At 67.3% G+C, this 112,702-nt stretch carries 98 protein-coding genes and 3 riboswitches (1 of these 101 cut by a window edge); of the genes, 52 read left to right on the forward strand and 46 right to left on the reverse strand.

From position 1 onward, the window contains the following. Window positions 1-610: 610 nt before the first annotated feature. The 10 genes from ACN5KJ_RS18795 to dctP form a co-directional block, all read right to left on the reverse strand. On the reverse strand, window positions 611-1,603 hold the full coding sequence (locus ACN5KJ_RS18795; protein WP_418595530.1) for a threonine ammonia-lyase: 993 nt from the start codon (window positions 1,601-1,603) through the stop codon (window positions 611-613). 2 nt (window positions 1,604-1,605) lie between these two features. Then, entirely contained in the window at window positions 1,606-2,421 is an 816-nt protein-coding gene (locus ACN5KJ_RS18800; RefSeq protein ID WP_418595532.1) for an aspartate dehydrogenase, read from the reverse strand. An 80-nt stretch (window positions 2,422-2,501) separates the two neighbouring features. After that, on the reverse strand, window positions 2,502-3,542 hold the full coding sequence (locus ACN5KJ_RS18805; protein WP_418595533.1) for a threonine aldolase family protein: 1,041 nt from the start codon (window positions 3,540-3,542) through the stop codon (window positions 2,502-2,504). 133 nt (window positions 3,543-3,675) lie between these two features. Further along, on the reverse strand, window positions 3,676-5,082 hold the full coding sequence (locus ACN5KJ_RS18810) for an amidase (protein ID WP_418595535.1): 1,407 nt from the start codon (window positions 5,080-5,082) through the stop codon (window positions 3,676-3,678). 3 nt (window positions 5,083-5,085) lie between these two features. Continuing rightward, entirely contained in the window at window positions 5,086-5,289 is a 204-nt protein-coding gene (locus ACN5KJ_RS18815; RefSeq protein ID WP_347168228.1) for a hypothetical protein, read from the reverse strand. A gap of 63 nt (window positions 5,290-5,352) precedes the next feature. Continuing rightward, window positions 5,353-6,522, reverse strand: a complete 1,170-nt coding sequence (locus ACN5KJ_RS18820) for a M24 family metallopeptidase (RefSeq protein WP_418595537.1) — start codon at window positions 6,520-6,522, stop codon at window positions 5,353-5,355. A gap of 11 nt (window positions 6,523-6,533) precedes the next feature. Continuing rightward, entirely contained in the window at window positions 6,534-7,688 is a 1,155-nt protein-coding gene (locus ACN5KJ_RS18825; protein WP_418595539.1) for a M24 family metallopeptidase, read from the reverse strand. 86 nt (window positions 7,689-7,774) lie between these two features. Further along, window positions 7,775-9,070, reverse strand: coding sequence for a TRAP transporter large permease (locus tag ACN5KJ_RS18830; RefSeq protein ID WP_347168231.1), 1,296 nt, complete (start codon window positions 9,068-9,070; stop codon window positions 7,775-7,777). A 1-nt stretch (window position 9,071) separates the two neighbouring features. Next, complete coding sequence (locus ACN5KJ_RS18835) at window positions 9,072-9,680, reverse strand: TRAP transporter small permease (protein ID WP_418595541.1); 609 nt, start codon at window positions 9,678-9,680, stop codon at window positions 9,072-9,074. A gap of 59 nt (window positions 9,681-9,739) precedes the next feature. Next, entirely contained in the window at window positions 9,740-10,744 is a 1,005-nt protein-coding gene (gene dctP, locus ACN5KJ_RS18840; protein ID WP_347168233.1) for a TRAP transporter substrate-binding protein DctP, read from the reverse strand. 162 nt (window positions 10,745-10,906) lie between these two features. Here dctP and ACN5KJ_RS18845 point away from each other — a divergent pair, with 162 nt between their 5' ends. Both ACN5KJ_RS18845 and ACN5KJ_RS18850 read left to right on the forward strand, forming a co-directional pair. Next, window positions 10,907-11,659 carry an arylmalonate decarboxylase gene (locus ACN5KJ_RS18845; RefSeq protein WP_418595543.1) on the forward strand — a complete coding sequence of 251 codons (753 nt, stop codon included), beginning with the start codon at window positions 10,907-10,909 and terminating at the stop codon, window positions 11,657-11,659. A gap of 57 nt (window positions 11,660-11,716) precedes the next feature. Beyond that, on the forward strand, window positions 11,717-12,373 hold the full coding sequence (locus ACN5KJ_RS18850; RefSeq protein ID WP_347168236.1) for a GntR family transcriptional regulator: 657 nt from the start codon (window positions 11,717-11,719) through the stop codon (window positions 12,371-12,373). A 39-nt stretch (window positions 12,374-12,412) separates the two neighbouring features. Here the strand turns inward: ACN5KJ_RS18850 and ACN5KJ_RS18855 are convergent, their stop codons facing one another. Further along, window positions 12,413-13,369, reverse strand: coding sequence for a GlxA family transcriptional regulator (locus tag ACN5KJ_RS18855; protein ID WP_418595545.1), 957 nt, complete (start codon window positions 13,367-13,369; stop codon window positions 12,413-12,415). Window positions 13,370-13,479: 110 nt separating this feature from the next. On the opposite strand from ACN5KJ_RS18855, the gene ACN5KJ_RS18860 reads away from it, so the two are divergent. From ACN5KJ_RS18860 to ACN5KJ_RS18895, 8 genes are all read left to right on the forward strand, one after another. Further along, window positions 13,480-14,730, forward strand: a complete 1,251-nt coding sequence (locus ACN5KJ_RS18860) for a sarcosine oxidase subunit beta family protein (protein ID WP_418595547.1) — start codon at window positions 13,480-13,482, stop codon at window positions 14,728-14,730. Window positions 14,731-14,740: 10 nt separating this feature from the next. Further along, window positions 14,741-15,022, forward strand: a complete 282-nt coding sequence (locus ACN5KJ_RS18865) for a sarcosine oxidase subunit delta (protein ID WP_347168238.1) — start codon at window positions 14,741-14,743, stop codon at window positions 15,020-15,022. Continuing rightward, window positions 15,019-17,964, forward strand: coding sequence for a sarcosine oxidase subunit alpha family protein (locus tag ACN5KJ_RS18870; RefSeq protein WP_418595549.1), 2,946 nt, complete (start codon window positions 15,019-15,021; stop codon window positions 17,962-17,964). Before ACN5KJ_RS18865 ends, ACN5KJ_RS18870 begins: the two co-directional genes overlap by 4 nt. Next, window positions 17,957-18,517: a sarcosine oxidase subunit gamma gene (locus ACN5KJ_RS18875; RefSeq protein ID WP_418595551.1), complete on the forward strand. Its 561-nt coding sequence runs from the start codon at window positions 17,957-17,959 to the stop codon at window positions 18,515-18,517. Before ACN5KJ_RS18870 ends, ACN5KJ_RS18875 begins: the two co-directional genes overlap by 8 nt. Window positions 18,518-18,666: 149 nt before the next feature. Then, window positions 18,667-19,551 (forward strand): formyltetrahydrofolate deformylase, encoded by an 885-nt coding sequence (purU, locus tag ACN5KJ_RS18880; RefSeq protein WP_347168240.1) that lies wholly within the window; start codon window positions 18,667-18,669, stop codon window positions 19,549-19,551. A gap of 278 nt (window positions 19,552-19,829) precedes the next feature. Then, window positions 19,830-20,975: an HPP family protein gene (locus tag ACN5KJ_RS18885; RefSeq protein ID WP_418595553.1), complete on the forward strand. Its 1,146-nt coding sequence runs from the start codon at window positions 19,830-19,832 to the stop codon at window positions 20,973-20,975. Between the two features lie 198 nt (window positions 20,976-21,173). Further along, window positions 21,174-21,599: an NUDIX hydrolase gene (locus ACN5KJ_RS18890; protein WP_418595555.1), complete on the forward strand. Its 426-nt coding sequence runs from the start codon at window positions 21,174-21,176 to the stop codon at window positions 21,597-21,599. 48 nt (window positions 21,600-21,647) lie between these two features. Next, window positions 21,648-23,138, forward strand: coding sequence for an inorganic phosphate transporter (locus tag ACN5KJ_RS18895; protein WP_418595557.1), 1,491 nt, complete (start codon window positions 21,648-21,650; stop codon window positions 23,136-23,138). Between the two features lie 416 nt (window positions 23,139-23,554). Here ACN5KJ_RS18895 and nrdF read toward each other — a convergent pair whose 3' ends face one another. Genes nrdF through nrdH form a run of 4 tightly spaced genes read right to left on the reverse strand, consistent with a single transcriptional unit; the run spans window position 23,555 to window position 27,312 of the window. After that, window positions 23,555-24,532, reverse strand: a complete 978-nt coding sequence (gene nrdF / locus ACN5KJ_RS18900; protein WP_347168244.1) for a class 1b ribonucleoside-diphosphate reductase subunit beta — start codon at window positions 24,530-24,532, stop codon at window positions 23,555-23,557. Between the two features lie 11 nt (window positions 24,533-24,543). Next, window positions 24,544-26,676, reverse strand: coding sequence for a class 1b ribonucleoside-diphosphate reductase subunit alpha (gene nrdE / locus ACN5KJ_RS18905; protein WP_418595558.1), 2,133 nt, complete (start codon window positions 26,674-26,676; stop codon window positions 24,544-24,546). Next, a complete protein-coding gene (nrdI, locus tag ACN5KJ_RS18910) occupies window positions 26,658-27,074 on the reverse strand; it encodes a class Ib ribonucleoside-diphosphate reductase assembly flavoprotein NrdI (protein WP_347168246.1) in 417 nt (138 codons plus the stop codon). Before nrdI ends, nrdE begins: the two co-directional genes overlap by 19 nt. Before the next feature lie 16 nt (window positions 27,075-27,090). Further along, window positions 27,091-27,312: a glutaredoxin-like protein NrdH gene (nrdH, locus tag ACN5KJ_RS18915; protein WP_347168247.1), complete on the reverse strand. Its 222-nt coding sequence runs from the start codon at window positions 27,310-27,312 to the stop codon at window positions 27,091-27,093. Between the two features lie 93 nt (window positions 27,313-27,405). After that, a riboswitch (cobalamin riboswitch) is annotated at window positions 27,406-27,600 on the reverse strand. Between the two features lie 387 nt (window positions 27,601-27,987). Then, window positions 27,988-28,179, forward strand: a riboswitch (cobalamin riboswitch). On the opposite strand from nrdH, the gene ACN5KJ_RS18920 reads away from it, so the two are divergent. The 5 genes from ACN5KJ_RS18920 to ACN5KJ_RS18940 all read left to right on the forward strand — a co-directional run bounded on the left by ACN5KJ_RS18920 (window position 28,162) and on the right by ACN5KJ_RS18940 (window position 32,167). Next, window positions 28,162-28,287 (forward strand): hypothetical protein, encoded by a 126-nt coding sequence (locus tag ACN5KJ_RS18920; RefSeq protein ID WP_347168248.1) that lies wholly within the window; start codon window positions 28,162-28,164, stop codon window positions 28,285-28,287. (Overlaps the previous riboswitch by 18 nt.) A 13-nt stretch (window positions 28,288-28,300) precedes the next feature. Beyond that, on the forward strand, window positions 28,301-29,335 hold the full coding sequence (locus ACN5KJ_RS18925; RefSeq protein WP_418595561.1) for an ABC transporter substrate-binding protein: 1,035 nt from the start codon (window positions 28,301-28,303) through the stop codon (window positions 29,333-29,335). Between the two features lie 8 nt (window positions 29,336-29,343). Next, window positions 29,344-30,474: a FecCD family ABC transporter permease gene (locus ACN5KJ_RS18930; RefSeq protein ID WP_418595563.1), complete on the forward strand. Its 1,131-nt coding sequence runs from the start codon at window positions 29,344-29,346 to the stop codon at window positions 30,472-30,474. Beyond that, complete coding sequence (locus tag ACN5KJ_RS18935; RefSeq protein WP_418595565.1) at window positions 30,471-31,244, forward strand: ABC transporter ATP-binding protein; 774 nt, start codon at window positions 30,471-30,473, stop codon at window positions 31,242-31,244. Before ACN5KJ_RS18930 ends, ACN5KJ_RS18935 begins: the two co-directional genes overlap by 4 nt. Continuing rightward, window positions 31,241-32,167: a (2Fe-2S)-binding protein gene (locus ACN5KJ_RS18940; protein ID WP_418595567.1), complete on the forward strand. Its 927-nt coding sequence runs from the start codon at window positions 31,241-31,243 to the stop codon at window positions 32,165-32,167. Before ACN5KJ_RS18935 ends, ACN5KJ_RS18940 begins: the two co-directional genes overlap by 4 nt. Before the next feature lie 9 nt (window positions 32,168-32,176). On the opposite strand, the gene ACN5KJ_RS18945 is transcribed toward ACN5KJ_RS18940, so the two are convergent. Further along, entirely contained in the window at window positions 32,177-33,241 is a 1,065-nt protein-coding gene (locus ACN5KJ_RS18945) for an LLM class flavin-dependent oxidoreductase (protein ID WP_418595569.1), read from the reverse strand. A gap of 496 nt (window positions 33,242-33,737) precedes the next feature. Next, on the reverse strand, window positions 33,738-34,613 hold the full coding sequence (locus ACN5KJ_RS18950) for an EamA family transporter (protein WP_418595571.1): 876 nt from the start codon (window positions 34,611-34,613) through the stop codon (window positions 33,738-33,740). A 91-nt stretch (window positions 34,614-34,704) separates the two neighbouring features. On the opposite strand from ACN5KJ_RS18950, the gene ACN5KJ_RS18955 reads away from it, so the two are divergent. The 15 genes from ACN5KJ_RS18955 to nadC all read left to right on the forward strand — a co-directional run bounded on the left by ACN5KJ_RS18955 (window position 34,705) and on the right by nadC (window position 54,525). Then, window positions 34,705-35,187, forward strand: a complete 483-nt coding sequence (locus ACN5KJ_RS18955) for a MarR family winged helix-turn-helix transcriptional regulator (protein WP_418595573.1) — start codon at window positions 34,705-34,707, stop codon at window positions 35,185-35,187. 355 nt (window positions 35,188-35,542) lie between these two features. Further along, on the forward strand, window positions 35,543-37,828 hold the full coding sequence (locus ACN5KJ_RS18960) for a FepA family TonB-dependent siderophore receptor (RefSeq protein WP_418595574.1): 2,286 nt from the start codon (window positions 35,543-35,545) through the stop codon (window positions 37,826-37,828). Window positions 37,829-37,898: 70 nt separating this feature from the next. Next, the gene (locus ACN5KJ_RS18965) at window positions 37,899-38,441 is read left to right on the forward strand and encodes a TRAP transporter small permease (protein WP_418595576.1); all 543 of its coding nucleotides are present in this window, start codon (window positions 37,899-37,901) and stop codon (window positions 38,439-38,441) included. Next, window positions 38,435-39,706: a TRAP transporter large permease gene (locus tag ACN5KJ_RS18970; protein WP_418595578.1), complete on the forward strand. Its 1,272-nt coding sequence runs from the start codon at window positions 38,435-38,437 to the stop codon at window positions 39,704-39,706. The genes ACN5KJ_RS18965 and ACN5KJ_RS18970 overlap by 7 nt, the downstream gene beginning before the upstream one ends. A 13-nt stretch (window positions 39,707-39,719) precedes the next feature. Further along, window positions 39,720-40,685, forward strand: coding sequence for a TRAP transporter substrate-binding protein (locus ACN5KJ_RS18975; protein WP_418595580.1), 966 nt, complete (start codon window positions 39,720-39,722; stop codon window positions 40,683-40,685). Then, entirely contained in the window at window positions 40,682-41,590 is a 909-nt protein-coding gene (locus ACN5KJ_RS18980) for an alpha/beta hydrolase (protein ID WP_418595582.1), read from the forward strand. Before ACN5KJ_RS18975 ends, ACN5KJ_RS18980 begins: the two co-directional genes overlap by 4 nt. Before the next feature lie 195 nt (window positions 41,591-41,785). Then, window positions 41,786-43,147, forward strand: coding sequence for a YncE family protein (locus ACN5KJ_RS18985; protein ID WP_418595584.1), 1,362 nt, complete (start codon window positions 41,786-41,788; stop codon window positions 43,145-43,147). 55 nt (window positions 43,148-43,202) lie between these two features. Next, on the forward strand, window positions 43,203-44,837 hold the full coding sequence (locus ACN5KJ_RS18990; protein WP_418595586.1) for a (2,3-dihydroxybenzoyl)adenylate synthase: 1,635 nt from the start codon (window positions 43,203-43,205) through the stop codon (window positions 44,835-44,837). After that, window positions 44,834-45,076 (forward strand): acyl carrier protein, encoded by a 243-nt coding sequence (locus ACN5KJ_RS18995; protein ID WP_347168264.1) that lies wholly within the window; start codon window positions 44,834-44,836, stop codon window positions 45,074-45,076. Before ACN5KJ_RS18990 ends, ACN5KJ_RS18995 begins: the two co-directional genes overlap by 4 nt. Further along, window positions 45,073-48,963: an amino acid adenylation domain-containing protein gene (locus ACN5KJ_RS19000; RefSeq protein ID WP_418595588.1), complete on the forward strand. Its 3,891-nt coding sequence runs from the start codon at window positions 45,073-45,075 to the stop codon at window positions 48,961-48,963. The genes ACN5KJ_RS18995 and ACN5KJ_RS19000 overlap by 4 nt, the downstream gene beginning before the upstream one ends. A 441-nt stretch (window positions 48,964-49,404) precedes the next feature. Then, window positions 49,405-49,722 (forward strand): Dabb family protein, encoded by a 318-nt coding sequence (locus ACN5KJ_RS19005; RefSeq protein WP_347168266.1) that lies wholly within the window; start codon window positions 49,405-49,407, stop codon window positions 49,720-49,722. After that, complete coding sequence (locus ACN5KJ_RS19010; RefSeq protein ID WP_418595590.1) at window positions 49,709-50,890, forward strand: aminodeoxychorismate synthase component I; 1,182 nt, start codon at window positions 49,709-49,711, stop codon at window positions 50,888-50,890. Before ACN5KJ_RS19005 ends, ACN5KJ_RS19010 begins: the two co-directional genes overlap by 14 nt. Before the next feature lie 170 nt (window positions 50,891-51,060). After that, a complete protein-coding gene (gene nadA, locus ACN5KJ_RS19015; RefSeq protein WP_418595592.1) occupies window positions 51,061-52,113 on the forward strand; it encodes a quinolinate synthase NadA in 1,053 nt (350 codons plus the stop codon). Between the two features lie 4 nt (window positions 52,114-52,117). Then, complete coding sequence (locus tag ACN5KJ_RS19020; protein WP_418595594.1) at window positions 52,118-53,680, forward strand: L-aspartate oxidase; 1,563 nt, start codon at window positions 52,118-52,120, stop codon at window positions 53,678-53,680. Continuing rightward, window positions 53,677-54,525, forward strand: a complete 849-nt coding sequence (gene nadC, locus ACN5KJ_RS19025) for a carboxylating nicotinate-nucleotide diphosphorylase (RefSeq protein ID WP_347168269.1) — start codon at window positions 53,677-53,679, stop codon at window positions 54,523-54,525. Before ACN5KJ_RS19020 ends, nadC begins: the two co-directional genes overlap by 4 nt. Before the next feature lie 78 nt (window positions 54,526-54,603). Here the strand turns inward: nadC and ACN5KJ_RS19030 are convergent, their stop codons facing one another. Then, window positions 54,604-55,599, reverse strand: a complete 996-nt coding sequence (locus ACN5KJ_RS19030) for a LacI family DNA-binding transcriptional regulator (RefSeq protein ID WP_418595596.1) — start codon at window positions 55,597-55,599, stop codon at window positions 54,604-54,606. Between the two features lie 210 nt (window positions 55,600-55,809). Between ACN5KJ_RS19030 and iolG the strand changes: the two genes are divergently transcribed. The 10 genes from iolG (at window position 55,810) to ACN5KJ_RS19080 (ending at window position 67,341) form a co-directional block, all read left to right on the forward strand. After that, a complete protein-coding gene (iolG, locus tag ACN5KJ_RS19035; RefSeq protein ID WP_418595598.1) occupies window positions 55,810-56,802 on the forward strand; it encodes an inositol 2-dehydrogenase in 993 nt (330 codons plus the stop codon). Between the two features lie 126 nt (window positions 56,803-56,928). Further along, complete coding sequence (locus tag ACN5KJ_RS19040) at window positions 56,929-57,852, forward strand: sugar ABC transporter substrate-binding protein (RefSeq protein ID WP_418595600.1); 924 nt, start codon at window positions 56,929-56,931, stop codon at window positions 57,850-57,852. A 62-nt stretch (window positions 57,853-57,914) separates the two neighbouring features. Beyond that, window positions 57,915-59,021: an ABC transporter permease gene (locus tag ACN5KJ_RS19045; RefSeq protein ID WP_418595602.1), complete on the forward strand. Its 1,107-nt coding sequence runs from the start codon at window positions 57,915-57,917 to the stop codon at window positions 59,019-59,021. Between the two features lies 1 nt (window position 59,022). Next, complete coding sequence (locus tag ACN5KJ_RS19050; protein WP_347168273.1) at window positions 59,023-59,844, forward strand: ATP-binding cassette domain-containing protein; 822 nt, start codon at window positions 59,023-59,025, stop codon at window positions 59,842-59,844. Window positions 59,845-59,898: 54 nt separating this feature from the next. Further along, window positions 59,899-61,017, forward strand: a complete 1,119-nt coding sequence (locus tag ACN5KJ_RS19055; RefSeq protein WP_418595605.1) for a Gfo/Idh/MocA family protein — start codon at window positions 59,899-59,901, stop codon at window positions 61,015-61,017. Next, window positions 61,014-62,924: a bifunctional 5-dehydro-2-deoxygluconokinase/5-dehydro-2-deoxyphosphogluconate aldolase gene (locus tag ACN5KJ_RS19060; RefSeq protein ID WP_418595607.1), complete on the forward strand. Its 1,911-nt coding sequence runs from the start codon at window positions 61,014-61,016 to the stop codon at window positions 62,922-62,924. Before ACN5KJ_RS19055 ends, ACN5KJ_RS19060 begins: the two co-directional genes overlap by 4 nt. Window positions 62,925-62,936: 12 nt before the next feature. Further along, window positions 62,937-64,814, forward strand: a complete 1,878-nt coding sequence (gene iolD / locus ACN5KJ_RS19065; protein WP_418595609.1) for a 3D-(3,5/4)-trihydroxycyclohexane-1,2-dione acylhydrolase (decyclizing) — start codon at window positions 62,937-62,939, stop codon at window positions 64,812-64,814. A gap of 22 nt (window positions 64,815-64,836) precedes the next feature. Beyond that, complete coding sequence (iolE, locus tag ACN5KJ_RS19070; protein ID WP_418595611.1) at window positions 64,837-65,730, forward strand: myo-inosose-2 dehydratase; 894 nt, start codon at window positions 64,837-64,839, stop codon at window positions 65,728-65,730. Window positions 65,731-65,741: 11 nt separating this feature from the next. Further along, a complete protein-coding gene (gene iolB, locus ACN5KJ_RS19075) occupies window positions 65,742-66,539 on the forward strand; it encodes a 5-deoxy-glucuronate isomerase (RefSeq protein WP_418595613.1) in 798 nt (265 codons plus the stop codon). A 28-nt stretch (window positions 66,540-66,567) separates the two neighbouring features. Beyond that, on the forward strand, window positions 66,568-67,341 hold the full coding sequence (locus tag ACN5KJ_RS19080) for a TIM barrel protein (RefSeq protein WP_418595615.1): 774 nt from the start codon (window positions 66,568-66,570) through the stop codon (window positions 67,339-67,341). Window positions 67,342-67,452: 111 nt separating this feature from the next. On the opposite strand, the gene ACN5KJ_RS19085 is transcribed toward ACN5KJ_RS19080, so the two are convergent. The 4 genes from ACN5KJ_RS19085 to ACN5KJ_RS19100 all read right to left on the reverse strand — a co-directional run bounded on the left by ACN5KJ_RS19085 (window position 67,453) and on the right by ACN5KJ_RS19100 (window position 71,906). Further along, window positions 67,453-69,537: a bifunctional sugar-binding transcriptional regulator/dihydroxyacetone kinase subunit DhaK gene (locus tag ACN5KJ_RS19085; protein WP_418595617.1), complete on the reverse strand. Its 2,085-nt coding sequence runs from the start codon at window positions 69,535-69,537 to the stop codon at window positions 67,453-67,455. Further along, the gene (locus ACN5KJ_RS19090) at window positions 69,534-70,145 is read right to left on the reverse strand and encodes a DAK2 domain-containing protein (protein WP_418595619.1); all 612 of its coding nucleotides are present in this window, start codon (window positions 70,143-70,145) and stop codon (window positions 69,534-69,536) included. Before ACN5KJ_RS19090 ends, ACN5KJ_RS19085 begins: the two co-directional genes overlap by 4 nt. Window positions 70,146-70,256: 111 nt before the next feature. Beyond that, complete coding sequence (gene dhaL, locus ACN5KJ_RS19095; RefSeq protein ID WP_418595621.1) at window positions 70,257-70,889, reverse strand: dihydroxyacetone kinase subunit DhaL; 633 nt, start codon at window positions 70,887-70,889, stop codon at window positions 70,257-70,259. Window positions 70,890-70,907: 18 nt separating this feature from the next. Then, complete coding sequence (locus ACN5KJ_RS19100; protein WP_418595623.1) at window positions 70,908-71,906, reverse strand: dihydroxyacetone kinase subunit DhaK; 999 nt, start codon at window positions 71,904-71,906, stop codon at window positions 70,908-70,910. 231 nt (window positions 71,907-72,137) lie between these two features. Here ACN5KJ_RS19100 and ACN5KJ_RS19105 point away from each other — a divergent pair, with 231 nt between their 5' ends. The 4 genes from ACN5KJ_RS19105 to ACN5KJ_RS19120 all read left to right on the forward strand — a co-directional run bounded on the left by ACN5KJ_RS19105 (window position 72,138) and on the right by ACN5KJ_RS19120 (window position 76,932). After that, window positions 72,138-73,148 carry an ABC transporter permease gene (locus tag ACN5KJ_RS19105; protein WP_418595625.1) on the forward strand — a complete coding sequence of 337 codons (1,011 nt, stop codon included), beginning with the start codon at window positions 72,138-72,140 and terminating at the stop codon, window positions 73,146-73,148. Window positions 73,149-73,242: 94 nt separating this feature from the next. Next, window positions 73,243-74,244, forward strand: a complete 1,002-nt coding sequence (locus tag ACN5KJ_RS19110; protein ID WP_418595627.1) for a substrate-binding domain-containing protein — start codon at window positions 73,243-73,245, stop codon at window positions 74,242-74,244. A 90-nt stretch (window positions 74,245-74,334) separates the two neighbouring features. After that, window positions 74,335-75,870, forward strand: coding sequence for a sugar ABC transporter ATP-binding protein (locus ACN5KJ_RS19115; RefSeq protein WP_418595629.1), 1,536 nt, complete (start codon window positions 74,335-74,337; stop codon window positions 75,868-75,870). Between the two features lie 12 nt (window positions 75,871-75,882). Next, window positions 75,883-76,932 carry an ABC transporter permease gene (locus ACN5KJ_RS19120; protein WP_418595631.1) on the forward strand — a complete coding sequence of 350 codons (1,050 nt, stop codon included), beginning with the start codon at window positions 75,883-75,885 and terminating at the stop codon, window positions 76,930-76,932. Window positions 76,933-77,432: 500 nt separating this feature from the next. Here the strand turns inward: ACN5KJ_RS19120 and ACN5KJ_RS19125 are convergent, their stop codons facing one another. From ACN5KJ_RS19125 to ACN5KJ_RS19160, 8 genes are all read right to left on the reverse strand, one after another. Continuing rightward, the gene (locus ACN5KJ_RS19125; RefSeq protein WP_347168285.1) at window positions 77,433-77,825 is read right to left on the reverse strand and encodes a RidA family protein; all 393 of its coding nucleotides are present in this window, start codon (window positions 77,823-77,825) and stop codon (window positions 77,433-77,435) included. Next, a complete protein-coding gene (locus ACN5KJ_RS19130; RefSeq protein ID WP_418595634.1) occupies window positions 77,822-78,547 on the reverse strand; it encodes a TetR family transcriptional regulator C-terminal domain-containing protein in 726 nt (241 codons plus the stop codon). The genes ACN5KJ_RS19125 and ACN5KJ_RS19130 overlap by 4 nt, the downstream gene beginning before the upstream one ends. Window positions 78,548-78,976: 429 nt before the next feature. After that, entirely contained in the window at window positions 78,977-79,987 is a 1,011-nt protein-coding gene (locus ACN5KJ_RS19135) for an ABC transporter substrate-binding protein (RefSeq protein WP_418595636.1), read from the reverse strand. Between the two features lie 23 nt (window positions 79,988-80,010). Further along, complete coding sequence (locus ACN5KJ_RS19140) at window positions 80,011-81,375, reverse strand: FAD-binding oxidoreductase (RefSeq protein WP_418595638.1); 1,365 nt, start codon at window positions 81,373-81,375, stop codon at window positions 80,011-80,013. Beyond that, window positions 81,372-82,562 (reverse strand): amidohydrolase family protein, encoded by a 1,191-nt coding sequence (locus ACN5KJ_RS19145; RefSeq protein WP_418595640.1) that lies wholly within the window; start codon window positions 82,560-82,562, stop codon window positions 81,372-81,374. Before ACN5KJ_RS19145 ends, ACN5KJ_RS19140 begins: the two co-directional genes overlap by 4 nt. A 5-nt stretch (window positions 82,563-82,567) precedes the next feature. Then, window positions 82,568-83,431, reverse strand: coding sequence for an ABC transporter permease (locus ACN5KJ_RS19150; protein WP_418595642.1), 864 nt, complete (start codon window positions 83,429-83,431; stop codon window positions 82,568-82,570). After that, window positions 83,412-84,218, reverse strand: coding sequence for an ABC transporter ATP-binding protein (locus ACN5KJ_RS19155; RefSeq protein WP_418595644.1), 807 nt, complete (start codon window positions 84,216-84,218; stop codon window positions 83,412-83,414). The genes ACN5KJ_RS19150 and ACN5KJ_RS19155 overlap by 20 nt, the downstream gene beginning before the upstream one ends. Window positions 84,219-84,221: 3 nt before the next feature. Beyond that, window positions 84,222-85,022 (reverse strand): creatininase family protein, encoded by an 801-nt coding sequence (locus ACN5KJ_RS19160; RefSeq protein WP_347168295.1) that lies wholly within the window; start codon window positions 85,020-85,022, stop codon window positions 84,222-84,224. Between the two features lie 252 nt (window positions 85,023-85,274). Here ACN5KJ_RS19160 and ACN5KJ_RS19165 point away from each other — a divergent pair, with 252 nt between their 5' ends. After that, complete coding sequence (locus ACN5KJ_RS19165; RefSeq protein ID WP_418595646.1) at window positions 85,275-86,474, forward strand: NAD(P)/FAD-dependent oxidoreductase; 1,200 nt, start codon at window positions 85,275-85,277, stop codon at window positions 86,472-86,474. A gap of 36 nt (window positions 86,475-86,510) precedes the next feature. Here the strand turns inward: ACN5KJ_RS19165 and ACN5KJ_RS19170 are convergent, their stop codons facing one another. After that, complete coding sequence (locus tag ACN5KJ_RS19170; RefSeq protein WP_347168297.1) at window positions 86,511-86,972, reverse strand: Lrp/AsnC family transcriptional regulator; 462 nt, start codon at window positions 86,970-86,972, stop codon at window positions 86,511-86,513. A gap of 135 nt (window positions 86,973-87,107) precedes the next feature. Here ACN5KJ_RS19170 and mdeB point away from each other — a divergent pair, with 135 nt between their 5' ends. Next, window positions 87,108-89,768, forward strand: a complete 2,661-nt coding sequence (gene mdeB / locus ACN5KJ_RS19175; protein WP_418595647.1) for an alpha-ketoglutarate dehydrogenase — start codon at window positions 87,108-87,110, stop codon at window positions 89,766-89,768. A 10-nt stretch (window positions 89,769-89,778) separates the two neighbouring features. Further along, window positions 89,779-91,107, forward strand: coding sequence for a 2-oxo acid dehydrogenase subunit E2 (locus ACN5KJ_RS19180; RefSeq protein WP_418595649.1), 1,329 nt, complete (start codon window positions 89,779-89,781; stop codon window positions 91,105-91,107). Window positions 91,108-91,300: 193 nt separating this feature from the next. Here the strand turns inward: ACN5KJ_RS19180 and bluB are convergent, their stop codons facing one another. The 10 genes from bluB to ACN5KJ_RS19230 form a co-directional block, all read right to left on the reverse strand. Beyond that, on the reverse strand, window positions 91,301-91,993 hold the full coding sequence (bluB, locus tag ACN5KJ_RS19185; RefSeq protein WP_418595651.1) for a 5,6-dimethylbenzimidazole synthase: 693 nt from the start codon (window positions 91,991-91,993) through the stop codon (window positions 91,301-91,303). 40 nt (window positions 91,994-92,033) lie between these two features. Beyond that, window positions 92,034-92,215, reverse strand: a riboswitch (cobalamin riboswitch). A 376-nt stretch (window positions 92,216-92,591) separates the two neighbouring features. Next, the gene (locus tag ACN5KJ_RS19190) at window positions 92,592-93,950 is read right to left on the reverse strand and encodes a TRAP transporter large permease (RefSeq protein WP_418595653.1); all 1,359 of its coding nucleotides are present in this window, start codon (window positions 93,948-93,950) and stop codon (window positions 92,592-92,594) included. Then, the gene (locus ACN5KJ_RS19195) at window positions 93,947-94,453 is read right to left on the reverse strand and encodes a TRAP transporter small permease (protein ID WP_347168301.1); all 507 of its coding nucleotides are present in this window, start codon (window positions 94,451-94,453) and stop codon (window positions 93,947-93,949) included. The genes ACN5KJ_RS19190 and ACN5KJ_RS19195 overlap by 4 nt, the downstream gene beginning before the upstream one ends. Then, the gene (locus tag ACN5KJ_RS19200) at window positions 94,453-95,499 is read right to left on the reverse strand and encodes a TRAP transporter substrate-binding protein (RefSeq protein ID WP_418595655.1); all 1,047 of its coding nucleotides are present in this window, start codon (window positions 95,497-95,499) and stop codon (window positions 94,453-94,455) included. The genes ACN5KJ_RS19195 and ACN5KJ_RS19200 overlap by 1 nt, the downstream gene beginning before the upstream one ends. 25 nt (window positions 95,500-95,524) lie before the next feature. Then, on the reverse strand, window positions 95,525-96,973 hold the full coding sequence (locus tag ACN5KJ_RS19205; RefSeq protein ID WP_418595657.1) for an aldehyde dehydrogenase: 1,449 nt from the start codon (window positions 96,971-96,973) through the stop codon (window positions 95,525-95,527). Window positions 96,974-96,985: 12 nt separating this feature from the next. After that, complete coding sequence (locus tag ACN5KJ_RS19210) at window positions 96,986-97,708, reverse strand: ABC transporter ATP-binding protein (protein WP_347168303.1); 723 nt, start codon at window positions 97,706-97,708, stop codon at window positions 96,986-96,988. Beyond that, window positions 97,701-98,429, reverse strand: a complete 729-nt coding sequence (locus tag ACN5KJ_RS19215) for an ABC transporter ATP-binding protein (RefSeq protein WP_418595658.1) — start codon at window positions 98,427-98,429, stop codon at window positions 97,701-97,703. The genes ACN5KJ_RS19210 and ACN5KJ_RS19215 overlap by 8 nt, the downstream gene beginning before the upstream one ends. Continuing rightward, complete coding sequence (locus ACN5KJ_RS19220) at window positions 98,426-99,337, reverse strand: branched-chain amino acid ABC transporter permease (RefSeq protein ID WP_418595660.1); 912 nt, start codon at window positions 99,335-99,337, stop codon at window positions 98,426-98,428. The genes ACN5KJ_RS19215 and ACN5KJ_RS19220 overlap by 4 nt, the downstream gene beginning before the upstream one ends. After that, entirely contained in the window at window positions 99,334-100,206 is an 873-nt protein-coding gene (locus ACN5KJ_RS19225; protein WP_418595661.1) for a branched-chain amino acid ABC transporter permease, read from the reverse strand. The genes ACN5KJ_RS19220 and ACN5KJ_RS19225 overlap by 4 nt, the downstream gene beginning before the upstream one ends. Window positions 100,207-100,266: 60 nt before the next feature. After that, on the reverse strand, window positions 100,267-101,484 hold the full coding sequence (locus tag ACN5KJ_RS19230; protein WP_418595663.1) for an amino acid ABC transporter substrate-binding protein: 1,218 nt from the start codon (window positions 101,482-101,484) through the stop codon (window positions 100,267-100,269). 184 nt (window positions 101,485-101,668) lie between these two features. Here ACN5KJ_RS19230 and ACN5KJ_RS19235 point away from each other — a divergent pair, with 184 nt between their 5' ends. Continuing rightward, a complete protein-coding gene (locus tag ACN5KJ_RS19235; protein ID WP_418595665.1) occupies window positions 101,669-102,532 on the forward strand; it encodes a helix-turn-helix domain-containing protein in 864 nt (287 codons plus the stop codon). A gap of 315 nt (window positions 102,533-102,847) precedes the next feature. Here the strand turns inward: ACN5KJ_RS19235 and ACN5KJ_RS19240 are convergent, their stop codons facing one another. Continuing rightward, on the reverse strand, window positions 102,848-103,597 hold the full coding sequence (locus ACN5KJ_RS19240) for a MarR family winged helix-turn-helix transcriptional regulator (protein ID WP_418595667.1): 750 nt from the start codon (window positions 103,595-103,597) through the stop codon (window positions 102,848-102,850). A 187-nt stretch (window positions 103,598-103,784) separates the two neighbouring features. Here ACN5KJ_RS19240 and ACN5KJ_RS19245 point away from each other — a divergent pair, with 187 nt between their 5' ends. From ACN5KJ_RS19245 to hmgA, 4 genes are all read left to right on the forward strand, one after another. Beyond that, the gene (locus tag ACN5KJ_RS19245) at window positions 103,785-104,735 is read left to right on the forward strand and encodes an MBL fold metallo-hydrolase (RefSeq protein ID WP_418595669.1); all 951 of its coding nucleotides are present in this window, start codon (window positions 103,785-103,787) and stop codon (window positions 104,733-104,735) included. Between the two features lie 26 nt (window positions 104,736-104,761). Continuing rightward, window positions 104,762-106,384: an FAD-dependent oxidoreductase gene (locus tag ACN5KJ_RS19250; RefSeq protein ID WP_418595670.1), complete on the forward strand. Its 1,623-nt coding sequence runs from the start codon at window positions 104,762-104,764 to the stop codon at window positions 106,382-106,384. Between the two features lie 13 nt (window positions 106,385-106,397). Beyond that, window positions 106,398-106,589: a DUF2783 domain-containing protein gene (locus tag ACN5KJ_RS19255; protein ID WP_418595672.1), complete on the forward strand. Its 192-nt coding sequence runs from the start codon at window positions 106,398-106,400 to the stop codon at window positions 106,587-106,589. A gap of 363 nt (window positions 106,590-106,952) precedes the next feature. Beyond that, complete coding sequence (gene hmgA, locus ACN5KJ_RS19260) at window positions 106,953-108,308, forward strand: homogentisate 1,2-dioxygenase (protein WP_229245592.1); 1,356 nt, start codon at window positions 106,953-106,955, stop codon at window positions 108,306-108,308. 263 nt (window positions 108,309-108,571) lie between these two features. On the opposite strand, the gene ACN5KJ_RS19265 is transcribed toward hmgA, so the two are convergent. The 4 genes in view from ACN5KJ_RS19265 to ACN5KJ_RS19280 are tightly spaced (each overlapping or abutting the next) and all read right to left on the reverse strand, a layout consistent with a single transcriptional unit that may run on beyond the window. Next, entirely contained in the window at window positions 108,572-108,775 is a 204-nt protein-coding gene (locus ACN5KJ_RS19265; RefSeq protein WP_418595674.1) for a formate dehydrogenase subunit delta, read from the reverse strand. Further along, the gene (gene fdhD, locus ACN5KJ_RS19270; RefSeq protein WP_418595676.1) at window positions 108,765-109,586 is read right to left on the reverse strand and encodes a formate dehydrogenase accessory sulfurtransferase FdhD; all 822 of its coding nucleotides are present in this window, start codon (window positions 109,584-109,586) and stop codon (window positions 108,765-108,767) included. The genes ACN5KJ_RS19265 and fdhD overlap by 11 nt, the downstream gene beginning before the upstream one ends. After that, window positions 109,583-112,501, reverse strand: coding sequence for a formate dehydrogenase subunit alpha (gene fdhF / locus ACN5KJ_RS19275; RefSeq protein ID WP_418595678.1), 2,919 nt, complete (start codon window positions 112,499-112,501; stop codon window positions 109,583-109,585). Before fdhF ends, fdhD begins: the two co-directional genes overlap by 4 nt. Beyond that, window positions 112,498-112,702, reverse strand: partial view of a formate dehydrogenase beta subunit gene (locus ACN5KJ_RS19280; protein WP_418595695.1) — the end only. The gene runs 1,316 nt beyond the window's last position; 205 of the gene's 1,521 nt are visible here — the last part of the coding sequence; its start codon lies beyond the right edge, outside the window; it ends in the stop codon at window positions 112,498-112,500. The genes fdhF and ACN5KJ_RS19280 overlap by 4 nt, the downstream gene beginning before the upstream one ends.

The raw sequence follows: 112,702 nt of genomic DNA on the forward strand, positions 1-112,702 counted from the left end.
TTTGACATCTCTGATCTCCTTCTCGTCGAAGATCAGCAGACTGCAAATCATAGCTTATGTCAGTGTCCGAATTTCGGGGAGTAGCTCAACCTGCCTTGGGGTGGCAGGTGCAGCCTGCGCCGGCAGCCGTGCCTGGCCGTTGCCGGGCGGGGGCGGGGTGCACCCCGAAGGGGCCGCGCCGCAGAACTTCGCCCGCCGGGTCATGGGCTTCGCTGCGGGCAGCCGGTTCGACGCGAAGATGCAATGTCCGCAGCCCCGGGGAAGGTATTGCATGGCCCGTGGCGCCGACCGCCCGGGCGCTGCGCTTCGGGCTCGCGCCGCTGCTCCGAATCGTTCCTTTGCGCTCGGCGTGCCCGTCGCAAAGCCCCCGGGGGCTGCGCATCCGGGACCGGGGGCGCATGCCCTGCTTTGCGCGAGGGGGCCTCATCGCTCTGTTTTCGCCTACGGGTGACAGGGCGCGAAGTGGCAAAGCGTGCGCTGGTCATGACATGGTCAGGCGGGGCGCCGGGGCAGGGGCCGAGCGGGGCATGTTCGTTGCGTTCAGGCCCCGCCGGTTGCGGATCGGGCGGCCCGAGCTGCCGCATCGCGTGGTGACGCGCCGGGCGCCGGATCAGACGCCGGAGGCGCCCTTGCCGGTTTGCCCCAGGGTCCGCGTCAGCCAACCCAGATCGGCATTGCCGCCGGATACCACAGCGACGACCGTTTTCCCGGCCAGCGCCGGGGCGTCCTGGACCGCGGCGGCCACGGCCACGGCGCCGCCGGGCTCGGCGACGATCTTCAGGTCGTCCATCAGGATCCGAATGGCGGACAAGACCTCTGCTTCGGTGACGGCGCGGCCACCGGACAGGAGCCTTCGATTGATCGGAAAGGTCAGCTCGCCGGGGATCTGCGTCACGATGGAATCGCAGATCGAGGCATGCCCGGTTTCATTTCCGACCCGCTTGCCCGCCTGCAAGGACCGCTGCGTGTCCTCGAAGTTGACGGGTTCGGCGGCGTAGATGGCCGTCTTCGGCAGGCGGGTTTCCAAAGCCGTTGCCAGCCCGGCGATCAGCCCGCCCCCGCCAACCGGGCAGTACACCGCGTCGGCCCCCAGCCCGGCCGCGTCCAACTGATCGGCGATTTCCAGCCCGACGGTGCCTTGCCCGGCCATGACGGCGTAATCGTCATAGGGCGGGGCAAGAACGGCTCCGGTCTGTTCCGCCAGATCGCGTGCGATCTTGGCGCGGTCTCCGGTGTGGCGGTTGTAGGTGATCACCTCGGCGCCCAGGGCCGCGGTATTGCGCAGCTTGGTGGCCGGAGCGTCCTCGGGCATGATGATGGTCGCCTTGACGCCCATGGCCGAGGCCGCCGCCGCGACCCCCTGCGCGTGGTTTCCCGATGAAAAGGCGACCACGCCGCATTGCCGCTCTTCCGCGCTCAGCGAGGCGATTTTCGTGTAGGCCCCCCGGATCTTGAAAGAGCCGGTCACCTGAAGGCACTCTGGCTTCACCAGCAGGCGGAACCCCAGGCGGTTGTTCAGCAGTTCCGATTCAAGCAATGGCGTCACGCGGACCACACCCTTCAGCGTGGCGGCGGCGGCTTGGATCGTTTCAAAGGTCAACATGGTCAGCTTCCGATCTGAAGGGCGGCGGATCGATTGCGCAGCAGCGCCACAACGCTTTGCGGCGTGATGCGCCCGGTCCCGGGGTTCTCTTCCGTCGGGCGGTTCTGGATCGTCATGGTAAAGTCGGAACTGTCAGAAGTGATGTGAACCCTGTGCATATTGCGGGTCAGGGTCGGATCGGCCCAGACCTGCATCCGGGTGCGATCCGGGCCAAGCCCGGCAAGACTGAGCGCCGCCGCGACGTTCACATTGGCCGGGAACGCTTTCGCCACCTCGCTCACCGAGCCTTCGATGATCTGCATCGGCTCGGTCAATCCGGTCAGGTCGAGCCCGGCCTTGGCAAGATACGGGGCGTTTTGCAGCCCGGCGACCGGTTTGCGGGTTTCGATGACGACGCTGTCGATCCGGCCCACGGCAACCGCCTTCAGCGCGTCCAGCCCCAGCATGGCGCCCGAGGGCACGACAATCCGCGCCCCGGTCTGCTTGGCCAGATCGATCAGATCGCCGCGCTGGAGCAGCTGGCTGCAGGACATGACCACAAGCGTCTTGCCGGCCTTCAGAACCGGTTCGGCGAGATCGGCGAACAGGGAGGGCGGCAGGGCTTCCAGCACCCAGTCGCAGCGGTCCGCCATCTCGTCGAAGGTCAGAAAGGGCTGTGGCCGCGTCAAGTCCGCATTCAACGGTGCCAGCCGGTCCGGGTGGCTGGCTGACAGGCCGCACAGTTCGAAACCGGGTACGCTGCCGCTGTCGACCGCGCGGGCGACCCGCGCGCCGATCGCTCCGATGCCCGCGATTCCGATGGTTTGAGTGGTGATCATCTCGTTCCTTGCATGGTTGGACCTGCGCCGGGACCGGAAAGGCCGCCGCGCCGGTGTCAATTCATTTGGGGCTGCCCTGGTCAGCGAAAGCGGCGAAGGCAGTCGGCAAAGGCGTCGACCTCCGCGTCGCTGTCCGCAAAGGACAGGACGATCCGCACGCCCGACCGTTCCCCGAACGACCAGGGTCGCAGGGGGAAGCCTTCGGCCTTCAGGTGCTCGGCAAGGGCGGGTGGCAGAACCGCGAAGACCTCGTTGATGTGGACGGGATGCATCAGCCTGACGGCGTCACAGGCGCCCAAAGCCCGCGCGACCCGCGTGGCATGGCCATTGGCGCGCGCAGCGTTCCTGCGCCAGAGATCGCCCTCGAGATAGCTTAGCAATTGCGCCGACATGTATCGCATCTTTGACGACAGGTGCCCGGCACGCTTGTGCATGACGCGCAGGACCCGCGCGATTTCGGGGTCGAAGGTGATGACCGCCTCGGCATTCATGGTGCCGTTCTTGGTGGTGCCGAAGGTCAGAAGATCCACGCCGGCCTTCCAGGTCATCTCTGCCGGTGTCGCGCCCAGATGGACCAGCGCATTGGCAAAGCGCGCGCCGTCCATATGGACCTTCAGGCCCGCCTGCCGGGCGATGGCCGACAGCTCTGCCAGCTCGTCCAGCGTGTAGGTCACGCCGGTTTCGGTCGCCTGCGTCAGGCAAAGCGCGCTTGCGTGCATGTGGTGAACATTGCCGATGCCGTGGGCGTCAAGCGCGGCGCGCAGGGCATCGGCGGTAATCTTGTTGTCGGCGCCATCGATCAGGGTGATCCGGCCACCGCCCGAATAGAACTCTGGCGCGCCGCCTTCCGTTGTGACGATATGAGCCTGCGCGTGGCTGAACATCGTGCCGTAGGGTGGGGTCACCGCACCCAGCGCCAGCCCGTTGCCGGCGGTGCCGGTCGGGACCGGAAAGACGAAGCACCTTTTCTCGAAGAAATCCGAATAGGCGCTGTCGAGCCCCTGCGACCAGCGGTCGGCGCCATAGGCCGTCTCGACACCGTGGTTGCATCGCACAAGCGCGTCCATCACCTGATCGCAGACGGGCGCGCCATTGTCGGAATTGAATTTATAGATCGCCATGTCGGACCATTTCGCTGTGAACTTCCTGCGGATTGTCTGAGCGCCGCGGCGCTTCACGGTCGGGTGCCCCCACCGGGGAGGGGATGAGGTGTGGGGGCACCCGCAAGGGCGCCGGACTGAACCGGCGCCCTATCTACAGATCGACCTTCGGGCGCGGGATCGCGAAGGCGTCGTTGCGTTCCAGCGCATGGGCCGCGCGCAGGACGGTGCTTTCCTCGAAGTAGCGCCCGACCAGTTGCAGCGCGATCGGCAGACCTGCCGAATGCATGGCGCAGGGCATCGTCAGCGCGGGATGGCCCGACATGTTGAAGAAGGTCGTGAAGCGGGTGATCGCGTTGCCCACGGCTTCGTCCACGCCGTCGCGGGTTGTCTTGACCGTGCCCAGAGGCTGCGCGATTTCCGGCGTCGCGGGGGTCAGCATCAGGTCGACCTCGTCGAACAGGGCGTTGGTCCTTTGCCGGTAGACTTCGACAAACCGCTTGGCGCGCACGTAATGCTCGGCCAGCAGCGTCTGGCCAAGGGCAAGACCGGCGCGGAAATCCGTGCCGTACAGCGCGCCACGCTCTTGCAGATATGCCGAATGTGCGCTCAGCGCTTCCGGCATCTGCACGGTCAGCGACACGGCGCGGCTGTGTTCCATGTCCGGGAACCGGACGGCAACCAGCTTGGCGCCCTGCGCGACCAGATAGGATTTGACCGCGTCCATGGCGGCGAGGATCTCGGGGTCGGTCCGGTCGTAGTAGAAGTTCTCGGGAATGCCGACGCGCAGGCCGCTGATGTCCCGGTCAAGCGCGGCGGCATAGTCTTCGACCGGGATGTTCTGCGCGCCGGGATCGCGGGGGTCATAGCCCGCGACAATGCCCAGGAAATCGGCGCAGTCCGCGACGTCGCGGGTCATCAGGCCGACGTGGTCCAGCGTCCAGCAATAGGGCACGACGCCGGTGGTCGGCACCCGGCCAATCGTCGGCTTCAGGCCGACCAGCCCGTTCAGCGCGGCAGGCGCGCGGACCGATCCGCCGGTGTCCGTGCCAAGCGACGCCGGCACAAGCCCGAAGGCGACCGCGGCGGCAGAGCCGCTTGACGATCCACCCGCAAGCCGGGTCGTGTCATAGGCGTTGACGCAGGTGCCATAGACCTCGTTCTCGCCGGTCGCGCCGTAGGCGAATTCATGCAGGTTGGTCTTGCCCATACTGACGGCACCGGCCTGCCGCATCTGTGCGACGGCGAAGGCATCCTCTGTCGCGATGCGGTCGTGGAACACGCGGGATCCGGCAGAGGTCAGAACACCCGCGACGTCGAAGAGGTCTTTCGAGGCATAGGGCACACCGGCAAAGGCGCTTGCGGTCAGGTCGTCAGCCGTCAGGCGCGCGGCCTCGTCCCGCGCCTGATCTGCGGTCACGGTGATGAAGGCTTTCGACCGTTCGTTATGCGTGGCGATCCGGTCGGCGAAGACATCCACCAGTTCTCCGGGTGTGATCTCTCCGGCGGTCAGTCTGCGTTTCAAACCGCGTACGGTGTCAAAGGCGATCTCGGTCGACATCGTTTATCTCTTCTGCACGGTCAAGGCGGGGGGAGTGGTTTCAAGGTCGATCCTGCGCAGCACGTCGAGCTCGTTCAGCAGGTCCTGGAACCCGGTGATGATGCCAAGCTGCGGGTCGACGAGTTCGTTGATCTCGGCGTCGGTCCAGTCGTGAGACGCCATCTGCGTGCAGATGCCCGTCAGGGTATCCTTGGTCAGTTTCTTCATGGGAAAGCTCATGCTCTTCGGGCAGGGGATAGAGCGCGCCGACAGGCGGCGCGCTCTGATGGCTCAGCACAGGATCAGCGTTTCCGGTGTCTGGCTGGTGAGGATTTCCCCACCCTCTTCGGTCACCATGACGGTGTTGGAGATGAAGTAGTCGGCCACGCTGGTGTTGGTGAACCAGGAGTGCGCGTGAACGACCATGCCGACCTCGATCTTGCGGGTCGAGTTCGGGAACAGGCTGGTGACCATCGAACCGCCGGTCCAGCTGGGCGGGAAGCCGATCCCGACCAGGTAACCGCAGTGGTGGCGGTGGTAATCGTTCAGGCCCGCGCTTGCGGCGACATCGTGCCAGGCCTCATAGGCCTGACCCGCTTCATTGCCCGGTTTCAGCGCCTCGCAGATCGCCTTCATCCCGCGGATGGCCAGGTCGACGGATGCCTCGATACCGGCGGGTGCCGAACCGACATAGGCAAGCCGCCCCATCGGCGCCTGATACTTCCGGTAGGCCGCGCAGGTCTCCATGAAGACCGCATCGCCCGAGCGGAAGATCTCGCCGCGCCAGGTGGTGTGCTCTTCGCCCAGCCGCGAGGTGGGGCGGAAGAAGGGGCCGAAGCCGGGGTACTCGCTGCCCGCAAGGATCATCTCCTTGTGGTAGGCGGCGGAGACTTCGTAATCCGATGCGCCGTCTTTCAACGCCTCGATCGCCGCAAGCGTGCCCATGTCGACCGCATGCGCCGCCTTGCGCGTATAGGACATCTCGAGCGGCGATTTCACCAGGCGCAGATCGTCGATCAGGCCGGAGGCATCGCTCCACCGGGTGCCCGCGCCGTCGTCCTGAATGCGCTCTGCGTGACGCGGTGTCAGGAACAGGCTGCGTTTTTCAATCCCCACGCGACCGCCCCAGAGCCCGAGGTCCTTCATCGCCTGATGCACGTAGTCGGAAAGCTCTTCGTGGTCCTTGTGGCCGTAGAAGGTGGCGTTTTCGACCTGGTTGTCGAAGGTGATCTTTTCCATCGCGCGGCAGGCAAGGCCCATCTTGCCGTCACGGTTCAGGATCAGGACGTGCGCCGCGAAGAAGCCCCAGTGGTCCATCCCGGTCAGGTAGTAGATGCTTTCGGGGACCGAGATCAGGATCCCGTCGAGGTCGTTCCGCTCCAGCACGGTCCGGGCGCGGGCCACCCGCTCTTGCAACTCTTGCTGCGGAAACGGCTTGTTGATCATGTTCAGATCTTTCATCGTCGTCGGCCTTACTTGCTCAGCAGGATTTCGCGGGGGTACTGGGTGATGTAGTCAAAGCCGGTTTCGGTCACGACGATCGAGTCGCCGATGCGGCCGGCGGTGATGCCGTCGACCGAGATGCCGCCGTCGACCGCAAAGGTCATGCCGGGCTGAAGCACGGTCTTGTCGCCGGATTTGAGTTCCGGCGCCTCAAGGTAGGCGACACCGATGGAGCGACCGGTGCGGTAGCCGGTCTCGTAACCGCGCGACCGGTAGACCTCGTTCGCTGCCGCCGCGACATCCTCGGCAGGCACGCCGGGACGGATGGCGGCAAGGGCGGCCTGCTGCGCATCGATGGCAGCCTGCTGGACCCGGCGGTCCTCGTCGCGCACGTCCCCGATATGGAACATGCGGTCGAAGCCCAGCTTGTACTGCTTGAACTGGGCCATGTTGCAGAAGCAGAAATACACCGGGTCCAGCCGCTCGTAGGCGCGGACGCTCGCACGGCGGTGCACCATCGACGCGTCCTTGCCGCTTTGCAGGATCTGCAGGTTGTGGATCATCGGCGATACGAAACGATCCCAGCCCTTGTCGGTCAGGAACCCGGCTGCCTTGCGCGACCCCGCCTCGATCACCGCGATGGCGGATTCATACTCGCGGGCGCCTTCCGACAGCGAGTTGTGCGCGGCTTCCATCATCGCGCCCGCGATCTGGCCAGCCTGCTTCATCACCTCGATTTCAAACGGCGTCTTGATCATCCGGATGCCACCCAGCACCGGCGAAATGTCCAGCAGCGGCACGCCGGGATACCGGTCGTCCAGATGGTTGCGCACGATGGCCGGAATGCTGTTGCGCTCGATGTAGATGGCCGAGGGGTTGTCCCCCAGCGCCCCGGCAAGGGCACGGCCCCATGTCCGTTCGCCGATGTCTTCCCAGGTCCGCACGTCTTCCACCCAGGTCATTTCTGCGACCATCTCGGATTCCATCAGCGGTGTGATCACGATGGGCGCATCGTCCGCATCGACCACCAGCATCGAGGGGCGGCCGAATTCGATCCCGAGATAGCCCCAGAAGCCCGCCAGATAGGCCATCGAGCTTTCGTCGGTGAAGACCGCCTTCTGAATTCCGGCGTCTTTCATGCGACGCTGTAGTTCGGCGGTGCGCTGTTTTGCTTGGTCCAACATTGTTTTTTTCCTTGATCAGAAGGCACAGGGGAGCCGTTGCCCCGCCTTGGCGGGGCATTGGAGAAAGCGTTGAAAGGGCGGTCAGGTCAGTCGAGCAACCCGGGCAGGAAGAGTGAGAATTCCGGCACGAAGGTCACAAGCAGCACCATCGGGACATGTCCGAGCAACAGGAACTTCATCGTCGGGCCGATGTAGGTGGCCAGGGGCTGTCCCGTGACTCCGCCCGCCATGTACAGCAGCGGTGCCGTCGGAGGCGTGATATTGCCAAGACCCAGGTTGGTGCCGACGATGGCCGCGAAATGGATCGGATCGACCCCGATTTCCTGCACCACGGGCAAGAGGATGATCGCCGCCAGGATCCCGCCGGACACATCGTCGACGATCATCCCCATGATCAGCAGCAGCAGGTTGATCAGCAGCAGGATGACGATCTTGTTGTCCGACACCGTCAGCAGCATCTCGGCGAATTTCGTCGGGATTTCCGCCAGGACCATCCCCCGGCTCATCACGAACAGGAAGAACAGGATCATCAGGATCGCCCCGGTCAGGCGCGCGGCTTCGACCGTCGACTCGAACAGGGTGCGGAACGGCAGCGTGCGGTAGATCAACATCCCGACGGCCAGCGTGTAGACCAGCGCGATAGAGCCCGCTTCCGTGGGCGTTGCGATGCCGCTGTAGATGCCGCCCAGGATGATGACCGGCATGATGATCGCAAGGCTGGCCCGCTTCCCGGTGCGCCCGATCAGGGCCACGGCCTCTTTCGGGGGCAGCTTGTCTTCGACGCGGATCGTCTTGTTGTTCCTGAGGAAGTAGAAGTTGAGAGCGCAGTAGATGATGGCCAGCGTGATCCCCGGCAGCATGGTCGACAGGAAGGCCTTGGCGACGGATTCGCGGATGGCAACGGCAAAGACGATCATCGGAATGCTGGGCGGGATCATCAGCGCAAGGACCGAGGATACGGCGACCAGGGCCGTGGCATGGCCCGGCGGATAGCCTTCATCGATCATGCGCGGCACCATGATCTTGCCGATCGCGGCAATCGCGGCAGAGGCAGAGCCCGAGATCGCGCCGAACAGGGCGCAGGTCACGACGGTCACGGCGCCAAGCCCGCCTTTCGTGCGCCCGACGAAGGCATTCACGAAGTTCAGCAGGCGTTCCGAGATGCCAGAGGCCCCCATGAGCGTGCCGGACAGGATGAAAAGCGGGATCGCAAGCAGGGAAAAGGTGCTGACCTGCGTGTAGCCGAAACCGGCGTGGAAGGAAATGTCGATGCCCTGCAACCAGCCGAAAGCCAATGCGCCAATGCCAAAGGCAAGGCCGACCGGCACTTCGATAAACAGGAGGACAATAACAAGGGCGGTGGCAATCAGGAACAAGCTCATGTCATGCCACCTTCGATTTGGAGAGCAGTGCGCGGGCCTCGAGAAAGGCCTGAAGCAGGTAATAAAGGCACATCATGCCAAAGCCGAAAACCATGCTGAGATCCCAGAGATATTTGGGAAGGCGCATATAAGAGCTCTTTCTGTTCAGAGATATGTTGAAAGAGGCAAAGTCCCAGGCGAATTTCAGGAATATCACCATCGCGATCAGGCAAATGATCGATCCGAACAAGCGCACCGCAAGCAGGACTTTTTCATTTTTGACGATCAGCGAAAGAAGGCCGCCTTCGATATGCTCGCGGTTGCGGGTCGAATAGGCCATGCCGACGAAATACACCCAGACCGCAAGCATCGGGGCCATTTCCTCGATACCCAGAAAGGGCAGTGAAACCACGTAGCGCATGAAGACCTGCGCGGCCATCAGAAGGCCAAGCGAGATCATTGCGACGAACATCACGACACGCATGAGCCAGGCGATGCCGGCCTCGGCCCGATAAAGGCCGCCCAGCCCGGTGTATGGCGCAGTCCGGCGGTCCTCGGCGTCCGGCACCGGAGCGATCGCCGGGGGCGACAGGATGCCGTCCAGGCTGTCGGTGTGATGCAGTTCTTTCATGTGACCCCCCGTTAGTCGCTGCGGGGCGCGAGCTTGATGACCGCGCCCCGGCTTCGGTATTACTCGATGCCTGCGGCTGCCTTGATTTCAGCCATGATTTCGGACCCGATCACCCCTTCCATGTAGGGGTATTCGGCGGCCACGATGAGGCTCTTGTAGGCTTCAAGCTGCTCGGGTGTCAGTTCGACCACCTCGATGCCTGCGTCGCGGATCTGCTCGAACCACTTCGGGCTTTCGGCTTGGGCGCTTTCCCAGGCCCAGGTCGTGGCTTCGTCCGCGGCGGTCTTGATCCAGCCTTGCTGCTCTTCGGTCAGGCCGTCGAACCAGCGCTTGTTCGCATTCCAGAAGGTGTGCTCGAAGTTCTCGCGGGTGAACACATAGGTGCTGATGACGTCCTTGAAGATCAGGACTTCGGAGGGCGGGGAATAGGCCCGGCCATCGATGGCCCCGGTCTGAAGCGCGGTGTGAACCTCGGAGAAGGCCATCGGCACCGGAGAGAAGCCCGTCGCCCTGTACCGCTCGATCGCCATCGGCTGACCGGGCACGCGCATCTTGAAGCCCTTGGCATCGTCGGGGAAATTGGTCGGGACATCGACGCCCTTGCGCACCACGAAGCCGGTGAAGTCGGTCGGGATCGTGCCAAGCAGTTCCATGCCCATGTCGTTCATGATGCCGTTGTAGACGCCGGCCATCACCGAACCCGGGCCGTAGACCTGCTTGCCGGTCTCCCAGTCCTCTGCAACGTATCCCAGGATCGAGACGTCCCAGCGCGGGTCAAGCTCGGAGTGGTTCCAGGACATCGTCATCTGAACGGCGCCCTGCGCGACCTGCTCGACGATGGAGGTCCAGTCGCCAAGATCCCCGCCGGGGTGATGGGACACGGTCATCGTGCCGCCCGACAGCTCGTCCAGGCGAGCGCTGAACTGTTCGGCCACTTTGTAGAAGATATGCTCCTGGTCCATCACATGGGCCAGAATGATCTCCTCGGCGGCGGCGCTGGTCGCAGAGGCGCCTGCGAACCCAAGCGCGAAAACGCCCGCCCTTACAATTTTCGACAGCTGCATGCTGCTGCTCTCCCTATCAGTGAATTCTTCGCCTCGGCCTGCCGTAGCGTATCGACACACCTACACGGAACCGTTACGCTGCATACAGCATGCGCGTCAAATCCTTTTTTTACGCAAGAATCGGCGGATTTGACCCAGCAAACCTGAGAGGATGCATACAGCATGGCTTGCAATTCAGATCTGGGTGAGCTTTTCGACGACGGTCGTCATCCGCGCGCGAAGCTTGGCTTCGTGCTGCTTTCCACAGAGCGCACCATCGAAGACGACATGTTCCGCTTGCGCCCCTATGGCGTCGGCGTTCATTTCACAAGAGCTTACAACAAAGATGACATTTCCGTCGAAACGCTGAGCAATCAGGTCGATGATCTGGCCAGGGCTGCCAGCACCTTGCTGCCCGACGGCAGTCTCGACGTGGTGTGTTATGCCTGCACCTCGGCAAGTCTTCTGATCGGAGAGGACAGGGTGATCGGCGAACTGTCCAGGGGCGCGCCGTCCGCCCGGCCGACCACTTTGATTTCGGGCGTTTTGCGGGGGCTCGAGGCCCTGGGCGTGCGCCGGGTTGCGGTGGCGACCCCCTATCTGGACGAAATCAATGCGCGCGAAGCGGACTACATGGAAGATGCAGGGTTCGAGATCAGCGCCATTCGCGGCCTGAACCTCGACAAGGATGCAGATATGGTGCGCGTCAGCCCCCGGGCCATCGGGCGCCTTGCCGCCGCGGTCGACCGACCGGATGCCGAGGCCGTCTTTGTCAGCTGTGGCGCCTTGCGAACACTTGATATTGTTGAAGAACTTGAGAAAGAGTTGGGCAAGCCGGTTATCTGCTCAAATCAGGCGATGATGTGGGATGTGCTGCGCCTTGCCGGTCTGGATGACCGGATCGAAGGATACGGCACCCTGCTGCGGGCGCATTGAACCCGCATGTGAAGAGGCCGCGCGCCGATGTTGTGTACGAGAGGGCAGAAAGACACGATGACCACAGAAACGCAGAAAATGGATGCGGCAACCATACAGCGCATTCTGCTGGAACGAATCTGCCTCCTCGAATACCGGCCCGGTGACCAGCTCAAGGAAGCGGCGCTGGCCTTGGAACTGGGCGTGAGCCGCACGCCGATTCGGGACGCGCTCAATCGCATCAGCCATCTCGGCCTGATCGAATCGCGCAATGGCGTGGGAACGGTGGTCGTCGGGCTGACGCAGGAACAGCTGCGCCATGTGTACGAAGTCCGGCTGGAACTGGCCTGCCTGATCGGCAAGCTGTCACCGATCGTCCCGAACGCCGAGCATTGCGCGGCGCTCAGGGTGCTGCTGGAGCGGGCGACCGAACTGGCCGAAAACGTCGCCCCCGACGAGTTCGTGAAGATCAATCACGAGCTGAACGAGACGGTGGCCTCGATGATCGGCAATTCCTCGCTGCGCTCGATCTGGCTTCAGGTCTATGTGCAGGCGGCAAGCACCTGGCATCGGTTGGCCGAGACCATCGGCGGGGATGCGACGCAGGCGCTGGTCGAGGAATTGACCGCCCTGCTGACGGCGGCGGAACGAGGCGATTCCGATGCCATCGGGCACGTCCAGCGGATCTACATCGGCTACAGCTTTCGAAAGCTTCAGGAGATCGGACTGATCTGACGGCAGGGGCCAATCCCGGGCGCGGGCTGCGGCCCCGCCCTATGCCGCGGGCACCGAGGCGCGCCTGTCGATCGAGGGAGGCTCGTTGAACAGCGCCCGATAGGCCTCGGTGAAGTGCGACTGGCTGCCAAAGCCCACCATCTGCGCAACTTCGCCCAGCGACAGCCTTGTGGTCCTGACCAGCTCCCGCGATGTTTCCAGCCGCATCCGGCGGTACTGGTCCATCATGCCGATCCCCAGCGCCTCGGTGAACAGGCGCCGAAGGTGACGTTCCGAAACGCCGACCAGCCCGGCGATCTGCTGTTGATCCAGCGGATCGGCGATATGCGTCTCCATCAGTTCGAGCGCCGCGCTCACGGGTTTCGGCAGCGTCCCGTAGCGCGATGCGGTCGAGGGCTTTTGCGGTGTGTCCGTCGGCCTGATCTCGGTCTGGATGAACCAGTCCGAGATGCGCCGGGCAAAACGCGTGCCGTGGTCCCGCGCGATGATCGCATACATCATATCGAGGGGCGCGGAACCGCCGGCACAGGTGTATCGGGTGCGGTCGATCACGAACAGCCGCCGCTCCAGCAGCCACGATCCCGGCATTGTGGCGAAGGCTTCGTAGTGGTGCCAATGAACCGTGAAGCGGTAGCCGTCCAGCAGGCCCGCCTTTGCCAGGATAAGCGACCCGCCGGAAATGCCGCCCATGGCGACACCGGCGTGATCCGCCCGGCGGAGCCATCGAAACAGCACCGGGTCGCGAACGGTTTTCTTGCCGCCGCCCGCGACGACAAGGATCAGGTCGAAGTCGGGCGCCACATCGGCGAAATGCCGGGACGCAAAGCTCGCACCCATGCCGGTGCCCGCGCTGTCTGGGTGCGTGCGCAGAAGCGAAATCTCGTACAGCGCCTGGGTCGAGAACATGTTCGCGGCGCGCAGCGGCTCCAGCACCGATGACGTGGACAACAGGGTGAACCCATCCACCAGCAGCACGGCGATTCGTATTATGGCCACCTGAAAACCCCGGCTTCCACGATTGTCCGATTTTCGACAGCATCAGGCCGAAGGGCAAAAGACATAGGCGGTGCCCATCCCTAGAACAATACCGAAAAAGGAGCGCGGCTATGAAATTTTCTGGCTTCAAAGTGGCGAAAGAGGCTTTGACCGGCCACAAGGGGTGGAAGCCTTTGTGGCGCAATCCCGAACCCAAAAAGTCCTACGATGTGATAATCGTCGGCGGCGGTGGTCACGGGCTGGCCACCGCCTATTACCTTGCGACGCAATATGGCCTGACCAACATTGCCGTTCTTGAAAAGGGTTGGCTGGGTTCGGGAAACATCGGACGCAATACAACCATCGTCCGCTCCAATTACCTGCTGCCCGGCAACCAGCCGTTCTACGAGTTCTCGATGAAACTCTGGGAGCGGCAGGAGCAGGATCTCAATTTCAACTCGATGATGAGCCAGCGGTCGGTGATCAACCTCGCCCATACAGACGGTCAGCGCGACGCGTTTCGTCGGCGCGGTAATGCCATGCAGCTGTCCGGCGCCGGTGGCACGCTGTTGTCGCGTGACCGGCTGCGCGAGATGCTGCCGTTTCTCAACTTCGACAACGCGCGTTTTCCGATCAAGGCGGGCCTCATGCAGAAACGCGGCGGCACTGCGCGTCACGACGGGGTGGCCTGGGGCTATGCCCGGGCGGCGGACCTGCGCGGCGTCGACATCATCCAGAACTGTGAGGTCACCGGATTCCGGACCCAGGCCGGACGCATGGTCGGCGTCGAGACCGCGCGCGGCTTCATCGGGGCGAAGAAGGTCGGCGTCGCGGTTGCGGGCTCGTCCTCGCGCGTGATGGCGATGGCTGGCATGCGGCTTCCGATCGAAAGCCACGTCATGCAGGCCTTCGTGACCGAAGGGTTGAAGCCGACGCTTCCGGCCGTGATTTCCTTCGGGGTCGGCCATTTCTACATCAGCCAGTCCGACAAGGGCGGGCTGGTCTTCGGCGGCGACATCGACGGCTACAACTCTTATGCGCAGCGTGGCAACCTGCCGATTGTCGAGGACGTCATCGAAAGCGGCATGGCGCTGATGCCGATGATCGGGCGGGCGCGGCTGCTGCGCAGCTGGGGCGGCGTCATGGACATGTCGATGGACGGCTCTCCGATCATCGACCGCACCCATATCGACGGGCTCTTCTTCAACGGCGGCTGGTGTTACGGCGGCTTCAAGGCGACCCCGGCCTCGGGCTACGCCTTTGCGCATCTGCTGGCCACCGGCACCCCGCACGAGACTGCGACGGCCTACCGGATGGACCGTTTCGCACGCGGCTATGTCATCGACGAAAAGGGCGTTGGCGCCCAACCCAACCTGCACTGAGGAGACAAGAATGCTGATCCCTCATCCGCTTCTCGGGCTGCGCGACAGCCAGGAATTCACCTATCTCGGCGATGCCAGCCTGATGAACCGGCCGGACCCGGTCGCCGACAATGCCGAGGCCGCGTTCTGCGACTACGTGTACCTGCGCGACAACCCCGCCGGGATCCATCGCGAGCTTTGGTACCACGAGCAGGGCGACCGGTCCTGGCTTGTCGTGACCCGCAACACCGTGACCCACGAAATCCTCGGCGCCGAACTGGCCGCCGACGTCAATCTGCGAGGCTCGAAATGACCCGTCTGACCGGCGGTCACATCGACCGCGACACAGCGCTTCCGTTCCGCTTCAACGGCACGACCTATGTCGGCTACCACGGTGACACGCTGGCCTCGGCGCTTCTGGCAAACGGCGTGCAGCTGGTCGGGCGAAGCTTCAAGTACCATCGCCCGCGCGGGATCTTCTCGGCCGGGTCCGAGGAGCCCAACGCCCTTGTCACCCTGCGCGAGGGCGCCCGCTCGGAACCCAACACACGCGCGACCGTCACCGAGCTCTTTGCGGGGTTGACGGCCCGGTCGCAGAACCACGTGGGTTCGCTGGGGCGCGATCTTCTGGCGGTCAACGACCTGCTGTCGCCCTTCTTCGCCGCCGGTTTCTACTACAAGACCTTCATGTGGCCCAAGGCGTTCTGGGAAAGGCTCTACGAGCCCGCAATCCGCAAGGCGGCAGGACTTGGGGCCTTGTCGATGCTGCCCGACCCGGACCGCTACGACAAGGGCTTCCTGCATTGCGACCTGCTGGTCATCGGCGGCGGGGCGGCGGGCTTTGCGGCGGCACTGACCGCCGGACGGGCCGGGGCGCGCGTGATCCTCGCGGACGAAGACTTCCGGCTTGGCGGGCGCCTGCTGGCCGAAAGCGATCCGCTGGATGACGCGCCCGCCGCCGATTGGGTGGCCCGAGTGCAGGCCGAACTCGAAACCCTGCCAAACGTGCGGATCCTGTCGCGGACCACGGTCTTCGGGGTCTATGACCACGGCATCTACGGCGCGGTCGAGCGGGTCGCCGACCACCTGCCAGAGCCGGGCGAAGGAGTCCGCCAGACGCTGTGGCGCATCACAGCGCGGCGCGCGGTGCTGGCCGCCGGGGCCATCGAACGCCACATCCCCTTTGCCGACAACGACCGCCCGGGCATCATGCTCGCCGGGGCGATGCGCGCCTATGTCAACCGATGGGCCGCCGCGCCGGTGCGATCGGCCTCGGACGCGGTGGCGGTGTTCACCAATGGCGATGACGGCCACCGCACGGCGATGGACCTGATCGCCAAGGGCGCGAAGGTGCTGGGCGTCATCGACAGCCGGGCGGATGCGCCACGGTTCGGCGACTACGCCGTCTTCGCGGGCGGCACCGTCACCGGCACGCGTGGCCGCAAGGGGTTGAGCGCCATCCAGATCACGCGAAACGGCAGATCCTCCTGGCACGATGTCGGGGCCCTGGCGGTATCGGGCGGCTGGAACCCCAATGTCCATCTCGCCTCGCACCATCGCGGGCGCCCGCAGTGGAACGACGAGCTTCTGGCCTTTGTGCCGGGTGACACCGGGCCGAGCGGTCTTGTCGCCGTGGGGGCGGCGGCGGGGCAGGGCAGCGCGGCTGCCGCTTTGACAGGCGGGATGCGCGCGGCGCAAACGGCGCTCTTGGATCTGGGCATCACGGCTTGGGACATCGCGCTGCCCTCTGCCGAGGATCGCGTCATGGCCCAGGCCGCGTTCTGGCACGTGCCCGGCAAGAAACGCGCCTGGGTCGATTTCCAGAACGACGTGACCGTCAAGGACATCGCGCTGGCGCATCAGGAGAACATGCGTTCGGTCGAGCATCTCAAGCGGTGGACGACGCTTGGCATGGCGACCGATCAGGGTAAGACCTCCAATATCTCCGCGCTGGCTGTCATGGCGGAACTGACCGGGGCGACCATTCCCGAAACCGGCACGACGATCTTCCGCCCGCCCTACACCGGCGTTTCGCTCTCGGTGCTGGGCGGCGGCGACACGGGGGCGCATTATCGCCCGCGCCGGCTGACGCCCACGCACAGCTGGGCCGAGTCGCTGGGGGCCGAGTTCGTCGAAGTGGGGCAATGGATGCGGGCGCAGTATTTTCCGCAACCGGGCGAGACGCATTGGCGCCAGTCCGTCGACCGCGAGGCCAGGGCCGTTCGCGAGGGCGTGGGCCTTTGCGACGTCACGACGCTGGGCAAGATCGACGTGCAGGGCACCGATGCCGCAGAGTTCCTGAACCGCATTTACGCCAATACCATGGGTACGCTGAAGGTGGGCAGGGTGCGCTACGGGCTTATGCTGCGCGAGGACGGCACGCTTTACGACGATGGCACCTGCGCCCGTCTGGCCGAGGATCACTATGTGGTCACGACGACCACCGCGAATGCCGGGGCCGTGTATCGCAACATGGAGTTTGCCCGTCAGTGCCTCTGGGCGGACCTCGACGTGCAGCTGATCTCGACAACGGATGCCTGGGCGCAAATCGCGGTTGCGGGTCCGAATTCACGCGCGCTGCTAAGCCGGGTCGTCGACGGGTTCGATCTGTCCAACGAGGCCTTCCCATTCATGGCCTGTTCCGGCCTGACGATCTGCGGCGGGCTTCGGGCGCGGCTTTTCCGGATCTCATTCTCGGGCGAACTTGCCTATGAGATCGCGGTGCCCGCCCGCTATGGCAACGCCCTGGTAGAGCGTTTGATGCAGTGCGGCGTGGATCTGGGGGCGACGCCCTACGGGACCGAGGCGCTTGGTGTGCTGCGGATCGAGAAGGGCCACGCGACGGGCGCCGAGATCACCGGCCAGACAACGGCATCGATGCTGGGGCTGGGCAAGATGGTGTCCGCCAAGAAGGATTCGATCGGCGCGGTCATGTCCCGCCGCGAAGGTCTGGCGAACGAACCGCGCCGCCTTGTCGGTTTCAGGCCGCGCAGCCCGGATATTCAGATCCCCGCCGGGGCGCATCTGTTCACAAGGGGCGACAGGCAGGATCTGCAAACCGATCAGGGCTGGGTCACCTCCGCCTGCTATTCGCCCAATCTGGGAAGCCACATCGCGCTTGGATATCTGGAGAACGGCGATAGCCGTCTGGGCGAGGTGATCACCGTGGCCAACCCTCTGGAAGGGCAGGACTGCGACGTCGAAGTCGTGTCCGCCCAGTTTGTCGACCCCGAAGGAGTGCGCCTCCGTGACTGATCTCATCCCGATGACCGCCCTTGGCGCGACCGAGCCCCGCCGTGAGACCCACGGCGCCCTGACCCTTGTCGAGAACGCCGACCTCGCGCTGGCGTCCCTGACCCTGCGCAGGGGGCAAAGTGCGCCAAGCCCCTTCGGCCTGACCCTGCCCCCCGCCGGGCAGGCGGTTTCGGGCGCCGATGCCGGGGCATTCTGGATCGGCCGCGACCAGTGGATGATCGAGGGGCCCGGTCAGGGCGCCGCCGACTTTTGCGCCCGGGTCCTGGCCGAGGCCCCGGCGTGTTCGGTCAGTGAGCAGACCGACGGGTTCACCGCCTTCGAGATCACCTCAAGCGGGGGCGGGGGCTTCGTCGAGCCCTTGCTGGCAAAGCTCGTCAACCTCGACCCGAAGGGCTTCACCCCCGGCAGCGTTGTGCGCACCAACCTCGAACACATGAGCGTCTTTCTCCTGCGCCGGAGCGATGACCATCTGGCCGTGATCGGGATGCGCACCTATGCGCAGGCGCTGTGGCATGCGCTTGCGACGGCGGCACGCGGCTGGGGCGGTCGATGACCGCGCCCACTGCCGCTGCCACCGCCGGCGCGGGAAAGCCGCCGCTGCGGGCGGCCCGATCCGCCGGCCCTGCGGGCCCGACCCAACCCCAACCCTGGCCCACAGACAGACCGCGCCGCCACACGCGCGCGGTCATCGCGGAGAAACCCATGACCAAATACTGCCTGACCGTGACCTGCCCGGCCCGTCGCGGAATCGTCGCCGCCATTTCCACCTTCCTGGCGGAGCACGGCTGCAACATCACCGACAGTTCCCAGTTCGACGACCTCGACACGGGGCGCTTTTTCATGCGCGTGGCCTTCGAGGCGGAAGCGGGGACGACCCTTTCCGAGCTGGAGGGCGAGTTCGCGCAAATCGTCGAGACGTTCTCGATGCAGGCCGCGTTCCACGATGTCGCCCGGAAGATGAAGGTGGTGATCATGGTCAGCCGGTTCGGGCACTGCCTGAACGACCTGCTGTACCGCGTCAGGATCGGCGCGCTGCCGGTCGACATCGTCGCCGTGATCTCGAACCACATGGACTATCAGAAAGTGGTGGTGAACGCGGATATCCCGTTCCACTGCATCAAGGTCACCAAGGAAAACAAGCCGCAGGCCGAGGCCGCCATCATGAAGGTCGTCGAAGAGGCGGGGGCCGAACTGATCGTGCTGGCGCGATACATGCAGGTGCTGTCCGACGAGATGTGCGAGACGATGTCGGGCCGGATCATCAATATCCACCATTCCTTCCTGCCGTCCTTCAAGGGCGCGAATCCCTACAAGCAGGCCTTCGAGCGCGGGGTGAAGCTGATCGGCGCCACTTCGCACTACGTCACCGCCGACCTGGACGAAGGCCCGATCATCGAACAGGACATCATCCGCGTGACGCATGCCCAGTCCGCATCCGACTACGTCTCGCTTGGCCGGGATGTCGAGGCGCAGGTGCTCGCCCGCGCGATCCACGCCCATGCCAATCATCGCGTCTTCCTGAACGGCAACAAGACCGTGGTGGTGCCCGCAGGCCCCGGTTCCTACAGCTCGGAGAAGATGGGCTGACCCGACGCTAGGGCCGCAACCGGTCATCAAGCGCGTCAGGCGCAGGATCCGGGCCCACAGACCGGCTTCCCCGCGCCCGGCGGCGGGGGGGCTGTGTGACGTCGACGCGGTGGGCGGCGCGGGGGCGGACAGCCGCGCGCAGGCCGGGGCCGGGGGGGCGGAATGCCCTCGCACCCGGCAGAGACCTTGGATAGAAGCCGGGGGGCGACGCATTGCGGCGCCTTTTTTGCACGGCCCCGCGACGCCACGCGTGTGGCAGGAAGAGGGGAGTGCCCGGTATGAGTATTTTCAGATCCCTTGGCCCGGCGGTTGGCCATACCCCCCCGGCAGAGGCGCTTCGGAACGGGTTCGGGGCCTTCGCCGCGCTTGTGGTCATCGCCGTCTTCGTGCTGTCGCCCCTGGTCGACCTGTCCACCGGGCTGTTCCTCATCGCGCCCTTCGGGGCCACCTCCGTCCTTCTGTTCGCGGTGCCCAACAGCCCGCTGGCCCAGCCCTGGTCGGTGGTCGTCGGCAACACGCTGGCGGCCATCGTCGGGGTCGCCGCCTGCCTCTGGGTCCCCGATCCTTCCCTGCGGATCGCGGTGGCGGTCGGCGGGGCGATCGTCGTCACCATCCTTGCCCGGGCGGTGCATCCCCCGGCGGGCGCGGTGGCCATGGTGGCCGCCATGAGCCCCGAGACGGTAGAGGCGATGGGGTTCACCTTTGCGCTGACGCCGGTGGCGGTGGGAAGCCTTGCGCTGGTCGCCCTGGCGGCGGTCTACGCGCGCCTGACCGGGCGGCGCTACCCGTTCCGCCAGTTCAACGAACCCAACACCCACGGCACGGACGAACCCGGCGCGCTCGAACGGATCGGTCTGGGCGAGGCAGAGCTGACCGCGATCCTCGAACGCTATCGCCAGTCCTTCAACCTGGGCGTCGAGGACCTGGCCCGGCTGATCGGCGCGGCGGAATTGCAGGCCGCCAGCCACGAGGTCGGCCCGCTGACCGCCGCCGACATCATGTCGCGCGACCTGATCACGGTCGGCCCCGGGACCCCGCTGGTCGAGGTGGCAGAGCTGTTCCGGCGCCACCGTTTCACCTCTCTGCCGGTGGTGGCCGAGGATGGGCGGTTCCTTGGGGTCATCTTCCAGATCCACCTGATCTCGCGGGTCAGGGAGGACGCGCTGCGGCTGGACCGGCGCTTTGTCGCGGCCATGCGGCGCCTGCTGGACCCTGCGCGGCGGCAGCCGGTGCGGGCGGGTGACATCATGAGCAGCGCCGGGGCCCGGGTTGCACCGGATGCGCCGCTGACCGTGCTCTTGCCGCTGCTGGCCGAGGGCGAGGCCGATGCCGTTCCGGTCATCGAAGACGGCCGGATCGTCGGCATCGTGACGCGGACCGATGCGGTGGCCGCCATGGCGCGCCTATCCATGCGCCGACCCTGACCTTTCGCGGGGCTTTGGCGGGGCCGCGTGGCCGGTAGACTTGAAACCGGGCCGCAAAGCGTCATGTTTAGACCGGCAGGGCCGCTTTGTGCGCAAAGCCGCCTGCGGGTTTCTTGCAGTTGCGAAAGGTATTCTTTGAAGCATCGGATTTTCAGTTTTTTCACGGACTATGTGCTGCCACTTGTACGGCGACCAGACATGATCCAGATCGCGGCCCTGTGTTATCGTGGCGAGGGGGCGGGGCGCGAAGTGCTTCTGATCACCAGCCGGGACACCGGGCGCTGGGTCATTCCCAAGGGCGGACTCATGCGCGGCCGGGACGCCGCAGAGGCCGCGGCAGAGGAAGCCTGGGAAGAGGCGGGCGTGCGTCCCGTCGCGATTCCCGCCGAGGCGATCGGCGAATTCCGCTACCTGAAGACCAAGCGGTCGGGCCTGCCGATCCCGGTCCGGGTTCTGGTCTACCCGATGGAGGTCGCGGGCCTTGAAGAGCGTTTTCCCGAAGCCGGTCAGCGCCGTCTGGCATGGCACGCGCCGCGTGACGCGGCGACACTGGTCGCGGAACCGGGCCTTCGGGAGATATTCGAACGTTTCCATACGGCATCTTCCGACGTCGCCTTGTTGTAAATCTGTTACATTGCCGTTACCCGCGTCTGCGTATTGCGGGAGTGAGTAATGTCGCACAACGATCTGGACCCCAGCCACCTCGAGACACTGGACCGTGACCTCGGACGGCTTTCGACGCTAGAGCAGGCCACGGCCTATGTCAGCCGACCGGTCATCGGGCTGGGAGTCGGGCTGGTCTTCGTGGTCTTCGCCGCGCTTCTGGCGGCGCTGATCTTCGGGCAGGCGAACAACACGCTGGTCGTGGTGATCGCGGCGGCCTTCGGGGCCTACATGGCGCTGAACATCGGCGCCAACGACGTGGCCAACAACATGGGGCCCGCGGTGGGCGCCAACGCGCTGACCATGGGCGGGGCCATCGCCATCGCGGTGGTCTTCGAAAGCGCGGGCGCCCTGATCGCGGGCGGCGACGTGGTCTCGACCATCGCCAAGGGCATCATCGCGCCGGAAAGCATGGGCACGCCCGGCGCCTTCATCACCGCCATGATGGCGGCGCTGCTGGCCTCGGCGCTCTGGGTCAACCTTGCCACATGGATCGGCGCGCCGGTCTCGACCACGCATTCGGTGGTCGGCGGCGTGATGGGTGCGGGCATCGCCGCGGCGGGCTTTGCCGCCGTCAGCTGGGGGCAGATGGGCGCGATTGCCGCAAGCTGGGTGATCTCGCCGATGCTGGGCGGGGCCATCGCCGCCGGGTTCCTGTGGTTCATCAAGTCGAACATCATCTACACCGAGGACAAGATCGCCTCTGCCCGGCGCTGGGTCCCGGTTCTGGTGGGCATCATGGGCGGCGCCTTTGCCGCCTATATCGCGCTGAAGGGCCTGAAGCAGCTGGTGAAGATCGACCTCGGCGCAGCGCTGTTGATCGGTCTGGGCTCCGGGGTCCTGATCTGGCTGGTGATGATCCCGGTGATCCGCCACCAGTCCGAGGGGCTGGAGAACCGCAACAAGTCGCTCAAGGTGCTGTTCGGCATCCCCCTGATCGTCTCGGCGGCGCTGCTCAGTTTTGCCCATGGCGCCAATGACGTGGCCAATGCGGTCGGTCCCCTGGCGGCCATTGTGCAGGCCTCGAGCACCGGCGATTTCACCCATGCCTTCGGCATCCCGATCTGGGTCATGGTGATCGGCGCCATGGGGATTTCCTTCGGCCTCTTCCTCTTCGGGCCGAAGCTGATCCGCATGGTCGGCAACCAGATCACCAAGCTGAACCCGATGCGCGCCTATTGCGTGGCGCTTTCGGCGGCGATCACGGTGATCGTGGCCAGCTGGCTGGGGCTGCCGGTCAGCTCGACCCATATCGCCGTGGGCGGCGTCTTTGGCGTGGGCTTCTTCCGGGAATGGGACGCAGAGCGCCGGATGCGCAACGTCAAGGCCGCCGTGCCGAAAGAGATGCGCCTGGCCCCCGAGGAACGGCGGCGGCGCAAGCTGGTGCGGCGGTCCCATTTCATGACCATCATCGCGGCCTGGGTGATCACGGTCCCGGCGGCGGCGCTGCTGTCTGCGGCGATCTTCACGGTGATCCGCGGCGTGCTGGAAGTCTCGTGACCGCCTGCGCGGGGCCTTTTCCCGTCGCGCCGGAGGGCATGAGCGGCCTGCCTGCAAGACGCCTCGCCACGGGAGGCAGGCCCTGACGGGCAAGCCGGGTGAGGGCCGGGCGCCAGCGCCTCCGACCGCACCGCCCCAAGGGCTCAACGGCGCGGATGACGGGCAGGGCGCAGCGGCGCTGAGGGCCCGCTATCTGGCCGGAAAACAGGTGCCCGGCCTCGTCGCCGTGGGCGGCATCAGGGCAGGGGGCGCTACAGCCGCATCACGCAGGGGTGGTGCTGTCGGGCGCGGCCCCGCGGGCACACAGGCCCCGAGCCGCCGCCGGATCACGCCCTACCCGCCAATCTGCGCTTTCGTCCAACGCCACCCCTTTGCCGGTCCGCCCCGGGCCGGAGCGGGCCGACAAGCGACGGGCGTCAGAAATCCCAGTCGGCGTCTTCGGTCGCGACGGTCTTGCCGATGACGTAGCTCGACCCAGACCCCGAGAAGAAGTCGTGGTTCTCGTCCGAACCCGGCGACAGGGCCGCCATGATCGCGGGGTTCACCCGGCAGGTCTCGTCCGGAAACAGCGCCTCGAAGCCGAGGTTCTGCAGCGCCTTGTTGGCGTTGTAATGCAGGAAGGCCTTGACGTCCTCGGTCAGGCCCAGCGGATCGTAGAGCTGCTGGGTATAGCGCGCCTCGATGTCGTAGAGGTCGAAGAGCAGCGCAAAGGCAAAGTCCTTCAACTCGGCCCGTTCGGCCTCGGGCAGGCGCTCCAGCGCGCGCTGGAACTTGTAGCCGATGTAATAGCCATGGATCGCCTCGTCCCGGATGATCAGCCGGATCAGGTCGGCGGTATTGGTCAGGCGCGCACGGCTGGACCAGTGCATGGGCAGGTAGAAGCCCGAGTAGAAGAGGAAGCTTTCGAGGAACACGCTGGCGATCTTCTTCTTCAGCGGGTTCGCGGTGGCGTCATATTCGTCGAGGATCAGGCGGGACTTGGCCTGAAGGTGTTCGTTCTCCGCCGACCAGCGGAAGGCCTCGTCCACCTGAACGGTCTGGCACAGGGTCGAGAAGACCGACGAATAGGACCGCGCGTGCACCGCCTCCATGAAGGCGATATTGGTCAGCACCGCCTCTTCGTGCGGTGTCTGGGCGTCGGGCATCAGGGCGGGCGCGCCGACCGTGTTCTGGATCGTGTCCAGCAGCGTCAGCCCGGTGAAGACCCGGATCGTCAGGGTCTGTTCGTCCTCGGTCAGCTGCGACCAGCTTTGGATGTCGTTCGACAGCGGCACCTTTTCCGGCAGCCAGAAATTGGCGGTCAGGCGGTTCCAGATTTCCAGGTCCTTGTCGTCCTGAAGGCGGTTCCAGTTGATCGCGCGGGGGACGGGGCGGGTGTGGGTCATGTCTTTCATCGTCTCGTTCCTCAAAGCGTGCAGGACACGCAGCCCTCGACTTCGGTGCCTTCCAGCGCGGCCTGGCGCAGGCGGATGTAGTAGATTGTCTTGATGCCCTTCTTCCAGGCGTAGATCTGCGCGCGGTTGATATCGCGGGTGCTGGCCTCGGCGGGGAAGAACAGGGTCAGCGACAGGCCCTGGTCGACGTGTTCCGTCGCCGCGGCATAGGTGTCGATGATCGCCTCGGGGCCGATGTCGTAGGCGTCGCGGTAATATTCGAGGTTCTCGGCGTTCATGTAGGGCGCCGGATAGTAGACGCGACCGATCTTGCCCTCCTTGCGGATCTCGATCTTCGCGGTGATCGGATGGATCGAGGAGGTCGCATAGTTGATGTAGCTGATCGACCCAGTGGGCGGCACCGCCTGCAGGTTGCGATTGTACAGCCCGTGCGTCATCACGTCCTTCTTGAGCGCGACCCAGTCCTTCTTGCCCGGCAGCTCGATGCCGAACCGCTTGAACAGCGCCTTCACGGATGGCTGCTCGGGGCGCCAGCTGCGGTCGGTGTACTTGTCGAAATAGCTGCCATCCGCATAGGCCGAGGTCTCGAACCCCTTGAAGCTGCGGCCCTTCTCCTGCGCCAGTCGGCAAGAGGCGGTCAGCGCGTGGAACAGGATGGCGGCGAAATAGGCGCTGGTGAATTCCACGCCTTCGGGGCTGCCGTACTGGATATGCTCGCGCGCAAGGAAGCCGTGCAGGTTCATCTGCCCAAGCCCGATGGCGTGGCTTTCGTCGTTGCCCTTGCGGATCGAGGGCACCGAGTCGATGGCCGACATCTCGGACACCGCGTTCAGCGCCCGGATCGCGGTGCCGACAGAGGCGCCCAGATCGCCGCCATCCATGGCCCGCGCGATGTTCATGGACCCGAGGTTGCAGGAGATGTCGGTGCCCATGTGCGCATAGCTGAGGTCGTCGTTGAATTCGGACGGCTCGTTCACCTGAAGGATCTCGGAGCAGAGGTTCGACATGGTGATCCGGCCCGCGATCGGGTTCGCGCGGTTCACCGTGTCCTCGAACATGATGTAGGGATAGCCGCTTTCGAACTGGATTTCGGCCAGCGTCTGGAAGAACGCGCGCGCGTTGATCTTCTTCTTGCGGATCTTCGGGTTGTCGACCATCTCGGCGTATTTCTCGGTGACCGAGATTTCCGAGAAGGCACAGCCGTAGACCCGTTCGACGTCATGGGGCGAGAAGAGGTACATGTCCTCGTTGCGCTTCGCCAGCTCGAAGGTCACGTCCGGGATCACCACGCCAAGGCTGAGGGTCTTGATGCGGATCTTCTCGTCGGCATTTTCGCGCTTGGTGTCGAGAAAGCGCAGGATATCCGGGTGATGCGCGTGCAGATAGACCGCGCCCGCACCCTGCCGGGCGCCCAGCTGGTTGGCGTAGCTGAAGCTGTCCTCCAGCAGTTTCATCACCGGGATGACGCCCGAGGACTGGTTCTCGATCCCCTTGATGGGCGCGCCGTACTCGCGGATGTTGGTCAGCATCAGGGCCACGCCACCGCCGCGCTTGGACAGTTGCAGGGCCGAGTTGATGCCGCGCCCGATGCTTTCCATGTTGTCTTCCAGCCGCAGCAGGAAGCAGGACACGAATTCGCCCCGCGCGGTCTTGCCGGCGTTCAGGAAGGTCGGCGTCGCGGGCTGGAACCGGCCCGAGAGGATTTCCTCCATCAGCTGCATGGCCAGCGTCTCATCGCCCTGCGCCAGCGCCAGCGCGTTCATCACGACGCGGTCTTCGTAGCGTTCCAGGAACCGCTGCCCGTCGCGGGTTTTCAGCGTGTAAGAGGTGTAATACTTGAACGCGCCAAGGAAGGTCGGAAAGCGGAACTTCTTGGCAAAGGCGGCCTCCCAGATCCTGCGAAGGAAGTCCCGGGGGTACTGTTCCAGAACCTGCGCCTCATAGTAGCCCTCGTCGACGAGATAGCCCAGCTTCTCTTCCAGCGAATGGAAGAAGACCGTGTTCTGGTTCACATGTTGCAGGAAATACTGCCGCGCCGCCATGCGGTCGGCTTCGAACTGGATGTTGCCCTCTGCGTCATAGAGGTTCAGCATCGCGTTCAGCGCGTGGTAATCAAGGCCTTGGGTCAGGCTGGCGTCAAGCATCGGGTTCCCCAGAAGGTTTGCAGCCCGTCACGAACACGGGCGATGTCGGCGTCGGTCCCCGCGAGTTCGAACCGGTAGAGCACGGGCACGTTGCATTTTCGGGCGATGACCTGTCCGGCCATCGCGAATGTCTCTCCGAAGTTCCGGTTGCCGCTGGCGATCACGCCGCGCAGCAGGGTCCGGTTCGCTTCGATGTTCAGAAACCGGATCACCGGCTTGGCCACCGCGCCGCGCCCCGCCCCGTCCGCGTAGGTCGGACAGATCAGCACGAAGGGCGCGGTCATCAGCGGCGGCGCGGCATCGCCGCGCAGGGGCAGCCGGGTGGCGGGAAGGCCGAGCCGCTCCACGAACCGGGCCGTGTTGCCCGAGCCGCTGGAAAAATAGGCGAGGCCCCCCATGACCGACCGCCCGGCGTCAGGACAGGCGGCTGATCATGTCGGGACGGAACCCGGCCCAGTGCTCGTCGCCCGCGACGACAACCGGCGCCTGCCGGTATCCAAGCCCGGTGACCAGTTCCATGGCCGCGGCGTCCTCGGTCAGGTCGACGAGGCGGAAATCGATGCCGCGCGCGGTCAGGGCGCGGGTGGTTGCGGTGCATTGCACGCAGGCGGGCTTGGAATAGACGGTGATACTCATGCGGTTGTCCCTTTGCCGGTTTGCTGCCTGTGGGCGAAGCGGACACGGGGACAGGGCCAAACGACCTATCCGCGCGCCCGGGCCCTCCGCCGCGGTCGTCGTTCATGCTCTGGCAGGTCTCCTGACTTGCGGCTCAAACGTTGCCCGTCCGCCTTCCCGGTGCCGTCCGACACCAGTGGAATGGACAGAAACTCGCCGTTTACAGTTGCGGGGGCAGTGCCGGACCCTCACCGGCTTCCCTCTTAGCCGACGAGTCACCCCGCCGGAACCAAAGCAACTGCATATTGCGATCCGGGGCAGGGGGGTGTCAATATATTGAAGGTCGTTTTCCGGGGATAAGTCGACGTCCGGTATCGGCAGGGGCTTTTCGGGTCCGTCATCCTGCCTGTCGCCCGGGCGGGAAGCGGCGGGCCGACCACCGGAGGATGCCCCGTCGCGAAGGCCGGGCTGTGGCGCGCCGGGCCCGGCTTTCCGCGCCCGCTGGTCCTGCGGCGAACAGCGCGCATCCACAAGGCCCCCGCCGCCGCGCGCCGGGCATCGGCCAGCATGCTCCGCCGACGGGCTGCCGGGGGTCCATCAGTTCCAGCGCCACCGAATATCCCGATGCGCCAATGCGTTACCCCCTCACGGCCAGGGACCCGCTGCCTTTGCTGTTGCCGCGGAGCGCGATCTCTGTATCTTCCGGCCTGCCACGGTTCCGCAACGGCGGATGAAAAGGGAACGCAGGACGGGGAGACCCAGGCTGCGGCTGCCCTCGCAACTGTAGGCGGCGAGTTCGCGATCGTGCCACTGGCCCCCGGGCCGGGAAGGGATCATCGAACGTCCGAGCCGCGAGCCAGGAGACCTGCCATGGCAGACGCAACCGCCGACGAGGGGCTCGGCAGGGTGGCAGCCATGGCCATGGGGCCGGACGCCGAAGGGCGCCGGGTCCGGCGCCGTGATGCACCCCAAGAGCACCTCGGGAAACAAAACTGATCGAGGTGATCGCATGTTGTTCAAATCCACCCTCTCCGCCGCGGCTGTCGCGCTGGCGACCTCGGTGCCCCTTTGGGCCGAAACCATCACCGACGATGTCGGCCGCTCGGTCGAGGTCGATCTTCCGATCCAGCGCGCGGTGATCTTCAACCGCTACTCGGTGGAATTCGCCCGCGCCATCGGCGCCATCGACCAGGTTGTCGGCACCGGCGCCAGCACCTATCGCGACCCGGATTACTGGCCCGAGTTCACCGAGGCCGATGTGGTCGGGCAGGGGCAGAACGAACCGAACTACGAGGCGATCATCGCCAAGAACCCCGATCTGGTGATCCTGCCGCGCAATGGCGTCTACGAAGAGGCGGCGCGCCAGCTGGAACCCTTCGGCATCCCGGTCATGGTCATCACCGCCTGGGACACGCTGAAGCATGTCGAGAACGTCGAGCTGATGGGCAAGCTTTTCGGCCAGGAAGAGCAGGCGGCGGATCTGGTGGATTACTACGTCGGCTACCAGACCCTGCTGGCCGAGCGTCTGGACGGTGTCCCGCCGGTGCCTGTCTACCTCGAGGAAAAGCGCCCGCTCGTGACCGTGACGCCGGGGTCCGGCTGGCATGACATGATCGCCGCCGGCGGGGGCCAGAATGTCTTTGGCGATATCGTCATCGAGGATCAGGCGGCCTCGCGCGGGAACGTCAACGCCTTCACCATCGACCCCGAGGAAATCGTCCAGCGCCAGCCGCAGCTGATCGTCAAGCTGGAGCCGGGTTCCTACACCACGATCCCCGAGGCGCAATACGCGACGACTTGGGCCGACCTGACCGGCCGCGAGGAAATCCTGTCCTCTCCGGCGGGGCAAAGCGGCAATGTCCACGTCATCAACTACTACCTCGCGGGCGGGTCGTCCAAGATCACCGGCGCCCTGCAGATCGCCAAATGGGCGCACCCCGAGCTGTTCGCCGATATCGACCCCGAAGAAGCGATGCGCCGGTGGATCGAGGACTTCCAGGGCCTGCCCTACCAGCCCGGCATGACCTATCGGGCCGGGTTCTGAGCGGGTCCATGCGGACCCTGTCGACAGGCGGGGCGGTGCAGGCCGCCCCCAGCGCCACTCCGACCGTCGCCACCGCCGCCTCTGTCGGCGATCTCTATCGCGCGTCCGGCAGGCGGCGCGCCACGATCGTGGCGCTGTCCTTCGTCCTGCTGATCGTGGCCGCGGCGGCGGTGGCGGTGCGCGGCATCAACGAAACCGGCATCGGCACGCTGGCACTGGTGGTGCTGGAGCGGCTGAGCTTCGGCCATCTCGATCTGGTAGAGGACGAACAGGCCGCCCGCGTCCTTTTGTTCCTGCGCCTGCCGCGCGTGGTCATGGCCATGGTCGCCGGGGCGGCGCTGTCGGTATCGGGCGTGCTGATGCAGGCCATCACCCGCAACCCGCTGGTCAGCCCCTATACCATCGGCGTGTCCTCGGCGGCGGGCTTCGGCGCCTCTGTCGCGATCATGTTCGGCGTCGGTGTGCAGGCGGCGGGGGTCTACTTCGTGCCGCTCTCGGCCTTTGCCTGCGCGCTGCTCTGCGCGGTCTGCGTCTTCTCGCTGGCCTGGTGGCGGGGCATGGGGGCGCAGGCGATGATCCTGACCGGGATCGCGCTGATGTATCTGTTCAGCGCCATGACGGCGGCGGTGCAGTTCGTCGCGACCGAAGAACAGCTGGCCCGCGTGGTGCACTGGACCTTCGGCAGCCTGAACGGCGTGCAATGGGATGCGGTGGGTCTTTGTGCCGTGCTGCTGGCGGTGATCCTGCCGGTGATGCAGCGCAAGGCCTGGCAGCTGAACGCGCTGACCGTGGCGGGCGACGACGTGGCGCAGTCGCTGGGCATGAACGTGCCCCGGCTGCGGGTCACGGCGATCCTGCTGTCGGTCGTGGCGGCGGCGGGTGTCATCAGCTTTGTCGGGGTGATCGGCTTTGTCGGGCTGATCGGCCCGCATCTGGCGCGCATGATCATCGGCGGCGATCACCGCCTGCTGATCCCCTTCGCGGCGATCTGCGGCGCGGCGCTGTTGCTGGTGGCCGACACCGTGGGGCGGCTGGCCTTCAGCCCGACCGTCCTGCCGGTGGGGATCGTCGTGGCCTTCGTGGGTGTGCCGATGTTCCTGCACCTCGTCATTTCCCGCAAACGGGAGACCTTCGCATGACCACGCTTCAGGCCAGGGGCCTGTGCCAGAGCATCGGCGGGCGCACCGTCCTCGACGAGGTCAGCCTCTCTGTCGGACCGGGGGAGATCCTTGGCCTGATCGGTCCGAACGGCGCGGGCAAATCGACGCTGGTGCGCGCCCTGCTGGGCCAGTCCCGCCCGGATCGCGGCGCGGTCCTGTTGGGCGGCCAGCCCGTGCGCAGCCTGTCGGCGCGCGCCTGTGCCCGGCAGATCGCCTATGTGCCGCAGCGTCCGCCGGACGGCTTTCCGGTGACGGTCTTCGACACCTGCCTGCTGGGGCGCACGCCCTACATGGGCACGCGGCCCCGGGCCGGGGATATCGCGGTGGTGGAAAGCGTGCTTGACCGGCTTGACCTTGCCGGGCTGGCCTTCCGCACCATGGATGCGCTCAGCGGCGGCGAGCGTCAGCGGGTCATGCTGGCCCGCGCGCTGGCGCAACAGACGCCGTTGATCGTCCTGGACGAGCCGACCAGCGCGCTGGACATCGGCAACCAGCTTGCAACGCTGCGCCTTCTGGCGGACGAGGTCCGCACGCGCGGGGTCGGGGTCATCGTCGCGATCCACGACCTGTCTCTGGCGGCGCGCTTCTCGACCCGGATCGCGCTGCTGCACGAAGGCCGGCTGGTGGCCGAGGGGCCGTGGGAAACCGCCCTCACCCCCCAGACCATCCGCCAGACCTACGGGGTGGAGGCCGAGATCGGCCAGCTGCGCGATGCGCCGGTGATCGCGCCCTTCGAGGTGCGGGCATGAGGGACGAAGACCCCGGGTTCCAGGTCACGCCGGTGCGGGCAATGGCAGAGGCCTTGCCCGCGCCGCACTGGCCCAACCGTCCCACCACCTTAGCAGAGACCATGCGGGTGGTCGGGCAGCTGGGAGAGCGGTTTGTCGTCAGCGGGGCAGAGCACCGCGACGGCTGGCTTGCGGCAACGGCCCTGTCTGACGCGGAGATTGCAGGCGAGGTGGCGGCCCGGGGCCGGGCTGCCGGGGTCGAGGATGCGAAGGCCGCCGCCGTCCTGTTCCTGCAGACCTACGCCTACCGGGTGGCCGCGCCGCTGCTGGCGGCATGGGTCCTGTTCGGGCGTCTGCCCGATGTCTCTGCCGGAAACGTGCTGCTGCGTTTCGGCGCGGACGGGCGTCCCTCGGCGTTGGCCTTGCGCGAACCGCGCATGACCGGGCTGCCGCAGGACAGGCTGCCCGATGCCGAAGGCGCGGCCTCGGACGATCTGACAGGCGCCGCGATCCGGCTGCTGCTGGCGGAGCACCTGCTGCCCCTGCATGACCGCGTCAGGGCGCAGTATCGCCTTGGCGGCTTGCTGGCCAAGGGCGCGGTGACCTCGCAGATCGGGCTGATTCTGACATGGATCGACACGCACAGCAGGGTGCCCTGGGCCAGAACCGCCGGGATCGGCCTGGATCTCTTCGAACGGTCGGGCGACAGCCTTGCCGGTCAGGGCAGGGCGGGCGAGATGCTGCACCTGTCGTCGGGCGGGACCGAGGGCATCGCCTTCCGGCGCGGGACCTGTTGCCTGGCCTACAAGGCCCCGCACAAGGGTTATTGCGGCGGCTGCCCGCTGAAGAAACCCGCCGAGATCCGCGCTTCGCAGGAAAAGAAGTTCGCCGAGCGTCCGACAGGTGGCCTGCTGGGCGACTGGCAGCCTTCCCCGGTTCCCTAGCCGGGCGGATCAGATCTCGGTCGCGGCCCCGGCAAGCAGGCCCGGCACGGGCGGCACGCGGTAGCCTTCGAAGGCGGGCATGACCTCGGTGGCAAACAGTGTCATGGCCGCCTCTGCCTGGGGCATCGGGATCAGCCCGTTGGCGTCGAAGAAGCAGCGCAGGTTGCGGCAGCCGGTGCGGGCGATCAGCGCCCCGATCTGCTGGCGGCAGGCCTCGGGCGTCCCGGCAATGGCAAAGCCCTCCAGCATCGCGGCCCGGTCGCGGGGCGGGGCAGGGGGCTGGCCCCGCTCGGCGGCCCGCGCGGCGCGCCGGGCATTCAGCGCCTCGGTCAGCCGGTCCAGCGCGGCCATGGCCGCCGCTTCGCTGGGTGCGGGCAGGACGTAGCGCGACAGCGAAGAGGCCGCCATCGGCCCGGGCCCTGCGCCAAGGCGCCTGAGGGCGTCCCGGAAAACGGGAATCTGGCGGGACTCGTTCGGCTCGAGGCTCAGAAGCAGCGGAAAGCCATGCCGCGCGGCCACCGCCACCGTCTCTTCCGAGACACCGGCGACGAAGACAGGCGGATGCGGGCGCTGCACGGGCGGCGGCCCGACCTCGGTTTCCGCAAAGGGCCAGGCGGGACCGTCAGAGGCGACGCGGGGCTCCGTCCAGGCCCGCAGCATCACCGTCAGCGCCTCGACGAACCGGTCCCGGGCCGTGCCGGGATCGATCCCGAGCCTGTCGAAAGTCGCCGGTTCCGTGCCGCGACCGATGCCGACATCGACCCGCCCGCCGCTCTGGAAATCCAGCTGCGCGATCTGTTCCGCCAGCATCAGCGGGTGGTGCAGCGGCAGCACGAGGATCGAGGTCCCGAAGCGCAGCCGCTGGGTCCGGCCAAGGATCTCTGCCCCAAGCAGCGGCAGGTGCGGATAGGGCAGGCCGGTCCGCCGGAAATGGAACTCGTTGAACCAGATCCCGCCATAGCCCTGCGCATCGGCCCGTTCCACCAGCCGCATCAGCGCCGCGTGATCCCCCAGCGTCCCGTCCCGGGCAAAGCCCGCCAGATCGAAACGCAGCCTTTGCGCGTCTTGCATCATGGTGCCCGGCCCGACGGGGATCTCGGCTGCTCTGGTGGTGCAAAGCCCATGCGTAACGCTCCCTAGCCGGTCCCGGTCCGGCCTTCTGACCTTCGCCGTTGTGGCAGGTCTTTTGCCGCGCGGCCCTGCTGCGCCCGGCCTCTGTTTCTGCCCCCGGGCCAGCGATGCTGACGGGAGCTGTGGCGTTCAAGGTTGCACAGGCACCCCGGCAGCGCCCCCGCCGTGGCCCGGTCCTTCCGGCCCGGGCGGACCCGAAGGCCCCCGAGGGGTAGCCGCAGACCGGAGGTCCTGCAAGCCGCAAGCGGTCGCAGGCCAGAAGGCCGTACGGGGGCCGGTTCCGTCAGGCGGTCATGCGCCGTCTCAACCGCGCGCCGCGCCGGGCGGCGCGTGGCATTCCCGTCCGCCCCGAAGGCGCCATGGCGCCGCACCGGATGACCGGGCGACCCGATCCCGCCAAGGGGTCTTCCGGCGCGCGGGGGCGCCGCCCTCCGCCCCTTCAGGCCCGCGTTGCCACCGGGGCAGCGGCGTGCAGCTGTGCGCGCTGTGCGAACCAGACACTGGCCAGAACAAGCAGCATCCCGGCGGTCTGGACGGCGCTCAGCGTCTGGCCAAGGATCGCAAGGCCCAGCAGCGTCGCGGCGACGGGGCTGAGCAGGCCAAGCGGCGCGACGGTCGCGGGGTCCAGCCGGGCAATGCCCCGGAACCACAGGAAGTAGGTGGCGGCGCCGCCGATCAGCCCCAGCCAGACGAAGCCGAATACCGCAGCGGTGTCGAGCGGCGGCAGGGCGGGTTCGACCAGAAAGGCAACCGGCAGCAGAAGCAGGCCGCCCGCGGTCAGCTGCCAGGCGGTGAATGTCAGCGCGGGCACCGGCGGCTGCCATCTGCGGGTCAGCACCGTTCCGAACGCCATGGAGATCGCCCCGCCAAGGGCCGCAAGCAGGCCGACCCAGTCAAGCGCCGCGCCCGGGGTGAGGACAAGCAGCCCGACGCCGAGAAGCCCGCCGATCCCCGCGATCACGGCGGCGGGCCGGATACCCTGATCCAGCAGCAGTTTCGACAGGTACAGAACGACCAGCGGCTGGACCGCCCCCACCGTGGCCGCAACACCTCCGGGCAGGCGGTAGGCGGCCACGAAAAGCAGCCACCAGAAGACCGAGAAGTTCAGCGCACCCAGCAGGAAGGACCGCGCCAGCCATATGCCGCACGGCAGGCTGCGGGTCACGACAAGCAGCAGAAGCCCGGCGGGCAAGGCCCGCAGCATGGCCACCATCATCGGGTAGCCATCGGGCAGAAGCTCGGTCGTGACGATATAGGTGCTGCCCCAGATCGCCGGGGCGAGCGCCGTCAGGATCAGGTCGGTTCTGCGGGCCATGACGGCCTCCTCTCATTTATCTCGACGTCAAGATAAATACACATATCTTGATGTCAAGATAACTCTCCGCTACCCTGCCACGGTGGATGATGTGGACCGGATACTGGAGCAATGGCGGCAGGCGCGCCCCGACCTCGATGTCGGGGCCATGGGGCCGCTCGGGCGGCTGTCGCGAGTCTCGCACCACGTGTCGCGCCGCATGGCCGAGACCTTTGCGCGCCACGGGCTGAACGCCGCCGGATTCGACGTGCTGGCCACGCTGCGCCGGTCGCCGCCGCCGCATGCGCTGTCACCGGGCGCGCTGATGGCCTCGATGATGATCACCTCGGGCACGATGACCAACCGGATCGAGCAACTGGCCAAGGCCGGGCTGGTCACGCGGACCTCCGATAGGGCCGACGCCCGGCGGGCGGTGGTGCAGCTGACCCCGAAAGGCTTCGATCTGATCGACAGGGCCCTCGCCGATCATGTCCAGACGCAGGCGGCCCTGCTGTCAGGGCTTTCCGATCAGGATATCGCCCGGTTCGATACCCTGCTGCGCGCCCTGCTGGAAAGCGTCGGGGAGGGCGACTAGCCTCCGGTCCCGGAAACGGGGTGCATCCCGGCAAAAAGTCCCGAAAGGGAGCCGCCGGACCGGCAGCTGGGCTGCATTGATCGCGCGGGTCCAGTCTGTCCTGCCCGCGGGAAACACACAGGCGCCACAGGATTACATGAGCGCAGCAGGCTTTTTCGCTTGTGCTTGCCCTTGCAAAACGGCATTGACACACCTAGCGAACGATCTGCAGCCGGGTATCCCGCCGGATCAACAAGCCAAAATCGACCATCCTGCGCCAATGCGACCCGGGCAACGGGCCTGCCAGCGATGTCGGCACATATCGGCCAGCTTTCCGCCAGCTTTTCCAGAACTCGAATGAACGAGAGGACAAAGCATGGCATCCACGCGTGGACGGCTGGCCCGAGGGTCGGCTTTTTTCCTGATGTCGACGGCCCTTGCGACCCCGCTGGTCGCGCAGTCGGCGCCGGACGGAAGCTCGATGGCTCTCGGGACCATCGTCCTGACCGCCGAGGAACAGATCAAGCAGGCGCTCGGGGTCTCGACGATCACCGAAGAGGATCTGAAGGAACAGCCCGTCGTCAACGACGTGGCCGAGATCATCCGCAAGATGCCGGGTGTGAACCTGTCGGGCACCTCGCCCTCGGGCCAGCGCGGCAACCAGCGCCAGATCGACATCCGCGGCATGGGGCCGGAGAACGTCCTGATCCTGATCGACGGCAAGCCGGTTCTGTCGCGCACCGCGGTCAAGCAGGGCCGGTCCGGCGAGCGTGACACCCGCGGCGATACCAACTGGGTGCCGGTCGAGTTGGTGGAAAGCATCGAGGTCATCCGTGGCCCGGCGGCGGCCCGCTACGGGTCGGGCGCGGCGGGTGGCGTGGTCAACATCATCACCAAGGCCCCCGAGGAAGACCTGCTGCAACTGGGCATGAAGTTCAATGTCCCCGAGAACGATCAGGAAGGGGCCACCCAGCGCTACAACCTGCTCTGGGCCAAGCGGCTGAACAGCGACGTCGCGCTGCGTTTCACCGCAAGCTACAACAAGACCGAGGGCGACGACCCCGAGCTGAACGCCGAGACGGTCGAGGGCGAGGTCTGCACCGACCGCAGCGGCAACGTGGTGGAATGCAGCTATCCCGCCGGGGTCGAGGGTGTGGTGAACAAGGACGCCACCCTGCTGTTCAGCTGGACGCCGACCGACACCGACAAGGTCGACCTCGAATTCGGCTACTCCCGGCAGGGCAATATCTACGCCGGTGACGTGCTGCTGGGCAGCGGCCTGACGGAAGGCGGCACCTCTTTCGCCGACAGCCTTGCCGACGAGGGCGCCGAGACCAACGTGATGGAGCGCAAGACCTTCGCGCTGACCCATACCGGCGACTACGCATGGGGCGGGCTGATGAGCTTCGTCCAGTACGAGCGCACCAACAACCGCCGCCTGTCCGAGGGGCTCAACGGCGGCGGCGAAGGCGCGATCAACAGCGACAGCGACTGGGACGAGGCGGTGCTGGACATCGTGTCGGGCAAGTCCGAGCTTTACCTCGACCGCACCGTCTTCGGCCGGCCCTCTGCCCTGACGCTGGGCATGGAGGTGCGCTATGAAAAGCTGGACCTGTCGGACTATACCGCCAATGGCATCAGCTTCGACTACGGCAACACCAGCGCCGACCCCGACCAGAACGATCCGGTGACCGAGCAGCTGAACGTCGGTCTCTACTACGAGCACAATATCGAGGCGACCGACCGGCTGACGCTGACCCCCTCGGTGCGGCTGGACTGGGCCGACAGCTTCGGCCACAACTGGTCGGGCGGTCTGAACGCCTCTTACGCGCTGACGCCGGAATGGACGATCAACGGCGGCATCGCCAAGGCGTTCAAATCGCCGAGCCTTTACCAGATGTCCGAGCAATACGTCTACCGGACCCGCGGCAACGGCTGCCCCTACTACATCGACGGCGCGGGCAATCTGGACCGCTACAGCCAGTGCGTGGTGCTGGGGAACGACAACCTGAAACCCGAGACCTCGATCAACAAGGAAATCGGCATCGCCTATGCCGGGGCCAACGGCATCAACGCGACGCTGACCTATTTCCACAACGACTACCGCGACAAGATCCAGTCCAGCACGACGCGTCTGGGCTCGTTCACGGACGGTGGCACCACCTACAACATGTTCCAGTGGGACAACGTGCCCGAAGCCGTGGTCTCGGGCGTCGAGGGCAGCTTTGCCATGCCGCTGGGCGACCGCTTCGACCTGGCCATCAACGGCACCTACATGATCGACTCCGAGCAGAAGATCCCGCTGGATGGCGGCGCCACCATCAAGGCGCCGCTGTCGCTGGTGCCAGAGTACACGATCAACGGCTCGCTGTCGTGGCAGGCGACCGACCGGCTGACGGTCATCCCCTCCTTCACCCACTTCGGCAAGATCGAGGCCTCGCCCTACAGCGCCACGACGGGCGGCGCGAACGGCGATCTGCAGGACCGCGATCCCTACACCCTGTGGAACCTCGCCGTGACCTATGAATTCGACAACGGTTTCGACCTGTCGGCGGGGGCGACCAACATCTTCAACACCTCGATCAAGCGGTCGGGTGACGGGGCGAACACCTACAACGAGCCCGAGCGGGCCTTCTATGTCGGGCTGACGAAGACCTTCTGAGCAGGGCACGGACCACGACAGGCCGCCGTCCGGGGGACCGGGCGGCGGCACCTCACCGAAAGACACCGCCATGACCCTTCCCCCGGATCGCCTGCGCCGCCTCGACGCCCGTCTCGCACGGGCCGAGACCGCGCTGTCGGCGGGCCTGTTGGGCGTCATGCTGGCCTGCATGGCCGCCGGTGCCGCGATGCGCAGCCTTGGGCAGCCGCTGGTCTGGGCCGACGAACTGGCGGTCCTTACCATGGCGGGTGCCGCCTTCTTCGGCGCGGCGGCCTGTCTGGCCGAGGGCGGGCATCTGTCCGTCGACCTGCTGCGCGCGCGGCTGTGCGAGGGCGCCAGGCGCGGGCTGGCGCGGGTCGTCGACGCGGCCCTGCTGCTGCTTCTGCTGGGCTTCGCCGCCTGCCTCTGGACCTGGCTCGACCCGGTCGGACTGATCGCGGCGGGATCCGGCGCGGCGCTGGCGCAGGAGAGCTTCAACTTCACCTATACAGAGCCGACGATGACGCTGGGCCTTGCCAAGGTCTGGTTCTGGCTGCCGATGGTCCCGGCCACGCTGGGCGCGATCATTCATGTCGTCCTCAGGCTGGCGGGGCAGGGGGGGCGCGCGTGCTGAGCCTGCTGCTCTTTGCCGTGCTCTTGCTGGCGGGGATGCCCGTGGCCTTCGCCATGATCGCGGGCGCCGTCGCGCAGATCGTGCTGGGCGGCAATGCCGTGCTGCTGCTGAGCCTGCCGCAGCAACTGTTTCAGGGCATCGAAAGCTATGGCCTGCTGGCGCTGCCGATCTTCATCCTGCTCGGAGAGCTGATGAACGCCAGCGGCGCGGGGCGGCGGCTGTTTGCACTGGCCGCGCTGGCGACGGGGCGGATGCGCGGCGGACTGGCGCAGGCGGTGCTGCTGGCCAATGCGCTGATGGCGGCGGTCCTCGGCTCGACCGTGGCGCAGATCACGCTGATGTCCCGCCTCGCGGTGCCAGAGATGACCCGCGCCGGTTACCCCCGCGACACCAGCGCCGCGCTGACCGCCGCCGGGGGGCTGCTGGCGCCGGTCCTGCCGCCCTCGATGCTGCTGATCGTCTACGGGGTCATCGCGCAGGTTCCGATCGGCGACCTGTTCCTGGCCGGGATCGGCCCGGGGCTGGCGATCCTTGGCGTTTTGGTGCTGGTGACGCTCTGGCAGGGCCGGGGCGGGCGCTTTCCCGCCGCCCCTTCACCCCAAGCGCCGCACCTGCGGGTGCTGGCCGGGGCACTGCCCGCGCTGGCCATTCCCGGCGCCATGATCGGCGCCATCCTGACCGGCCTCGCCACCGCCGCCGAGGCCGGGGTGGTCGCGATCCTCGCCGTCGTGCTGGTGGGGGTGCTGGTCTACCGCGAATTGCCGCTGCGCGCCCTCTGGCCCGCGCTGACCGTCACCGCCCGCAACAGCGCCGCCATCCTCTTCCTGATCGCCGCCGCGGGGCTTTATGCATGGGTCGCCGCCTGGGAGAACCTGCCCGCCCAGGTCGCCGCGCGCATGGCGACGCTGACCGACGACCCGCTGGTCTTCCTCTGCCTTCTGAACCTGCTGCTTCTGGGCATGGGCGCCGTCACCGACCCGCTGCCCGCGCTGATCCTCGTGGTGCCGGTGCTGCAACCGGTGGCCACCGACCTCTATGGCATCGACCCGGTCCACTTCGGCCTGATCGCCTGTATCAACCTGACCGTCGGCCTGCTGACGCCGCCGGTGGGGGTCGGGCTTTATACCGCCGCGCAACAGACCGGCGTCGCCGCGGGGCGGCTGTCGGTCCTGCTGCTGCCCTATCTCGCCGGGGTGCTGGCCGTGCTGGCGCTTCTGACCCTCTGGCCCGGGCTGTCGCTTGGCCCGCTGCGCCTTCTGCAATGAACCGGAGACCCGCATGATCCGTCGCATATCCCTTGCCGCCCTTGCCCTGATGGCCGCGCTGCCCGCATGGGCCGAAGACTACCGGCTGGGCCTGATCACCCCGCCCGCGCACCAGTGGACGCAGACCGCGCAGGCCGCCGCCGCAGAGATCGCCGAGGCGACCGAGGGGCGGGTCAATATCCTCGTGATGCCCTCGGGGCAGCTGGGCAACGAGGCGCGGATGCTGCAGCAGCTTCAGACCGGCGCCATCGACTTCGCCTTTCTGACGGCGGCGGAATTCGCCAACCGCGACGACGATTACGGCATCTTCTACGCGCCCTTCCTTGCGCGGGACACCGAGGCCGCCGCGCGGCTGCTGAAAGGCGCGGTGGCGCAGACCCTGCTGGACCGGATGGGCGCATTCGGCCTGCGCGGGCTGGGCTGGGGCATGGCGGGGATGCGGCAGGTGGTGACCGCCGCCGAGGTCACGGCAGAGGGCGGCGCGGCGCAACTGGCGGGCCAGCGCATCCGCACCGTGCCACTGGCGCCCGAGATGGAATTCTGGTCCGGGCTGGGCGCCGCCCCCACGCCGATGCCGCTGCCCGCACTCTTCGACGCCTTCGCGAACGGGCAGGTGGATGCCATGCAGATCGACCACGAGGGCACATGGAACGCCGGGTATTGGCGCAATGCGGGCAGCGTGATCGACTCGCGGCACATGATCTTCCCGATGGCCGCCGTCGCCTCGGCCCGCAAGTGGCAGGCCATGGCCGAGGGCGACCGCGCGGTGGTGCAGGACATCATGGCGCGGCAGATCGACGGGATGGTGGCGCTTTATGGCGAGATCGACGCCGCCTCACTGGCCAGCCTGCGCGAGGCCGGGGTGCCGGTGATCTCGGTCGGGCGCGACTGGTTCGGACCAGCGGTGGAGGCATGGTACGCCGAGTGGCGCGGGAAGGCACCGCTGCTGGCAGAGCTCGAACGGGAGGCGGCGGAATGATCCGGCTTGCCGCGCTGCTGGCCCTGCTCTGCACCGCTGCGCAGGCGCAACCCTCGATGGAGCCTCTGGGGCCCTCGATCCTCGACACCGGCTCGGCGGAGGTGAGCGTGCATGACTTCGACCTGCCCGCACCGGCGGGCGCCGCGCATCGCATCGGCGTTCTGGTGCCCCAGGGCCCGGCGCCCGAGGGCGGCTTTCCGGTGGTCTTCCTGCTGGACGGGGGCGCCGTTCTCGAAGGCCTCACCGACGCGCGGCTTGCGGCCCTGCCGCAGGGCCGCGCATCGGTGATCGTGACGCTGGGCCACCGGACCGACCAGCGTTACGCCACCGCTGAGCGTGCCCGCGACTACACCCCGCCCGGCTCCGACGGCGGCCCGGTCGAGGACCCGCGCGGTCGCCCCGGCGGCGGTGCGGCGGACTTCCTTGCGCTGATCTCGGAGGCGGTGCTGCCGCGCGTGGCCCGGATCGCGCCCATCGACCTGTCGCAGTCGACGCTCTGGGGGCATTCCTACGGCGGGCTCTTCGTGCTCTACGCCGCCAGCCGTCCTCAGGCGCCCTTTGCCCATTACGTCAGCGCCAGCCCATCGCTTTGGTGGGACCACGGGGATTTCCTGACGCGCATCACCGCGCAAATCGAGGCGGGGCGCTGGCCGGACCGCAGGCTGGAGCTGCACCACGGCGGGCAGGAGCGGAAGCGCGCCAGCAGCCCCGCCAACCCGAATGCGCAGAAGCTGGTTCAGATGCGCGCCGCCCTGCCGCCCGATGCCCTGCAGGGGCTGGACGCGGCATTGCGCACGGCAGGCATCCCCGGCGGCGTGACCACCTTTCCGGGCCTCAGCCACGGCGAAAGCTTTGTCGCCTCGGTCGATGCGACGCTGAACGCCGCCTTTTCCGCGACGGATTAGCGCTGACGGGCCGTAGAACCACAGCCGCGCGGGCCCACAGGCAGCGCAGGCCCCTGATCCAGAGGCTGCAACCCGGCCTCGCGCCATGTCCCGGACCACCGGGGCACAGCGAAGAAGCCACAGCCTTGCTGAAGCCAAACGGGGACAACAGTGACCAGACCGGGCGCCCCGCCCGGCTTTGACAAAGGCTATGAGATGACACAGAAAATCCTTTCCGGACGCTGGACGCGCGGCGTTGCCCTGTCCGCCCTGATGATCGCCGCCGCCGGTGCCGTCGCGGCAGAGCCCTTCGCGGGCCTTGGTGCCTTCGACGGACGCATCGGCGCCTCGGGTCCCGATCGTGGCCCGATCGTCGCGGGCGGTCAGGCGATGATCCAGGGCCGCGGCCTTGCGCCGAACCAGCCCGTCACCCTGCGGCAGGGCGGCGAGGTGCTGGAGGGCTCACCCTTCACCGCCGATGCCGAGGGCGGCCTTCAGGCGCAGGTCACCATCCCCGAGGGCGCCGCGCCCGGCGTTTACCCGGTGGTGGTGGAGCTTGGCGGCGAGGCTCCCTTTGCCACGGTCATGGAGCTGAAGGTCTCCGCTGTGCCCGGCCCGGTCAATGCCGGGGCCTACGATCTCGAGGTCGCCAAGGTGGCCACGCGCCCCTATCAGGTCGCCGTGGGCGAGGGGGCGCTTTTCGTGACCAGCGCCGTTGGCCGGCCGCCGGTCAGGGAATCCGAACTGGTGAAGCTGGACCCCGCCACGCTAAAGGTCATCGCCCGCACCGCGCCCGAGGCCGCGCCCGCGCGTCAGGACGGGTCTGACGGCGGCCTCTTTGCGGTCTACGGCCTTGGCGTGGCGCCGGGTCAGGTCTGGGTCACCAACACCCGGCAGGACACCGTCGCGGTCTATGCCTCTGACGACCTGAGCCTGCTCAAGCAGTTCGAGCCGGGCACCGTGGGTCACCCGCGCGATGCGGTCCACCATGACGGCAAGGTCTACGTCACCGCCACCTTCGAGCCGACGGTGCATGTCTTCGATACCGAAAGCCTTGAAGAGCTGGAGCCGATCGCGCTCAGCTCGTCGCGGCGCGGGCAGGACTTCACCACCGCCAGCCTGTCGCTGGCCGCCGAGGCGGGCAAGCTCTTCGTCGCCTCGCTGCGCAGCGAAGAGGTCGCCGTGATCGACCTCGCCACCGGCGAGGAGACCGCCGTCTGGCCGGTCGACGGCTCCAAGGGGACCATCGGTCTTGCCGCCAGCCCGGATGGCAGCCGTGTCTACACCGTAGCGCAGGGCAACGACATGGTCAGCGTGCTCGACGGCACCAGCGGCGCGGTGCTGCGTCAGGTGAATGTCGGCGCCAGCCCGCTGAACGCGGTGGTCGATCCCGCCACCGGCCATGTCTATGTCGCCGTCCGGGGCGGCAATGCCGTGGCGGTGCTGGATGCCGAGGGCGCGCTGATCGCCAACCTCGAGGTCGGCGCCACGCCGAACCACCTGACCACGGATGGCGCGGGTCATGTCTTCGTCGTGGATCAGGGCACCGGCAGCCTGACCCGCGTCGCCGCGCAGTAACCCGACCGGGGGCCGCCCTTCGGGCGCGCCCCCACGTCCCTGACAAGAGCCCCCCATGACCCGACCGACCCAGACCTGGCCCGAGGCCTTCGTCGCGCGTTACCGCGCGGCGGGCTACTGGCGCGGAGAGACCTTCCCCGCCATGCTGCGCGCCCGTGCAGAGGCGCACCCGGACCGCATCGCCATCACCGGCGGCGAGACCCGGTGGAGCTACGCCGACCTGAACACCCGCGCCCGCCGCTTCGGCGCGGGGCTTCTGGCGCTTGGGCTGGAACCGGGCGACCGCGTGCTGGTCCAGATCGGCAACACGCCCGCCTTCTTTCAGGCGGTCTTCGGCGCCTTCGCGGCGGGGCTGATCCCGGTCTACGCGCTGCCCGCGCACCGCCGCACCGAACTGATGCATCTTGCGGGCAGGGCGCAGGCGCGGGCGGTCATCGTGCAGGACCGCATCGAGCGGCACGACCATGCCCGGATGGCGCTGGCGCTGAAGCCGGACCTGCCCGACCTTGCCCATGTCATCGTGGCGGGTGAGGCGCCCGAGGGCACCCTGCCGCTTGACACCGTCGCGGGCGATCCCGCCACGCTGCCCGCCGACCCCGATCCGCAGGCCGTGGCCTTCTGCCAGATTTCCGGCGGCTCGACCGGGCTGCCGAAGCTGATCCCGCGCACCCATGACGATTACCTCTACTCGATCCGCGCCAGCAACGCGATCTGCGGCATCACCGCCAACAGCGTCTACATGGCGGCGCTGCCGGTGGCGCATAACTTCACCATGTCCTCGCCCGGCACCTTCGGCGCCTTGTACGCCGGGGCGCGCGTGGTGCTGTGCCCCGCGCCGATGCCGCAGGAGGCCTTCCGCCTGATCCGGGCCGAGGGGGTGACCATCACCGGCCTCGTCCCGCCGCTGGCGCTTTTGTGGCTGGAAGCGGCCGAGGCGCAGGCCCCGGACATCCCCAGCCTCGACACGCTACAGGTCGGCGGCGCCAAGTTCCTGCCGGAAAGCGCGCGGCGCGTGGCGCCCCTGCTGGGATGCCGCCTGCAACAGGTCTTCGGCATGGCCGAGGGGCTGGTGAACTACACCCGCGCCGGGGACCCCGACGAGATCGTCACCGGCACGCAGGGCCGCCCGATCAGCGAAGGGGACGAGGTGCTGATCCTCGACGACGCGGGCAACCCGGTTCCCGAGGGCCAGCCCGGCAACCTGCTGACGCGCGGCCCCTACACGATCCGGGGCTATCACGACGACGCCTCTGCCAATGCCCGCAGTTTCACCGGGGACGGCTTTTACCGCACCGGCGACATCGTCCTGCGCCTGCCGTCCGGGCATCTGGTGGTGCAGGGCCGGGCCAACGACCAGATCAACCGCAACGGCGAGAAGATCAGCGCCGAAGAGGTCGAGGACCTGCTTCTGGGCCATGAGGCCGTCTTCGATGCGGTCGTCGTCTCGATCCCCGATGCCCGGCTGGGAGAGCGCGCCTGCGCCTTCGTCCAGCCGCGCGGCGCGGCGCCGAGCGCCGCCAGCCTGCGCCGCTACATGCGCGGGCGCGAGGTGGCCGCCTTCAAGATCCCCGACGAGATCCGCTTTGTCGACGGCTTCGCCACCACCGCCGTCGGCAAGATCAGCCGCCGCCAGCTGCGCGAGATCCTGCGCGCCGAAGTGCTGGCCGAAGAGAAGGAAACACAGAGATGACCGCGACGACCGAAGCCCTGACGCTGGACCGGATGCGCGCCGATATCGCCGAAGCGCTGGACCTTGGCCCGGAAGAGGTGCCGGTGGACGAACATCTCGGCGATCTGGGGCTGGATTCCATCGCGCTGATCCGGCTGCTGGTGGGCTGGGAGAACATCCAGCCCTCGCTGCCCTCGTCGAAGCTGTATGAATGCGAAACGCTGGAAGAGTTCTGGCAGATCGCAAAGGCGGCGCAGTGACCACCTGGCAGCCGCTGACAGAGGCGCAGGCGGGCATCTGGTACGCGCAGGCGCTGACCCCCGAAAGCCCGGTCTTCATGACCGGGCAGGCGTTGCACATCCGCGGGCCGCTGGATGCGCGCGCCATGGCTCAGGCGGTGGCGCAGCTGGGCGCCGAGGCGCAAAGCCTGTCGCTGCGCGTCCGCGCGGGCCGCGACGGGCCGGAACAGCGCATCGACCCTGAAGCCGCGCCCCGGCTGGTGGTCATGGACCGCGCGGGCGCCACCGAAGCCACGGTGATGGCCGAGATCATGGCCGAGGCGCAGCGCCCGACCGACCTTGAACGCGGGCCTCTCGCGGGGTTCACGCTCTGGCGGCTGGGGGCCGCGCACCACATCCTGTCGGAGCGCATCCACCACATCGCCGCCGACGGGCAGGCCATGGTGCAGGTGACGCAGCGACTTGCCGCGCTCTACGAGGCGCATGTCGCGGGCACCGACCCCGGCGAGGCGCTGACCCCCTTCGCCCGCGCATTGGAGGACGACGCGCGCTTTGCCAGCGCGCCCGCCCGCGCGCGCCAGCGCAGCTTCTGGCACGCGGCGCTGGCCGATCTGCCAGAGGTCGAAAGCCCCGCGACAGGGCAGGGGGTCGGTGCGGGCCTCTGGTTTCACCGCGCCGAACGGGCCTTGCCCGCTGCGGCCAGCGGCGGGGTCCAGAGCCTCGCCGAGGCCGCCGGTGTGCATTGGACGGACGTTCTGACCGCGCTGACCGGGGCCTATGTCGCGCGCCACCTGCCCTCTGTCGCAACCGGGGAAGGGGCCTCGGCGGTGCTGGGCATCCCCCTGCAGAACCGCATGGGCCGGACCGCGCGCACCGTCTCGACGCAGGTCAACGTGCTGCCGCTGCACCTTTCGGTGAACGAGGGCGCGCCGCTGGCCTCCTGGCTGGCGGGGGCCGGGGCGCAGCTGGCCGCGATGCGCCGCAATGGTCGCTACCGGGGCGAGGTGCTGGCGCGCGACCTTGGCCGGATTGGCGGCGGGCGCAGGCTGTGGGGGCCGCTGGTCAATATCCTGCCCTTCGACGCCTGCCCGAGGCTTGCAGGCTGCGACACGCGCCTGCAGATCACCGGAGCCGGATCGGTGGACGACGTCACCTTCTGCTTCCGGGGAGATCCGGACACTGGCCTGCTTGTGCAGGTCGACGGCAATGACGCGCTGTACTCCCGGCCCGAGGTCGCGGCCCATGGCGCCCGTCTTGCCGCCTTCCTGAGCCGCGCGGTCTCTGCCCCGCGTCTTGCGGAGGTGCCGACCCTGACCGGCGCCGAAGAGGCGACCGCCATCCGGACCCGCAACGCCACCGCCCACCCGGTGCCCGAAACCACCCTGACCGCCCTGATCGAGGCGCAGATGCGCGCCACACCCGGGGCGCCCGCGCTGGTCTTCGGCGCGGAGACGCTGGACTACGCCGCGCTCGACCGCCGCAGCGCCGCGATCGCCGCTGGCCTTGCGGCGCGCGGGATCGGCCCCGGCAGCATTGTCGGCGTGGCGCTGCCGCGCTCCGTCGACCTGATCGTGGCGCTGCTGGGGGTCCTGCGCGCGGGCGCCGCCTATGTGCCCTTCGACCCCGAGGACAGCAGCGCGCGGCGCGCCGACATGGTGGCGCGGGCGGACCCGGCGGCGATCCTCGCGCAGCCGGGCTTTGCGGGCGGGGTGCCGGTGCTGGCCGTGGGCGACCTGCAGGGCCCCTGCGACCCTGTCCCGGCAGAGCCCACGGATCCGGCCTACGTGCTCTTCACCTCCGGCTCGACCGGGCGGCCCAAGGGCGTGGTGGTCGAACACCGCGCCATCGTGAATCGTCTCTTGTGGATGCGCGAGACCTACGGCTTCGGCCCCGGCGACCGCATCCTGCAGAAGACCCCCGCGACCTTCGACGTCTCGGTCTGGGAATTCTTCCTGCCCTTCCTGTCCGGCGCCACGCTGGTCGTGGCACCCCCAGAGGCGCATCGCGATCCCGTGGCGCTGGCGGCGCTGGTGTCGCGGCACGCCATCACCGCCATGCATTTCGTGCCCTCGATGCTGGAGCTGTTCCTTGCCGCGCCCGCCTCGCAGGGGCTGACCATCCCCCGGGTCTTCGCCAGCGGCGAGGCACTGCCGCGCGCCCTGGCCCGCGCCTTTCACGACCGCATAGACGGCGCGCTGCACAACCTTTACGGCCCGACAGAGGCCGCCGTGGACGTCACCGCGCAAGAGGCCGCGCCGCCGAGCGAGGGCGACGGCGAGGGCGACGGCGGCAGCCTGCCCATCGGGCGCCCGGTCTGGAACACCCGCTGCTACCTGCTGGACGCGCGCCAGCGCCCGGTGCCGGATGGCACGCCGGGACGGCTCTGGCTGGCCGGGCGGCAGCTGGCGCGCGGCTACCTCGGCCAGCGGGAACTGACGGCAGAGCGCTTCCTGCCCGACCCCTTCCACCCCGGCGAGCGCATGTATGACACCGGGGACCTCGCGACCTCGGATGCCAGCGGCTGCCTGACCTTCCTCGGGCGCGCGGACGGGCAGGTGAAGATCCGCGGCGTGCGCGTCGAACCCGCCGAGGTCGAGCAGGCGCTGCGCGACGGCGGGCTGGTGCGGCAGGCCGCCGTTTCGGTGCGGCGCGACGGGGCAGGGGGCGCGCAGCTTGTGGCGCATATCGTGCCCGAACCGGGCGTATCGGTGCAGGCCATCCGGGCCGACCTTGCCGCGCGCCTGCCTTCCTCGATGCTGCCCGCGCATCTGGTGTCGCTGAAGGCGCTGCCCCTGACCCCCAGCGGCAAGCTGGACCGCAAGGCCCTGCCCGCGCCGCAGGCCACGACGCCCGGCCATGTGCCGCCGCAAGGGCCGGTGCAGCGGCTTCTGGCAGGCCTCTTCGCGGAGATCCTCGGCCTGCCGTCCCAGCCCTCTGCCGACACCGACTTCTTCCTTGCGGGCGGCGACAGCCTGCGGGCGGTGCGCCTGTCCCTGCGTCTGGAAGAGGAACTGGGCCATGACCCCGGCCTTGGCGCGATCCTGCAAAACCCGGTGCTTGCGGATCTGGCACGGCGGCTGGACAGCCGGGGCCCGTCTTCTGAACGCCCCGACGCCGGCCTTGGCCCGGTGCTGCATCTGTCGCGCGGCCCCGCCGCGCCGGTCTTTGCGGTTCACCCGGCGGGCGGGCTGGCATGGTGCTACCGCGGCTTTGCCCGGGCGCTGGCGCAGCACTGGCCCGAGACCCCGGTGATCGGCCTGCAATCGCCGCTGCTCGACCCCGCGCAAGCGGCGCCCGACAGCCTCGACGCGCTCGCGCGGCTGTACCTCGACCGGGTCGAAGGCCTTTGGCCCGAAGGCCCCCTGTCGCTGCTGGGCTGGTCGCTTGGGGGCATCATCGCCCATGCCATGGCCGCCGAGGCCGAGGCCCGCGGGCGCACCGTGCACAGGCTGGTGCTGCTGGACGCCTATCCCTCGGACTGCTGGCGGGCCGAGCCCGAGCCGGACGAGACCACCGCCCTGCGGGCGCTGCTGACCATGGCCGGGCACGATCCCGAGGATCACCCGGACCTCGTGACGCGCGCCGCGATCCTCGGCTTCCTGCGCAACCGGGCGCATCCGCTCGCCCTGCTGCCCCACTCGGTTCAGGAGGGGGTAATCCGCTCGGTTCAGGCCACCAACGCCCTTGTGCGCCGCCATCGAGAGCGTCGGGTGAAAGCCCCGCTGCAGCATGTGACCGCCCTGCGCGACCTCGGCACCGGCACCCGGCACCCGGACCTCTGGCGGCCCTATGCCGCGCGCGTCGACGTCCTGAGGCTGGATTGCCGCCACGGCGATCTGATCCTGCCCGGGATGGCAGAGCGGATCACCGCCGACATGGCAGGGCGTCCTTTGCAGGCATCGGGGTAGGGGACCGCTTGGGATGGGCCGGGCGATCAAAACGGCCCGAGCCATCGCCGCTACCGTCGCGCGGGCCGGTGAGGCCGGTCGCAACCTTTTCGGAAGTCACCATGCAAGCGCCACCGCTCCGGCGCAACAACCGGTTTTCGGGGCGCTTTCCGGCTCTTGGCGCGGCGCACGGGCGGGACGGCGGAAGCGCGCTTGCCTGTCCCGAGCGAACCGCGCGCGCTGCCTCGGCGGCGCGGGGCAGGCGACGACCCTCGCCCGCCCGGGGCCCGGACGGCTGGCTCTTGCGGCCCGGAAGCCCATGGCCCCGGCATAGGGCGCGCGCTTGCATCCACACACTATCCGGTTGAACGACGCGACGCAGGGCTTACAAGTCGCTGCACGGAAGAATCCGGGCCGCGCGCCAGAGAGATCCGCATCTTTGCAGAACCAGACCGGGGTAACATGATCCGTCACATCGTCTTCTTCACCGCCCGGAACGACGGCAATATCGAGGCCATCCGCAAGGGGCTGCAAAAGCTGACAGGCATCCCGCATGCCCAGCACCTCGAAATCGCGCTGAACAAGAAGTCGGACCCGACCAGCAAGGAAATCGACGTGGTGGTCTATGGCGAATTCGCCGACGAGGCCGCGCTGGCGGCCTACAAGGCGCATGAAACCTATGCGCAGTCGATCCGCGACGTGAAACCCCTGCGCGAGCTGCGCTTCGCGGTGAATTACGACCAGACCCAAGCCATCACCCGTCCCGATGACACGGACTGACGCCGGATCCCGGGACGGCGGCGCCCGCATCGTGCTGCGCGACGATCTGGCGGGCACCGAGATGCGCTTTGCCGCACCCGCCGAGGTGATCCGCGCCGATCATGCCGACGAGGTGGCGGACGCGCTGGCCCGGATGGAACGCGCGCGCGCCGCGGGCAAGTGGTGCGCCGGTTACGTGAGCTATGAGGCGGGCTATGCGCTGGAGCCGGCCCTGCAGGACCATATGCCGGACGGACGGCGTGTGCCGCTGGTGCTGATGGGTGTCTTCGATGCGCCCGAAACCGGGCCTGTCAGGGCGCGCGGGCAAGAGGCCCCGGCGCTGACGGATTTCCGGCCCGGCTGGTCCTTCGACGACTACGCTCCCCGGTTCCAGCAGGTCCACCAGCACCTGCGCGCGGGCGATTGCTATCAGGCGAACCTGACCTTTCCGGTGACGGCGCGGTGGCAGGGCGATCCTGCGGCCCTCTTCGACGCGATGACCCATCGGCAACCGGTGCGCTATGCCGCCCTGGTCGAGCTTGGCGGCCCGGTCATCCTGTCGCGCTCGCCCGAGCTGTTCTTCGAGGTCGGAGAGGACGGCTGGATCGAGACCCACCCGATGAAAGGCACCATCAAGCGCGGGGCCACCCCCGAAGAAGACGCCGCCCTTGCCGAATGCCTGCGCAACGACGAGAAGAACCAGGCCGAGAACCTGATGATCGTCGACCTGCTGCGCAACGACATCTCGCGGATTTGCGAACTGGGGTCCCTGTCCGTGCCGGAACTCTTCCGCATCGAAAGCTACCCCACCGTGCACCAGCTTGTCAGCCGCATCCGGGCGCGGCTGCGGCCGGGCCTAACGGTCACGGATATCTTCGCGGCGCTTTTCCCCTGCGGCTCGATCACCGGCGCACCGAAGATCCGCGCGATGCAGATCCTGCGCGGGCTGGAGCCGCGTCCGCGCGACATCTACTGCGGGGCGATCGGCTTTGTCTCGCCCGCCGGGCGGATGCGGTTCAACGTGGCGATCCGGACGCTCAGCCTCTACGAGGACGGCGAGGCGGTCTTCAATGTGGGCGGCGGCGTCGTCTACGATTCCGAGGTGGGCTCGGAATACGCGGAATGCCTTCTGAAGGCCCGTTTCGCCGCCGGAAACGCGCTGGAACCGCAGCCCTGCGCCGCGACGTGACACCGGAACCGGGTGCGCGGGCCTCTCACAGGAGGGCGGCTGTCCGTGGAATTTTCCGTCCGCCTCTGCTTGCCCTTAAGTCATGCTGCCCGTAGACAGCTTCTAGCCCGCGCCTTCCGCGTGCGGTCGCGCCCTGCCGGGCGCAGGCCAGAACCTGAGGATACCCGCTCTTGCTCGATCAGATCGCGCTGCGCGCCGAACTCGCCGATCACTACGATCTCGCCCCTTCCACCGATCTCGCCGCCGAGATGTCCGGGATCTATGCCCGCATGGACCGCGTCGTGGCGCCGCCCGACTGGGCCGTCTTCGCGCCCTATGTCGCCGCCATCAACCGGCTGAAGGCCGAGCGGAACGCGGTGATCCTTGCCCACAACTACATGACGCCCGAGATCTATCACGGGATCGCCGACGTCGTGGGTGACAGCCTGCAGCTGGCCATCGAGGCGACCAAGGTCGAGGCCGACGTGATCGTGCAATGCGGCGTGCATTTCATGGCCGAGACCTCGAAGATCCTGAACCCGGCCAAGACGGTTCTGATCCCCGACATGGATGCGGGCTGTTCGCTGGCCGAAAGCATCACCGCCGAGGGCATCGCCGAGATGCGCGCCAAGTATCCCGGCGCGCCGGTGGTCACCTACGTGAACACCACCGCCGAGGTGAAGGCCGCCTCGGACATCTGCTGCACCTCGTCGAATGCCGCCCAGATCGTCCGCGGGATCGAGGGCGACACGGTCATCATGACCCCGGACAAATACCTGGCGCAGAACATCGCGCAACAGGTGCCGGAAAAGCGCATCGTCTGGTGGGACGGCTCCTGCATCGTGCACGAGCAGTATACCGCGCAGGACCTGCGCGACTTCCGCGAATGGAACCCCGGCACCCGCATCATCGCCCACCCCGAGTGCCCGCCCGACGTGGTGGCCGAGGCCGATTACTCGGGCTCGACCAGCGGCATCATCGACTATGTCACCGCCGAGCGGCCCGAGAAGGCGATGCTGGTAACCGAATGCTCGATGGCCTCGAATATCTCGGACGCGTTGCCGGATGTCGATTTCGTCGGCCCCTGCAACATGTGTCCCTACATGAAGAAGATCACGCTGGAAAAGGTGCTCTGGTCGCTGCACAGGATGGAAGGCGCGGTCGAGGTCGACGCCGCCGTCGCCGACAAGGCCCGGGTTGCCGTGCAGCGCATGATCGACCTGTCGCGGAAGCTGTCCGGCTGATCCGATGACCCCGATCGACACCCCGCGCGTCCTAATCGTGGGCGCGGGCCTCGCGGCGCACTACGCGGCGCTGCGGCTGGCCCCGCATCCGGTGCTGATGATCTCTCCCGAACCGCTGGGCTCCGGGGCCTCGTCGGCCTGGGCGCAGGGCGGCGTGGCGGCGGCGATGGACCCGGCGGACAGCGCCGAGGCCCATGCACGCGATACGGTGCGCGCCGGCGCCGGGACGGTGGATGCACAGGTGGCGCGGACGGTCACCGCCGAGGCGCGGGCGCATATCCTCGACCTGACCGGGCTGGGCACGCCCTTCGACCGGACCGCAGAGGGCGGCTATGTCCTGTCGCGCGAGGCAGCGCACAGCTTTGCCCGCGTCGTGCGGGTGCGGGGCGATCAGGCCGGGGCCGAGATCATGCAGGCGCTGACCGCGCAGGTCCGCGCCGCGCCGCATGTGCAGGTGCTCGAAGGCGTCATGGCCACCGGGCTGGTCATCGAGGACGGCCGCGTGCGCGGGATCGAGGCCGCGCGCTGTGCGCAGGGGCTGACGCAGTCGGTCAAGCTGCGCGGGGCGGCGGTGCTGCTGGCGGGCGGCGGCTCGGGCGGGCTTTATGCGCTGACGACCAACCCGCCGCGCATCCGCGGGCAGGTGCTGGGCATGGCGGCGCGGGCCGGGGCGGTGATCGCCGATGCCGAGTTCGTGCAGTTCCATCCCACCGCCATCGCGGGCGGTCTGGACCCGGCGCCGCTGGCGACCGAGGCGCTGCGCGGCGAGGGGGCCGCGCTGATCGACCGCGAGGGCGCGCGCTTCATGCCGGCGGCGCATCCCGATGCCGAACTGGCGCCGCGCGACATCGTGGCCCGCGCGGTCTTTGCCCAGACGCAGGCCGGGATGGCCCCGGCGTTGGACACGCGAAGCGTCCTTGGGCCACGCCTCCTGACCGAGTTTCCCGCCGTCGCGGCAGCCTGCCGGGCCCTTGGGATCGATCCGGTGACGCAGCCGATCCCCGTCGCCGCCGCCGCGCATTACCACATGGGCGGCATCGCGACGGACGAGGCGGGCGCCAGCACGCTGCCGGGCCTCTGGGCCTGTGGCGAGGTGGCCTCGACCGGGTTGCACGGCGCGAACCGGCTGGCCTCGAACGGGCTGCTCGAGGCGCTGGTCTACGGGCGCCGCGCCGCGGATGCGATTGCACAGGGGCTGGTCGCGGGCGATGCCCAGCCGGTCGGTCTGCCGGATCTCGCCCCGGTGCCGGACCCCGATCCGGCGCTGGTCGCCCGGCTGCGGCAGGCGATGACCGAGGGCGCCGGTGTCATCCGCGACGCCGCGGGTCTGCGGCACACGCTGGACACCATCGCATCGGTCGAGGAGGCGCAGCCCGACTGCGCCGCGCTGCTGAACATGACCGCAACCGCCACGCTGATCGCCGCCGCCGCGCTGGCCCGGGAAGAGAGCCGGGGCGCACATTTCCGCGCCGACCACCCCGAGGCCCGTGCCGCCGGCGAACGCTCTTTCTTCACCCTCGCGCAGGCGCTGGAGATCCGCGCTCTGGCCCGAAAGGACTCCGCATGACCGCCACCCCCTTGCCCGACATGATCCTTGAACCGCTTGTCCGCGCCGCCTTGCTGGAGGATCTGGGCACCTACGGCGATATCACCACCCGCACGGTGATCCCGGCTGCGACGCGCTATACCGCGCGGCTGAACGCGCGCGAGGCGGGGGTCGTCTCGGGGTTGCAGGTCGCGGCGCTGGCCTTCCGGCTGGTCGATCCGGCGCTTGTGATCACGGCGCACAAGGCTGACGGCGACAGCATCGCACCCGGTGACCTGCTGATGGAGATCGAGGGCCGGGCGGCCTCGATCCTCTCGGCCGAACGGGTCGCGCTGAACTTTGCCGGGCGGCTGTCGGGCATCGCGACGATGACCGCCGCCTTCGTGGCCCGGACGCAGGGGACCGCGACCCGCGTGACCTGCACCCGCAAGACCACGCCCGGCCTGCGGCTGGTCGAGAAGCAGGCGGTGCTGCATGGCGGCGGGTTCAACCACCGGTTCTCGCTGTCGGACGCGATCCTGATCAAGGACAACCACATCGCGGCCGCGGGCGGCATCCGCCCGGTGCTGCAGGCGGTCAAGGCGCAGGCCTCGCACATGATCCGCTGCGAGATCGAAGTCGACCGGCTGGACCAGCTGGCCGAGGTGCTGGACGAGGGCGGCGCCGAGGTGGTGCTGCTGGACAACATGGACACAGCCACCCTGCGCGAGGCGGTGGCCATGGCCAAGGGGCGCGTGGTGCTGGAGGCCTCGGGCAACATGCGGCTGGACCGGATCGCCGAGGTCGCGGCGACCGGCGTCGACTACATCTCGTCCGGGGCGCTGACGCATTCGGCGCAGACGCTGGACCTCGGCCTCGATTTCTGAAGCTGCCCGGCGGCGCGGGCGTCACCCCGACGGGGTGACGTCGACCCGTCCCTCCGGCCTGCCACCGCCAACGGGCGCCTAGGCGCTTTCGCGCACCACCAGCCGCCCGAGAAAGGCCCGGTCGAGATTCGTCGTCTCGGCGCTTTCCAGAACGTCGACCAGGTATTCGGCCATCTCCGTCAGGGGCTGGCGGTAGGTGGTCAGCCGGTAGTTGTGGCTGGACGCCTGCGGCACGTCGTCGAAACCGATCACCGCGATGTCGCCCGGCACATCCAGCCCCAGCCGATGGCGGATCGTGTCGATGGCCCCAAGCGCCAGCGCGTCGTTTTCGCAGACAAGGATATCGGGCCGGTCCGCTGCCGCGCGCTGCGCGAGGGCCGCGTAGACAACCTCGGCGCTGAGCTGCGGGTCGTAGGCGTCGACCGCATGGCTTTCGGGCTGAAAGCCACGCTCCTCCATCCAGATCCCGGCGAAGGTCTCCTTGCGCAGCAGGTGGGCCGAGGTCGTTCGCGGCCCGGCAAGGTAAAGCGGCTGCCTGTACCCCCGGTTCAGCACGTAGCGGGCAATCTCGCGGGTCGCGGCCACGTCGTCGACACAGATCGAGATCGTCTCGGGGTTCTCGGAACTGCGGGCGAAGATGATCAGCTTCTTGAAACGGCGGGCCTTGTGGGCGGCCTCCAGCACCTCGTCGTCGAATTGCAGGCCGATCAGGATCGTCGCGTCGACGCGGCGCTGGCTGGCGTTCATCAGGGCCGGGGCGGCATCGTCGGGGTCCAGTGTGTTGACCAGCAGCGTGTCCCAGCCCCGGCTGCGCAGGGCGCGGGTCAGGCGCTCCAGCATCACCAGCTTGTGCGGGTTGGCAAAGTCGTCGATCAGCAGCGCCACGAGGTTCGACCGGGTCGAGGCAAGCGCCGCCGCATGCAGATCCGGCACGTAGTTCAGCCGCTCGGCGGCCTCCAGCACCTTTGTCCGCGTGCGCGGAGAGATCGAGGCGTCCTTCTTGAAGGCCCGGTTCACCGTCCAGCGGGACACGCCTGCCGCTGCCGCCACGTCGTCGGCCGTTACGTTCTGCATGGTTCGGCCTTCGGTCACGGGTGTCCGGGTCTCCTGATTCGCGGCGGCGTGGCGCCGGTCCCTGTTGGGGGTATTCACCGTTCTATCCGTAAAATCCAGCGTTTGCACGCATTCTGCACCCGCGTGCAAAATGTGTTTGCACGCGGGTGCAAATCGGATATCCCTACGGCAACGCGGCGCCGAAACGCCCGCACCGTCTGGGAGGACTTCATGCTCAAGGTTGGTTTGCTCGGCGCTGGCCGTATCGGTCAGGTGCACGCCGTCAACATCGCGAACAACGCCCGATCGACCCTTGTGGCGGTCTCGGATGTCCAGCAAGAGGCGGCGACGAACCTGGCCGCGCAGCACGGCGCCAGGGCCCGCAGCTCGGACGAGATCCTTGCCGATCCCGCCATCGACGCGGTGCTGATCGCGACCTCGACCGACACGCATTCCACCCTGATCGAGGCGGCGACGGCGGCGGGCAAGGCGGTGCTTTGCGAAAAGCCGGTCGACCTGTCGTTGGCGCGCGCGCAGCAATGCCTGGCGGCTGTGGCCAGGACCGGCCAGCCGGTCATGATCGGCTTCAACCGCCGCTTCGACCCCAATTTTGCCGCGCTCAAGGCTGCCAGCCTCGCCGGTGAGATCGGCAAATCCGAACTGCTGTCGGTCACCTCCTTCGACCCGGCGCCGCCGCCGGTCAGCTACATCAAGGTCTCGGGCGGGCTGTTCCGCGACATGATGATCCACGACTTCGACATGGCGAATTTCATCATGGGCGAGCGTCCGGTCACGGTGCGCGCGGTGGGCAGCGCCATCGTCGATCCCCAGATCGGCGCGGCGGGCGACGTCGACACCGCCGTTGTCACGCTGGCCTATGCCGATGGCCGGATCGCGGTGATCAAGAACAGCCGCCGCGCGGTCTATGGCTACGACCAGCGGGTCGAGCTTCTTGGGTCCGAAGGCCTGCTTCAGGCGGGCAACATGCTGGAGAACACCGTGGTGAGGTCGACCGCGGCAGGCGTGTCCTCTGCCAAGCCCACGTATTTCTTCCTCGAACGCTACATGCCCGCCTATGCCGCCGAATGGGAGGCCTTCGTCGCCGCCCTTCTGGATGGCGCCGCCCTGCCGGTGACGCTGGAGGACGGCATCGCCGCGCTGGCGATGGCCGAGGCCGCCACGGAATCCGCGAAGACCGGGCAGGCCGTGCCGCTTCGGGGCTGACAACCGACGTCCCGCCGCGGTGCCCGGGGAGGGGCGCGCGGCGGGTTCACCGCATCCGGCGCAGGCGCGCCGGGTCCATGCGGCGGCAGAAAGACCGCCGCGTATTATCCAAGGGAGGATATCCGAATGAACAAGCTTCTCGCTTCGGTCGCAACCGTGGCCGCGATGGCCGTGGCCGCCCCGGCTCTGGCCGCCGACATCATCGTCGTCGCCCACGGTCAGGCCAACGACCCCTTCTGGTCGGTCGTCAAGAACGGCGTGCAGAAGGCCGGCGAAGACACCGGCGCCAATGTCGAGTTCCGCTCGCCCGAGACCTTCGACATGGTCCAGATGAGCCAGCTGATCGACGCCGCCGTGAACCAGGAGCCGGATGGCCTGGTGGTCTCGATCCCCGATGGCGATGCGCTTGGGCCGTCGATCGAACGCGCGGTGGCCGCAGGCATCCCGGTGATCTCGATGAACTCCGGCTCTGACGTGGCCCCCGATCTGGGCGTGCTGCTGCACGTCGGCCAATCCGAGTACGACGCGGGCGTTGCGGCGGGCAAGAAGTTGGCCGAGATGGGCGGCACCAAGGGCATCTGCGTCAACCAGGAAGTGGGCAACGTCGCGCTCGACCTGCGCTGCGAGGGCTTCACCGAGGGCTTCGGGCAGGAGGTCACGGTCATCCCGACACAGAACGACCCGACCGAGGTGGAATCCAAGGTCCGCGCGGCGCTGGAATCCGACCCGGACGTCGATACGGTGCTGGGCCTTGGCGCCTCGCTGGTGGGTGAACCCGCCGTCGCCGCCGTCAAGGCGCTGGGGCGTGAGGACGTTCTGGTTGCCTCCTTCGACCTGTCCGCCGGTTTCCTTCAGGCGGTGGCCGACGGCGACGCGGCCTTTGCCATCGACCAGCAGCAGTTCCTGCAGGGCTACCTGCCGGTCGCCTTCCTTGCACTGAACGCGGAATACGGCCTGATGCCGGGCGGCAACGTGCCCTCGGGCCCGAACCTCGTGACGCAGGACTCGGCGGCGCAGGTCATCGACCTGTCGGCGCAGGGCATCCGCTGATCCACTGACAGCGGGCCGCGCGCAGGGCGCGCGCGGCCCATGCATTGCAACGGGAGGGGACCATGGCAGCCGATACCGAGGCCCATGTGGATGAGCGCATCCGCGCGGAATCCGTCACGACGAAACTCATGAAACGGCCGGAACTGGGCGCGATCGGGGGCGTGATCCTCGTGACGCTGTTCTTCCTGATCACCGCCGACAGCGCCATGTTCACGCTGTCGGGCATCATGAACTTCATGACCCCTGCCGCGCAGCTTGGCATTCTGGGCATCGCGGCGGCGATGCTGATGATCGGCGGCGAATTCGACCTGTCCATCGGGTCCATGGTGGCCTTCGCGGGCATGGTCTTCGGCGTCTTCACCGTCAATATGGGGCTGCCGCTGATCGTGGCGATCCCGCTGACCATGGTCTTTGCCGCCGGGATCGGGGCGGTCAACGGCTCCATCGTGCTGAAGACCGGGCTGCCGTCCTTCATCGTGACGCTTGCGGGGCTGTTCATCCTGCGCGGCGCGGCGCTGGTCGGGCTGAAGATCTTCACCGGCGGCTCGACCCAGTTGCGCGGCGTGCGCGACGCGGTCGAGGACGACTGGCTGGCGCCGATCTTCTCGGGCGAGGCCTTTGGCGGGCTGTTCGCATGGCTTGCTAAGGCCGGGCTGATCGAAACCTTCAAGAACGGCACCCCCAAGGTGCCCGGCATCCCGGTCGAGATCCTGTGGTTCATCGCGCTGGCGCTGGTGGCGACCTACGTCTTGCTGCGCACCCCGGCGGGCAACTGGATCTTCGCCACCGGCGGCGACAGCAACGCTGCCACCAACTCGGGCGTGCCGGTGCGCCGGGTCAAGATCAGCCTCTTCATGCTGACCGCCTGCGCCGCCGCCCTTGTCGCCATCATCACCGTGATCGACGCCGGATCGACCGATGCCCGGCGCGGCTTCATGAAGGAATTCGAGGCGATCATCACGGCGGTGATCGGCGGCTGCCTTCTGACCGGCGGCTACGGGTCCGCCATCGGGGCCTTCTTCGGGGCGATCATCTTCGGCATGGTCACCATCGGCCTGACCTACACCGACTTCGACCAGGACTGGTTCCAGATCTTCCTCGGCGGCATGCTGCTGCTGGCGGTGGTCTTCAACAACGTGATCCGCAAGCGTGTGACGGGGGAGCGCTGAGATGACCGCAGACAGCACATTCCACCACGGCGAGACCGCCACGGGTGCCAAGCCCATCATCCACATGGAGGGCATCAAGAAGCACTTCGGCAACGTCATCGCGCTGAATGGCGTGACCTTCGACGTGACCCCGGGCGAATGCCACTGCCTTCTGGGCGACAACGGCGCGGGCAAGTCGACCTTCATCAAGACCATGTCGGGCGTGCACAAGCCGACCGCGGGCCAGATCTTCTTCGAGGGCAAGCCGCTGTCCTTCGACAGCCCGCGCGAGGCGATGGAGGCCGGGATCGCCACGGTGTTCCAGGACCTCGCGATGATCCCGCTGATGAGTGTCACGCGCAACTTCTTCATGGGACGCGAGCCGGTGAAGGGTAGGGGGCTGGCGAAACGCTTCGACATCGACAAGGCCAACGAGATCACCATGGAAGAGATGCGCAAGATGGGCATCAACCTGCGCGCGCCGGATCAGGCAGTGGGCACGCTGTCGGGCGGCGAACGCCAGACCGTCGCCATCGCCCGCGCGGTCTATTTCGGCGCCAAGGTGCTGATCCTCGACGAGCCGACCTCGGCGCTTGGCGTGCGGCAGACCTCGAACGTGCTGTCGACCATCGACCGGGTGCGCAGGCAGGGCGTCGGCGTGGTCTTCATCAGCCACAACGTGCGCCATGCGCTGGCGGTGGGCGACCGCTTTACCGTGCTGAACCGGGGCCAGACCCTCGGCACCGCCGTGCGCGGAGAGATCGAGGCCGCCGAGCTTCAGGACCTCATGGCCGGCGGGCAGGAAATGGCGCAGCTGGAAGGCTCGCTGGGCGGCACGATCTGAGGGCGGGGCGGCCCCGGCGCCGCCCGCCACGACTTCTTATCTGGAAAGTTGGCCATGTCTGAGACCGACAAAGCGCCCGGCGTCGCCCTGATCGGCACGGGCTTCATGGGCAAATGCCACGCGATGGCGTGGAACAACGTGGCCACCGTCTTCGGCATGCCGCGCCCCCGGCTGGAGGTGCTGTGCGACGTGACCGACGCCTCGGCCCGGACCCATGCGGCGGCCTTCGGCTTCCGGCGGGCAACGACCGACTGGCAGGCGGCGGTGGCTGATCCGGCGGTGGACATCGTCTCGATCACCACGCCGAACGGGCTGCACCGCCCGATGGCCGAAGCGGCGCTGGCGGCGGGCAAGCACGTCTGGCTGGAAAAGCCCATGGCGCTGACGCTGGAGGATGCCAAGGCCATGGCCGCACTCTCCGCCGCCCGGCCCGGGCAGGTGACCATGCTGGGTTACAACTACCGCCGCAGCCCCGCCTTTCAGGCGGCCCGCGCGCTGATCGCGGCGGGCGAGATTGGAGAGCCGCGCGCCTTTCGCGGTGTCTATGACGAGGATTATTCCGCCGACCCGGCCCTGCCGTGGTCGTGGCGGCTGACCCGTGAGGGCGGCGGGCTGGGTGCGCTTGGCGACCTTGGCTGCCACCTCGTTAGCCAGATGATCGCGCTGATGGGGCCGGTGGCCGAACTGACCGCCATGACGCAGATCGCCATCCCCCGGCGGCCCTCGCCCGACGGCCCCAAGCCGGTCGAGAACGAGGACAGCGCGCTGGCGCTGATCCGCTTCGCCTCGGGCGCGCAGGGATCCTTCGCCACGTCGCGGGTGGCGCGCGGGCGCAAGTGTCGTCTGCAATGGGAGGTGCACGGCTCTGACGGCACGCTGGTCTTCGATCAGGAGAACATGAACGAGCTCTGGCTTCACCGCACCGGCGAGGCCGGGTTCACCCGCCACCTGACCGGACCCGAGCAGCCGGATTTCGCCGCCTTCTGCCCCGGCGCCGGGCACAACTTCGGCTTCAACGAAATGAAGGTCATCGAGGCGCGCGACCTGCTGGCGGCCATCGATGGTGCGCCCAACACCGGCCCCGATTTCGCCGAGGGCCTTGCGATAGAGCGCATCATTCACGCCATGGCGGCCTCGGAGGGGCGCCCCGTCACCCTGGGAGAAGCGACATGAAGGATCTCGACGTCATCACCATCGGCCGCGCGGGTGTGGACCTTTACGGCGCGCAGATCGGCGGACGGCTGGAGGATATGGGATCCTTCGACAAGTACATCGGCGGCTCGCCCACCAACATCGCCTGCGGCAGCGCGCGGCTGGGCCTGAAGACGGCGCTGATTTCCCGCGTGGGCGACGAACACATGGGCCGCTTCATCCTCGAACAGCTTGCGCGCGAGGGCGTCTGCACCGATGGCGTCGTGACCGACCCCGAGCGGCTGACCGCGCTGGTGATCCTCGGCATCCGCGATCAGGAACAGTTTCCGCTGATCTTCTACCGGGAGAACTGTGCCGACATGGCGCTCTGCGAGGATGACATCGACGAGGGCTTCATCCAGCGCGCCCGCGCCGTGGTGGTGACGGGCACGCATCTGTCGCACCCGCGCACCGAGGCGGCGGTGCTCAAGGCGCTGAAGCTGGCGCGCAAGCACGGGCTGCGCACGGCGCTCGACATCGACTATCGCCCGAACCTTTGGGGCGTGGCCGGGCATGGCGACGGCGAAAGCCGTTTCGTCGAAAGCGAGACGGTGACGGCAAAGCTGCTGTCGACGCTGCATCTGTTCGATCTGATCGTGGGCACCGAAGAGGAGTTCCACATCGCGGGCGGGTCGACAGACACAATCGCGGCCCTGCGCCGGGTGCGCGAGAATTCTGCCGCGACGCTGGTCTGCAAGCGCGGCGCGCTGGGGGCGGTGGCCTTCGAGGGCGCGGTGCCGGACAGCCTTGACGAGGGGCAGGCGGGGCAGGGCTTTCCCATCGAGGTCTTCAACGTGCTGGGCGCGGGCGACGGGTTCTTTTCCGGCCTGCTGAAGGGCTGGATGGGGGATGCCGACTGGCCGACCGCGCTGAAATACGCCAATGCCTGCGGGGCCTTTGCCGTCAGCCGCCATGGTTGCACGCCCGCCTATCCCACGCTGGAAGAGCTGGAGTTCTTTCTGGCGCGCGGCGTGCAGCGCCCCGACCTGCGCAACGATCCCGAGCTGGAGCAGGTTCATTGGGCCACCAACCGGCATGGCGACTGGTCCAGCGTGAAGACCTTCGCCTTCGACCACCGCCTGCAACTGGAAGAGATGGAGGGCTACAGCCCCGCCAAGGGCGCCGCCTTCAAGGAGCTCTGTCTGGGGGCCGCGCTGAAGGTCCAGAACGGCCAGCCGGGGTACGGCATCCTTTGCGACAATCGCATCGGGCGCTCGGCCCTGCATGCGGCCAGCGGCTCGGGCCTGTGGATCGGGCGCCCGGTGGAACTGCCCGGCTCGCGCCCCGTCGAATTCGAACCCGACCTCGGTGCCGATTTCGGGCGCCTGCGCGAATGGGCGCGCGAGAACGTGGTCAAGCTGCTGGTCTTCTGCCACCCGGACGACGACGCCGCGACGCGGGCCCTGCAGGAAGAGCGGGTGCATCGCCTCTTCACCGCCGCCCGCCGCAACGGTCTGGAATTCCTGCTGGAAGTGATCCCCTCGAAGGTCGGCCCGGTGGATGACGACACCACCGCCACGCTGATCCAGCAGTTCTACGACGCGGGCGTCTACCCCGACTGGTGGAAGCTGGAACCCTTCAGGACCGAGGCCGCATGGGCCAAGGCGGTTCAGGCCATCGAGCGCAACGACCCCCGCACCCGGGGCATCGTGGTGCTGGGCCTCGACGCGCCCGAGGCCGCGCTTGCGGAAAGCTTCGCGCTGGCGGCGCGGCAACCGCTGGTCAAGGGTTTCGCCGTGGGCCGGACGATCTTCGGCGATGCCGCGCGGGCCTGGCTGAAGGGCGAGATGACCAATGCCGAGGCGGTGGCGCAGATGGCGGCCCGCTATTCCCGCCTGTGCGAGATCTGGGACAGGGCCCGCGCCGAGGCCCGGCAGCACGCGGTCTGAGGAGGACAAGAGATGAGCAACACAATCCGGCTGACCGGGGCGCAGGCCATGGTGAAATGGCTGGCCGCGCAGATGATCGAGGACGAGGCCCCCGGCAGCGAGGCGGGCGGGCAGGCCAGGGCCGAGCGCTTCATCGACGGCATCTGGGGCATCTTCGGCCATGGCAACGTGGCGGGGCTGGGCGAGGCGCTGGAAAAGGCCCGTCAGGACTTCCCCACGTGGCGTGGCCAGAACGAACAGACCATGGCCCATACCGCCATCGCCTATGCCAAGGCCAGGAAGCGCAGGCGGGCCATGGCGGTGACCTCATCCATCGGGCCGGGGGCCACGAACCTCGTGACCGCCGCCGCGCTGGCCCATGTGAACCGCCTGCCGGTGCTGCTGATCCCCGGCGACGTCTTCGCCAACCGCCGCCCCGATCCGGTGCTGCAACAGGTCGAGGATTTCGAGGACGGCACCGTCTCGGCCAACGACTGCCTGCGGCCCGTGTCGCGCTACTTCGACCGCATCAGCCGCCCCGAACACCTGCTGACCGCGCTGCCCCGCGCGCTGGCCACGATGACGGACCCGGCCACCTGCGGGCCGGTCACGCTGGCCTTCTGTCAGGACACCCAGACAGAGGCTTACGACTACCCCGCCGAGTTCTTCGAGCGTCGCGTCTGGCGCATCCGCCGCCCGCAGCCCGACCCGCGCGAGGTCTCGGACCTCGTGGCGCTGATCAAGGCGGCCAAGGCGCCGGTGATCGTCGCCGGGGGCGGGGTGATCTACGCGCAGGCCGAGGACACCCTTGCGCGCTTTGCCGAGACCCACGGCATCCCAGTGGTGGAAACGCAGGCGGGCAAGTCCGCGCTGGCGCAAAGCCACCCGATGAACTTCGGCGCCAGCGGCGTCGATGGCTCCGCCGCCGCCAATGCGCTGGCCGCAGAGGCGGATCTGGTGATCGGTGTCGGCACGCGCTTTCAGGACTTCACCACCGGCAGCCGGACGCTGTTCTCGAACCCCGGGCGGCGGCTCGTTTCCATCAACGTGGCGGGCTATGACGCGGTCAAACATGGCGCGCTTCCGGTCATGGGCGACGCCCGGGCGACGCTCAAAGCGCTGTCGGACGCCCTGGGCACCCACCGCGCGGGGGCCTTCGACCCCAAGGCCCGCACCGCCTGGCTGGATGCCGTGACGCATCATTGCCGTGACCGCCAGCGCGCGGCGGGCGACCTGCCAACCGATGCCGAGGTGATCGGCGCCGTGCAGCGCGCCACCGGCGAGGATGCCGTGGCCATGTGCGCCGCCGGCACCATGCCCGGCGCGCTGAAACTGCTGTGGCAGCCGTCTCAGGGCGGCTATCACATGGAATACGGTTTCAGCTGCATGGGCTACGAGATCGCGGGCGCCATGGGCGTCAAACTGGCCCTGCCCGCGCGCGAGGTGATCTGTTTCGTCGGCGACGGCAGCTACATGATGGCGAACTCGGAACTGGCGACCGCCGTGATGCGCCGGGTGCCCTTCACCGTCGTGCTGACCGACAACCGGGGCTACGGCTGCATCAACCGCCTGCAACAGGGCTGCGGCGGCGCGCCCTTCAACAACCTCTACGCCGACAGCAACGTCGAGCAGCAGCCGCAGATCGACTACGTGGCCCATGCCGCGTCAATGGGCGCCCATGCGGTCAAGGCGGGCAACATCGCGGATCTGGAAACCCGCATCGCAGAGGCGCGCGGGCGCGACATTCCCACGGTGATCGTCATCGAGACGACGCCGCACGAGGGGCCCGGTTTCGGCGAGGCCGGTCACTGGTGGGACGTGGCCGTGCCCGAGGTCGGCTCCACCGACACGCTGTCCAAGGCCTATGCCACCTATCTCGACAACAAGCAGCGCCAGCGGCTGGTGAACTGAAGCCGCTGAGCAGGAGACCAATATGATCCGTTTCGGCACCAACCCCATCGCCTGGGCCAATGACGACGACCAGAGCCTTGGCGCGCATATCCCGACCGCGCGCATCCTTGACGAGGCCGGGCGCCAGATCGGCTTTGACGGGATCGAGAACGGCCACCGCTGGCCCGCCGACCCCGAAGAGTTGCGGCTGATGATGGAAGAGGCGGGGCTGGCCTTCATTTCCGGCTGGCACTCGCTGAACCTGCTCGCGCATTCGGTCGAGGCAGAGAAGGCCGCCATCCAGCCGCATCTGGACCGGCTGAAGCACAACGGCTGCACGGTCTGCATCGCCTGCGAGACCTCGAACTCGGTGCAGGGGCAGGACAGGCCGCTGTCCGACCGCCCGGTGCTGGGCGATGCCGGGATGCGGGACTTCGGCGCGAAGGTCGAAGAGATCGCGCAATACTGCGCCGATCAGGGCATCGCGCTGGTCTATCACCACCACATGGGCACGGTCGTGCAATCGCCCGAGGACATCGACGCCTTCATGGCGGCGACCGGCCCGGCGACCAAGCTGCTGTTCGACGCGGGCCATTGCTTCTTCGGGGGCGGCGACCCCGAGGCGGTGCTGCGGAAACACGTCGCCCGCGTGCGCCATTTCCACGCCAAGAACGTCCGTCCCGCGATCCGCGCGCGTGTGGAAGCCGAGGGCCTGTCCTTCATGGACGGCGTCCGCGCCGGTGTCTTCACCGTTCCCGGCGATCAGGAGGGCGCGGTGGATTTCGCCCCGCTGCTGAAGGTTCTGGCCGAAAACCGCTATGACGGCTGGATCGTCATCGAGGCCGAGCAGGACCCGGAGCAGCGCAATCCGCTGCTTTACCAGACGCTTGGCCTTGCCACCCTGAAACGCCAGGCCGCCGAGACCGGCCTGATCTGAAGGAGACCCCCATGCCCGATCTTCTCAAACGCCCCTTCGGCACCCACGGCAAGGTCCACCAAATCACGCCGGAAAGCGCGGGCTGGCGCTACGTGGGTTTCGACCTCTGGCGCCTGCGCGCCGGAGAGACCGTGTCGGACATCACCGGCACCGACGAGGTGATCCTCGTCATGGTCGAGGGCAAGGCCGCCCTGCAGGGTGCCGGTCAGGACTGGGGCGAGCTGGGCGACCGCATGAACGTCTTCGAGAAGACGCCGCCGCATTGCCTCTACCTGCCCGACGGCTCGGACTGGTCCGCCACGGCCACCACCGATTGCGTCATTGCCGTCTGCAAAGCGCCGGGGCAGGGCGGGCATCCGGCCCGCCGCATCGGCCCCGAGGGCATCACCCTGACCCAGCGCGGCGAGGGATCGAACACCCGCCACATCAACAACATCGCCATGGAGGCCGAGGACTACTGCGATGCACTGCTGGTGACAGAGGTCTTCACCCCGGCGGGCAACTGGTCCTCCTACCCCAGCCACCGCCATGACGAAGACGATTTTCCGCGCATCACCTACCTCGAAGAGACCTATTATCACCGGCTCAACCCGTCTGACGGCTTCGGCATCCAGCGCGTCTATACCGACGACCTGCAGTTGAACGAGACGATGGCCGTGCACGATGGCGACGTGGTCTGCGTGCCGCGCGGCCATCATCCCTGCGGCGCACCGCACGGGTTCGAGATGTATTACCTGAATGTCATGGCCGGACCGCTGCGCAAATGGCGCTTCGTTGCCGCGCCGCCCGTCGAACACCTGATGCGCTAAAGGGCCGCCGCGCCCGAAGGAGACCACCATGCCCTTCCAGCTTGCCGCCTGCGCCGAGATGCTCTGGCGCGACCGGCCCATCGACTGGCGCGCCGCCCGGCTGACCGAACGCGGTCTTGGCGTCGGCCTGTGGAACTGGCCCGACCACGACCTGACAAGGCTCGAAAGGGTCGGCGCCAACTACACCATCATGAACGGCTACCTGACCGGGCGCCTGACCGATCCCGAGGGCGCCGACAGGCTGCTGGCCTCGGCGCGCGAAACCGCCGAGGTGGGCAAGCGGCTGGGGGTCGACCGGCTGAACCTGCACGGTACCGGGCTGGGCGAGGGCGGCATTCCGATCCCGCAGCACGGCACCTTTTCACCGGGGATGGCCCTGCGCGCGCGCGATACGCTGCACCGGCTCTGCGACATGGCCGAAGAGCTGGGCGTGGTCTACTCGCTGGAGAACCTGAACCCGCGGGATCATCCCGGCTGCCCCTTCGGCGCGACCGCCGAGGTGCTGTCCCTGGTGTCTGCGGTGAACCGTCCGCAGTTGCGGATCAACCTCGACCTCTACCACACGCAGATCGGCGAGGGCGACCTGATCCGCTGGTGCAGGGCCTGCCTGCCGTGGATCGGCGAGGTGCAGGTCGCCGACAACCCGGGCCGCTGCGAGCCCGGCACCGGAGAGATCAACTACGTCGGTGTCGCCCGCGCCCTGCGCGACATGGGCTATACCGGCGCGGTGGGGATGGAGGCCTACGCGGCGGGTGACAGCGACGCCGCCGTCGAGGCCTTCGTGGCGGCCTTCACGCTGTAGCACCGGCCCCAGCCGACGCCAGACTACGGCCCCGGAAAAGGGCGCCGCCGTCCCTGCACCGCTGGTGTCTCTGCCCCGGCCGGGGCGCCCTTCAACGGGGCGCCCGAGGGTTCAGCCGACGCGCAGGGCAAAGCCGTCGCAGGGGGCAAGCAGCAGCTCTTCGAGCTGTTCGTCAAGCACGATCACGGTGATCGAAGCCCCGTTCATGTCGAGCGAGGTGCAATAGGGCCCGACCCATGTGCGCAGGATCTCGACCCCGCGGGCGGCCAGCCGCTGGTGAACGCGGCGGTTGAGGATGCCCAGCTCCATCATCGGCGTGCCGCCCAGCCCGTTGACCAGAAGCCCGATGCGGCTGCCCGGCCCCAGTTGCGCCTCGGCGATCAGCCCGTCCATGATGCGGTCCGCGATGTCGTCTGCGGCCATCATCGGGCCGCGCTGCACGCCCGGCTCGCCGTGGATGCCCACGCCGATCTCGATCTCGCCCTCGCCAAGCTCGAACGAGGGGCGGCGGGTTTCGGGCAGCGACCCGGCGGTCAGCCCGACGCTCATGGTAAAGGTGGCGGCATTGGCCTTCTGAACCAGACGCTCGCAATCCTCCAGCGGCAGCATCCGGTCGCAGGCGGCCCCGGCGATCTTGAAGATGAAGACGTTGCCGGCGGTGCCGCGCCGCCCGTCGCGGTCCGAGGCGGGGGAATAGGCAATATCGTCGGTGGTCACGATGGTGCGCACCTCGATGCCCTCGGCGGCGGCCAGTTCCCCGGCCATCTCGAAGTTCATGACGTCGCCCGAGTAATTGCCGAAGACATGCAGCACGCCCGCGCCGGTCGAGGCCGCGCGGCAGCAGGCCAGGATCCGGTCGGGGGGCGGGGCGGCAAAGATATTGCCCACCGCCACCGCATCGGCGAGCCCCGGTCCGACATAGCCCAGAAACAGCGGCTCATGGCCCGCGCCGCCGCCGATCACCAGCCCGACCTTCCCGGTGCGGGCCGGGGTCGCCCGGCGGATCGCCCGGCAGGAACCCTCGATTGCGGCGATGTGGTGGGGATGGGCCCTCAGCAGACCCTCCATCGCCTCGTCCACCGCGGATCGGGGATCGTTGAGGAACTTCTTGACCGGGGCGCGGGAGGTTTCGCCCGGCGGCGCGGTCTCGGCGGGCGCGGGTGACGGCGGGCGGCGCGACAGGCTTTGGCGCAGCACCGGCGCGCCGTCGGCGCGCAGGATGCCCTCGGCGGTGTCGGCGTCGGTCACCAGCACGTTGATGTAACCGCCGCGCAGCGCCGCCAGCAGGGCCGGAACCTTGTCGAAGCCCCCGGATACGCCGATCCGGGTGCGCACCTGTCGCAGCTGCTCCAGCGCCAGCCCGATGGTGCGCTCGTCAAGCGGACCGATCACCGGCCTGCCGCTGGCGTCGATGAACCGCCCCAGCAGCGATCCGACCGCGTCGCAGTAATGGTCGTGCTGTTCCAGCGCGTTCGAGAAGAAGCCGCTGGTGTGGATGGTCGAATTCGGGCGCAGCGAGGACACGCCAAGCAGGATCGTATCCAGTTCGGACAGCGCCTGCATCTGTTCGCCCAGGACCGGCTCTTGCAGCAGCAGGTCGCGCACCTGCGGGTGCGACACGATGCAGGGCGCCGACAGCGGCACAACCTGCGCCGACAGCGCCTCGGACAGGCGGGCGGCGACCGCCTCGGGGGTGTAGGGGATGGCGGCGGTGGTGCCGCCCGTCGCCTGCACCACGCGCAGATCGGGCAGAGCCTGCGGTTTCACCGCGGCGGCCACCGCCAGCATCGTGCGCCCCCAGCCGATGCCGACGGTCTGCGCCGGGCGCAGGTGCCAGCCCAGCGTCCGCGCCCCGGCGTCGCCCAGCCGGTCGATCAGGCTGCGCTGACCGCCCGTCGTGGGCACCACGAGGCAGTCGCGCAGGCCGAAATGATCGACCATCTGCTGCGCCAGCGAGAGGCTGCGCAGCCGGTCCACGGCAATCGAGATATTGACGATGCCGCGCTCGCGCGCCTCTGACAGGTAGGTGATGACGGTCGGTCGCGACAGGCCCATGGTGGCGGCGATGTCGCTTTGGGTCATGCCCTCTTCGTAGTAGAGCCATGCGGCCCAGAGCACCGGATCCTCGCCGAACTTCAGCGGCGGGCGGCGGGTGCCGTCGGCTGTCGCGGACCGTTTGGCGCGGCCTTCCTTCATGCCCGGTCCTTCCGCTGAGGCAGGGTTTCGGCCAGCGCCTCAAGCACCACCAGCGCCGAGCTGGCGCCGGGGTCGATGCGGCCCAGGGTGCGGCTGCCCAGCCGGGCGGCGCGGCCCCGGACGGCGATCATCGCGCGTGTCGCCTCCAGCCCGGTTGTCGCGGCAGCCAGCACGCCCGCCATGTCGCCGCCCGCGGCGCTGCGCGCCGCCGGGGCCCAGACGTCCAGCATGGTGCAGTCGCCCGGCTGCGCCTTGCCGCGCCGGGCGATGCCGTCGTGAAAGGCCGCGATCAGCCCGCCCGCGCCGATGCTGTCGGGTCCGCTGCGCGCGGCGGCTTCCAGAAAGGCGGTGGCATAGAGCGGCCCCACCGTCGCGCCCACCGCGCTGAGAAAGCGCTGCCCCGCCGCGCGCAGGGCGCCGGGCAGATCCTCGCCGTCAGAGGCAAACCCGGCGGCCGCCGCCGAGAAGCCGTCGGCCATCGACGCGCCGTGATCGCCATCGCCGACTTCCCCATCCAGCGCCGACAGCTCGATCCTTCGGGATTCGAGCTTTTGCGCCGCGCGTTTCAGGAACGCGGCCAGCGCCGCGCGGTCGAGGTCTTCGGTCATCCATGCTCCTCCGCGTCCACCGGCCAGAGTGACGCCGGGCGCAGGAGTTTGCAATCTGGTGACGCGTCTTTGCGCATTCCGCCCCCCGACGCCCCCGGGGCGGCCCGGCGTTCAGCCCAGCCGCGCCTCGATCTCGTTGGCGAGGGTGACGAGGATCAGCGCGCAAGAGGTCGCGCCCGCGTCCTGCACCCCGCGCGACCGCTCGCCCAGGCGGCTGGCGCGACCGATCTTGGCGATCATGTCGCGGGTGGCATCGCGGCCCTGTTCGGCAGCGGCGCGGACTGCGCTCAGCGTCGCGGGAAAGCCTTGCGGCGCGGTCTCTTCGGCGGCGCGGACGGCGGGGCACAGCGCGTCGAGCAGGCATTTGTCGCCGGGTTTCGCCTCGCCGATGGCCATGACCCCCTCGGCCCCGGCGGCCAGCATGGCGGCGAAGGTGGGCGCGTCGATGCGATCTTTGCCCACGACCACATCCGCCATGTCGGAAAAGAACATGCCGTAGAGCGGCCCCATGGAGCCGCCGATCTCCCCCATCAGCACATCGGTGAGGGTGGCAAAGGCGGCGTCCAGCGTGTCGGCATCGTCAATGCGCTCTGCGGCGCGGCCAAAACCCTTGGCCATGTTGTTGCCGTGGTCGCCATCGCCGATCTTGCCGTCGATCTCGGACAGCCAGGCGCGGTTCTCGACCACCGCCGCGGCCACCCGGCGCACCATCGCGCCCGATCCTGCGTTTTCGAAACTTGCCATTTGCGGTCCTCCTCAGCCCTACACAGTCATGCCGGGGGCGGTGGCGGGCGCGTCGATCAGCGCCGCCAGTTCGTCGTCTAGCTTCATCACGGTCAGGGTCACGCCCATCATGTCCAGCGAGGTAAAATAGTTGCCCACGAAGGGCCGGTGGATCGAGATACCCTTGTCCTCCAGCCCCCTGGCGATGCGGTCGTAGACCACGTAAAGCTCGTTGATCGGGGTGGCGCCCAGGCCCGAAAGCAGCACGCAGACGCGGTCGCCGCTGGCCAGATCGTGGTCGTCCAGCACGATCTGCAGCATCCGGTCGGCCATCGCGTCGGCGGATTCAAGATCCGCGACCTCGGTGCCCGGCTCGCCATGGTGGCCGATGCCGACCTCCATCTTGCCGGCGGGAATGTCGAAATTGGGTTTGCCATTGGCGGGCAGGGTGCAGGGCGCCAGACCGACCCCGACCGACCGCGTCGCGTCGATGGCCTTCTGCGCGGTGGCCTGCACCTCGGCCAGGCTGGCGCCGGTGGCGGCCTTGGCGCCGCCGACCTTCCACATCAGGATCTCGCCCGCGACGCCACGCCGCTTGGCGCGCTCCTCGGCGGGGGCAGAGCAGACGTCGTCGTTGGCGACGACGGTGCGCACCGCGATGCCCTCCTTGGCGGCCATGCGGGCGGCCATCTTCACGTTCATGTTGTCGCCGGCGTAATTGCCATAAAGCACCGCCACGCCCGCGCCGCCATCGGCGGCGCGCATCGCCTCTAGAAAGGCCTTGGCGGTGGGGGACGAGAACAGCTCGCCCACGGCGACCGCGTCCACCATGCCGGGTCCGGCGTAGCCCACGAAAGCCGGTTCGTGCCCCGACCCGCCGCCGGTCACCACACCGACGCGGCCGGTTTCGCCACAGCCGCGCGCCAGAACGACGCGGGGATTCGCGGACGACAGGCTGACCAGATCGGCATGCGCCCGGACAAAGCCGGAGACGGTTTCATCCACGATATCGTCAGGGTCGTTGAACAGTCTTTGCATGAAGGCTCCTCCTGTCGCGCCCCGGATGGGCGCGGTTCCGGCGAGAGCCCATGCAAAGGGGCCGCCACCGTCTTCCTTTCATTTCCGAGACATGTGGCGGCTGTCAACCGAAATCCCGCAGTGAATTTTACAAAACAAAGATTGCCGTTGACAAAAGTAGCGATGCGCGCTTCTTTCGGGGTCAGGAGGCCCGGCGGCCCTGAAAGCCCCGGCCTCAGTGGGAGGAATGTCATGAAATCCAGACGGCTGGACCCGCAGCTCGTGTTCCTTGTCGGGATCAACGCCGCCATCGTGGTCGCGGCGATGGCGCTGGTGGGCGAGCGGTTCATGTCCCTCTACAATTTCCAGTCCATGGGCACGCAGGTCCCGGAACTGGCGCTGCTCGCGCTTGGCGTGATGCTGGCGATGGTCTCGGGCAATGGCGGCATCGACCTGTCGGGCATCGCCCTGGCGAACCTGTCGGGCGTGGTCGCCTACCTGGCGACCTCCGCCGCCTTCGACGCAAGCGCCGCGCCGGTGGCTTTCTTCGCGATGTTCGCGGGGGTCGCGCTGCTGACCGGCGTGGCGGGCGGGGCGCTGAACGGCGCGCTCATCGGGTTCGCGGGCATGACGCCGATCATCGCCACGCTGGGCACGCAGCTTCTGTTCACCGGGGTCGCGGTGGGGCTGACCGGCGGCTCGGCGCTGCAACTGGGCTATGTGCCGGTGATCGACGACTTCGGCAACATGCCCTACATGGGCGTGCCCCGGACCTTCGCGATCCTGATCGTCATCGCGCTGGCGCTGGCGGCGCTGCTGCGGTTCTCGCGCTTCGGCATCCACCTGTTCCTGATGGGGTCGAACCCCAAGGCGGCGCGTTTCGCCGGGGTGCGGGTGCCTTCGATGCTGTTTCGCACCTATCTTCTGGCCGGGGTGCTGGCCTCGGTCGCGGGGATCGTCATCGCGGCGCGCACCTCCTCGATCAAATGGGACTATGGCAGCTCTTACGTGCTGGTCGCCATCCTGATCGCCGTCATGGCGGGGGTGCGCCCCGAGGGCGGCTACGGGCGGGTGGTCTGCGTCCTGCTCTCGGCCATCGCGCTGCAGATCCTGTCGAGCCTGTTCAACTTCATGCAGATCTCGAACTTCTTCCGCGACTGCGCCTGGGGGCTGCTGCTGCTGGCCTTCCTTGCCAACGCGCGGCTCGACTGGGCGCGCTACACCGGCGCCCTGAGACGCCGACACCCCGCCGCAGCCGCCTGACAAGGGTCACTGAACCGGATTCCGGCGTGCGCGGCCCCGACGCACGGCACCGGCAACGCCTTGGGGCAAACGGGATGACCGGAGGAGAAAGACAATGCATTTCAACAAGCCCACCCTGACCGCGCTGGCCGCATCCATGGCGATGCTGGGCCTTGCGGGCGCCGCTCAGGCGCAGGACAAGGAAATCGTCACCGTGGTCAAGGTCACGGGCGAGAACTGGTTCACCCGCATGGAAGAGGGCGTGAAGGCCTACGACGCAGAGATCGACGGCATCGCGGCCCGTCAGGTCGGACCGGGCCGCGCCGATGCGGCGCAGCAGGCGGCCATCGTGCAGGATCTCATCGCGCAGGGCGTCGACGCGCTGGCCATCGTGCCGATGGATCCCTCGACGCTGGAAGGCGTGCTGCGCCGGGCGCAGCAGCGGGGGATCACCGTGATCACCCACGAGGCCGACAACATGATGAACACCCAGCTTGACCTCGAAGCCTTCGACAACGCCGAATTCGGCGCGCATTTCGCCGAAGACATCGCCGAGTGCATGGGCCAGTCGGGCAAGTGGACCTCTTTCGTCGGCTCGCTCGGCTCTCTGACCCATGTGCAATGGGCCGACGGCGGCGCGGACTACATGGCGCAATTCCCCGAGATGGAGCTTGTCTCGCCCAAGAACGAAAGCTTCAACGACGCCAACCGCGCCTATGAGCTGGCCAAGGAAATCCTGCGCAGCCATCCCGACATCAAGGGCTTTCAGGGCGGCTCGGCCATCGACGTGATCGGTATTGGCCGCGCGGTCGAGGAAGCCGGGCTCGAGGAGGAAACCTGCGTCTACGGCCTTGGCCTGCCCAAGGACAGCTCGGCCTATCTGGAAAGCGGCGCGGTGGACGGCATCGCCTTCTGGGATCCGAAGGATGCGGGCTATGTCATGAACATCCTCGCCCACAAGGTGCTGAACGGCGAAGAAATCGCCACCGGCGACGACCTTGGCGTGCCGGGATACACCAATGTGACCGTCAGCGACGGGCCGGGTGAGGGCAAGATCGTCCGCGGCCAGGCCTGGGTCGACGTGACGGCGGACAACTGGTCCGACTTCCCGTTCTGATCCGACCGCCAGAACCGGGGCAGGGGCGCGGCGCGTCCCTGTCCTTTTGCGGCCCTGCGCCCGCGCAACCGCCCCGACAGGAGCACAGCCATGCCCGATCCCTTTCTGGAAACCCGCGCGCTGCATAAACGCTACGACGGCGTGCACGCGCTGAAGGGGGTCAGCCTGAGCATCGAGCGCGGCAAGTTCTACCACCTGCTGGGCGAGAACGGCTGCGGCAAGTCCACGCTGATCAAGATCATCTCGGGGGCGCAGCCCGCCACCTCGGGGCAGGTCATCGTCGAGGGGCGCGACATGACCGGGCTGGACCCGATCCAGGCGCTGGATGCGGGGATCGAGACCGTCTATCAGGATCTGTCGCTGCTGCCGAACCTGACGGTGACCGAGAACATCGGACTGTCCGAGCAGCTGGTCGAAGGGCATGGCGGGCTGTTCCGCAGGCTCGACCGGGGCCGCGTCACCCAGACTGCGCGGCGCGCGCTGGAGACCGTCGGCCTGCCCACCGACCGCGCCTTCCTGAACCGGCCCATCGACACGCTGCCTATCGCGCTGCGCCAGCGCGTGGCGATCGCCCGCGCCGTTGCGGGCGAGGCGGGGCTGGTCATCATGGACGAGCCGACCACCTCTCTGACCCGGCGCGAAGTCGACACGCTGATCCGCACCGTGCGCCGCCTGCAGCAGAATGGCGCCGCGGTGCTTTTCGTCACCCACAAGCTGGACGAGGCGCGCGAGATGGGGGGCACGGGGCTGGTGATGCGCGATGGCGAACTGGTGCAGACCGTCGACGTGGGCCGGGCCAGCAACGCCGAGATCGGTCGCTGGATGACGGGCCGCGAGCTGGAACAGGGGCGTTATCGCGCCGCCGCGCTGCCGCAGGGGGCGCCACCGCTCCTGCAGGTCGACGGGCTGAGCCTTGCAGGGCACTACAGTGACCTGTCGCTGAGCGTCGCGCCGGGTGAGATCCTCGGCCTGACCGGGCTGGCGGATTCGGGGCGCAACGAACTGGCCCTGTCGCTGGCCGGGCTGGCGCGACCCGACACCGGCACGGCCATGCTGGAGGGCGCGCCGATGGACCTGTCGGCCCCGCACCGCGCCATTGCGGCGGGGGTCGCCTATGTGCCCGAGGACCGGCTGACAGAGGGGCTGTTCCTCGAAAAGCCGATTTCCGAGAACATCACCATGTCGATCCTGGACAGGCTCAGGGGCGCGTTTGGCCTTGTGGACCGGCGCCGCGCCCGGGCGCGGGCGCAGCAGGTGCTGCAGGATCTCAGGATCGTCGCCAGCGACGTGGACGCGCCGGTTTCGTCGCTGTCGGGCGGCAACCAGCAACGGGTCCTGATCGGGCGCTGGCTGGCGACCGAGCCGCGCTTGCTGATCCTGCACGGGCCGACCGTGGGGGTCGATGTGGGCTCCAAGGACACCATCTTCCGCATCATTCAGGCCCAGGCCGAGGCGGGCATGGGCATTGTCATCGTCTCGGACGACCTGCCGGAGCTCTTGCAGAACTGCGACCGCATCGCGGTGATGCGGAACGGGCGCATCCACGACACCTTCGAGGCCGAAGACATCGACGAAGACAGGCTTTACACGGCCATCGCGGGCGCGCAGGCGCTGGATGCGGCGTAAGGACAGCAGACCATGACCATGACACGCACCGAGTCCCCCGACGTGACACAATCCGCCGCCCCGCTTTCCGCTGGCCGCCGCTTCTGGACCTGGTCTGCGCAGCACCCGACGGTGTTTCCGCTGGCGCTGATCGTGCTGACCTGCCTTGTGGTGGGCGCGATCAACACCGACTTCTGGCAGCTGGCCAATTTGTTCGACATCCTGCGCGCCTCGGTGGTGCGGGGGCTGTTCGCGCTGGGGGTGCTGGTGGTTCTGGCCTCGGGCGGGCTGGACGTGTCCTTCACCGCCGTCGCGGCGCTGGTGATGTACACGCTGACGCTGTTCGTGGTGAATGTCGCGCCGGATCTCGGCATGGCGCCCATTCTGGCGCTGGCGGCGCTGGCAGGCGCGGGGCTGGGGGCGATCAACGGGCTTCTGGTCAACGCGCTGAAGGCGCCTGCGCTGATCGTCACCATCGGCACGCAATACGCCTTTCGCGGCTTCCTGCTGACCTTTGTCGGCACGGCGCTGTTCATGAACATTCCCGCCGCGATGGACGGGTTCGGACGGCTGACGCTGATCTCGGTCACCACCGAGCGCGGGCTGGCGGTCGAGCTTCCGGCCTATTTCCTCGTGCTGGTGGCGGCGGCGCTGGTCACCTGGTGGATGCTGAACTTCACCATGATCGGCCGGGCGATCTTTGCCGTGGGCGGCAAACCGGACATCGCCGCGCGGCTGGGCTACAGGGTTGGCCGGGTGCGCGTCTTCGCCTTTGCCTTCGCCGGGCTTCTGGCGGGTCTGGCGGGCGTGATCCACGTCACCGCGAACCGGCTGGCCAACCCCTTCGACCTTGCCGGAAGCGAGCTGCCGGTGATCGCCGCCGTTGTGCTGGGCGGTGCCCGCATCACCGGCGGCTCGGGCAGCGTGCAGGGCACCTTGCTGGGCGTGCTGCTGATCACACTGGTCAGCAACGTGCTGATCCTCGTCGGGATCCCCAGCAGCTGGCAGACCGCGATCCTTGGGGGCTTCATCCTTGTGGCAGGGCTGTTCTTCGCCCGTCTCGACAAGGTGCGCGCCACCTGACCGTCACGGACGGACCCTCGGGCCGCACCGGCGGCCGGTCTTCGGCACCTTCGATCCCGCCGGAGTCCCTACATACTTAACATAACGTTCATTATGGGATTTAATTTTTGCACACGGGCACGTTTTAATCCTGGTTGCGACCAATCCTCTATCTCCCGGAATTCGAGGAGAACGGACATGGCGCGACGAGCTGACCCGGGTCGCGGTATAGGGCCAACTGGCGCCATTCCCGCACAAGACCTGAGCGGCGCCCTGCCCGGCGGCTGTTCCCGCCGGACAAGGCTGCGATCGACAGCGGCAGGCGGACTGACGACCCGGCCAATCCCCGGAAGCCCAGGGCTGGCGAGCCGGTCAGGCCTTGGTGTCGCCTCATCCGTCTTGATGCCTTGGATGGTGTCGTTGCCTGCGACGGCCAACAGGGTCAGGCCGGTGATGGCAGAAGCAACCCGGCGCGGGCCACCGGGACCGGCGAAGGTCGGCTCTTGCCTGTCCGGGCCTCTTCAGCCCGACTTGCCCGGAAGATACGCCAGAGCTTCGACCTCGACCAGGAACTCGGGCCGGGTGAAGCCGCTGACGATCACCAGTGTCGAGGCCGGCTTGGCGGTCAGATGCGCGACCCGGGCATCGCGTGCCTCCATGTAGGCCGCCATATCCTCGCGCCGTGTCACAAATGCCGAGAACCGCAGAACATTGGATACGTCGCCGCCGGCTTCGGCGAGGATCGCATCGATATAGTCGAAACAAAGCTCTGCCTGTGCGCGCACATCCGTCGGAATGCTGCCGTCCTTGGCCAGCGCCAATTGCCCGGAGGTCACGATCAAACCCGCCTCGGCGGCCCCGTGCGAATAGGCTCCGAAAGGCCGCGGCAGGCTTGCTGGGATAAGTGCTTTCATTCTTTTTCTCCGGGTTGGGCAAGACCACAGCGGGTCAGGAACAATTGGATGGCTTCATCGACAATGCGGTCGGCGTCGAGCGGGCCATTCGGCCCAGCCTTCATCAGCGTGCGTGTCTGCGCCTCGTATTCGGCGTAATGCTGCGTCACCGCCCACATATTGATCTGGAACAGCAAGGGGTCGACAGCGGCGATCTTTCCGTCGTCTATCCAGACCTGAATAACCGCCGATGCCTCGTCGACGGCGGCCTGCAGGCCGGGCCAGTGCTCGCCCATTTCCGGGGCACCGCGCGCCATTTCCTTGGCAAAGAGCCGCAGACTGTCGGGGTGTTCCAGCCCATGCCTGATCTTGCGTTCGATATAGGTGCGGATCGCCGTTTCAGGATCGTCGCGGCTGGAGGAAAGAAAGAAGATCTCGCGCCATTCGGAAAGAATGTATCCCAGGGCCTCCTGGTAAAGGTCTTCCTTGCTGGAAATATAGTAATGCAGTTGCGCCTTGGATATGCCTGCGGCATCGGCGATTGCCTGGGTGGACGTGCCGGCCAGACCGTTGCGCGCAAATTCCCGAAGGGCCGCGTCGCGAATGGCATCGCGTATCAGCCTGCGTTTTTTTCGTGCGGGGTTCATTTGCTTTGCCTCGGTTTGCGCGCCTCGGATGCGCGCGGGTTTTCGTTCGACCTGACCCGGACAAGCCTTCCGGTCAGATTTGGAGCTGTGGCGCATATTCTCCATATTGAAAGCAGGTTACCTCGTCCCTGCAATCGAGCAACATTCGGATCCCAGGCAGCCTCGCCGATCTGTTCGGAACGCGCATGATGCGCGGCCAAGGCCAGGCGGAACCCGGGGGGCGCCGACCGTGAACCGACGGATCTTACGCAAACGCCCGCGTGGCCGCTTTCGCTTTGGCGGCGATATGCGACAGGCCGCTCCGGGCAGCCCCCGGGGCGCGCCGGCGGCCCGGGGGTCCTTGCCGGGTGGTTCGGCGCAAGCGCCGGTTCGATCCCTCTGCGGTACGGGTCACCCACACGAGGGTCGCACCCATCGCCGCCCCGCGCGTCGCAGGCCGTGCCGAGAAGCGCGGCGCCAGAGCTTTCCGCGCGCGGGCGGGTAAAGGCAACTGGTGTCCGCATGGGCCGCGCTCCTCGGGGCCGGTCAGTTTCCGGTCAGGGCGGACTTGATGTCGAGCCCGTGACCCTTGTTGACGAAGCGCGTATCGGCCACCTTGGACAGGTCGACGACACCGGCCTCGATGATCTTCGCCTCGACGGCGAGATCATGAAAGGCCCGGATCCGTTCATCGTCCAGCGCACCGATCCCGAGGCTCAGGGCCTGGTCGACATCGATAATGCCCAGCTGGTCGAACTGGGCCAGTTCCTTGTCCAGCTTTTCGACGGTCATTTCCGGGTTGGCCGCGATGATGGCGTCATAGGCGGCGCTGCGATCGCCGTAGAGGAAATTGTACCAGCCCTCGATCGAGGCATCGAGGAAACGCTGCACGAGGTCGGGGTTCTCCTCGATCAGCTGCTGGCGGGTCTCGATGGTTGCCGCATAGGTGCTCCAGCCGTGCTCTGCCAGAAGGAAGGTGTCGACATCGGCGCCCTGATCGGCGGCATAGATCGGCTCGGCCGTCCCGTAGGCCTGCTGCACCATGGTCTCGTCATTCAGGAACTGAGCGAGGTTGAAGCCATAGGGGCGCAGTTGCTCGTCCCGGAAACCATGCTCGTCAACCAGCCACTGCCAGAAACTGAACTGGCCGTCCTTGGAAACCAGAACCGTCGGCGCAGAGGCAAGCGCGGCGAAATCCTTGTATTGCCCGGCATGGGTCATCAGTGCCTGCGGGTCGTTCTGGAAGAAGGCCGCGACAACGGTTGTCGGAATGCCGTTGCGCACGTTGTCGAACGACAGCAGCAGGTTGCCCGCCATCAGGAAGTCCAGCCGACCGGCGGACAGCATCGGGCGGTTGTTGACCTGCGGGCCGCCCGGGCGGATCTCGACGTCGAGCCCGTATTTCTCATAGGTGCCGTCGGCCAGGGCCTGGTAGAAGCCACCGTGCCCACCTTGTGCCAGCCAGTTGGTGCCGAACACCACCTTGTCGTCCGCCCAGGCGGCCCCGGCCGCCAGGAGACCGCATAGGGCCCCAAGAGCCGTTTTTACCGTTTTCATGGTCTTCCTCCTTGTTGGTCCTGTCAGTCGGCGCGCGCCATGTCGGCGCTCCAGCCGCGTGTCTTGCCCGGGTTCATCAGGCCGTAGGGATCGGCCAGTTTCTTGAAGGCGATCTGCGTGTCGTCGATCTCTTTCATGCCGCCGTCCTCGATGGTCACGACATGCGGGTCGAAGATCGTGCAGCCGTCGACCTCCTCTAGTTCCCGGATCAGCTCATAGGTCTCTTCCTTGCCGCGATAACGGACCAGAGGCAGGGCAAAGATCTGGATCTCGCCGTCCATGCGCGCCAGCTCGTGGTGCCAGAACAGCTCGTCGCCGTAGCGCGCCATCTGTCGCATCACCAGCTTCGGATCGAAGGGGCGCGGATAGGCGACCTGCAGGTAGGTCCAGCCCTTGTCGACCTTGAGCGCCTGCAGGGTGGTGTGGTTCCAGCCGCATTCATAGGCCGGTTGCAGCCCGGCCTTGCCGATCTCGGGCTTGGTCATGGCAAAGGAAATGCGCCCGCCCATGCGCTCTGCCTCGGTCTGGAACCGCTCCATTTCCCCGGGCGCAACCATGGCAAAGATAGCGTCGCGGTCATCGGGAAAGAGATCCCCGAATTTCTTGTAGTAGGGCGCAAACCGACGCTCGACGGCGGTCAGCAGGTAGCAATCGAACCCGTCGCTCTGAGCCTTCGTGGCAAATTCAAGGGCCTTGTCGTACCCGTCAAAGAGGGCGGCGGTATGGACCCAGTCAGTCGCCTGCGTCAGGGCCAGCCCGATTTCGACGACGATGCCGTTGGTGCCATAGGCGTGTTGCACTTTCTGGATCTCGTCGCCGTGCAGTTCGATGACCTGGGGTTCGGGTTCGACCGTAACGACCTTGACGTAAGTGACGTTGCCGGGGTCGCGCAACATGCCGTGCCGCAAGGATCCGATGCCGCCGGATCCACCGGCAAGAAAGCCGCCGATCGTCGCCATTTGCCGGGTCGAGGGGTACATCAGCAGCTCTTGCCCGGTTTCACGCACCGCATCGTCCAGCCGCGAGATGCGGGCCCCTGCCTGCACGGTGACATGGCCCGGCTTGATTTCGATCACCTTGTCGAGGCGTGTCAGGTCCATGATCACGCCACCTTGCAGCGGCACGCACTGGCCGTAGTTCCCGGTTCCGCCCCCCCGCAGGGTCAGCGGCACCCGGTGGCGCGCCACAAGAGAGGCCACATGCTTCACCTCATCCAGGGTCTGCGGCATCACCAGGAATTCGCCCCGCAGATCCTTGAGCTCTTCGTTCAGGATGGGGCTGTACCAGAAGTAGTCATGCGACCGCGCCGCAAGGTACTTCTCGTCGTCATAGGCGCGAATGCCGTTCAGATCCGCGGCGAAGGCCGCCTGATCCCAGGTCGTGTTCATGTTTCATCTCCTTGAAATTCCGGAAGCCGCCTGCCGTTTTGCCAAACCTCGCGCCCGGCACGCGTCCGGCTCAACGCGTCTCCCGGTCCGCTTGCATCGAACCGTATGAAGGAGGCCGGCGCGCCTTCGCGCAGGCCCAGATCCCGCCCCATCCAGCGGGCGGGGGCCGCGCTGATCGCGTCCAGCCAGTCGTGATGCGGCAGGTGCCCGTTCAGGACCGCAAGCCGGTAGACATCCCAGAGGTCATAGTCGCCATAGGGGTAGAAGCCGTCGCGCACGTTGTCCGAACCGATCATCACCGGGATACCGGCTGTCCTGGCCTCGTGCAGGGGCGCCAGCCCGCGCAGGCGCGGCGTCCGGCCAGGGCCGCCATCCTGAAGATAGCTGTTGGCCCCGGGCAGAACGGTCAGGCCGATGCCGGCCTCGGCCCCCCTGTCCAGGACGCGGCGCACCTCCTCGGGGTCGCGCACGGACAGCGCGCAGCCGTGACCGCACAGGACATGCCCCGCCATGCTGCGCCGCGCGGTTTCCGCGATGATGGCATCAATGCCGCGGGCCTCTGGCTCCACCCCTTCATCGACGTGGAAATCGAGGTCCAGCCCGTATTTCTCGGCCAGGTCGAAAACCGCGCCGATCTTCTGGGCAAGATCCTCGTTGCGATAGACAAAGGCGCCCAGAACGCCGCCCCCGTCCCGCACGGTCGGTGCCACGGATGCGCCGTTCTCGACCAGATCGTCCAGCGGCGTGAGAGACGCCAGCTGCAGGTCGACCCGCCCCTGCCATTGCCCTGCCAGGCCCGACAGGACGCGCCAGGCCAGGGGCGGCTCCTTGCCGTGCCAGTCCACATGGCTGCGCATGAGTGCCGTGCCATGGGCATGGGCCCGTGCCAGCCCGGCTTCGGCGCGTCTTTTCAGGTCATCCACCGTCCAGGTGGCCGCATCCGCGGCCATCATCTCGATGGCGGCGAACAGGGACAGGGCCCGCTGCGGCATGCGATCGGCGGTAAAGGTCTTGTCAAGGTGGACGTGAACATCCGCCAGTCGCGGCATTACGAAACCGCCGCCGGTTGTCGGGGATGGCCGCAGCGCGACGATGCGGCCATCCTGGTGGGTCAGGTCCCAGGTCCCGTCCCTGCCGGCCAGCGAAAGGCCGGTCAGGGTTCCGCCCCGGATTTCAGGAGCATTCATTGCCATCAACCTTCGCGCTTGATCTCGCTCTCGTGCCAGTGGCCAAGCACGGCGCGGGACAGCCAGGAAGTGATCAGGAAGATGATGACGCCCAGAAGCGACACCAGGAAGAGCGCCGCGAACATCCGCGGAATCTCGTTGCGGAAACTGGATTCGAGGATGCGCGAGGCGAGCCCGGTGTTCTGACCGGCGGTGCCCGCGACGAATTCCGCCACCACGGCGCCGATCAGGGACAGGCCACCGGCGATCTTCAGCGCCGCCATGAAATAGGGCAGCGCCGAGGGGATCAGCAGGTGCCGCAACCGCTGCCAGGGGGTGGCCTGGTACAGACGGAACAGGTCACGCAGGTTGTGGTCGGCACTGCGCAGACCGATGGCGGTGTTCGAGAGGATCGGGAAAAAGGCGACGATCCAGGCGCAGATCAGCAGGGCGGCAAAAGTGTTGCTGACATAGATCAGGATCAGCGGCGCGATCGCGACAACGGGTGTCACCTGCAGAATGACCGCGAAGGGAAACAGGCTCATCTCGACCGGGCGGGACAGGGCAAAGAGCATGCCCAGGCTGACCCCCCCAATGATGGCCAGGGCCAGCGACAGAAGCGTGAGCTTTACCGTGAAGGCCGCGCTTTGCATCAAAGAGCCCCAGTCGGTGATCAGGGTCTCGGCGATCAAGCTCGGCGCGGGGATCAGGTAGTGCGGCACTTCGTTGTACCAGACCAGGAATTCCCACAGGCCGATGGCCAGTGTCAGCGCGAGGATCGGCAGAAGGATCCGCAGGCGAGCTTCACGCCTTTCCCGCAGGATCCGCGGATCGACGGCGGGGCGGGCCGGCTTGGTGCCGGCCTCGGGATCAATGGTTGAGATCGACATTGGTCATGGTCCCTTCCAAGGCGTTGCTGACCCGCTTGCAGGTCTCTGTGTATACGGAGGTCATGCGGTACTCTGCGTTTCTCGGGTACTCGCCGGACAATGGGATATCGTGGACCACACGCCCGGGACGGGCCGCCATCACGACAACGCGGCTGGACAGGTAGACGGATTCGAAGACCGAATGCGTCACGAAAATCACCGTCAGCCCGTGCTTTTCCCACAGCGCCAGAACTTCGTCGTTCAGCTTCGCGCGGGTCATCTCGTCGAGCGCGGCAAAGGGTTCGTCCATCAACAGCAGCTTCGGCCGTGTCACCATGGCCCGCGCAATCGACACGCGCATCCGCATCCCGCCCGACAGTTCCCGCGGATAGGATTTGGCGAAATTGGCCAGGCCGACCATGGACAGCGCTTCTTCGACCCGCTCGCGCGCTTCGGCCCTGCTGAGCCCGTGCAGCTTCAGGGGCAGGTAGACATTGTCGTAGACATTCGCCCAGGGCATCAGGGTCGCTTCCTGAAAGACGAAGCCGATGTCGTTGGCGTCGCTGCTTTGGCCGGCCGGATGCCCGTTGACGGTGATATTTCCGCCTGACACGGACAGCAGCCCCGCGATCATCTTGAGCGCCGTGCTCTTGCCGCAGCCCGACGGGCCCAGAAAGCTGACGAATTCGCCCTGCTTGATACCCAGAGACATGTCCCGCACGGCAACGGTGCCGTTGCCAAAGGTCTTGTCCACGTCGCGGATATCGATCAGGTACGGCGTTTCCGGTGGGTTGGATAGGTCATTCATCGTTCACGTCTCCGGTTTGCGGTCCAGCCAGGACAACGGCATGCTGTCGATCTCGGCCATTGCTGCGACCAGACCGGCCACCGCGTGGTCAAGCGTGGCCTCACCCTTTTCCGCCGTGGCGAGATGGGCCTCGCCGCAGGCCCCTGCCGTGTTCAGATCCTGTGTTTTCCAACCCGGTCTGACCGCGCGCCCGAGACCGATATGGGCCGTCTTTTCGGCCAGATCCTGACCTCTGGAGCGGAAATCGCGGGCAAGCTCCATGTCCACGTTGTCCGGGTCCAGCGCCAACATGACCGATGTTTCCATGTCGCCCGCGTGGATCCCGTGGGCGCGCTCTGCGGCGGAAAAGATCCCCTCTGGCATCCCGAAACCGACCCAGGTGCAGGAAAAGGTCATCATTCCCTGCGAGACGCGCAATGCGCGTGCGGCCTGGTCCATGGCGGGGATATTGCCGCCGTGACCGTTGAGAAAGACCATCTTGCGCACACCCGCGCGCGCCACGCTGGCGCCGATCTCGGTCAGGACGCGCCCGAAGGTCTCGCCTGTCAGGGTCAGCGTGCCGGGAAAGTCGATGTGTTCATCGCTCTTGCAGACGGCCTGCGTCGGAAGGATCAGCACCGGGCTGTCCTCTGGCAATGCCCGGGCCAGTCTGCGTGCAAGGTTGTCGACGGTGCAAGCATCCACGGACATGGGCAGATGCGGCCCGTGCTGCTCGATCGCCCCGATTGGCTGAACCGCGATGATGCGTTCGTGGTCCAGCTCCGCGAAAGCACGCCTGGAATAATCCGCCCAGTACCGCTTCATCGCGCAGGTCTCTTTCTGACCGGCGCCAGTTTGTTCTTGATCATTTTGTCCTCCCTTTCCGTGAGCGTAGAAAAAAACATAGCAAATGGTCAAACTATTTGGTAAAACTTATAACGCGCTGTAAGACAAGCATCTTTTCAGAAAGATGGGTCTCGAAACCTGCGAATCACTGCGGATCTCCTGTTCCGGGATGCGACGCGATGCCGCGCAAAGCGCAACGCCATAAATCTGGAAACCACCCGGGAGGAAGACATGCAGAAGTTGGTTATCGCCGGAGGCGGTCAGGCGGGTTTCGCGCTGGCGGCCAAGGCCCGAAGCCTGCACCCTGACAGCGAGATCACCCTGGTCTGCGAAGAACCGGACCTGCCCTATCAACGTCCGCCCCTGTCCAAGAAATACCTGCGGAACGAAATGGCGCGGGAACAGCTCTACCTGAGACCCGAGGGCTTCTACACCGATCAGGGTATCACGCTGATCCGCGGGCAGACTGCGCGGAAAATCGACAGGCAGGCCAAGCGCCTCCTGCTCGATACCGAGGGTCTGGCCTATGATCAGCTTGCCTTGACCACCGGCGCGCGTCCGCGGCGGCTTCCGTCGGCGATCGGCGGCGACCTGCCCGGTGTCTACTACCTGCGCAACCTGCAGGATGTGGATCGCATGGCGCCGGAGTTTCAGGCCGGGCGCCGGGTGCTGGTGATTGGCGGCGGGTACATCGGGCTCGAGGCGGCCGCCGTCGCCGCGAATTCGGACCTGTCGGTGACCTTGGTCGAAATGGCACCGCGCATCCTGCAACGGGTGGCGGCGCCCGAAACCTCGGACTTCTTCCGGACATTGCACCGGTCCCGCGGCGTCGTTATCCGGGAAGGAGTCGGGCTGGACAGACTTGAACGCGACACGGCGATCACAGCCCACTTCTCGGACGGCACGGCGCAGGAGGTCGATTTCGTCATTGTCGGAATTGGCATCGAGCCCAACGATGCACTGGCCCGGGACGCAGGGTTGCCCTGCGATGGCGGCATTGTCGTGGACAAATGCGGGCGGACCGCAGACCGCGACATCTGGGCCGCGGGGGATTGTACGCGCCTCCCCTACCGGGACAGCATGATCCGGCTGGAAAGCGTGCAGAACGCCATCGACCAGGCCGAAGCGGTTGCCGCCAACATCGTGGGGCAACAAGCCGACTACGTGCCAAATCCCTGGTTCTGGTCCGATCAATTCGATGTCAAACTGCAGATCGCCGGGCTGAACACGGGCTACGATCGGGTTGTCGTCCGTCAGGCCGCGCGCGGCGGCCAGTCGAACTGGTACTTCCAGGGAGAAAGGCTGCTGGCCGTCGACGCGATGAACGACCCGCGTGGATACATGATCGGCAAGCGCCTGATCGAAGCGGGGCGGTCGCCGAAACAGGCGCAGGTTTCCGATCCCGATACCGATCTCAAGGCCCTGCTTTAGACAACGGACGGTCCGGTCCCGCCGGATATGCCCCTGTCAGGTCAAGCGCGACATGCCGCCCTTGACCTGGCGGATCGGAATCGAGCTCTCGATCGACGAGACGCCGTCGATCTTGGTCAAACGCGCTGTCAGGAACTGTTCGAACTCGTCGAGATCCCGCACCGAAACCCGCAAGAGGTAGTCGCGGTTCCCGGTCATCAGCCAGCAATCGACCACTTCAGGGCACTGTTTGACCGCGCGCTCGAAATTCACAAGCCCGCTGTCGACCTGATGCGCAAGCTTGACCGAGACGAAGATGTTCATGGAGAAACCCAGCTTGCGCGCATCGATATGGGCGCTGTAGCCGGTGATGATCCCCTTGCTTTCCAGAATGCGGATGCGCCGGGAACAGGGCGACGGCGACAGCCCGACCCGTTCGCTCAGGACCTGGTGCGAAATCCGGGCATCCTGTTGCAGTTCGCGCAGAATCCTGAGGTCGATCTCGTCCGGCTCGAACATCGCCGCTCCTTGGCTGGTTTCGCTTTGAAATCGGGCAATCTTGGGGATTCATGCCAATTCTGGCGCAGTTCTTAGCAACTTTGGCGCAAGACTCCAAGGGCACCTGGCTATCCTGCGTCAAACACGGAGGACCCCATGTCCAGACATGACGCAATACCCCGCCAGGATCCCGATCCGGCAGAAACGAAGGACTGGCTGGACTCGCTGGAATCCATGGCGCTGGCCGATGGCCCGGAACGCGCGCAATTCGTGCTGAACCGGGTTCAGGACCATGCCCGCCGTCTGGGCGTCACCACGTCCGGGCTGCCCTATTCGGCCTACCGCAATACGATCCCGCTGTCGCAGCAACCGGCCTATCCCGGGGATCTGCAGCTTGAGGAGCGGATCATCGCGACGATGCGCTGGAATGCTCTGGCGATGGTGGTCCGCGCCAACAAGGCCTATGGCGAACTGGGCGGACACATCGCCTCTTATGCCTCGGCGGCCGAGATCTTCGAGGTCGGCTTCAACCATTTCTTCCGGGCAAAGACCGAGGATTTCGGCGGCGATCTTGTCTATTTCCAGCCGCATTCGGCCCCGGGCATCTACGCCCGCGCCTTCCTGGAGGGCCGGTTGTCGGAAAGCGACATCGCCAACTACCGGCAGGAAGTGCCCGGCAAGGGCCTGTGTTCCTACCCGCATCCCTGGCTGATGGATGAATTCTGGCAGATGCCGACGGGGTCGATGGGCATCGGGCCGATGTCGGCGATCTATCAGGCGCGGTTCATGCGCTATCTTCAGGCCCGGGGCCTTGCCGATACGCAGGGACGCCATGTCTGGGGTGTGTTTGGCGATGGCGAGATGGACGAGCCGGAATCCATCGGCGCGCTGACCCTCGCGGCCCGCGAAGAGCTGGACAACCTTACCTTCGTGGTCAACTGCAACCTGCAGCGGCTTGACGGGCCGGTGCGTGGCAACGGCCAGATCATCCAGGAACTTGAGTCGCTTTTCGTCGGTGCGGGATGGAATGTGATCAAGGTGCTCTGGGGCTCGGAGTGGGACAACCTCTTTGCCCGTGACAGCGAAAGCGTCCTGCTGCGCCGCTTTGCCGAAACCGTGGACGGCGAGTATCAGACTCTCGGCTCGCGCGATGGCGACTACAATCGGGCCAGGTTCTTCGATGCGGATCCGGCAACGGCGGCGCTGGTGGCGCATATGTCGGATGACGAGATTCACCGCCTGAAGCGCGGCGGCCACGATCTCAAGAAACTGCACGCCGCCTTTGCCTCTGCCAAGGCGCACAAGGGGCGCCCGACCGTCATCCTGACCAAGACCAAGAAGGGCTACGGCATGGGCGGCGCCGGTGAATCGCGAATGATCGCCCATCAGGCCAAGAAGCTGGACATCGAGGCGCTCAAGGCCTTCCGCGACCGTTTCGACCTGCCCCTGACGGACAAGTCGGTGGAGGCGCTGGAATTCTTCCACCCCGGCGACAACAGCCCCGAAGTAACCTATCTCAAGGATCGCCGCAGGACGCTTGGCGGGTATCTGCCGCGCCGGCCCGGTCACGCGGATTCCCCTGCCCCGCCCCGCCCCGCCCTGGCCGGCTTCGCGAAATTCGCGACCCAGGCCGACGGCAAGGAAATGTCGACCACGATGGCAGCGGTCCGCATGATGAGCGGGCTGTTGCGCGACAAGGCCTTCGGCCCGCGCCTTGTGCCGATCGTCGCTGACGAGGCGCGCACCTTCGGCATGGACAACCTGTTCCGGCAGGTGGGCATCTATGCGCCCAACGGCCAGAAATATGAGCCCGAAGACGCGGATTCGATGCTGTTCTACAAGGAAACAGCCGATGGCCAGCTTCTGGAGGAAGGCATCACCGAGGCGGGCGCGCTCAGCTCCTGGACCGCGGCGGCAACGGCCTATTCCACGCATGGCACCGAATTGCTGCCGATCTACATCTACTATTCGATGTTCGGCTTCCAGCGGGTTGGCGACCTGATCTGGGCGGCGGCCGATCAGCGCGCGCGTGGCTTCCTGCTGGGGGCAACCGCCGGGCGCACCACGCTGTCGGGTGAAGGGCTTCAGCACCAGGACGGTTCCAGCCACCTTGCCGCCGCCGCGATCCCCAACTGCCGCGCCTACGACCCCTGCTATGCCTATGAACTGGCGGTGATCATGGACCACGGCATGACGCGCATGCTGGACGAGAAACGCGACGAGTTCTTCTACATCACCGTCATGAATGAGAACTATGCCCAGCCCAGCATGCCGCAGGGGGTCGAGGGCGACATCATCAAGGGCATGTACCGGCTTGGGGGCCATGACCGCGATGGGCCGCGGGTGCGGCTGCTGGGCTCTGGCACGATCCTGCGCGAGGTCATTGCCGCCGCAGAGATCCTGCAGGGCTTCGGCATCGCCAGCGATCTCTACTCGGTCACCTCCTTCAGCGAGCTGGCCCGCGATGCAGCCGAAGCCGAACGGCAGGGTCGGCTTGGCAATCGGGCGATTTCGCATGTGGAACACATGATTGGCGGCGACGCACCGGTCATCGCGGCCAGCGACTATGTCCGCGCGGTTCCGGCCCAGATCGCCCCCTATCTCGACACCCGGATGACCATTCTCGGCACCGATGGCTTCGGTCGCTCTGCCAACCGCGCCGCGCTGCGCCGTTTCTTCGAGGTGGATCGCCAGCACGTCGCCCTGGCTGCAATCGAGGCATTGGTGCGCAGGGGCGAGATCGGGGCATCGGTGCTGGCGCAGGCCATCGGTGACCTGGGCATCGACCCGGCCGCCGATGCGCCCTGGCGGATGTGAGGGCGGCCAGATGAACACCACGGTCGAAATCCATGTCCCGGACATCGGCGATTTCTACGATGTCCCGATCATCGAGATCCCGGTCGCCGTTGGCGATACGGTCTGCGTGGATGACACGCTTGTCGTTCTCGAGTCCGACAAGGCGACGCTGGACGTACCCAGCCCGCGTATCGGCACAATCGCCGAGTTGAAGGTCGCCGAGGGCGACCGGGTCAGCAAGGGCAGCCTTGTTCTGTTGATGGAGATTGCCGCCGCGCCAGAGCCCGCGCCCCCGGTGGCGCCGCAAGCGGCGGAAACAGCGCGCGCCGCGCCGGGCGGAGGCCCTGTGGAACCCGGCGCGGTGTCGCATCCGGCGCCCCTGCCCCCGCCGGTCCCGATGCCGATGCCGATGCCGGTGTCGGCACTCCCGGCGCCGGGCACAGACAAGGGCGGCAAGCCCTCACATGCCTCGCCGTCCGTCCGCAAGCTGGCGCGAACACTGGGTGTGGCCATCGACGAGGTGCCCGCCACGGGGCGGAAGAACCGCATCACCCGCGACGATGTCGAGGCCTTCGTCAAGACACGCCTGACCACACCGCCATCCAAGGCCGGACAGGGGACCGCCCTGCCGGATCTGCCCGACTGGCCAAATCCGGATTTCGCCGTGTTCGGCCCGATCGAACGCATGCCCCTGTCCCGCATCGCGCGGATTTCCGGGCCAAGCCTGACCCGCAACGCGATGCTGATCCCGCATGTCTGCAACTTCGACAAGGCCGACGTCAGCGATCTTGAGGACTTCCGCAAACGGCTCAACACCGAAGCCGGCCCAGAGGATGCGCGGATCACCATGCTGGCCTTTGCGGTCAAGGCCACGGTCTGTGCATTGAAGGCCCATCCGCGCTTCAACGCGTCGCTCGACGGCGACGACATCGTGCTCAAGCACTATTGGAACATCGGCGTCGCGGCGGACACCCCCGATGGTCTTGTCGTGCCGGTCATCAAGGAAGCCGACCGAAAGGGCCTGCGCGAGATTGCCGCGGAAATGGCCTCTCTTGCTGCCAGCGCGCGGCAGGGCAGGCTGAAACGCGACGACATGCAGGGGGCGACATTCACGATTTCCTCGCTGGGCGGGGTCGGTGGCACGGGATTCACGCCCATCATCAACGCGCCGGAAGTGGCCATCCTGGGGATGACCCGCGCCGAAACCCAGCCGGTCTGGAACGGCTCTGCCTTCCAGCCGCGTTTGATCCAGCCACTGAGCCTGAGCTGGGATCACCGGGTCGTGGACGGGGTCGCGGCCGCGCGTTTCCTGCGCCACGTCTCCGAGGTCATGGGCGACCTTCGCAGACTGTCCGTCTGATCGCTGACCGGGCGGGTGCGGCGCCAGCCCGGCTTGGCGCCGCCCCTGCCCCGCCAAGCGGCAGGCCCGGGGCGGATCGGCGCAGGCGGCGCCAATCCGGGCCACGGGTCCGCACGATCATCAAGGGGCGCGGTTCAATGGAACAGGCGCAAATCGGCCCTGCGCCGCGCCATCAGTCGACGCCGGGATGCGGCTAGGGTGCGGGCCAGCGATCATCGTGGATCACGCTGTCAAGCGCCAGCCTCTTGCGCCAGCCCCGGGCTTCAAGTTCGGGCTTCGGATAAAGCGCGTCGACGTATCCCGCGCAGAGATAGGCCACGATTTCAACGTGGTCCGGGATGCCAAGCAGGCCGCGAAGGTCGTCTGGTCGAAAGATCGAGACCCAGCCGATACCCACCCCTTCCGCGCGGGCGGCCAGCCAGAGGTTCTGAACGGCGCAGACCGTCGAATAGAGATCCATGTCGGCATTGTGGGTTCGGCCCAGAACCACCTTTCCGCCCCGGGTCCGGTCGCAGGTCACGCAGATATTCAGCGGAGCGGTCAGGATCCCTTCCAGCTTCAGCGACCGGTACAGGGCCTTGCGGTCGCCGTCGAACATCTCTTGCGCCTCGGCATTGGCGCGCAGGAAGGCCGCGTGGACATCGGCGCGAAGGTCCGGGTCACGGATCAGAAGGAAATCCCAGGGCTGCATGAAGCCGACCGAGGGCGCCGCATGCGCGGCTGCAAGAATGCGCCGGAGGGCTGCCGGGTCGATGGGGTCGGGGCGGAACTCGTTCCGCACGTCGCGGCGCGCGTCGATGATATCGTAGAGCGCCTGACGTTCCCGGTCGTCGAAGCGGCGGGCGGGCTGCGGAACCACGGGTTCGGCGGATAATTCGGGGGGCATCTTGGACCTCGCACAGTTCAAAGCGCCGCGGGCTCCACCCCGAAACGCAATGACATCAGGCCGGTCTTCTGGCTCCGGATCCTCTCGCCATGGCGCCTTCCCGGGCCTTGCCGCCCAGTGGCCTCTGCCTGACGATCCCCGTTACAGCGGCGGGCCCGCGCCGGACTTGCACCGGCTTCCCGATTCTCCCCCAAAGAGGGCACCTGATGCCGCCCTTATCCCGCGGGCACATGCGGCTCGCAAACAGAATTTCGCCCTCGAAAGCCCTGTGGCCCGCCCGGCGGCGGCCTTGCAGACATCGGGCGCAGCCTGAGCCCGGCCAATGGTATCGCGCTGGCCCTGGCAGATGCGCCACCGCGATAAAGACCCGTGGCCCGGGGGGCGCTGCGCCCCCCCGGGCCACGGGATTTTCGATCATGCCGCTGCCCTCTTCCATCCTCGCAAGGCAGGGCCGCCAGGGCGCTGCGGGGCGCGCCGGGTGCCGCGAGCAGGGACCCTGCCAGACAGCCGGGCTGCGGCAAGGGCACGATCCGCCCCAAGCGCCTTCTGCCGGGGAAAGATCGCACCATCGGCGGTCAACCGTGGTTTCGGGCCATCGCTATCCTCCCAGAAGCCGTGGCAGCCAGAGGGTCAGCGCCGGAAAGGCCAGCAACAGCCCCACGCGCAGCAGTTCGGCCGCGAAGAAAGGCGCCACACCCTTGAAGGTCTCGATCATCGGCGTGTCCTTGGCCAGCGCCGAGATGATGAAGACGTTCATCCCCACGGGCGGCGTGATCAGCCCCAACTCGACCACGATCAGGGCAAGGATCCCGAACCAGACCTTCAGCTCCTCAGTGCTCATGCCAAAGCCCGACCCCTCGGCCCCCTGGTAGAGGCCGCCGTTGATCTCCAGCAGCATCGGCCAGAAGAAGGGAATGACCAGCAGGATCATCGACAGGCTGTCCATCAGACAGCCCAGCAGGATCAGCGCGAGCAAGAGCAGGATCAAGACCATCATCGGCGCCATGCCGCTTTCGGCGATCCAGGTGGCTGCCTGCTGCGGCAGGCCGATGCGCGACATGAAGATCTTCATCAGCTCCGCGCCCAGCAGGATCAGGTAGATCATGCCGGATGTGCGCGCGGTCGCCTTGAGCGCCGCGACGGTCGCTCCGAGGCCCAGTCGTCCCTTGGCCGCGCCGTAGAGCCACACGAGGAACACGCCGACCGCAGCCGCCGGGGTGGGATTGAAAAAGCCCGCGTAGATACCGCCCAGCACCAGCCCGAAGATCACCATCACCGGCAGCAGGCCCAGCGTGGCGCGCAGGAATTCGGAGCGGGTCGAGGCGCCGCCCGGCGGGCCCGCCTCGGGGCGGATGGTGACGTAAAGGGCGATGGTCAGGATAAAGAGGATCACCGCCAGAATGCCCGGCAGCAGGGCCGCCGCGAACATGGTGACGATGTTCGCCTCTACGATGACCGCGTAGACGATAAGCACGACCGAGGGCGGGATCAGGATGCCCAGCACGCCGCCCGCCGCCAGCGATCCGGTCGCCAGGGCGCCGGAATAGTTGTAGCGCTTCAGTTCGGGCAGCGCGACCTTCCCCATGGTCGAGGCGGTGGCCAGCGACGATCCGCAGACCGACCCGAACCCGGCGCAGCCGGCGATGGCGGCCATCGCGGTGCCGCCGCGCATCCAGCCCAGCCAGGCGTTCGCGCCCCGGAACAGCGCCTGGCTCAGGCCCGCGCCGGTCGCCAGTTCTCCCATCAGGATGAACATCGGCACGACCGACAGGTCGTAGATCGAGAACTGGCCGTAGCCCAGCGTCTTGAGCTGGCTCAACAGCAGGGCGGGACCGTTCAGCAGCGCGATACCGGCACCGCCGACGAGGATCATGGAATAGGCAATGGGAATGCGGATGGCGATCAGGACGATCAGGATCACCAGCGCCAGGATGCCCAGCGTGATCGGATCGGTCATGCGCGCACCTCCCGGCCGGCTTCGACCAGCGTGACCAGCGCGGTCGCCACCAGCAGCGCCAGCGAGACCAGGATGGGCATGAAGCCCCACCAGATCGGCACCTGCAGGATGGCGGTGACATAGCCGTAGGTCTTCTGATCGATCATGCCCAGCGACATCCGCCAGACCAGCAGCGCCGCGAAGCCGAAGGCCAGAAGCGAGGCCAGCGCCCGCAAGGCGGCCAGCACCCGGGTCGGTGCGCGGGCGGTGAAGATGTCGGCCGTGACGTTGGCGTCGGTCAGCTGGCAATAGGGCAGGAAGGCGAAAACGGCGATCGCGATCCCGATTTCGGTCAGCTCGAAATCACCGGAAAAAGGCCGGCCGACGATGCCGCCCAGGACCGTGAAGACATTGATTGCCACGACCGCCAGCAGCACGAGGCCGCCCAGCAACGCCCAGATCGTGGCCAGACGCGCGACCGCAGCGGAAAATCCGCTGCGGCCCACGGTTTCGGATCTGAACATCAGTTCCCCGCGCCTTCGGTGTTCTGTTCGATCAGGTCACGCGCGGTCTGGACCAGGGCTTCGCCGTCGACGCCCTTGCCCGACATGTCGTCGACCCAGCGCTGCACCACCGGTTCGAGCGCCTGCTGGAACGCGGCGGTTTCTTCCTCGGTCAGGGTCACATGGGTGTTGCCCGCCTCGGTCGCCACCCCGATCCCGTGCTCGTCGATGGCGCGCCAGATCCGGCCCACCTCGGCCGCCCATTCGCGGTTCGACGCATCGCGGAATGCCTTCTGCACGTCCTCGGGCAGGCTGTTCCAGCGGTTCTGGTTCATCGACACCTGGAAGGTCGTGGTGCCGAAGCGGGTCTTGTCGTGGCCCTCGATCTGGTAGTCCGTCTGGTCCTGGATCTTGAGCGCGGGAATGATCTCCCACGGGATGAAGGCGCCGTCGACGACCTTCTTGGACAGCGACTGCGGCAGGTCCGGCACCGGCATGGACACCGGCGAGGCGCCAAGCGCCTCGATCACCCAGGCGCCGGTGCGCGTGGGAATGCGCAACTTCAGGCCGGCCATGTCCTCTGGGTTGCGCACCTCCTTGTCGACCGTATGGATCGCCTGCCCCGCGTGGACGTGCAGGAACATCGGTTCGACACCGCGGTATTCCTCGGACAGATGCTCCTCATACATGTCGAACAGCGCGAGGTTCGTGGCCACCGGGTCGTTCTTGTACACGTTCGGCAGCTCGACCACCTCGGTGCGTGGGAAAAGCCCCGGCGTATAGCCGTTGACGGTCCAGACCAGGTCGACCACGCCGTCGCGAACCTGGTTGATCAGTTCGGGCGGACGCCCGCCCAGCGTCATCGAGGGGTAGATCTCGATCTTGACCTTGCCGCCCGAGTTCTCCTCGACCGCGCGGGCCCAGGGTTCGAGCATCTTCGTCTGCGCCGGAGCCTTGGCGCCCAGGAAATGGTGCAGCTTGAAGACGTGCTCCTGCGCAAAGGCCGGTGCCGTGCTCAGGCCCATCGCTGCCGTGGCCAGAACGGCCAGTCCCAGTTTCTTAATCATCGGTCGATCCTTCCTTGGTTGCCGATCAGATTGGATAGTGCAGATCGCCGTCCTGCAGGGTGATCCAGCGCAGCTCGGTGAATTCCTGCACACCCCAGACGCCGCCGAAGCGGCCATAGCCCGAGGATTTGACCCCGCCGAACGGCATCTGCGCCTCGTCGTGGACCGTCGGGCCGTTGACGTGGCAGATGCCGCTTTCGATGCGCTTGGCGACCGCCAGCGCGGCCATCGTGTCGCGCCCGAAGACGGCGGCGGACAGGCCGAATTCGCTTTCATTGGCGATGCGCACTGCCTCATCGACCGAGCCTGCCCGGATGATGGCGACCACCGGGCCGAAGGTTTCCTCGGTATAGATGCGCATGTCGCCGGTGACATGGTCCAGCGCCGCCGCGTTCAGCATGGTGCCGCGCCCGCCGCCCGCGATCAGGGTGGCGCCCTTGTCCAGCGCGTCGGTGACGAGGTTCTCGATCCGCTCCGCGGCGGCCATGTTCACCAGAGAGCCCAGGGGCGTGTCGCCCTGGCGCGGATCGCCGGCCGTGAGGCTTTCGACCTTGGCGCGGAAGGCTTCGACGAAGCGGTCCCCCGCGTCACCGACGGTGATGATCCGTTCGGTCGACATGCAGATCTGACCCTCGTTCATGTAGGCGCCGAAACCGGCGGCCGCCACGGCGGCGTCGATATCGGCGTCCTCCAGCACGATCAGCGGCGCCTTGCCGCCCAGCTCCAGGAGGGCGGGCTTCAGGTTCCGCCCGGCCAGCTCTCCGATCACCCGGCCCACGCGGGTGGAGCCGGTGAAGTTCACCCGCCGGATCGCCGGATGTTCGATCAGCGCCGCGACGATATCCGCCGCGTCGTCGGGATCGTTGGAAATGGCGTTGAGAACGCCAGCGGGCAGACCGGCCTCGGCCACCGCCTCGATGATCAGCGCGTGCACGCGTGGGCAAAGTTCCGAGGTCTTCATGACCACGGTATTGCCGCAGGCAAGCGGCGTCGCGATGGACCGCACGCCGAGGATGACAGGCGCGTTCCAGGGCGCCATCGCCAGCACGACACCCGCCGGCTGACGGACCGCCATGGCGGTGGAGCCCGGGCGGTTCGAGGGGATCACCTCGCCCTTGATCTGGGTCGTCAGCGACGCGGCCTCGACCAGCATGTCGGCGGCCAGCATGCAGTTGAACCGGGCCCAGGCCTCGGTGGCGCCGATCTCGTCCTTCATCGCCTGCACGATCTCATCGGCGCGCGCGGTCAGGTTCTGCGCCGCGGCCAGCAGTTTCTTCCGGCGTTCGCCCGGGCTTGTCACCGACCACGTGGCAAAGGCGGCGGCAGCGGCGTCGACCGCCCGGGCCGCATCCGTCAGCGAAGCGGCTGCGGCCTCGGTCACCACCTCGCCTGTCACCGGGTTCGCGCGGGTAAAGCTGCGCCCGCCCTCGGCGGGAACATATGCGCCGTCAATGTAGAGATTGAGCTTTTCCATCGGATTCTCCTGTCAGCGGGCCTCGGCCAGCGCGCCACCCAGGAAGGCGCGGATGACGGCGGGATCGGACTTGATCTGTTGGGCGGGGCCGGAGCCGGATATCCGACCGACCTCCACGAGATAGGCGAAATCGGCCAGTTCAAGCGTGGCGCGGGCGTTCTGCTCGACGATGAGGATCGTGAGCCCGGTGGCCCGAATGCGCGACAGCGCGGCAAAGACCTCTTTCGTGACGATGGGGGCAAGGCCCAGCGAGGGCTCGTCCAGCAGCAGCAGGTCGGGGTTCGACATCAGCGCGCGACCGATGGCGACCATCTGCTGCTCTCCCCCGGACATGGTGCCCGCGATCTGGTTGCGGCGCTCGGCCAGTTTAGGAAAGAGCGTCAGCACCTCGGCCAAGCGGTCCGGGGCGGTGGCCCGGGCGCGCGCCGGGATCGCGCCAAGCGCCAGGTTCTCTGCAACCGAAAGCGCGGGAAAGATGCCCCGCCCCTCGGGCACCAGCGCGATGCCCTCGTCGACTAGCCGGTGCGCGGGCAGCGACAGCACAGAGCGGCCACGGTAGAGAATGTCACCCGACCTTGGCCGCACCCGCCCGCCGATGGCACCCAGCAGGGAGGACTTGCCCGCCCCGTTCGCGCCGAGGATGGCGACCATGCGACCCTGTTCGACCGTCAGCGAGGCGCCGTCCAGCGCGACGTGCTTGCCGTAGGCGATGGTCAGATCCCTGACCTCAAGCATCGACCTCTCCTCCCAGGTAGGCGGCGATCACCGCGGGATCGGACAGCGCGGTTTCGGTTGCCTCGTCCGCGATCAGCCTGCCGGAGTTCATCACCACCACGCGCGGGCACAGCGCCCGGACCGCATCGATGATGTGCTCGACCATCAGGATGGTCAGCCCGCCCTCGTGCAGGCGGCGGATCAGGGCGACGCCCTCGGCCAGTTCGGTCGGGTTGAGACCGGCCAGCCATTCGTCCAGCAACAGGATCTCGGGCTCGGCCGCCAGCGCGCGGGCCAGTTCCAGCCGCTTCTGGTCGATGTAGGTCAGATCGCCTGCCACCGCACCGGCCCGCCCGGCGAGGCCCACCATCTGCAAGGCCTCTTCCGCGACGCGGCGGGCCTCGGCGCCCCAGTGGGCCCTGCGGCCGAAGACCGCGGTGATCATCACGTTTTCCATCAGGCTGAGCGACGGCAGGGTCCGCACCAGCTGGAAGGTCCGCGCCACGCCGGCCCGGGCGATGCGGTCGCGGGACAGCCCGGTCAGCCGTTGCCCGTCCAGCCGGATTTCGCCGGAGGTGGTCGGCAAAGCGCCCGATACAAGGTTGATCAGCGTCGTCTTGCCCGAGCCGTTCGGCCCCAGCAGTCCGACGATCTCGCCGCGTTTCAGCGAGAACGAGACCTCGTCCACCGCCCGAAGGCCGCCGAACTGCTTCACCGCGCGGTTTATGTCCAGGAAGCTCATACCCGTGTCCCCTTGTGGCGCACCAGCCGCTCGCCCGCCGCGATGAGGCCGTTGGGCACGACGAAGACGACGCCGATGAAGAGCAGCCCCAGGAAGATCGGGTAGCTGTCGGGGAAGTTCGCGGACAGGAACTCGAAGACCAGGAACAGCGGCACCGCGCCGAGTGCTGGCCCCCAGAGCCGGTTCGCCCCGCCCAGCAGGGCCATGATGACCGTCAGGAAGCTGACTGCCGGGTTGAAGACGATCGCGGGCTCTACGTAGACATAGCGCGGCGAGGTGATCGCCCCGGCCAGCGTCAGGATGACCGACGAGGCGACGAAGGCCAGCAGCTTGACCCGCGCCAGGTTGATGCCGGAATGGGCGGCCACCGTCTCGTCGTCGCCGATGACACGCAGGGCGAGGCCCAACCGCGAGCGCATGATCCAGGCGGTCAGCGCGATGGTGACGGCGCCAAGCGCCAGCATCTGCCAGTAGATCTGTTGCGTGCTGATCTCGAGGAAGATGTAGCGCCCGAGGGTCCCGGTGACATTGACCTCGTACCAGGTGATCAACTGGCGGATGAGTTCGGCCAGGCCGAAGCTGAAGATCACGAAGTAGACGCCCCGAAGCCGCAGCGTGGACAGGCCGACGACCAGCGCAAGCGCCCCGCCGATCAGGGCGGCGCAAAGCAGGACGACCGGATAGGGCAGCACCTCGCTCAGCACCGCCACGGTATAGGAGCCGGTGCCGTAGAAGGCGACGGTGGCCAGCGAGATATAGTGGGTATGGCCCGAAAACAGCGCCCAGGCCGAGGCCAGCGTGACATAGGTGGCGGCCCCGATCAGCAGGCCCAGCCCGTAGTCAGAGACGACATGCGGCAGGATCGCCAGCAGCACCAGGCCGATGAGGGGCAGGACAAGTCGCATCATCGGCCGGGCGCTCCGAACAGGCCCTGCGGACGCCACAGCAGCACGAGCAGGAAGATGCCGTAGGTCGCAGCCAGCGTCAGGCCCGGGTCGATGGCGGTCGCCACGAAGGTCTCGATCAGGCCCAGGCCGAAGCCCGCGACCAGCGCACCCCGCACATTGCCGACGCCGCCCATGATGACGATCACCAGCGCCTTCATGGTGAAGACGACCCCGGCGGTGGCGGAAAACGTCTGGTACATCGAGATCGACGCCCCCGCGACCGCCGCCAGCGCCGCCCCCAGCGCGAAGCCCTGCCGTGCCACGCGATTCACGTCGATGCCGACCAGCGGCGCCGATCCCGGCGTCAACGCGACGGCGCGCATGATCAGCCCCCAGCGGGTGGTCCTGAGCGCCACCACCAGCGCGGCCCCGACGGCGACGCAGATGCCGAAGGCGATCAGCCGGTTCAGCGCCACCGAGACGCCCAGCACGGAAACCCCCCGGTCGAGGTAGGAGATCGAGGTGAAATTCGCACCGAAGACTAGCAGCAGCACGCCCTGTATCAGGAACAGCAGGCCGAAGGTGGCAAGGATGCTATCGACCTCGAGCCGCCCGCCGCCGCCCGACCGCGCCACCAGCGGGCGCATCATCACCTGGTACAGCAGCCACCCTGCCCCGTAGCCGCCCGCCGCCACCAGCGGAAGCGCGAGCAACGGCGACAGACCCATCCCGAGAAACAGGAAGACGACCACGAAGGCCGCGACCAGCGTCAGCTCGCCATATGCCAGGTTCATGATCCGGGCGATGCCGTATTGCAGGGTCAGCCCCAGGGCAAGCAGCGCGTAGGTGCCGCCCAGCACGAGGCCGAGAATGAGGGTGGTCGTAAGCATCGGAAACCCTTGAGGCGTTTCAGGTGCGGCCCGCACCGGGGTAGGGTGCGGGCCAGCGCATTACCATTCGGGCTTGGGCACGATGGGCGCGGCGGCGCCCTGCTTGTCGGCGGGGTTCACGGCGCGGAAGGCCCCGCCCTGCCACTGCCCGACCCACCAGAGGTCGCGCAGCTGGTTGTCCTCCAGCGTCACGTCACCCACCACGGTGTCGAAGGTGCCGGTGGAAAGCTCTCCGGCCAGGGCCTCGTGATCGAGCCCGACACGCTCGACCGCCTGCTCCAGCATTTCGAGCGAGGCATAGGTGATGGCCGAGGCCCAGCTGTCCGGCGGGTTGCCGACGAAGGCGGCGTGGCGCTCGAAATACGCCTGGATCGCCGGGCTGTCCGCATCCACGCCGCCGATGGCCATGACGCCCTCGGCCTTGCCGTCCGCGACGCCCGGATAGATCGGGAACGCGCCGCCGACCGAGATGTAGAAGACCTTCGGATTGTAGCCCATCGTCTGCGCCGTCTTGGTCATCCCGAAGGACCCCGGCGGGTAGGAAAACGCTATGAAGCTGTCGGCGCCGGAATTCTGCGCCTCGCTCATGATCGCGGCGAAATCCGAGGTGCCCAGCGGGTAGGTCGCGTCATAGACCAGCTCGAAACCGGCCGCCTCGAAGGCCGGGCGCGCGCCCTTGATCAGATCGATGCCGAACCCGTCGGCGACCGAGACGACCGCGACCTTGTCGTTGATCTGGCCTGCGTCGCGTGCCGTTGTCAGCACCTCGACCAGCCCGGCGGCGTAGTCATGCCCGCCGCCCAGCATCCAGAAGCTCCGGTCCCAGCGTGCGGCAAAGTCCGGTGCCTTGTCGGTCACCGCGGACACCGCAAGCTGCGGGTAGCCGAAACGCGCCATCAGCGGCGCGATCGCCAGGTTGGGGCCGGTGCCCCAGGGCGGCAGGATCAGGTCGACCTCGTCCTGCGAGGCCAGCCGTTCGATGGCGCGCACCAGGTCCTCGTTGGCCGAGCGGTTGTCGTATTCGACCACTTCGATCATCTTCCGGGATCCATCGGGCATCTTGAGCCCGCCGGCCTTGTTCACCGTATCGACCCAGAGCTCGTAATTCGGGATCGTCGTGATCCCGGCGCCGGTCGCATTCGGCCCGGTCCGTGCCACCGCATAGCCGATGGTCACCGTGTCGTCCTGCGCCATGGCGATCCCGGCCGCCAGTGCCGCCACGGACGTCACGCCGAGAGAAAGTGCGCGCAGGGATGCGCGCCGCGAAATACCGATCATTATTGCCTCCCTTTCGGCCAGTCCTCCGCCGGCCCGTTCTCCGCCGATACAGCCGTCTGACGCGGCTCATCGAGGTCGAAAGACATCCTAGCCCCCCAACAGCACCGACTTAAATGCACTGGCGGGGCGATCTCTTGCACTGGTGCTTGCTATTCGGACTGTTTCGGCCCAGCATCGCGGCACCATGCCGATCCCCCACAGACCCATCGCCACGCGCCGACCAACCACCGGGCTGCACCAGATCCGCAGCCCCCTGTCGCGCATTGCCTTCACCCTGCCGCCGCGGGCTTCGCACCTGTTGTGGCTGGAGTACGGCACCGTGCGCCTGCGCAATGCCGAAGACATGCGCACGGGTCCGCGCCTGCTGTGGTGGACCGACGATGAAAAGCACGAGTTGACGGCCGAAATCGGGGCGCGCGGCACCCTGGTCACGATCCCGGAGGCGACCCTCAGGCAGGTCCTTCCCGTGACGCCGATCGGCGCGCAGATGCAGCGCACCCTGTCTCAGGATCTGAACCTGTCGCCGGAGCTTCCCGAACACATGGAAGAGCTGTTGACCGGGTTCATGCGGGAACGCCAGGCCGACGAACCCGGCGCCGATATCGCCGCCGCCAACTACCTTGCCCTGCTGTTGCTGCAACTCTGGAGGCTGGCGCGCAGGGATCTCGTCCACCTTGGCGGCGCACCGCAGGGCCTGTCGGAGCGCTTTGTCCTGATGGCCGCGCGGCGCGTCCGCGATCATCTGTCCGTCGACGCCTATGCCCGCGACCTTCAGGTCAGCCGAAACCGGCTTGGGTCGGCGGTCAAGCGTGCAACGGGCCTTTCCCCGCGCGCCTATCTGCACCGGCTGCTGGTGCGGGACGCGATGGAGCTGCTGGCCAACACCGGGATGCCGGTTTCCCAGATCGCCTTCCGTCTCGGATACAGCGATCCGGCCTATTTCACGCGGTTTTTCAGGCGGGAGACGGGTCAGAACCCCGGTGCCTTCCGCAGATCCTTCCGCCGCAAGAACAGCATCGAGCCACAGTCCTTCGCAGCCTGGCCATAAAGCGGCACAGGGGCGCCGAGGCAAATGCCCGGCGGACCGCTGACGCAAGGCGCGCCTGGCCGAGAATGCGGCCCCTGTGCCCAGGAGCATTCGGCGCAATGGCGATTTTGGACCAGCCCCTCTGCGCCGGGAACCTGCGGCTCTTGCAGGCGCAGATCCGCACACCGCTGTCCGCCGCGCCCGGGGTCCGCGGCTCTGCGGCGGCGCCGAGAGGATCGGGCGCCGATGCCGTGCATGTCCGGCAAGGGCGGCCTCGGCCAGGTGGCGCCTGCGCCGGCGGGCTGGCCGATCCGAAGCGAAAGCCGCGCGGGTGGATCAGGTATCGAGGCCGTCGACATCCATCCGCGACCGCGGTCTGGCGGCGGCATCCGCATCAAGGGCCGCGTGCATCTGCTCCATGACCCGGAAGAAGGTTCTCAGGTCTGCCGGGTCGACCGCGTCGCAAATGCTGGCTTCGACCGATTTCGCGGCGGGGATGATGTCGGCCAGCACCGCCTGCCCGGCGGGCGTCAGGGAAATCGCGACCAGCCGTCCATCGCCCTTGCCCGGGGCCTTCCGCACCAGACCGTTCTGCTCCAGCCGGCTGACCGCCCGGCTGACCCTGGGTTTTTCGAGGTTCACGCAGTTGTGGATGTCGCGCACCGAAACGCTGCCGCATCGGGCCAGATGCACCAGCACCCGCCATTCCGCGACCGAAAGGCCGTGGGTTCGTTCGTACTCGACCGACAGGCGGCGGCTGACACGGTCCGACAGCACGGAAAGCCGGTAGGGCAGGAAGGCGGAAAGGTGGAACTGTGACGGCATATCTTCTGGCACCCACTTCGTTGCGCTCGAAATGATCTTGACTTTCGTTGCATCCGCAATGATAAACCAAATCGTTTCGCGCGCAATGACTCTGCTGCCTCGTTGCGGGGGTTGCGCCGCAAACAGGGATGCATTCAGGATGATGGAAGGCGGAACGTGGCCATCGGGACTGTCAGGACGATCAAGCGCCGCAAAGACCGTGGCGGCCTGACAATTGAACGCGTCGCAGGAAACCCCGGTCTCGGCATCGCTGCAGGGCAAGACGCCTCGGCTGCGACGGGCGCCGCGCTGATTGGCGCAGCGGCAGATATCCGGGGCTATGCCAAGCTGCCCCGGTCGCGCCGGGGATCGGGGACCGGCCCGCTTACCAACACGCCCGTCGCCGCTGCGCGCGGGCGCAATGCGCCGCCCCCGAGGCGACGCTGACGGAACCACGGAAGGAACGAACATGGCAAAGGCATTCGCGTCGCAGGGCGACACCGGCGAGAAACAGATCTCGTTCTCCGAGATTGGCGAGGGGCTTTATGCCTTCACCGCCGAGGGCGATCCGAACTCGGGTGTCATCATCGGTGACGACAGCGTCATGATCGTCGAGGCTCAGGCCACGCCCCGGCTGGCCAACAAGGTCATCGATTGCGTCCGCTCGGTCACCGACAAGCCGATCAGCCATGTTGTGCTGACCCATTACCACGCCGTCCGGGTGCTGGGCGCCTCGGCCTTCGGGGCCAATCAGATCATCATGTCCGACAAGGCCCGCGCCATGGTGGTCGAGCGTGGGCAAGAGGACTGGGACAGCGAATTTCAGCGGTTCCCCCGGCTTTTCGAGGGCCACGAGAGCATTCCCGGCCTGACCTGGCCGACGACCACGTTTTCGGACTCGATGACCGTCTACCTTGGCAACCGCAAGGTCGAGATCAAGCAGATTGGCCGGGCCCATACGGCGGGCGACAGCGTGATCTGGGTGCCCGACGCGCAGACCATGTTCACCGGCGACATCGTCGAATACCACTCGGCCTGCTATTGCGGCGACGGCCATTTCGAGGATTGGGGCAAGACGCTGGACGCGGTCAAGGCCTACGACCCCCAGTTCATCGCCCCGGGACGCGGCGACGCGCTTGTCGGGCGCGAGATGGTCGACGCGGCGCTGGAAAACACCCGGGATTTTGTCGAAAGCACCTACCGCCCGGCCAGACAGGTCGCCGCGCGGGGCGGCACGCTGAAAGACGCATGGGACGCGGTCCGCGAAAGCTGCGACCCCAAGTTCAGCGACTACGCGATCTACGAGCATTGCCTGCCCTTCAACGTCGCGCGCGCCTTCGATGAGGCCCGGGGCATCGACACCCCGCGCATCTGGACCGCGCAACGGGATCTGGAGATGTGGGAGGCCCTGCAGGGCTGAGGGCGCTTTGGGGAGGGGGCCGAAAGATGTTCGCAGACAGGTATACAGTCGCTCACAAGGTCTATCCCTACGAGCGCTCGACCGATCAGGACAGGGCCGAGGCCGTCCGCCATCCCGTGGTGGTGGTCGGCGGCGGGCCGGTTGGCCTTGCCACCGCGCTCGACCTTGGCCAGCAGGGCATTCCGGTGCTGGTGCTGGACGACCACGAGGGGATCGGCACCGGCAGCCGGGCGATCTGTTTCGCCAAGCGCTGCCTTGAAATCGCCGACCGCTACGGCTGCGGCGCGCCGATGCTGGAAAAGGGCGTGGTCTGGAACCTCGGCAAGGTCTTCCATCGCGACGACAAGGTGTTCGAGTTCAACCTGTTGCCGGAACAGGGCCACAAGTACCCGGCCTTCATCAACCTTCAGCAGCCCTATTTCGAAGGCTTCATGATCGAAAGGCTGCGGGCCCTGCAGGCCGAGGGCGCGCCGATCCAGCTGCGCGGCAAGACCCGCGTGGACGCGATCGAGGTCAAGGAGGATCACGTCGGTCTGGACGTGATGACGCCGGACGGCCCCTACAGGATAGAGGCCGATTGGGTGGTGGCCTGCGACGGTGCAAACTCGCCGCTGCGCACCATGCTGGGATACGGCTTTACCGGGAAGGTCTTTCAGGACAGCTTTCTGATCGCCGATATCAGGCTGAAGGGCGACATGAAGTTCCCGACCGAACGGTGGTTCTGGTTCGAACCCAGCCACGGTCAGGGCGCCTCGGTCCTGCTGCACAAGCAACCCGACGATGTCTGGCGCGTCGACTTCCAGATCGGCTGGGACGTGGACCGCAAGGAAGAGATGAAAGAGCAGAATGTCCGCCGCCGCCTGAACGCCTTCCTCGGCCCGGAGGTCGACTATGACATGGTGTGGTCCTCGATCTACACCTTCCAGTGCAAGCGCATGGAGCGTTTTCGCCACGGGCGGCTCTTCTTTGCCGGGGACGCGGCGCATCAGGTCTCGCCCTTCGGCGCGCGGGGGGCCAATTCCGGGATGCAGGATGCCGACAACCTTGGCTGGAAGCTGGGGCTGGTGATCACCGGGAAGGCGCCGCAGACGCTGCTGGACAGCTATTCCGAGGAACGGGTCCATGGCGCCGATGAAAACATCCTGAACTCGACCCGGTCGACCGATTTCATCACCCCGAAATCCGAGATCAGCAAGGTTTTCCGCGATGCGGTTCTGACGCTGGCCGGAAAGGCCGCCTTTGCCCGCCCGCTTGTCAATTCCGGTCGCCTGTCGGTGCCCTGTGTCTACGACGGGTTGTCCCTGAACGGACCGGATGCGCTGGATGGCGGACCCGAACGCACCCGCGTCGGCGCGCCGATGGTCGATGCCCCGCTGGGCCACGGCTGGCTTCTGGGGCTGTTCGGCGGTGCGTTCCAGCTGCTGACCATCGACGCCGACGCCCCGGACAGCCTTGACGTGGACGGAATCACCGTCACCCGGCTCGCGCTTTCGGCCCGGGACAACCCGGAGCTGGCGCAGCGCTATCTGGGCGGGGCCACATCCGCCGTCTACCTGATACGCCCGGACCAGCATATCGCCGCGCGCTGGGACCGCTACGACGCCGCCGCCCTGCGCAGGGCCGTCGACACCGCAACCGGACGCGCCTGAGAGGAGACCCGAGATGGCCAAGCTGACCCTCGACCCGAACATCGCGAACCCGGACGATTTCTACGCAAGGTTGCTTGCCGTGCACGAGGGCAAGACCAAGGCGGAATGCGACGCGATCAATGCCCGGCTGGTCCTGATCCTGGCCAACCATATCGGTGACGCAGAGGTGCTGGACGAGGCCCTGGCCCTCGCCGCAGAGCGCTGAAAGCCCCCGGAGAGCGCGCGTGACGATCGGGACGGTCAACCACGGTGCCAGGCGCGGCAAGGATGCCAGTGAGGCCCTCGCGTGCTATGCTCAGGGGCCGACGGGGGATCGCTGCCGGACCATGGCCGGGGGCCGCGTGCCCTCCGCCGATACCGCCGCCCCGGGCGGCGGGCAGGCCGCCACGGTCAGGCGCATGGGCGGGGTCGGATCGGGGATGGCCCTGGGCCGGTCGCGCGCCGCGCAGGCGCCGACACAGGCCCCAGGGCCGCAGGCCGAGGGGCCGGACAGGGCCAGAGGAACCACCCCGCGCGCGGCGGAGAACCGCCCCCGCGCGCGGCATTGCTGCACAAAGGACACCGCGTCATGAACGATATGGAACCCAGGGGTCTGATCCAGGCCGACGGTCGCACGACAACGCCCGGCTACATGCCGGGGTTCGGCAATGACTTCGAGACCGAAGCCCTGCCCGGCGCCCTGCCGCAGGGCATGAACAGCCCGCAGAAATGCAACTACGGCCTTTACGGCGAACAGCTGTCGGGCACCGCCTTCACCGCGCCAAGCCACCAGAACGAACGGACCTGGTGTTACCGCATCCGGCCCTCGGTCAAGCATTCCAGCCGGTATCAACGCATTGACGTGCCCTATTGGAAATCGGCCCCGAACGTGGTCGAGGACGTGACCTCTCTGGGCCAGTATCGCTGGGATCCGGTGCCGCATGGCGACGCGGCGCTGACCTGGATCACCGGGATGCGGACGATGACCACCGCCGGTGACGTGAACACGCAGGTGGGCATGGCCAGCCATATCTACCTGGTCACCGAAAGCATGACGGACGACTACTTCTTCAGCGCCGACAGCGAGTTGCTGGTGGTGCCGCAGGAAGGGCGGCTGCGCTTTGCCACGGAACTGGGCATCATCGACCTGGAGCCGAAGGAGATCGCCGTGATCCCGCGCGGGCTGGTCTATCGGGTCGAGGTTCTGGAGGGCCCGGCGCGCGGCTTTGTCTGCGAGAACTACGGCCAGAAGTTCGAACTGCCCGGCCGTGGCCCGATCGGCGCCAACTGCATGGCCAACCCGCGCGACTTCAAGGCCCCCGTGGCCGCCTTCGAGGACCGCGACGCGCCAAGCACCGTCACGATCAAATGGTGCGGGCAGTTCCACCGCTGCGCCATCGGGCATTCGCCGCTGGACGTGGTGGCCTGGCATGGCAATTACGCGCCAGTGAAATACGACCTGCGCGACTACTGCCCCGTCGGCGCGATCCTCTTCGACCACCCGGACCCGTCGATCTTCACGGTTCTGACCGCGCCCTCGGGCGTCCCCGGCACCGCCAATATCGACTTCGTGCTGTTCCGCGAGCGCTGGATGGTTGCGGAAAACACCTTCCGCCCGCCGTGGTACCACAAGAACATCATGTCCGAGCTGATGGGCAACATCTACGGCCAGTACGATGCCAAGCCGCAGGGCTTCGTCCCCGGCGGCATGTCGCTGCACAACATGATGCTGCCGCACGGACCGGACAAGAACGCCTTCGAGGGCGCGTCGAACGCCGAGCTGAAGCCCGGAAAGCTGGACAATACCATGTCCTTCATGTTCGAGACCCGCTTCCCCCAGCACCTGACCGAGTTCGCCGGAAAAGAAGCGCCGTTGCAGGACGATTACATCGACTGCTGGGACGATCTCGAAAAGAAGTTCGACGGCACCCCGGGGCTGAAGTGACGCCGGCGTCAACCGGCGCGAGACGACCGCTTGCCGGGTCGAAAGGGCGCCGGTCTGGCAGGGGATCGGCTATGCGCCGGTCCCCGGATCCTTGGCCGTGCGCCCAGACGTCGGCCACGGGAAGCCCGCCGCGCGGGCCATGATCGACGCCGCGCCGGGTGGGCGGTGGCAGGGGCAAGGCTCTGCCGCCGCGCATGGGGTTGCAGGGCAGTGGCGACAGGGCCGCTGGCGGACGCCTGTCCCCAGCCCTGCCATGACGGCGTTCAGATCAGCTCGGACGCCTTGAGGACAACCGGATCGAGGCCGCTTCCCCCCTGCCCCACATACCCCCTCAGCTGCGCCCGCATCCGGGGTTCCCAGAAGTCGCGGATGTGCTCGGCCACCTTGTCAGAGGCTTCGGCACCGGGCTGGGTCTTGAAGAACGTGGCGATCTGATTGGCCATGTGGACCATCTTTTCAGGCGACATGACAGGCCTCCTCGGCAATGCGGTCGGGGTGGGTGTAGATATCGAAACCCGTGCCGCGCGCAAAGGCGACAAGGGAAATGCCCGCCGCATCGGCAAGCCGCAGGGCCGAGGCGGTCGGGGCAGAGACGGCGATCATCGCGGGCGCCCCGGCGACGGCGCATTTCTGCACCAGCTCCAGCGACAGCCGCGAGGTCATGACGAAGGCGCCCTCGGCGGGCGAGATCCCGGCCCGCAGCAGCGCACCGATCAGCTTGTCGAGCGCATTGTGGCGCCCGACATCCTCGCGCGCCATCACGATGCCCGCGCCGGGGCGCAGGAAGCCCGCCGCATGGGTGGCGCGGGTGCGGTCGTGCAGCGGCTGGCAGGCGCGCAGCGCCTCGGTGGCCTTACCCACCTCGGCGGCGGTGAAACGCGCGTCCGAGTGCACGACGGGCACCTCGCGGGCGGCGGCCTCAAGGCTCTCGATCCCGCACAGCCCGCAGCCCACCGGTCCGGCCATCGCCCGGCGGCGGGCGGCCAGCGCCTCGGCCCGGTCCTCGCGCAGCCAGAGCCGCGCCTCCAGACCCTGCGGATGCCGCACCACCTCGAGGCGCTCAACCTCGTCTGGCCCGGCGATCACCCCTTCGGTGTACAGAAACCCCAGTGCGAAGTCCTCTACATCCTCGGGCGTGGCCATCATCACCGCAAAGCTGGAGCCGTTGCAGACCACCGCCAGCGGCAGCTCTTCGGGCAGGTTGCGGTGGACCGCTGTGCGGCCCTCCGCCCGATAGGCTGCCCCGGCAGCGCTGGTGAAGGCATGCAAACCGCTCATTCCGCCGCCTCGATGCGCCGCGAGCGGGCGGCCTGCGCGGCATAGTCCTCCTGCCAGTCGGTCGGCCCGTTCGACGGGCTGACCTGCACCGCCGTCACCTTGTATTCCGGACAGTTGGTGGCCCAGTCCGAGAAGTCGGTGGTGATCACGTTCGCCTGCGTGTCGGGGTGGTGGAAGGTGGTGTAGACCACGCCGGGGCTGACCCGGTCGGTGATTTTCACCCGCAGCGTGGTTTCACCGGACCGCGAGGCCAGCTTGACCCAGTCGCCATCCTTCAGGCCCCGGTTCTCGGCGTCATGCGGGTGCACCTCCAGCACGTCTGCCTCGTGCCAGACGCTGTTGGCGGTGCGCCGCGTCTGCGCGCCGACGTTGTACTGCGACAGGATGCGCCCGGTGGTCAGCAGCAGCGGGAAGCGCGGCCCGGTCTTTTCGTCGGTGGCGACGTATTCGGTGATCATGAACCGCCCCTTGCCACGCACGAAACCGTCCACATGCATCAGCGGCGTGCCGTCGGGATTGGCCTCGTTGCAGGGCCATTGCACCGAGCCCTTCTCTTCGAGCAGGGCATAATCCACCCCGGCAAAGCTGGGCGTTGTCGCGGCGATCTCTTCCATGATCTGGGCCGGGTGGGTGTAGTGCCAGCCCGCGCCCATGGCATTGGCCAGAAGCTGCGTCACCTCCCAGTCGGCATAGCCGTTGCGCGGCTTCATCACCTCGCGCACGCGGTTGATGCGGCGTTCGGCATTGGTGAAGGTGCCGTCCTTCTCCAGGAAGCTGGAGCCGGGCAGGAAGACATGGGCGTAGTTCGCCGTCTCGTTCAGGAAGAGGTCATGCACGATGACGCATTCCATCGCTGCCAGCCCGGCGACCACATGCTTGGTGTCCGGGTCCGATTGCAGGATGTCCTCGCCCTGGCAGTAGAGGCCCTTGAAGGTGCCATCCACGGCGGCGTCCAGCATGTTGGGGATGCGCAGCCCCGGCTCGGGGTCGATCTCGACGCCCCAGGCCTGCTTGAACACATCGCGCACCTCGGCGCCCTTCACATGCCGGTAGCCCGGCAGCTCGTGGGGGAAGCTGCCCATGTCGCAGCTGCCCTGCACGTTGTTCTGACCGCGCAACGGGTTCACCCCCACGCCGGGACGGCCGACGTTGCCGGTCAGCATGGCGAGGTTGGCGATGCCCATGACGGTGGTCGAGCCCTGGCTGTGCTCGGTCACGCCGAGGCCGTAGTAGATGGCCCCGTTGCCGCCGCCGGCATAGGTGCGGGCCGCGGCGCGCAGGGTCTCGGCGGGCACGCCGGTCAGCGCCTCGGTGGCCTCGGGGCTGTGGCGTTCGGCCGAGATGAAGTCGACGTATTCGGCGAATTCCTCCCAGTCGCAGCGGCTGCGGATGAAGGCCTCGTCGTAGAGCTTTTCGGTGACGATCACATGCGCCAGCGCGGAAACCACGGCGACGTTGGTGCCCGGCTTCAGCGGCAGGTGGTGGGCCGCCTGGATATGGGCCGATTTCACCAGGTCGATGCGGCGCGGATCGATCACGATCAGCTTGGCCCCCGCGCGCAGCCGCTTCTTCAACCGCGAGGCGAAGACCGGGTGGCCGTCGGTCGGGTTGGCGCCGATCACCACCACGACGTCGGTCTGCTCGACCGAGTCGAAGTCCTGCGTCCCGGCAGAGGTGCCATAGGTCTGGCCCAGCCCGTAACCGGTGGGCGAGTGGCAGACCCGGGCGCAGGTATCGGTGTTGTTGTTGCCGAAGACCGCGCGGGCCAGCTTTTGCACAAGGAAGGTTTCCTCGTTGGTGCAGCGGCTGGAGGTGATGACGCCGATGGACTTCTGGCCGTATTTCTCCTGCAGCCCGCGCATCCGCTTGGCGGCGAAGCTCAGCGCCTCTTCCCAGGACACTTCCTGCCAGGGATCATTGACGCTGTCGCGGATCATCGGGTTCAGGATGCGGTCCTTGTGGCTGGTGTAGCCATAGGCGAAGCGCCCCTTCACGCAAGAGTGGCCACGGTTGGCCTTGCCGTGCTTCCACGGCACCATGCGCACCAGTTCGTCGCCCTGAAGCTCTGCTTTGAACGAGCAGCCGACACCGCAATAGGCGCAGGTCGTCACCACCGAGCGGTCGGGCGTGCCCATCTCGGCCACCGACTTCTCTTGCAGCGTCGCGGTCGGGCAGGCCTGCACGCAGGCGCCGCAGCTGACGCAGTCCGAGGCCAGGAAGTTGTCCAGCGGACCGCCCGCCGAAACCCGGCTGTCGAAGCCCCTGCCCTCGATGGTCAGCGCGAAGGTGCCCTGCACCTCTTCGCAGGCCCGCACGCAGCGCGAGCAGACGATGCACTTGGAGGGGTCGTAGGTGAAATAGGGGTTGCTGTCGTCGACCGGGATGTAATGCGGGTTGGCCTCGCCCTCGGGCTGCCGGGCCCGGCGGTCGCCCTTGGACAGCATTCCGGCCAGCGAGGGGGCGTAGTGGTTTTCGCCCGACTCGTAGCGCATGCCGCGCAGGCCCACGGCCCCGGCCATGTCCTGCAATTCGCAATCACCGTTGGCCGAGCAGGTCAGGCAGTCAAGCGGGTGGTCCGAGATGTAAAGCTCCATCACGCCCTTGCGGATCTTGCGGACCTTGGAGGACTGGGTGTTGACGACCATGCCCTCGGCCACCGGCGTGGTGCAGGAGGCGGGCGTGCCGCGCCGCCCCTCGATCTCGACCACGCAAAGCCGGCAGGAGCCGAAGGCCTCGACGCTGTCGGTGGCGCAGAGCTTGGGCACGGAAATCCCGGCCTCGGCGGCGGCGCGCATCACCGAGGTGCCCTCGGGCACGGTTACGGCGAAGCCGTCGATGGACAGGGTGACCGGCGCGCCCTGCCGGGCGGGGGTGCCCATGTCGGCGTCGTTCCACGGGATGATGAAGTCTTTCATTGGGCTGCCTCCTTCGAGGTCGCGAAATCGTCGGCAAAGTGGCGGACCGCCGACATTACCGGATAGGGGGTGAAGCCGCCGAGGGCGCAGAGCGAGCCGTCCTTCATGGTCTCGCAGAGATCTTCCAGCAGCGGCAGGGCCGAGGGGTCTCCGGCGGCGATGCGGTCAAGCGTTTCGACACCGCGGATCGAGCCGATCCGG

The sequence above is a fragment of the Ponticoccus sp. (in: a-proteobacteria) genome (genome assembly GCF_048381735.1).

What these genes read in the sequence shown, in the direction of transcription:
- ACN5KJ_RS18795 (WP_418595530.1), bottom strand. Translation starts at nt 1,603, where the DNA reads ATGTTGACCTTTGAAACGATCCAAGCCGCCGCCGCCACGCTGAAGGGT.
- ACN5KJ_RS18800 (WP_418595532.1), bottom strand. Translation starts at nt 2,421, where the DNA reads ATGATCACCACTCAAACCATCGGAATCGCGGGCATCGGAGCGATCGGC.
- ACN5KJ_RS18805 (WP_418595533.1), bottom strand. Translation starts at nt 3,542, where the DNA reads ATGGCGATCTATAAATTCAATTCCGACAATGGCGCGCCCGTCTGCGAT.
- ACN5KJ_RS18810 (WP_418595535.1), bottom strand. Translation starts at nt 5,082, where the DNA reads ATGTCGACCGAGATCGCCTTTGACACCGTACGCGGTTTGAAACGCAGA.
- ACN5KJ_RS18815 (WP_347168228.1), bottom strand. Translation starts at nt 5,289, where the DNA reads ATGAAGAAACTGACCAAGGATACCCTGACGGGCATCTGCACGCAGATG.
- ACN5KJ_RS18820 (WP_418595537.1), bottom strand. Translation starts at nt 6,522, where the DNA reads ATGAAAGATCTGAACATGATCAACAAGCCGTTTCCGCAGCAAGAGTTG.
- ACN5KJ_RS18825 (WP_418595539.1), bottom strand. Translation starts at nt 7,688, where the DNA reads ATGTTGGACCAAGCAAAACAGCGCACCGCCGAACTACAGCGTCGCATG.
- ACN5KJ_RS18830 (WP_347168231.1), bottom strand. Translation starts at nt 9,070, where the DNA reads ATGAGCTTGTTCCTGATTGCCACCGCCCTTGTTATTGTCCTCCTGTTT.
- ACN5KJ_RS18835 (WP_418595541.1), bottom strand. Translation starts at nt 9,680, where the DNA reads ATGAAAGAACTGCATCACACCGACAGCCTGGACGGCATCCTGTCGCCC.
- dctP (WP_347168233.1), bottom strand. Translation starts at nt 10,744, where the DNA reads ATGCAGCTGTCGAAAATTGTAAGGGCGGGCGTTTTCGCGCTTGGGTTC.
- ACN5KJ_RS18845 (WP_418595543.1), top strand. Translation starts at nt 10,907, where the DNA reads ATGGCTTGCAATTCAGATCTGGGTGAGCTTTTCGACGACGGTCGTCAT.
- ACN5KJ_RS18850 (WP_347168236.1), top strand. Translation starts at nt 11,717, where the DNA reads ATGACCACAGAAACGCAGAAAATGGATGCGGCAACCATACAGCGCATT.
- ACN5KJ_RS18860 (WP_418595547.1), top strand. Translation starts at nt 13,480, where the DNA reads ATGAAATTTTCTGGCTTCAAAGTGGCGAAAGAGGCTTTGACCGGCCAC.
- ACN5KJ_RS18865 (WP_347168238.1), top strand. Translation starts at nt 14,741, where the DNA reads ATGCTGATCCCTCATCCGCTTCTCGGGCTGCGCGACAGCCAGGAATTC.
- ACN5KJ_RS18870 (WP_418595549.1), top strand. Translation starts at nt 15,019, where the DNA reads ATGACCCGTCTGACCGGCGGTCACATCGACCGCGACACAGCGCTTCCG.
- purU (WP_347168240.1), top strand. Translation starts at nt 18,667, where the DNA reads ATGACCAAATACTGCCTGACCGTGACCTGCCCGGCCCGTCGCGGAATC.
- ACN5KJ_RS18885 (WP_418595553.1), top strand. Translation starts at nt 19,830, where the DNA reads ATGAGTATTTTCAGATCCCTTGGCCCGGCGGTTGGCCATACCCCCCCG.
- ACN5KJ_RS18890 (WP_418595555.1), top strand. Translation starts at nt 21,174, where the DNA reads ATGATCCAGATCGCGGCCCTGTGTTATCGTGGCGAGGGGGCGGGGCGC.
- ACN5KJ_RS18895 (WP_418595557.1), top strand. Translation starts at nt 21,648, where the DNA reads ATGTCGCACAACGATCTGGACCCCAGCCACCTCGAGACACTGGACCGT.
- nrdF (WP_347168244.1), bottom strand. Translation starts at nt 24,532, where the DNA reads ATGAAAGACATGACCCACACCCGCCCCGTCCCCCGCGCGATCAACTGG.
- nrdE (WP_418595558.1), bottom strand. Translation starts at nt 26,676, where the DNA reads ATGCTTGACGCCAGCCTGACCCAAGGCCTTGATTACCACGCGCTGAAC.
- nrdI (WP_347168246.1), bottom strand. Translation starts at nt 27,074, where the DNA reads ATGGGGGGCCTCGCCTATTTTTCCAGCGGCTCGGGCAACACGGCCCGG.
- nrdH (WP_347168247.1), bottom strand. Translation starts at nt 27,312, where the DNA reads ATGAGTATCACCGTCTATTCCAAGCCCGCCTGCGTGCAATGCACCGCA.
- ACN5KJ_RS18920 (WP_347168248.1), top strand. Translation starts at nt 28,162, where the DNA reads ATGGCAGACGCAACCGCCGACGAGGGGCTCGGCAGGGTGGCAGCCATG.
- ACN5KJ_RS18925 (WP_418595561.1), top strand. Translation starts at nt 28,301, where the DNA reads ATGTTGTTCAAATCCACCCTCTCCGCCGCGGCTGTCGCGCTGGCGACC.
- ACN5KJ_RS18930 (WP_418595563.1), top strand. Translation starts at nt 29,344, where the DNA reads ATGCGGACCCTGTCGACAGGCGGGGCGGTGCAGGCCGCCCCCAGCGCC.
- ACN5KJ_RS18935 (WP_418595565.1), top strand. Translation starts at nt 30,471, where the DNA reads ATGACCACGCTTCAGGCCAGGGGCCTGTGCCAGAGCATCGGCGGGCGC.
- ACN5KJ_RS18940 (WP_418595567.1), top strand. Translation starts at nt 31,241, where the DNA reads ATGAGGGACGAAGACCCCGGGTTCCAGGTCACGCCGGTGCGGGCAATG.
- ACN5KJ_RS18945 (WP_418595569.1), bottom strand. Translation starts at nt 33,241, where the DNA reads ATGATGCAAGACGCGCAAAGGCTGCGTTTCGATCTGGCGGGCTTTGCC.
- ACN5KJ_RS18950 (WP_418595571.1), bottom strand. Translation starts at nt 34,613, where the DNA reads ATGGCCCGCAGAACCGACCTGATCCTGACGGCGCTCGCCCCGGCGATC.
- ACN5KJ_RS18960 (WP_418595574.1), top strand. Translation starts at nt 35,543, where the DNA reads ATGGCATCCACGCGTGGACGGCTGGCCCGAGGGTCGGCTTTTTTCCTG.
- ACN5KJ_RS18965 (WP_418595576.1), top strand. Translation starts at nt 37,899, where the DNA reads ATGACCCTTCCCCCGGATCGCCTGCGCCGCCTCGACGCCCGTCTCGCA.
- ACN5KJ_RS18975 (WP_418595580.1), top strand. Translation starts at nt 39,720, where the DNA reads ATGATCCGTCGCATATCCCTTGCCGCCCTTGCCCTGATGGCCGCGCTG.
- ACN5KJ_RS18980 (WP_418595582.1), top strand. Translation starts at nt 40,682, where the DNA reads ATGATCCGGCTTGCCGCGCTGCTGGCCCTGCTCTGCACCGCTGCGCAG.
- ACN5KJ_RS18985 (WP_418595584.1), top strand. Translation starts at nt 41,786, where the DNA reads ATGACACAGAAAATCCTTTCCGGACGCTGGACGCGCGGCGTTGCCCTG.
- ACN5KJ_RS18990 (WP_418595586.1), top strand. Translation starts at nt 43,203, where the DNA reads ATGACCCGACCGACCCAGACCTGGCCCGAGGCCTTCGTCGCGCGTTAC.
- ACN5KJ_RS18995 (WP_347168264.1), top strand. Translation starts at nt 44,834, where the DNA reads ATGACCGCGACGACCGAAGCCCTGACGCTGGACCGGATGCGCGCCGAT.
- ACN5KJ_RS19005 (WP_347168266.1), top strand. Translation starts at nt 49,405, where the DNA reads ATGATCCGTCACATCGTCTTCTTCACCGCCCGGAACGACGGCAATATC.
- ACN5KJ_RS19010 (WP_418595590.1), top strand. Translation starts at nt 49,709, where the DNA reads ATGACACGGACTGACGCCGGATCCCGGGACGGCGGCGCCCGCATCGTG.
- ACN5KJ_RS19020 (WP_418595594.1), top strand. Translation starts at nt 52,118, where the DNA reads ATGACCCCGATCGACACCCCGCGCGTCCTAATCGTGGGCGCGGGCCTC.
- nadC (WP_347168269.1), top strand. Translation starts at nt 53,677, where the DNA reads ATGACCGCCACCCCCTTGCCCGACATGATCCTTGAACCGCTTGTCCGC.
- ACN5KJ_RS19030 (WP_418595596.1), bottom strand. Translation starts at nt 55,599, where the DNA reads ATGCAGAACGTAACGGCCGACGACGTGGCGGCAGCGGCAGGCGTGTCC.
- iolG (WP_418595598.1), top strand. Translation starts at nt 55,810, where the DNA reads ATGCTCAAGGTTGGTTTGCTCGGCGCTGGCCGTATCGGTCAGGTGCAC.
- ACN5KJ_RS19040 (WP_418595600.1), top strand. Translation starts at nt 56,929, where the DNA reads ATGAACAAGCTTCTCGCTTCGGTCGCAACCGTGGCCGCGATGGCCGTG.
- ACN5KJ_RS19045 (WP_418595602.1), top strand. Translation starts at nt 57,915, where the DNA reads ATGGCAGCCGATACCGAGGCCCATGTGGATGAGCGCATCCGCGCGGAA.
- ACN5KJ_RS19050 (WP_347168273.1), top strand. Translation starts at nt 59,023, where the DNA reads ATGACCGCAGACAGCACATTCCACCACGGCGAGACCGCCACGGGTGCC.
- ACN5KJ_RS19055 (WP_418595605.1), top strand. Translation starts at nt 59,899, where the DNA reads ATGTCTGAGACCGACAAAGCGCCCGGCGTCGCCCTGATCGGCACGGGC.
- ACN5KJ_RS19060 (WP_418595607.1), top strand. Translation starts at nt 61,014, where the DNA reads ATGAAGGATCTCGACGTCATCACCATCGGCCGCGCGGGTGTGGACCTT.
- iolD (WP_418595609.1), top strand. Translation starts at nt 62,937, where the DNA reads ATGAGCAACACAATCCGGCTGACCGGGGCGCAGGCCATGGTGAAATGG.
- iolE (WP_418595611.1), top strand. Translation starts at nt 64,837, where the DNA reads ATGATCCGTTTCGGCACCAACCCCATCGCCTGGGCCAATGACGACGAC.
- iolB (WP_418595613.1), top strand. Translation starts at nt 65,742, where the DNA reads ATGCCCGATCTTCTCAAACGCCCCTTCGGCACCCACGGCAAGGTCCAC.
- ACN5KJ_RS19080 (WP_418595615.1), top strand. Translation starts at nt 66,568, where the DNA reads ATGCCCTTCCAGCTTGCCGCCTGCGCCGAGATGCTCTGGCGCGACCGG.
- ACN5KJ_RS19085 (WP_418595617.1), bottom strand. Translation starts at nt 69,537, where the DNA reads ATGAAGGAAGGCCGCGCCAAACGGTCCGCGACAGCCGACGGCACCCGC.
- ACN5KJ_RS19090 (WP_418595619.1), bottom strand. Translation starts at nt 70,145, where the DNA reads ATGACCGAAGACCTCGACCGCGCGGCGCTGGCCGCGTTCCTGAAACGC.
- dhaL (WP_418595621.1), bottom strand. Translation starts at nt 70,889, where the DNA reads ATGGCAAGTTTCGAAAACGCAGGATCGGGCGCGATGGTGCGCCGGGTG.
- ACN5KJ_RS19100 (WP_418595623.1), bottom strand. Translation starts at nt 71,906, where the DNA reads ATGCAAAGACTGTTCAACGACCCTGACGATATCGTGGATGAAACCGTC.
- ACN5KJ_RS19105 (WP_418595625.1), top strand. Translation starts at nt 72,138, where the DNA reads ATGAAATCCAGACGGCTGGACCCGCAGCTCGTGTTCCTTGTCGGGATC.
- ACN5KJ_RS19110 (WP_418595627.1), top strand. Translation starts at nt 73,243, where the DNA reads ATGCATTTCAACAAGCCCACCCTGACCGCGCTGGCCGCATCCATGGCG.
- ACN5KJ_RS19115 (WP_418595629.1), top strand. Translation starts at nt 74,335, where the DNA reads ATGCCCGATCCCTTTCTGGAAACCCGCGCGCTGCATAAACGCTACGAC.
- ACN5KJ_RS19120 (WP_418595631.1), top strand. Translation starts at nt 75,883, where the DNA reads ATGACCATGACACGCACCGAGTCCCCCGACGTGACACAATCCGCCGCC.
- ACN5KJ_RS19125 (WP_347168285.1), bottom strand. Translation starts at nt 77,825, where the DNA reads ATGAAAGCACTTATCCCAGCAAGCCTGCCGCGGCCTTTCGGAGCCTAT.
- ACN5KJ_RS19130 (WP_418595634.1), bottom strand. Translation starts at nt 78,547, where the DNA reads ATGCGCCACAGCTCCAAATCTGACCGGAAGGCTTGTCCGGGTCAGGTC.
- ACN5KJ_RS19135 (WP_418595636.1), bottom strand. Translation starts at nt 79,987, where the DNA reads ATGAAAACGGTAAAAACGGCTCTTGGGGCCCTATGCGGTCTCCTGGCG.
- ACN5KJ_RS19140 (WP_418595638.1), bottom strand. Translation starts at nt 81,375, where the DNA reads ATGAACACGACCTGGGATCAGGCGGCCTTCGCCGCGGATCTGAACGGC.
- ACN5KJ_RS19145 (WP_418595640.1), bottom strand. Translation starts at nt 82,562, where the DNA reads ATGAATGCTCCTGAAATCCGGGGCGGAACCCTGACCGGCCTTTCGCTG.
- ACN5KJ_RS19150 (WP_418595642.1), bottom strand. Translation starts at nt 83,431, where the DNA reads ATGTCGATCTCAACCATTGATCCCGAGGCCGGCACCAAGCCGGCCCGC.
- ACN5KJ_RS19155 (WP_418595644.1), bottom strand. Translation starts at nt 84,218, where the DNA reads ATGAATGACCTATCCAACCCACCGGAAACGCCGTACCTGATCGATATC.
- ACN5KJ_RS19160 (WP_347168295.1), bottom strand. Translation starts at nt 85,022, where the DNA reads ATGAAGCGGTACTGGGCGGATTATTCCAGGCGTGCTTTCGCGGAGCTG.
- ACN5KJ_RS19165 (WP_418595646.1), top strand. Translation starts at nt 85,275, where the DNA reads ATGCAGAAGTTGGTTATCGCCGGAGGCGGTCAGGCGGGTTTCGCGCTG.
- ACN5KJ_RS19170 (WP_347168297.1), bottom strand. Translation starts at nt 86,972, where the DNA reads ATGTTCGAGCCGGACGAGATCGACCTCAGGATTCTGCGCGAACTGCAA.
- mdeB (WP_418595647.1), top strand. Translation starts at nt 87,108, where the DNA reads ATGTCCAGACATGACGCAATACCCCGCCAGGATCCCGATCCGGCAGAA.
- ACN5KJ_RS19180 (WP_418595649.1), top strand. Translation starts at nt 89,779, where the DNA reads ATGAACACCACGGTCGAAATCCATGTCCCGGACATCGGCGATTTCTAC.
- bluB (WP_418595651.1), bottom strand. Translation starts at nt 91,993, where the DNA reads ATGCCCCCCGAATTATCCGCCGAACCCGTGGTTCCGCAGCCCGCCCGC.
- ACN5KJ_RS19190 (WP_418595653.1), bottom strand. Translation starts at nt 93,950, where the DNA reads ATGACCGATCCGATCACGCTGGGCATCCTGGCGCTGGTGATCCTGATC.
- ACN5KJ_RS19195 (WP_347168301.1), bottom strand. Translation starts at nt 94,453, where the DNA reads ATGTTCAGATCCGAAACCGTGGGCCGCAGCGGATTTTCCGCTGCGGTC.
- ACN5KJ_RS19200 (WP_418595655.1), bottom strand. Translation starts at nt 95,499, where the DNA reads ATGATTAAGAAACTGGGACTGGCCGTTCTGGCCACGGCAGCGATGGGC.
- ACN5KJ_RS19205 (WP_418595657.1), bottom strand. Translation starts at nt 96,973, where the DNA reads ATGGAAAAGCTCAATCTCTACATTGACGGCGCATATGTTCCCGCCGAG.
- ACN5KJ_RS19210 (WP_347168303.1), bottom strand. Translation starts at nt 97,708, where the DNA reads ATGCTTGAGGTCAGGGATCTGACCATCGCCTACGGCAAGCACGTCGCG.
- ACN5KJ_RS19215 (WP_418595658.1), bottom strand. Translation starts at nt 98,429, where the DNA reads ATGAGCTTCCTGGACATAAACCGCGCGGTGAAGCAGTTCGGCGGCCTT.
- ACN5KJ_RS19220 (WP_418595660.1), bottom strand. Translation starts at nt 99,337, where the DNA reads ATGATGCGACTTGTCCTGCCCCTCATCGGCCTGGTGCTGCTGGCGATC.
- ACN5KJ_RS19225 (WP_418595661.1), bottom strand. Translation starts at nt 100,206, where the DNA reads ATGCTTACGACCACCCTCATTCTCGGCCTCGTGCTGGGCGGCACCTAC.
- ACN5KJ_RS19230 (WP_418595663.1), bottom strand. Translation starts at nt 101,484, where the DNA reads ATGATCGGTATTTCGCGGCGCGCATCCCTGCGCGCACTTTCTCTCGGC.
- ACN5KJ_RS19235 (WP_418595665.1), top strand. Translation starts at nt 101,669, where the DNA reads ATGCCGATCCCCCACAGACCCATCGCCACGCGCCGACCAACCACCGGG.
- ACN5KJ_RS19245 (WP_418595669.1), top strand. Translation starts at nt 103,785, where the DNA reads ATGGCAAAGGCATTCGCGTCGCAGGGCGACACCGGCGAGAAACAGATC.
- ACN5KJ_RS19250 (WP_418595670.1), top strand. Translation starts at nt 104,762, where the DNA reads ATGTTCGCAGACAGGTATACAGTCGCTCACAAGGTCTATCCCTACGAG.
- ACN5KJ_RS19255 (WP_418595672.1), top strand. Translation starts at nt 106,398, where the DNA reads ATGGCCAAGCTGACCCTCGACCCGAACATCGCGAACCCGGACGATTTC.
- hmgA (WP_229245592.1), top strand. Translation starts at nt 106,953, where the DNA reads ATGAACGATATGGAACCCAGGGGTCTGATCCAGGCCGACGGTCGCACG.
- ACN5KJ_RS19265 (WP_418595674.1), bottom strand. Translation starts at nt 108,775, where the DNA reads ATGTCGCCTGAAAAGATGGTCCACATGGCCAATCAGATCGCCACGTTC.
- fdhD (WP_418595676.1), bottom strand. Translation starts at nt 109,586, where the DNA reads ATGAGCGGTTTGCATGCCTTCACCAGCGCTGCCGGGGCAGCCTATCGG.
- fdhF (WP_418595678.1), bottom strand. Translation starts at nt 112,501, where the DNA reads ATGAAAGACTTCATCATCCCGTGGAACGACGCCGACATGGGCACCCCC.